The organism is Mycobacterium gallinarum, assembly GCF_010726765.1.
Classification (GTDB): Bacteria; Actinomycetota; Actinomycetes; order Mycobacteriales; family Mycobacteriaceae; genus Mycobacterium; species Mycobacterium gallinarum.
The window spans coordinates 5802531-5915161 of sequence record NZ_AP022601.1 but is presented as its reverse complement, the minus strand read 5'-3'; the positions used below and the strand labels follow the sequence as shown (position 1 = coordinate 5915161).

The following is a 112631-nucleotide window of genomic DNA, read 5'->3' as shown; positions in this document are numbered from 1 at the left end:
AGAATGCAGCGACCTCGAACGTAGCTGAGCGTTGGCGAGCGCACCCTGCGCCTTGAGTAAAGCATGCCATCAGCTTTTCATCTCACCTTGTTCCCAACGTGAGATGGGATCGATGCATAGTGCTTGTGTTGAAGCACGGTACGAACATTTCGCACCGCCCGCAAATCCCTTCAAAAGGCCCAGCGTCGGCTGTGTCGTGGTGTAGCTTCACCTCCTCGAACAAGCTGGACGCCCGTTTGCGGCGGCAGTTGTATGACAGCACTCCAATACGGTGCGCCGAGCCGCAGCCTAGACGCCGACATAGATCCGTAACTTTTCGCGTGAATCAAGAGACAACGGGGTCCGCGACCGCTCGATGGACTTGCCCCGAAATCGGTTTGCTGGGGTGGGTGTGATCGTAGGACGACACCGAGGCCGGCCCTGAAGGAGTTGCGGCAGAAGTGCGATGGCAGCGCTCAGCCGACGGCGTGCGAGCAGCGCCGATGCGCCTGACGGAACGAGTCTCGTGCCACGGCCTTAGAATTCCTGAGCGAAGAATTCGAGGATTGCCGAGTTCACTGCGTCCGGCCGTTCAAGAAATCCGAGGTGGCCCGCATCGCCGACTTCCACGTACCGTCCGTTCGGGAGAGCGTCCGCGACCTCGGCTCCGAGGTGAGGGGGCATGACCAGATCATGGGCGAATCCGATGACCAAGACTGGCGTGGTGATCGTCCGGTAGGCAGACAGCCGGTTGTTCACCGGCTCAATGGCAAACTGCGCGCGAACTCCGGGAGTCGAAACAGTGGGCCACATCGTAAAAGTGTCGATCCAATCCTGGACGACCTTGTCATCGTTCAAGGTCTTCGGTGAAAACCCGTCGAGCAGACGTATTTTCGCTTCATAGCTGGGCGGCAGCTGGATACCTGCGTTTGCGAAATCTCTTTCGGCCGTAGCGAAGAATTCACGTGCGCGGTCATGCCGACCCCTGGTTGCCATCAAGGCGGCCTGGCTCACCAGCCCGGGATGGGCGAGCATCAATTCCTGCGCTATGTAGGAGCCCATGGAAACGGCTACGAGCCGCACCGGAGCGAGCTGGAGCCGCTCGATCAGCTCCACAGTGTCAGCCACCATCGCTGCCGTCGTAAAGGCTTCGGCATTCGAGGTCGCGCCGACTCCCCTGTTGTCGAAGGTGATGACACGGTAGCCAGCCTCGAGGAAGGCGGGCACCTGATGAACGTCCCAGGTGCGGCCAACACCGCCTTGGCCTGAAATAAAGAGCACGGCCTCCCCGCGGCCACGGTCGTCGAAAGCCAGATTAACCACGGTGGGACGGTACTACGAGCGATTCGAGCGTTGACATAGATGGAGTTGGTCCTCTTCAAACGCCTCCGGAGGTGTTGTCGTGACTGTGCAGGCCGAACCGGTCAAGTCGTCTGTGATCGTCGTCGCCGTGATGTACGCCTCGGCACTGTTCTCGGGTGAGCGACGCGGCGCGCGATCGGTTGGTCACGACACACTGCGTGGGCCCGATGGCCGAGAACATGCGCAGCGCAGGGTTGCAGTTCCGCCACCTACTTCGGCCGTTGCCCGTGGCTTCAGGACGTGCTGGTGTACGGCAGCGCAATACGAGGGACGGCAAGGTTCCAAGCGCGCAGTTAGCCGAGAAACTGGCGCGCTTCGGCCGGAGACGATCGAGAAGTTCTTCGTCACCAACGCCAGCTGCTGATGCTTAAAGAAGAACAGCCCCCGGAGATTCCTCCGGGAGCTGTTCCACATAGTACGGGGACAGTGTGGTGTTTCATGACATCGGAACGGGGTGTCTCAAGACATCGGAATAGGTGAATCGGCCAGTTTCAGCTGGTGTCGGAGGCGCGTTTGGTCATCACCGCTGTCGTCGTCGAGGGTCGCAGCCAATCTGCGGTGGCTCGCGAGTACGGAGTATCGCAGGGCTGGATCAGCCGACTGGTCGCGCGCTATCGCTGTGAAGGCGACGCAGCGTTCGAACCCCGCTCGCGCCGACCCCACACCAGTCCCACCCGATTACCCCAGACGACCATCGACCTGATCGTCGAGCTACGCGCAAAGCTGACAAGTAAAGGACTCGACAACGGGCCCGAGACGATCGCCTGGCACCTTCACCATCACCACGGTCTGCGCGTATCGACCCCGTCGATCATTCGGCACCTGCGCGCGGCCGGGCTGGTCACCCCCGCGCCCAAGAAACGCCCCAAAGCGTCCTACACCCGCTTCGCCGCTGACCTACCCAACGAACGCTGGCAAGCCGACTTCACCCACTGGTGGCTGGCCCACCGAAGCCATGTAGAGATCCTGTGCTGGATCGACGACCACTCTCGCTTCGCGCTCTCCGTGACCGCCCATCGCCGCGTAACCGGCATCATCGTCCGCAATACGTTCCGCAAACCTCTGCTATTCATGCATTCCAGCATCAACACTGACCGACAACGGCATGGTCTTCACCACCCGATTCGCCGGCGGCAAAGGCGGACGCAACACATTCGAAGCCGAACTACACCGCCTAGGCGTGGTCCAATCAACTCACCCCAACCACCCGACCACCTGCGGGAAAGTCGAACGCTTCCACCAAACTCTTAAACGATGGCTCACCGGACAACCCCGCGCCGCGACCATCGCCGAACTGCAACACCAACTCGAGCTGTTCATCGACGAGTACGACCACCGCCGCCCGCATCGCTCCCTACCGCACCGCGCCACCCCCGCAGTCATCTACACGAGCCGACCCAGCAACACGAATCGACACCCACAACCGCCTACGCACCGACCGCGTCGACCAAGCAGGATCGGTCACCCTGCGCGTCAACGGCCGCCTGCACCACATCGGCATCGGCCGCCACCACCACCACCGAACCCGCGTCCTCGTGCTGGCCCAAGACCACCACATCACCGTCATCAACGCCGCCACCGGAAAAGTCCTACGCGCCTTCACCCTCGACCCCACCAGGGACTACCAACCCACCGGCGCCCCCAAGGCCCCAAACGGAAAAAACCGCGGACCTAACGTAGGTCCGCGGCTATTCCGATGTCTTGCGACATCACAATAGTAGCGGGGACAGGATTCGAACCTGCGACCTCTGGGTTATGAGCCCAGCGAGCTACCGAGCTGCTCCACCCCGCGACGGGTGAACGCAAGGTTACCGAAGGCGGGGTACACCTCCAAATCGAGTGCTCAGCGAGTTGACTGGTACTTCTTCACTGCGTCGTCGAGGCGTTGCAGGGCCTCGCCGTACTCCGCGAAGTCGCCACCGGTCTGGGCGCCCTGCAGGGCCTCCAGCGCGGCGTTGATATCTTGCAGCGCTGCGGCTTTGGCCGGCGACAACTGCACGGGACCACCCGGCGGCACGGCCGCTGCCGGAACCTGCGCCTCAGGCGGACGCTGATCGCCCGGCGGCTGTGCGGCCGGCGGCTGCCCATCGGGAGCCGGCGTCGCGGCCGGTGCCTGCCCGTTCACCGGACCCGTCGGCGCGGGACCCGTTGCGGTGGCGTCGGCACCCGGCCCGAACAGCTCGGTCAGCGCGTCGCGCACCGTGGGGCCGTAACCGACCTTGTCGTTGTACATCATCGCCACCCGGATCAAGCGGGGGTACGACGACGCGGCATCGCTGGCGCCCGGTGACGCATATACGGGTGCGACATACAGCAACCCACCCTGCGCAACCGGCAACGTGAGCAGGTTGCCCCACCGGATGCGGTTCTGGTTGTCACGTCCGATGACACCGAGATCCTGGCTCACCGCGGTGTCGGTGCTGATCGCGTTGAACGCCAGCTTCGGTCCGTTCACCTGGCCGGGGATGGTCAGCACGGTGAGCTTGCCGTATGTATCGGGGTCCGAACTGGCGCTGATGTAGGCCGCCAGGAAGTCTCGGCGGAACCTGTTCATCGCGCTGGTCAGCTGGAAGGACGCCGAATTGTTGTTGCTTGCAAGGTTTTTGGCGACGATGTAGTACGGCGGCTGATAGCTGCTGGCCGTGGGGTTCGGATCCAGCGGCACGTCCCAGAAATCCGACGTCGAGAAGAACGTCACGGGATCGTCGACGTGGTACTTGGCCAACAACGCGCGCTGAACCTTGAACAGATCCTCGGGGTAACGCAGGTGCTGTTGCAGTTCGGGACTGATCTCGCTCCTGGGCTTGACGGTGCCCGGGAACACCTTCATCCAGGCCTGCAGCACCGGATCGGACTCGTCCTGCGCATACAGCGTCACCGTGCCGTCGTATGCGTCGACCGTCGCCTTCACCGAGTTACGGATGTAGGACACCTGCTTGTCCACCTGCAGGCGGTTGACGGCCACCTCGCTGGAGTCCGCCGTGGCGCTCGAAAGGGTCGTCAACTGCGAGTACGGGTAGTTGTCGAGCGTGGTGTAGCCGTCCACGATCCACACCATCTTCTTGTTCACTATGGCGGGGTACACGGTCGTATCGGTGGTCAGCCACGGGGCCGCGGCCTCGACCCGCTTGGCCGGATCGCGGTTGAACAGGATCTTGCTGTTCTCACCGATGTCACGGTTGAGCAGGAACGCGCCTTGGGTGTACTTGGCAGCAAACACGCTGCGCGCCAGCCAGTTGCCGATCCGCACACCGCCCGTGCCGGTGTAGGTGTAGTTCTTGGTCTCGGTGTTCGTCTCGTAGTCGTATTCACGGGGACCGCCGTTCAACCCGACGATCGCGTAATCGGCTGCCGTGTTGGCGATCACCGGACCGAAATAGATTCGCGGCTGATCCAGCGGCGCGGGTCCGGGCGAGACGACGCTGCCGTTCGCGCCGACGACACTGGCGAGGAACTCGGGGTACCCACCGTTCTGGTTGGGGTCGTTGGCGACTCCGCGAACGGTGTTGGCCGGCGAGGCGATGAAGCCGTTGCCGTGCGTGTAGACGGTGTGCCGGTTGATCCAGTCGCGCTGGTTGTCGATCAGCCGGTCGGGGTTGAGTTCGCGGGCGGCGACGACGAAGTCACGCAGATTTCCATCCCGGCCCGTGTAGCGGTCCATCGCCAGATGGTCCGGGAAGTAGTAGAAGTTCTTGCCCTGTTGGAACTGCGTGAACGCCGGGCTGACGATCGTCGGATCGAGCAGCCGGATGTTCGACGTCGTCGCACGGTCATTGGCCACCTGCTGAGCCGTCGTCTGCGCATCTCCGCTGTAGTCGCGATACGTGACCGTCTCGTCGGTCAGCCCGTACGCCTGTCTGGTCGCGGCGATACTTCGACTGATGTATTCGCTTTCCTTCTGCGCCGCGTTCGGTTTCACGCTGAACTGTTCGACCACCAACGGCCACCCGGCGCCGATCACCAGCGACGACAGCAGCAGCAGGACCACGCCGATGGCGGGGATCCGCAAGTCACGCAACACAATCGCCGAAAAGACGGCCGCCGCGCAGATGACCGCGATGGCCATCAGGATGAGCTTCGCCGGCAGCACCGCGTTGATGTCGGTGTAGCCCGCGCCGGTGAATGGCTTGCCGCTGCGGGTATGGCTCAACAGTTCATAGCGGTCCAGCCAGTACGCGGCGGCCTTGAGCAGCATCAGAACGCCGACCAACGTGATCAGCTGAATGCGCGCCGCGCGGGTGAGCGCTCCGCTGCGACCGGACAACCGGATACCGCCGAAGAGATAGTGCCCCACCAGGTTTGCGATGAACGCGAGGAACGTCGCGACGAACAGGAAACTCAAAACCAGCCGGTAGAACGGCAGATCGAAGGCGTAGAAGCCGAGGTCCATACCGAATTGCGGGTCGGTGATGCCGAAGCTGCCGCCGTGCAGGAAAAGCTGGATGCGGGTCCAATAGCTCTGCGCCACAATGCCCGCGAGGACGCCGATGAAGGCCGGAACACCGATGCCGACGAGCCGCAGCCGCGACATCACAGCGGTGCGATAACGCGCGACCGGGTCATTGGGGCCGGTGGTCGGGACGAACACCGGCCGGGTGCGATACGCCAGGGCCAGCCCCGCGAACACGATCGCGCCGATCAGCACCGCCGCGATCAGGAACACCACAAGGCGGGTGAACAGTTGAGTCGTGAACACCGAGCGGTATCCGAGCTCGCCGTACCACAGCCACTCGACGTATGTATCGATCAGGCGCGTCCCGAACAACAGGATCAGGACGACTACCGCGGCAATCGCGATGAGGACCCGGCTACGTCGTGTCAGCTTCGGCATTCTTGCCGCTGGCCGCATACCCACTCGTCAACTCCAGTTTCTAACCGTTCCCACACGTCTTTGCCGACGTGCCCCAACTCTACGCATGCGCGGTGTGGCGTTCGCTCAGCATGCGGGGCGTTCGCCACCGGCTGAGAGCGTCTTGAGCGCGGCGACGGCCTGATCGAGGTTCTCGACCTTGACCAGTTCCAGTCCATCCTGTTGGGCCGTCTTGGCTTCCTCGCAGTTTTCGGCGGGGACCAGGAAAATGGTGGCGCCCGCCTCCCTGGCGGCCAGCATCTTGTGCGTGATGCCGCCGATCGCGCCCACCTTGCCATCGCCGGTGATGGTTCCGGTACCCGCGACGAACTTGCCGTCGTTGAGGTCACCAGTGGTGAGTTTGTCGACGACCGCGAGGCTGAACATCAAACCCGCGGACGGCCCGCCGATGTTGGCCAGGTTGAATTCGACGGTGAACGGCGCCCACGGCGCATCGAGCACCCCGATCCCGAGGTAGCCCTGGTCTTTGTCCGGGTGTTTACCCAACGTGATGGTCGCCGCGCCGAGGTCACCGTTCTTGCGGCGGTAATCCAAGACCACCTGCTCGCCCGGCTTGGTGTCCTTGATCAGCGCCTGGAAGGCGTCGAGGTCGGCCACCGGCTTTCCGTTGACGTAGTCGATCGCATCGCCGTCCTCCAGCTTGCCCGCCGACGGACCGTCCTCGGTGACCGATTCGACCGTCACAGCCATCGGGTACTTCAGGTAGAGCAGTGCGGCGTATTCGGCGCTGTCCTCGGACTGACGGAAGTCGGTGTTGTTGGCTTCGTCGACCTCGTCCTTCGACTTGTCCGGCGGGTACACCAGGTCGCGCGGCACCAGTTGTTCTCGGCCCGACATCCACAGCGCGAGCGCCTGACCGAGAGTCAACTGGTCGCGCTGAGACACCGTGGTCATGTTCAGGTGTCCCGACGTCGGGTGGACCTCGGTGCCCTCGATGTCGACGACCTCCTTGCCCTCGACCTCACCGAGTGTGTCGAACGTCGGTCCCGGCCCCAGCGACACGAACGGCACCGTCACCATCGACAGCACAATTCCGAACGCGACAATCGGGACCAGCGCGACGAGCAACGTCAAAATGCGCCTGTTCACGCCGCCCAATGTAAAGGTTGGCTCCAAAACCGAGAGACTTCGCTCTCGGCGTGACCTGCCTTCTCACATGGCGCGGCGCCTGTGAGTACCGTTGAGGGCATGGCTGACCTGCCTTTCGGCTTCTCCCACGGGGACGACCCCGAGCGAGACAAACGTAAGAAGGATCCGGACTCGGGTTCCGGCTCAGGCTCGGGGGGAGCCGGCGGCCCCACCCCTGGCGACCCGTTCGGCATGGGCTTCACCGGCGGGTCCGAGTTCGACATGTCCCAGTTGGGTCAGATCTTCAGCCGTCTCGGCGAGATGTTCAGCGGTGCCGGCAACGTCACGGCCGGCGGCGCCAAAGCCGGCCCGGTCAATTACGACCTGGCACGACAGCTCGCGTCGAGCTCGATCGGTTTCGTCGCCCCGGTCGCCGAGAAGACCAGCGCGGCCATCTCCGACGCCGTCCATCTCGCCGAGACCTGGCTCGACGGCGTCACGGCACTGCCCGCCGGCACCACGAAAGCGGTGGCATGGACGCCGACCGAATGGGTCGACAACACGCTCGACACGTGGAAACGCCTGTGCGACCCGGTGGCCGAACAGATCTCCACGGTGTGGGCGTCGTCGCTGCCCGAAGAGGCCAAATCGATGGCGGGCCCGCTGCTGTCGATGATGACCCAGATGGGCGGCATGGCGTTCGGCTCGCAGCTGGGTCAGGCGCTGGGCACGCTGTCGAAGGAGGTGCTCACCTCCACCGACATCGGATTGCCGTTGGGCCCCAAGGGTATTGCGGCGCTGATGCCTGCCGCTGTCGAATCACTCGCCGAGGGGCTGGAGCAGCCGCGCAGCGAGATCCTGACCTTCCTCGCGGCGCGCGAGGCCGCGCACCATCGCCTGTTCAGTCACGTGCCGTGGCTGGCGAGCCAGCTGCTCAACGCAGTCGAGGCGTTCGCCAAGGGCATGAAGATCGACATGAGTGGCCTGGAGGAACTTGCGCAGGGCTTCAACCCCGCGGCGCTGACCGATCCGTCGCAGATGGAACAACTGCTGAACCAGGGAATCTTCGAGCCCAAGGCGACACCCGAGCAGACCGCCGCGCTCGAGCGACTGGAGACGCTGCTCGCGCTGATCGAGGGATGGGTGCAGACCGTCGTCACCGATGCGTTGGGCGACCGGATCCCCGGCACGTCGGCGCTGTCGGAGACATTGCGTAGACGACGCGCCACCGGCGGCCCCGCCGAACAGACCTTCGCCACCCTTGTCGGCCTGGAACTGCGGCCGCGCAAGATGCGCGAGGCCGCGGCGCTGTGGGAGCGGCTCACCGAAGCCGTCGGCTCCGACGCCCGCGACGCGGTGTGGCAACACCCCGACCTCCTGCCCAGCGCGGAGGACCTCGACGAGCCGGCCGGCTTCATCGACCGCATGATCGGCGGTGACACCAGCGGCATCGACCAAGCCTTGGCCGACCTCGAGAAGTCCACCGAAAAGGACACGGACACAGACGATTCCGAGCGCTGATTCGGCGCCTGTGGATAACTCGGCGGCGGTTGGCCGCCGACGTGCCACACTCCTCGCATGGCGGGATACGTCCTCGACCCCGCGAGACCGGTGCTGTTGCGGCCCGACGGCGTCGTGCAGGTGGGCTGGGATCCACGGCGGGCGGTCCTGGTCCGTCCACCGACGGGAATGACCGCGCGCACGCTGGCTGATCTGCTCCGCCGCCTGCAGTCCGGCGCGACCCTGGCACAGCTCGACGAACACGCCAATGGGATCGGGACGCACGCCGTGGCGGAGCTGGTCTCGTCTCTGGTCGACGCCGCGGTCGTGACGAGCACTTCCCGACGGCGCACCCGGGCCGCGTCCATCCGAATCCACGGCCGAGGTCCGCTGTCGGACCTGCTCGCCTCGGCACTGCGGTGCTCGGGTGCCCTCATCACGCAGAGCAGCCGCACCCATGCCGGTGCGCCCGCCGACTTGGCGGTGTTGGCCGACTTCCTGGTGTCAGACCCGCGGGTGGTGCGTGACCTGCACGCCGACGGGGTGCCCTATCTTCCGGTGCGAGTGCGCGACGGTGTCGGCCTCGTCGGACCGTTGGTGCTACCCGGGGTGACGTCCTGCCTGGAATGCGCGGATCTGCATCGCAGCGACCGGGATTCGGCCTGGCCGGCGGTCGCTGCACAGCTACGCGACACCGTCGGCAGCGCCGACCGGGCGACGGTGCTGGCGACCGCGGCGCTGGCGCTCAACCAGGTCGAGTGCGTCGTGCGCGCGGTGCACGGCGGCCTTGACATGGCCGACAGCGCGGAGCCGCCCTCGACGTTGAACACCACCTTGGAGTTCGACGTGAACGTCGGCACCATCGCCGCGCGCCATTGGCCGAAGCATCCGCGCTGCGGCTGCTGACAACGCTTGTAGGCAAGTCGTTGCGGTGCGCTCAGCATCGTCAGGGATGATGGACTGGTGAGCGAGATCAAGCGGGGGCGAGCTGCGCGCAATGCCAAGCTGGCGGGACTGGGTGCCGGCATGGCCGGCCGTGCCGCGCTGGGCTTCGGCAAACGCCTGACCGGCAAAGACAAGGACGAGGTCAACGCGGAGCTGATGGACAAGGCCGCCCAGCAGCTGTTCACCGTTCTGGGCGAGCTCAAGGGCGGCGCCATGAAGGTCGGCCAGGCGTTGTCGGTCATGGAGGCCGCCATCCCCGAGCGATACGGCAAGCCGTACCGCGAAGCGCTGACCAAACTGCAGCGAGAGGCCCCGCCGCTACCCGCCGCCAAGGTCCACCGCGTCCTCGACGGACAACTGGGCACCAAGTGGCGCGATCGGTTGACCTCTTTCGACGACAAGGCCGTCGCGTCGGCCAGCATCGGTCAGGTGCACAAGGCAGTGTGGGCCGACGGCCGCGAGGTCGCGGTCAAGATCCAGTACCCGGGAGCCGATGAGGCTCTGCGCGCCGATCTCAAGACCATTCAGCGGTTGGTCAGCGTATTCAAGCAGCTCGCCCCTGGGGCCGATATCCAAGGCGTTGTCGATGAGCTGATCGAACGCACGGAGATGGAACTCGACTACCGGCTGGAGGCGGACAACCAACGCGCGTTCGCGAAAGCGTATGACGGGCACCCTCACTTCGTGGTCCCGCACATCGTGGCCAGCGCACCCAAGGTGGTGATCCAGGAATGGATCGAAGGTGTCCCGATGTCGGTGATCATTCGCGAGGGCACGCAGGAACAGCGCGACTTGATGGCCACCCGATTGTTCGAGCTGACCTACGACGCGCCGAAGCGTCTCGAGATGATGCACGGCGACACGCATCCGGGAAATTTCATGCTGTTGCCCGACGGAAAAATGGGTGTCATCGACTTCGGTGCGGTTGCGCCGATGCCGGGCGGTATACCCCCCGAAATCGGTATGGCCACGCGTTACGCGCTCAACGATGAGTACGACAACCTGCTGGCGGCCATGCAGGCGATCGGTTTCGTCCAGAAGGGCGAGCATGTGTCCAAACGCGAGATGGACGAGATGATGAAGCAGTACGTGGAGCCACTCGAGGTTGAGGTCTTCCACTACACGCGCAAATGGCTGCAGCGCAACACTGTAGGGAACCTTTCACCCGACCGCGCCGCGGGCCAGCTCAAGGCCGCGCGACAGATGGACATTCCGTCCAAGCTGGCGATCCCGATGCGGGTGATCGCGTCCAATGTGGCGATCGCGTGTCAGCTCGACGCGCATGTTCCAGCCAAACGCCTTGCGACAGAGCTGATCCCGGGCTTCGCCGACGAAGCGGCGTGATACCGCGATCGGGCCGGGGCAACCCGGCAGAGCTCACGCCGCTGCCGGGCTGTCCTCGGTGTTCTTGCGTGGCCGACCCCTTGGGCGCTTGCGCTCGATGATGAGGCCGCGATCGAAGATCTCGCCACCCCAGACGCCCCACGGTTCCGCGCGCTCGAGCGCGGCCGCCAGGCACTCGCGCCGGATCGGGCATGCGCCACACAGCGACTTGGCGCGTTCCAATTCGACCGGGCTCTCGGCGAACCACAGGTCGGGGTCGTTCAGGTGACAGGGCACCGCCAGCTTTGTCCGTTGTCGGCATGTCCCGAGTGACATGTCCAGTCCTCCAGCTTCCTGGTCGTCGGTTTCGTATCTCATCGGTCTTTTCGATGGATCCTGACCAGGTCTTTCGGTGTCCGATTGACTCCCAAAAAACTTTGGCCACGGATCCGGTGACTGCGGGTCCGTGGCCTTTGGGCGAAATCGTGGCTTACCTAGATGGTGCCCCGATTCACGGACTCTTCAGTCGCGGTGGCGGTGCGGCGCTTGCGCTGCGGGGAAATAGCAGCTGCGGCACCCGCGGCGACGTACGCCATGGCGGGATGCTCAGCGGCAGCGGGGAAACGGAGGGTCCACGAACCGCCGGCGATGCCTACGGCGTCAAAAGCATTGATGCTCGACATGTTCTCGGGACCCTCCTTTCACACGACAAATCACACGGCTGGTGTGTGCGATCTTGAGGCTAAGCGTAACAGGGAAAACTGACAACTGATTTTCTGACCTGCGGCTTTGGCACGATTTTTACGAGGATTGGCGGTGTCCGCTGTCGCCGGCCGGGCCGCTGCGGCCTTTCACCAGTGCGAGAACGTCGGCGCCGTACTGCTCCAGCTTGCGCGCACCGATGCCGGGAATCGCCACGAGCGCGGCGTCGTCGCCAGGCAACGTCTCGGCGATCGCGATCAACGTGTTGTCGGTGAACACCACGTATGCAGGCACGCTCAACTCTTTGCTGGTGCGCAGCCGCCAGTCTTTGAGCTCCGCGAGCAGGTTCTCGTCTATATCGGACGGGCACGCCTCGCAGCGACGCAGCACGATCGCCGCAGGGGCCGTCAGGGCGGCGTTGCACACGCGGCAGCGCGGCGCAGCGCCCTTGGGCCGACGCGGCTTGCTGGGGCTGCTGTCCGCCGACACCTGCGGTGCGACACCGTTGAGGAACCGCGACGGCTTACGGCTCTGTCGCCCACCAGGAGCTCTGGCCAGCGCCCAGCTCAGCGCCAAATGCATTCGCGCCCTTGTGATTCCGACATAGAGCAGCCGACGCTCCTCTTCGACCGGCTCACTGTCTGGCCCGTGCGCCAATGCATGGGAGATCGGCAGCGTGCCGTCGGCGAGACCGACGAGGAACACCGCGTCCCACTCCAGACCCTTGGCGGCATGCAGCGACGCGAGCGTGACGCCTTGGACGACGGGCGGGTGCCGTGCGTCGGCGCGCTGCCGAAGCTCGACGAGCAGAGCGCGCAGGTCCAGCGACGGGCGCTGCGCGACCTCCTCGTCGACGAGTTCGGCGAGCGAGGTCAGGGCCTCCCACCGCTCGCGAGCCTTGGTGCCGGCCGGCGGTTCGGCGGTCAGGCCCAGCGGCTCCAGCACGGCGCGGACGATCTCCGGCAGTGGTCCGTCGACATCGCGGTCGGCGGCGCGCTGCAGCGCCACCAGCGATTGGCGGATCTCCTGGCGGCTGAAGAACCCCTCGCCGCCGCGCACTTGGAACGGGATGCCCGCCTCCGTCAACGCCTCCTCGTAGACCTCGGACTGCGCGTTGATGCGGTACAGCACCGCAATCTCGGCGGCTTCGGTACCCGCTTCGATGAGTCGCTTGACGTTTTTCGCGACGGCGGCGGCCTCAGCGACCTCGTCACGGTGTTCGGCGAACGTGGGCACCGGGCCGGGGTCACGCTGGCCGACCAGGTGCAGCTTGCTGCCGGCCATCCGGCCGCGGGCCGCGGCGATGACGCGGTTGGCCAGCGACACCACCTGCGGAGTAGAGCGGTAGTCGCGCTCCAGCCGAACCACCGCGGCGTCGGGAAAGCGCCGCGAGAAGTCGAGCAGATACTGCGGTGTCGCGCCGGTGAACGAGTAGATCGTCTGGTTGGCATCGCCGACGACGGTGAGGTCGTCGCGGTCGCCCAGCCATGCGTCGAGCACACGCTGCTGCAGCGGTGTGACGTCCTGGTATTCGTCGACCACGAAACAGCGGTACCGATCGCGGAATTCCTGGGCCACGGCCGCGTCGTTCTCGATTGCGGCGGCGGTGTGCAACAGCAGGTCGTCAAAGTCGAGCAGTGTTGTCCCGTCGCGGCGGGCCTTGAGCGTCTCGTATCCCGCGTACACCGCCGCGACTTTGGCCGCGTCGAAGGGGATGTCACGTCCTGCCTTCGCGACGGCGGCGGGATAAGTCTCCGGACTGATCAAAGATCCCTTGGCCCATTCGATTTCGCTCGCGAGGTCGCGGACGTCGTCGGTACTGGCATTGAGCCCGGCGCGGTTGGCGGACTGTGCGACGACGGCGAACTTCGTGTCCAGCAGCTCCCACCCGGTGTTGCCGACGACGCGGGGCCAGAAATACGCCAACTGACGGCGGGCCGCGGCGTGAAACGTCATCGCCTGAACCGACGCGGTGCCGACGCCATCATCAAGCGCACGCAGCCGGGCACGCATCTCACCGGCGGCGCGCTGGGTGAACGTCACTGCCAGCACCTGTCCCGGTGCGACGTGCCCGGCGGATACGAGGTGGCCGATGCGACGGGTGATGGTGCGCGTCTTTCCGGTGCCCGCGCCGGCCAGCACACAGACCGGACCGCGGGGGGCGAGCACGGCCTCGCGCTGCTCGTCGTCGAGGTCGTCGATGATGCGCGCGCATGCGACCTCTAACGGCATGCGGACCATCTTGTCAGGGTGGGCCGACAAATCCGGGGCATGCCGCGGGCATGTTCGGCGCATCGACTACGTTGACTGCGATATGAGTGCTGAGTTGACCATGTACACCACCTCGTGGTGCGGCTATTGCGTACGCCTGAAGAAGGTGCTGAAGACCGAGGGCATCGCGTTCGCCGAGGTCGACATCGAAGCCGATCCCGCTGCGGCGGAGTTCGTCGCATCCGCGAACGGCGGCAACCAGACGGTGCCGACGCTGAAGTTCCCCGACGGCTCGACGCTGACCAATCCCAGCGGAGCCGAGGTCAAGAAAAAGCTCGGGCGCTAGTCCAGCGCCGCCCAGGACTCGATGATTTCGCGGGCGATCGAGATCGATCCGGGTAACAGCAGGCGGGACGGCGAGTCGCTGCTCCAGTCGTCGTCGGCGAGCGCGGCACGGACTTCTTCTCTGGTGAACCAGGCCGCCTCCGCGATCTCGCCGTCGTTGAACGAGAACTCCTGCTCGGGATCCCCGATCGCGTGGAAACCGACCATGAGTGATCGCGGAAACGGCCACGGCTGGCTACCCAGGTACTGGACATCGGTGACGTGCAACCCGATCTCTTCGGCGACCTCTCGCACGACGCACGATTCGAACGACTCCCCCGCCTCGACGAATCCGGCCAGCAGCGAGAACAGCCGCTCTGGCCACACCGTCTGACGGGCCAGCACCGCGCGGTCGTGGCCGTCATGAACGAGACAGATCACCGCTGGGTCGATGCGCGGAAACTCCTCGTGGCCGGCGGCGGCGTTGACCCTGGCCCAGCCGCCCCTGATCGGTTTCGTGGGCGCGCCGTCGATGGCGCTGAACCGTGCGCTGTCATGCCAATTCAGCAGGGCGGTGGCGGTCGCGACGAGCTGCGCGCTGACGTCGTCGAAGATCGGGCCCGCACGACGAAGGTCGAGGACCTCGGTTTCGGTGTGCGGATCTTCGGGCCCCTCCAGCGCCGCGCGGATCCCCCACACGTGCGAGCCGTCGGCGAGCCGCCCGAGGAACACGGCGTTTTCGGGAGGCTTGGCACCCAAGTCGGCGGCCTTGCCCAGTACGACGCTGCCGTTGGCGATCAGCACCTGATTGCGGCGGTCGACCCGCAGCACGCGGGCATCGGCCCAGCCGGCCAGCGCCGCGTCGACGTCGGTGCGCAGCGTGTCGGAGCGGTCGGCACCGACGCGGGACAGCAGCGGGATGTTGCGGAGCCGGAAGCCTCCGGTCATCACCGCTCCGCGTCCGCGCTGCGGATGTACAGCAGCCGGTCGCCGTTCTCGAGTGAGTCGACGCGCTCGTCGTCGACGCGCATCAGCTTTCCGTCACGCACCACTCCGAGCACGATGTCGGTGTTGTGTTTCGGCGAGCCGCCGACCTCTTTCGGGCCAACCTCGCGTTCGGCGATCGCGAAGCCGGCATCGGGGGTCAGCAGGTCCTCCATCATCTCGACAACGCTGGGCGTCTGGACCGCGATACCCAGCAGCCGACCGGAAGTCTCGGAGGTGACCACCGTCGAGTCGGCGCCGGCTTGTTCGAGCAGGTGCTGGTTCTCGGCCTCCCGCACGGCGGCAATGATCTTGGCCGCGGGCGCCAGCTCGCGGGCGGTCAGCGTGACGAGCACCGCGCTGTCGTCCCTGTTGGTGGCGACGATGATCGCCTTGGCGTGCTGAGCGCTGGCCAGCCGCAGAACCTCCGAGTCGGTCGCGCTGCCGCGCACGGTGACAAGCCCGGCGCTTTTAGCGCGTTCGAGCGCGACCGGGTCCTCGTCGACGACGACGATGTCGGCAGGGGCTATCTCGTCGCCGACCATCGCGGCGGCCGCGGTCCTGCCCTTCGTGCCGTAGCCCACGATGACGATGTGGTTGCGCAACTTGTTCCTCCACTGCTGGATCTTGAATGCCTGTCGCGATTCGGTGGTGAGCGTCTCTACCGTGGTACCGATCAACACGATCAGGAATGCGACTCGCAGGGGCGTGATGATCACGATGTTAACCAGCCGTGCACCCTCTGTGATGGGTGTGATGTCGCCGTACCCGGTAGTGGACAGCGACACCGTCGCGTAATAGAAGCAATCCAGTAGCGAAAGGCCGTCGGTCTGCGTGTCTTTATAGCCGTCGCGGTCGATATAGACGATGAGCACGACAGCGCACAGCACGCCCATCGCGATCACGATCCGCTTAGTGATGCGCACCCACGGACTTGGCACGTCTTCGGGAATCTGGACGCGGTCGACCAGCGAGTGGACCGGCCGATCGTCGAGCGACTGATTTATTCTGCTGAGCCGACGGCGCAATCGTCCCTTAGCCATCACAACCCGTTATCGCTGGAAGTCGGCGCACGCCATTATGTAACCATGACCACCCCCTTGCCCGAACTGCAGCAGATCGCCAATCCGAAACGAGCACACCTGATGGGCGCCAGCTTGCTCGGAATGGGCGTCCTGCATTTCGTGGCTCCCAAGCCGTTCGACTCGATCATCCCGGAGGAACTGCCGGGCAGCGCACGCTTCTATACCTATGCCTCCGGCGTCGGTGAATTGGCGGTGGGCGGCCTGCTGCTGGCACCGAAGACCCGTCGCCTCGGCGCGCTGGCGGCCATCGCCTTGTTCATCGGTGTGTTCCCCGGCAACGTGAACATGGTCCGACTGTGGTTCAAAGACCCCGCCAAGACGCTCCCCATGAGGCTGGGCGCGATCGCCCGCCTGCCTTTGCAGATCCCGATGATCACCGAGGCGCTCAAGATTTATCGCTCGACTAAGCCGCAGTAGCCCATCCCAGTAGCGCCAGCAGCCCGGCGGTGCCGGGCAGATCGTCGGGGGTGACGGTCAGCCCGCTGCGCACGTAGTGGAACGACGCGCGCACCGATTCGGCCGGGCACCCTTGCAGCGCGGCCCACGCCAGCCGGTAGACGGCGAGCTGAACGGCCGCGTGCTGCTTGGCTTCCGGCGAGTCCGGCGGGTCACCTGTCTTCCAGTCGACGACGGTCGCGCCGCCGTCGTCGTCGGCGAAGACCGCGTCGATCCGTCCGCGCACCACACGCCCGCCGAGCACCATGTCGAACGGCACCTCAACATCGATCGGGGTCCGGCCGGCCCACGGCGACACCGCGAACGCCGCCTGCAGTTCGGCGAGTTCGTCGGCGACCGTGGTGGCGTGATCCATTGCGCCGGGCAGATCGTCGAGATCGAAGAGCCGATCGGCATGATAGAAGCGCTGTACCCAATCATGAAACGCGGTGCCCAGTAAAGCATGTGGATCCGGTCGGCTGGGCAGCCGGCGTCGCAGCCGCTGTGCCGCCAGGTCGGGGTTGCGACCTAGTTCGACCATCGCGCTGACCGACAGCTGTGCGGGCAGCGGCGGCACCGGACGTTCGACGGCCCTGTTGCGTTCGGCCAGCAGGGCGTCGACATCGGATGCCCAGCCCTCGTCGCTCTCCGCGGGCGCGTCACCGTTGTCGACCGACATGGCTTTGGCGACGAGCTCGGCGCCCTTACCCACGTCATCGCGGCGTGTGCCCGCGGGGTCGGCGGGCCAGACGGCCTCAACGACGTTGTCTCGCAACGGGTTGGGTTCGCCGTCGGCCGGTGCGGGGGCCCACTGCTCGACGACGCCGCAGGGTTCGCCGGCCGCATCCGCCTGCTCGATGATCTCCTTGAGCTCGTCGAGGAACGCCGACGGACCGCGCGGCTTGGACTCCGTCGCTCCCCAATGGTGGCCGGACAGCAGCAGCGTGTCCTCCGCGCGGGTGATTGCCACGTACAGCAGCCGTCGCTCCTCGTCGATGCGACGCTGCGCCAGGCTGTCCTTGTGGTCAGCTATCTTGTCCGACAGCTTCTTTCGATCGTTGACGTCGGAGGTGTCCAGGACCGGGACACCGTGCTCCGACAGCGTTGCCCGATCGCCGCGCAGCAGCGGTGGCAGATCGCCCGCGTCGGTGAGCCATGTCCGCGCAGAGGCGGTCGACGGGAACACCCGGCCGCTGAGATGCGGGACCGCCACCACCTGCCATTCCAACCCCTTGGCGGCATGCACGGTGAGGATCTGCACCCGGTCGTCGGCGACTGACACTTCCGCAGGTGCCAGACCGTTCTCCACCTGCTCGGCCGCATCGAGGTAGGCCAGCAGGCCGGCGACCGTCGCGCCCGGACGGCTCGCGAAGTCGGCCACCACGTCGGCGAATGCATCGAGATGTTCGGTGCCCGCCCACCCGGCCGAAACCCGCCGCGACGCACGAACCTCGGTATCCACCCCGAGCACCCGCCGCACCTCGGCGACCAGTTCGGGCAGCGGATGCGTCAGATGCCCACGCAGCGTGGTCAGTTCGCGGCCCAATTCCACGATGCGTGCATACCCCGCCGGTGAGTACGCGGCGGCGGGACCCGGATCGCCGACGGCATCCGTCAGGCAGGCGGTGTCAGCATCGGGTGCGGCTTGCGCGACGACCCGATCCGCCGCCGCACCGTCCTCGGGCTTGCCGATGTCGTCGAGCTCGACGGCACGCCGCCACAGCGCCGTGACGTCACGCGCACCCAGCCGCCAGCGCGGCCCGGTGAGCACGCGCATGGCGGCCGCACCGGCGATGGGGTCGGCGACCATCCGCAACATCGCCACCACGTCGGCGACCTCGGGCACCCCGAGCAACCCGGCCAGTCCGACGACCTCGACCGGTACGCCGCGCGCGGTGAGCGCATCGGCGATCGGTGCGGCATCGGCGTTACGCCGCACCAACACCGCAGCCGTTGGCGCGGCGACACCGCCACCGCGTGCCTCGTGGTAGATCCGCGCCAAATGGTCTGCCACCCAGTCGCGTTCGGAGACCACGTCGGACAGCAGTGCGCACCGGACGGTGCCCGGGGCCGCATTGGGCTTGGGCCGCAGCTCGCGTACGGCCACGGAACGGCGCCGCGCCTCAGCGGACACCGCGTTCGCCAAATGCAGGGTATCCGGCGGGTTACGCCAGCTGGTGCGAAGTTCCAGGGTGGGCGCGGGGCTACCGTCGGAATACGGGAAATCGGTGGTGAACCGCGGCAGGTTGGTGGCGGACGCACCGCGCCAGCCGTAGATCGACTGGATCGGATCACCGACAGCGGTCAGGGCCAGCTCGTCGTCGACTCCGCCGCCGAACAACGCCGACAGCGCGACTCGCTGGGCGTGGCCGGTGTCCTGATATTCGTCAAGCAGCACAACCCGATACCGGCTTCTCAGCTGCTCGCCGACCTGCGGGAAAGTCGACGCCAACCGCGCCGCCGATGCCATCTGCATGCCGAAGTCCATGACTTTCTGCTCGCGCATCCGCCGGTGTAGCGCATCGATCAACGGGACGAGTTGTGTGCGTTCCGTCTGGGTGGCCAGCAGCCGCAGCAGCCACTGGCTGGGCCCGCGGTCCCGCTGGTACGGGCCCGTGGGCAGGGTGTGCACCAGCCGCTCGAGCTCGACGTGGGTGTCGCGCAACTGCTCGGTGTCGACGAGGTGTTCTGCCAGTTGGCCCGCGAGGCGGAGCACCATCGCCGTCAGCGCGGCCGGCGTCTTGTCGGTGTCGAGGCGTTGCGGGTGCTCGCACACGACCCGAAAAGCCAACTGCCACATTTCGGTTTCGCTCAGCAGGCGGGTATCCGGTTCGACTGGGAGCAGCAGGCCGTGCTCGCACAACAGGTTTCCGGCGAACGCGTGATAGGTGCTGACGGTGGCCGGATCGTCGGTGATGTCGGACAGCCCGGGGCCGGTGGGAACGAGGCCCGCGCCCGCGAGCCTGGCCAGCCTGGTCCGGACACGACGCAGCAGCTGCCCCGCCGCCTTGCGGGTGAACGTCAGGCCGAGCACCTCGCCCGGACTGGCGTAGCCATTGGCGACCAGCCAGACCACCCGCGCGGCCATCGTCTCCGTCTTGCCGGCCCCGGCGCCGGCGATGACGACCAACGGCCCCGGCGGCGCGGCGATCACGGCGGCCTGCTCGTCGGTGGGGGCGAAAAGCCCGAGCGCCGAAGCGAGTTCGTCAGGGCTGTAGCGCGGGTTCACCGCTGACCTCCGGCCGGCGTCTGCGCCGGGCACATCTTCTGCACCGGGCAGTGCGCACAACCATCGTTGATCCGCGCGACGTATTGCGGGCCCTGCGTGGCTGCCGCTGCGGCCTGCACCTTCGCCCGCCACGCCGCGTGGGATTCCGGCGTCAGCGCGTCCTGCTGACGCTCGGCCGCATTGCCACCACTGGTCTTGCCGAGATACACCAGCTTGCCGCCGCCGGGCTCCTCCCCTTGCGGCAGCAGCCCTTCGGCGATGGCCAACTGATACATCGCGAGCTGGGCGTGCCGCTGAGCCTCGTCCTTGGTGACCGGACTCTTGCCGGTCTTGACGTCGACGACCACCAGCCGTTCCTCGCTGTCGCGTTCCAGCCGGTCCAGCCGACCGCGGATCCGCACTCCGGGGCCCTCACCCGTCGGTTCGACGATCTCGCCCGCGACGTCGACCTCGGTGCCGGCCTCGGTCAGCTGATCGCGGCTCTGCACCCGCCAATGTGAGAACGTCGACAGCATCAACCGGTGGCGCTCCAACTCGTTCTCCGAATGCCACTGCGCGTCAAACGGCAGTTTTTCCCATACCTTTTCGAGTTCGTTGAGCATTTGATTCTCGGTCTTTCCAGGATCGGCGACCAATGCGTGCAGCAGCGAGCCGATCGCCGACCGCACATCGCGTGCGTCGTTGCCGCCGTGGCGTTCGAGCAGCCAGCGCAGCGGGCAGTCCGTCAGCATCTGCAGCGTCGACGGCGACAACGTCACGGTGTGGTCGTCGCCGCACCACAGCGGTTCGTCGGTGGAGAGCCGCGTGGTGGCGTACCACTGTCCAGGGTCGGCACCGGGTACGCCACCCTGCGCCAAGCGGGCCAGTTGTGCTGCCGCGCAGGCGCGTACGCCCTCGTCGACATCGTCGGACGGGGCGCAGACCACCGCACGCAGACGCCCGACCACGGCTGTCGGCGCCAGCACCTTCGGTGCGTGCACCGGAACCGGGGGCTCGGGATCGGGATCGGTGGCCAGCGAGGTCAATTCGTAGCAGAACGGCGACGGCAGCATCGACTCGTCGCCGCAATCGCTGTCGACGGCGGTCACCAGCAGCCGGTTGCGGGTGCGGCCCATCGCCGCGATAAGCAGCCTGCGCTCCTCGGCGAGCAGCGGCGCGCGCGTCGAGACCGCCCTGTCGTTCGGCGTCACCACCCCGTCGAGTACGTCGACCAGCTGCTGCGTTCCCAGCACGCCCCCGCGGGGGATCATGTTGGGCCACAGCCCTTCCTGCAGTCCCGCGATGACGACGAACTCCCACTCCCCACCGAGCGCCGCATGCGCGCTCAACACCGGAACCGCCTCGGCCGCGGCGCGGTCCTCGCGGGATGCGGACGGCAGGCCGAGAGCGCTGACATGATCGAGGAGTCCGCGCAACGATGCGCCCGCGGTGCGATTCACGTACTGCTCGGCGATGTCGAAGAACGCGGTGACGGCATCGAGGTCGCGGTCGGCCTGGGCGCCCGCCGCGCCGCCGCGTTCACTGGCCGTCAGCCACCGCCGCTGCAGACCGGACCGGTGCCACGCCTGCCAGAGTGTGTAGCGCGGATCGCCACCCTCGGACGCGGAGCGGCGCGCGGCGGCCAGCACTGCGCGGACCCGGCGCAGGGGCCGGGCGAGTTCCGCCGACAGTCCCTCGGTGTCGGCGTCGGCCTGCAGGACGTCGACCAGCAGGTCGCCGAGTTCGCGCGGCGGCTGGGAGCCGTCCAAACGACGGAGCGCCCGTCGCAGCTGCCGCAGCGACACGGGGTCGACCCGGCCGATGGGCCCGGTCAGCAATGACAGCGCCTGCGCCCCGTCAAGCTCGCGTTCGGTCGCCTCCAACACTGTCAGCAGGGCCTGCACCGACGGCTGGTCGGCGAGCGGCCCGGTGGGGGTCGGCACGTCCACGGGCACGCCCGCGGTCGCCAAAGCACGCGCGAGCGCCGACCCCAGCCGCGGCACCGATCGCACGATCACCGCCATCTGGGACCACGGCACCCCGTCGATCAGGTGAGCGCGCCGCAGCGCATCGGCGATCACCGCGGATTCGGCGTGCGGCGACGCCGCGATGCGCACGGTCACCGAGCCGCGGTCTCCGTCGACGCCGTCGACACGGCGCGCATCGTCAGCACCCGGCAGCCGCTGGGCAACTGCGGTGATCGCTCGCGCTACGGCGGGCGCGCAGCGGCGAGACTCGGTCAGGGTGAGCGTCGGCTCGTCACCGCGTAGCAGCGCGGGATCGGCTCCCCGGTAACCGAATACCGACTGATTCGGGTCACCGGCGAGGATGGTGAGATCGGCTCCGACCGACAGCACCCGGACGAGCCGGGCTGCCTGTGGATCCAGATGTTGGGCGTCGTCGACCAGGAGCAGTTTGATGCGCGCACGCTCGGCGGCCAGCAGATCGTCGTCGGTCGCCAGCGCTTCCAACGCCGCACCCACCAGTTCGGCGGCGCCCAGCGCGGGCACGGTGGCCTGCGGCGCGGCCATTCCGACCGCCGAACGCAGCAGCATGATCTGTTCATAGGCCTGGGCGAACTGTCCGGCCGCCAGCCATTCGGGTCGGCCGGCCCGCCGCCCGATGCGCTGCAGCTCGACGGGATCCACACCGCGTTCGGTGCAGCGTGCCATCAGGTCACGGAGTTCGTTGGCGAATCCGACGGTGCTCAGCGCGGGCCGCAGCTGCGGGGGCCACGCCACGACCGACCGATCGCCGTCTTCGAGATCGCCGGCGAGGAGTTCGCGGATGATGCCGTCCTGTTCGGCACTGGTGATCAACCGCGGCGGCGGATCACCCTTGCGCTGCGCGGCGAGACGCAACACCGCGAATGCATAGGAGTGCAACGTGCGGACCAATGGTTCGCGGACGACTGCGCGAGTGCCCGCCTCGAGCAGTGCCGACGTGATCGCGGCGCGCGCCTGCACGCCGAGGCGCGCCGAACCCGTCAGCAGCAGGACCGATTCCGGTTCCGTGCCGGCCGCGATGTGGGCCGCAGCGACATCGACGAGCAGAGTGCTCTTGCCGGTGCCGGCTCCCCCGAGCACCTTTACCACGCCGCGCATTCCGGGTTCGGTGAGCGCGGTCGGCGTCAGATCGGTGTGCGGTGCGGACATGCCGAAATGACACCACGGGGGTCCGACAAGTCATCCGCACCGACTGGCTGGCAGCATCACTGCTGTGAGTGAACCACTGCACCTGCACCGCTACGGCCCGTCGGGTCCGGCACAGGTCCTCGCCGTTCACGGCTTGACCGGCCACGGGCAACGGTGGCAGACCCTGGCCACGCGGCACCTGGCCCAATTCGCGGTCACCGCACCGGACCTGCTGGGCCACGGCCGCTCGTCATGGGCCGCACCCTGGACCATCGACGCCAACGTCGCGGCACTGGCCGCGCTGCTCGACGCTCCAACCGTGGTCGTCGGGCATTCGTTCGGCGGCGCCGTGGCACTGGCCCTGGCTGCGTCCCGTCCGGATCTGGTGTCCGCGCTGGTGCTGCTCGACCCCGCGGTGGGCCTGGACGGCGGCTGGATGCGCGACATCGCCGACGACATGCTGGCTTCACCCGACTACACCGATCGTGCCGAGGCGCGCGACGAGAAGGCCTACGGTTCGTGGGGTGACGTGGACGCCGAGGAACTGGATCGCGAACTCGACGAGCACCTCGTCGAGCAGGCCAACGGGCGCGTCGGCTGGCGCATCAGCATCCCGGCGATGATGTCGTACTGGAGCGAGCTGGCCCGGCCAATCGCGTTCCCGCTCAGTACTATTCCCACCACGCTGGTCCGGGCGAGCAGGACCAGCCCGCCGTATGTCACCGATGATCTGATCACCGGACTCGCACCCGAACGCGACCTCACGCTCATGGACTTCGACTGCGATCACATGGTCGCCCAAGCGCTCCCCGTCGAGACGGCGGCGGTGATCCGCAAGGCCCTCGGGTAGATGGCGGCCATCACCGACGAACAGGTCGAGACCGTGCGTGCCCTCGTGGCGTCCATCCCGCCTGGACGCGTATCGACCTACGGCGACATCGCCGACGTCGCGGGCCTTTCCAGCCCCCGGATCGTCGGCTGGATCATGCGCACCGATTCGTCGGATCTGCCCTGGCATCGCGTGATCCGCGCGTCGGGACGCCCGGCACCACACCTGACCACCCAGCAGTTGGAGTTGCTGAGGGCCGAAGGTGTGCTGGCCGAGGACGGACGGATCCCGTTGCGCGAGGTGCGTCACGAGTTCTGAGTGCGCCGAGTGTGGAGTTATGGCACGCCAAAGCCGCATTTCGTGTGCGGGTAACCCACGTTCGGCGGCGCTGGAGTCAGAGGACCAGGCGCACCAACGCGGCTGTGCGTGCCAGGCCTGGAAACGCCGCGGCCGTCGACCGCGGATGCAGCGCGTGGACCGCGAGACGGAACATCAACGCGCGCAACAACATCTGTGGCCATTCCGGCAGTGGGCTCCACCGTTCGATGAGCCCGTCGTCGGCCTCACCCCATGACAACGCGTCGACGACCACCACTCCGGCCGCCCACGGTGCCGGCCGCCAATACGGCGTGATGTCGGTGATCCCCGGGGCCGCCGTACCGGCGAAAAGCACTGTGCCGTAGAGGTCTCCGTGGACCAGCTGGCTGGGACTCTTGGTCGGCCTGCGCAGCGCGGCCAACTGACCGATCAGCTCAACGGACTTTTGGCCGTCCGCAGACCCGGGCGACACCCGCGCACCCGGCGGCAGTGAGTGCAGGGGACGCTCTTCCCATGCGGCCCGGTCGGCGGCGATGAACACGTCGACGTCGGCCCACGGCGCCACCGGCGGCTGAGTCAGGAAACGCGGACGCTCGAGCTTGGCCGTCGCCTCGTGCAGCCGCACGGCCGCAGACACCACTTCGTCGTGACGCGGCTCCGGGGTCCCCGCGACGAAGGTGTCGGCGCGCCAGCCCGCCACCACGTACCGGCCGTCGGTCGAGCGCACGGGCCTGGCCAGGCGCACACCGTCGACGAACAGGGTCTCGCGCACCTTGGCCGACCATGCTGCACGCGCGTGGTCGGCGACCATCGACAGCACGACCTCACCGCAGCGCCAGCCGCCCTCCCAGCTCGACCCGAGCGGCACAGGTTGAACTCCGCTCAACCCGAACCCCGCCAGCACATGATCGGGCGGTTGCTCGACACTCACCGCATCAGCGTAAGCGCAGGTCGGGCAAACGGGCCGTTAGTACATCACCATGTCGGGTTCGAGTTGCTTTCCCCAGGCGACGATGCCGCCCTGCACGTGCTTCGCGTCGGAGAAGCCGGCTTTCTTGACGATGGCCAGCACCTCGGCCGAGCGCACGCCGGTCTTGCAGTAGAACACCGGGGTGCGGTCCACCTGCAGTTTGGAAAGTGCTTCACCCGTTTCAAACGCACCCTTGGGGATCAGCTCAGCGCCCTCGATGTGGTTGATGTCCCATTCGACGGGTTCGCGCACGTCGATCAGCGCCAGCGGTTTGCCGGTGTCCAACAGCTCACGCAGTTCACGCGGGGTGATCGTGGAGTCGGCAGCGGCCTCGGCCGCAGCCTCGGACACCACGCCGCAGAACTCCTCGTAGTCGATGAGCTCGGTGATCTTCGGGATGGCCGGGTCCTTGCGGATCTTGATCGTGCGATACGTCATGTCGAGTGCGTCGTACACCATCAGCCGGCCGAGCAATGGCTCACCGATGCCCGTGATCAGCTTGATGGCCTCGGTGCCCATCACCGAGGCGATGGACGCGCACAGAATGCCCAGCACGCCGCCCTCGGCGCAGGACGGCACCATCCCCGGCGGCGGCGGCTCGGGGTACAGGTCGCGGTAGTTCAGGCCCAACCCGTCGGGCGCGTCCTCCCAGAAGACCGATACCTGACCCTCGAACCGGTAGATCGAGCCCCAGACGTACGGCTTGCCCGCCAGCACCGCGGCGTCGTTGACCAGATAGCGGGTGGCGAAGTTGTCGGTGCCGTCGAGGATCAGGTCGTACTGCTCGAAGAGTTCGACGGCGTTGTCCGGCTCGAGCCGAAACTCGTGCAGGTGCACCTCGACCAGCGGGTTGACCTCGAGGATGGAATCGCGCGCGCTTTCGGCCTTCGACCGGCCGATATCGGACTGGCCGTGGATGATCTGACGTTGCAGGTTCGATTCGTCGACCACGTCGAACTCGACGATCCCGATCTTTCCCACCCCGGCGGCGGCCAGGTACAGCAAGGTCGGCGAACCCAGCCCGCCCGCGCCGATGACGAGCACCTTGGCGTTCTTGAGCCGCTTCTGCCCGTCCAGACCGAGGTCCGGAATGATGAGGTGGCGGCTGTAGCGCTGCACCTCTTCACGCGTGAGTTCGGCCGCCGGTTCTACCAGCGGCGGCAACGCTGTCGTCACCGAATGCTCCTTGATTGGCTGTGCTGCCCCAACAATAGGCACATTCCACAACAGCGAATGCATCGCGAGGCTTCCCGCAAGGCGCTGGACGATCGAAGCTCAGGCGATCGGATAGGGCCAGGGGTTGAACCGGCAGGTCTTGCCGTCCGGGTTGATGGTGCCCGGGTCGAAGCGGGCGGCATCGTTGTTGTTGGTGGAGAACGTCTGCTGCATCATGATCGGCGCCAGTTCGCCGTTGGCTCCACAGGCCTCGTGTCGCTGGTAGCCGATCGCGTGGCCCACCTCGTGGTTGATCAGATACTGCCGATACGAGCCGATGTCGCCCTGGAACGGCACCGCGCCGCGCACCCAGCGCGCCTCGTTGATGAACACACGCGGCTGCCCGTCGAGGTAGGACGGGTTGTAGCAGGAGGCCTCGAGCTGGATGTCGTAACCGCATCCCTCGCGGACGGTCATCGGTGAGCTGAGCGAGATCCTGAAATCGGGTTCGACTTGAGCGGTCCCGTCGATGCGCTGGAAGGCGAACTGCGGATTGTGGGTCCAACTCTTCGGATTCGCCAGCGTTTCGCTCACCATCCGGGCGAAGCCCTCGTCACCGCCGAATGTCGTGGTGTCGATGCCGTCTTCGACCTCGACGGTGTAGGTGAAGACTTTCGCCGTACCCTCGCCGACCTGGGACGACGCGCCGGGAACGAGGTGCCACGTTTTGGCGGCCGCCTCGGTGAACGGACCGCCCTCGGGCAGGATGCCCGTCGGGAGATTCGCGTCGAACTGCGTCAAACCCCGTGGCGGGGCGCCGATGATCGCCGTGCTCGCGACGCCGATGGTCGGCGGGCCCTGCACAGGCCCCTGGGATTCGTCGGTCGCGGGCTCGGCGGCACCGGCGAAGGTCACGTAGAGGGCAACGGCCGTCCAGACGACGAGCAGGGGTAGCGCGTAGGCCCGCCAGCCGTAGGTGTGCACGAAACGGCCCAGCTTGCTCTGCTTTCGGGCGTTGCGGTGCTCTTCGCGGTTGGACCTGGGCCGCCCGGAGTCATTCGACAACGGATCGCGCTGCGCGCGCAGTGGCTCGCGCCACTCGTTGCGCAGCGCAGGTACGCCTCCCCCGCGACGCTCCGAGTCGTAGGTCACGGAAACAGGATGACACAGGCCAGAGTGCTGATAGCTCTGGCGCGCCACCAGGCAGTGGTGGGGTCGCGCCGCGCCGCGCCGACCGCGCCGCGACCTCGACTTTGCGCGGTGGCTTTGCCAACGGTAGTAACCTCGTTGCGAAACCACGCAGAAGAAGCCAGATAAAGGATGTAATGAGCGATCTCGCCAACCCCGCCGCTAGGCGGGGCGCGCAGTCGGGCTCCGGTGAAGGAATGAGCCGACGCGGCAACCGGCTGCCCCGTGACGAGCGACGCGGGCAGTTACTCGTCGCTGCTAGTGAGGTTTTCGTCGACCGCGGGTATCACGCCGCCGGCATGGACGAGATCGCAGACCGGGCCGGAGTCAGCAAACCTGTTCTCTACCAACACTTTTCATCGAAGTTGGAGTTATACCTCGCGGTGCTGCAACGCCACGTCGAGAACCTGGTTTCCGGCGTGCGTCAAGCGTTGCGCACCACCACGGACAACCGGCAGCGGTTGCGCGCCGCGGTCCACGCCTTCTTCGATTTCATCGAGCACGACAGCCAGGGTTACCGGCTGATATTCGAGAACGACTATGTGACGGAACCGCAGGTCGCCGCGCAGGTCAAAGTGGCGACGGAAGCATGCACTGACGCGGTGTTCGACCTGATCAGCCGAGATTCGGGGCTGGAGGCGCACCGGGCGAGGATGATCGCCGTCGGCCTGGTGGCGATCAGCGTCGACTCGGCGCGTTACTGGCTGGACAACGATCGGCCGATCAGCAAGGACGATGCGGTGGACAGCACGGTGCTATTCGCCTGGGGCGGTCTGTCGCATGTGCCGCTTACGCGTTCTTGACGGCCTCCGAGCCGACCACGCCGAAGCCGACGCGCCGAACGTCGGCGGCACCGATCTCGACATAGGTGATCTTCGACGTCTGGACCAGGAATCGCCGGCCCTTCTCGTCGGTCAGGGCCAACACACCTGAACTCTCGCCGAGCGCATCGGTTATCAGCTTCTCCACCTCGGTGGGTGTTTGCGCACTGTTGAACACGAGTTCGCGCGCGCTGTCCGTGACACCGATCTTGACCTCCACGCTGTGAACCCTTTCCGTCTCTGCCATAACTGCCGTGTTGCTCGAGAAACCCTCGAAGAACCTGCCTCAAGGCTAGTGGACGCGTCCACGCCGATGCCCCGCCGGTGAGTTCGCGGTCAGCGAAGCGCATTTCGCGACGGAGTCGGACCCCGTGCAGAACGGCGACCCAACCGAGTCCGGACCGTGACCGTACACACCGGCGTGAAACCTCATCTGTCACTTGTGCCTCGATAGCATCGGCCCGGTACATGACGAGACAACCTGGGAACCTCATATGAACAGGCCTTATACCGCTCATTCTCCGTATTCTCTGACACCGACCGAGCAGATCCCCGTGTACGCCGGCGACGATGCCGGCGATATCGAATACAACGGGCTGCTGGATTACCCGGACGACGACGACTACACCGACGTCATCGAGTACGACGAGGAGAGCATCGACCGGAAGTGGATGTGGGTCGCCGGCATCGCCGGGTTGATCCTGTTCATCGCCATCGGCACGACGGGCATCATCCTCGGCGGCGGCGACAGCGGTCCGGTATCGGCCACCGGAACCTCGTCGGCCCCGACCGCCACCTCGGCCCCGGCCACATCAGCGCCCGCGGTCGCGGCGCCATCGCTGCCTGCCGAGACTGTCACGACCGTGAGCCCGACCGCGGAAGCCACCGTTGCGGCCCCGCAACCCGAGATCGCCGCCCCCGTTGCGCCGCCGCCGGCGGCCGCACCGGCGGTGTCGCCGCGCACGATCACCTACCGCGTGACGGGCAACCGCCCCCTGCTCGACCTCGTCACCGTCATCTACACCGATCAGCAGGGCGCGCTGCAGACCGAGGTCAACGTCGCGCTGCCGTGGGCGAAGACCGTCGTGTTGGACCCGGGTGTCGAGCTGAAGTCGGTCACCGCGACCAGCGTGGGCGGCCAGCTCAACTGCGGCATCTACGACGCGTCGGGCACCCTGGTCGCCGTGCAGAGCAACAACACGATGATCGCCAACTGCACCCAGTAGCGGTCAGGCCAGGCCCAGCTCTTGCATCCGGGACATGTGGGTGCGCTGGAGGCGGTCGAAGAACTCGGTCATCTGGGTCAGACCCTCGCCGCTCGTCATGACGAGGTCAACGAGTTCGTCGTGATCGGCCAGCACATACTGAGCCTGGGTGATCGCCTCGCCCAGCAACCGGCGCGACCACAAAGCCAGCCTGTGGCGCTGCTTCTGGCTCGCCGTCACGGCGGCCTGCACCTCGGCGACGACGAACTGCGAATGGCCGGTTTCCGACAGCACCGCGCGCACCACGTCGGCGACCTCGGTGGGTAACGACGTCGCGATCTCGAGATAGAAATCGGCGGCCAGCGCGTCGCCGACATATGTCTTGACGAGCGCTTCCAGCCACGTGCTGGGGGTGGTCAACCCCGGTGGTAATTCTCAAGAGCCGATGCGTATTTCGTCATCGCGGGCACGACGTCGACGCCCCGGCGCTCCAGCGAGTCGCGCAGTACCTCGTAGTGGTTCATCTCCGCGGCGGCCATGCTGGCCATATTGATGCGGCCCCGCAGGTTGGGCGCCATCCGCGCTTCGTCGGTCAGTCGGTAGAACGCCGCCACCTCGCCGTATGCCAGCAGCGCGAACAGCTCGTTGACACCGGGATGGTCGGCCGACACACCCGAGCTCACCGAGTCCGTCAGCTGCTCGGAAGTGGCCGCAGGCGGTGCCGGAGACTTGGGGGCAGTCATGGCCCAACTCTAATCGCCGGCCGCCAGTCGCTCTCACGGCGAACCCGGCCAGCTATCATGGATGCAGGCAGCGGCTTGAAATGCTCGAGTCAGGGTCGAAAAGACCACGTCGCTACCTAAGAAATGTGCGTGCACGCAGTCGGCCCGCCTACCTCAGCGCAGGGCCCCGGCAAAGCTTCGTCGAACTCGTGCGCGCGTGGACGCCATGAGGAATCGATAATCGAAAGGCTGAGCCCCCAGCGTATGACACATCTCAATCCAACCTTTGCTGAGCTCGGAGTCCGCGACGAAATCGTGCGCGCACTTTCCGAGGACGGCAAGGAACACCCGTTTGCTATCCAAGAACTCACCATGCCGATGGCGCTGGCAGGCGATGATCTCATCGGCCAGGCCCGCACCGGTATGGGCAAAACGCTCGCGTTCGGTGTCCCGCTGCTGCAGCGGATCACCACCGACCCCGACCGCGAGCTGTCCGGCATTCCGCGCGCACTGGTCGTCGTCCCCACCCGCGAGCTCTGCCTGCAGGTGTTCAGCGACCTCGAAATCGCCGCCAAGTACCTCACCGTCGGCGACCGCAAGCTGACCGTCACCTCCATCTACGGCGGTAGGCCCTACGAACCCCAGATCGAGGCCCTGCAGAAGGGTGTCGACGTGGTGGTGGGCACGCCGGGCCGTCTGCTCGACCTCGCGCAGCAGGGTCACCTGCAACTGGGCGGGCTTTCGATGCTGGTACTCGATGAGGCCGACGAGATGCTCGACCTGGGCTTCCTGCCCGACATCGAGCGCATCCTGCGTCAGATCCCGAGCGAACGGCAGGCCATGCTGTTCTCGGCGACCATGCCGGACCCGATCATCACGCTGGCACGCACGTTCATGAACCAGCCGACGCACATCCGCGCCGAGGCCCCGCATTCGGCGGCCACCCACGACACCACCGAGCAGTTCGCCTATCGCGCGCACGCACTGGACAAGATCGAGATGGTCGCCCGCATTCTGCAGGCCGAAGGCCGCGGCGCCACGATGATCTTCACCAGGACCAAGCGCACCGCCCAGAAGGTGTCCGACGAACTCGCCGAGCGCGGCTTCAAGGTCGGCGCGGTGCACGGCGATCTCGGCCAGGGTGCCCGCGAGAAGTCGCTCAAGGCGTTCCGCACCGGTGACGTCGACGTACTCGTCGCCACCGATGTCGCCGCCCGCGGTATCGACATCGACGACATCACCCACGTGATCAACTACCAGATCCCCGAGGACGAGCAGGCCTACGTGCACCGCATCGGCCGCACCGGCCGCGCTGGCAAGACGGGTATCGCGGTCACGCTGGTCGACTGGGACGAGTTGCCCCGCTGGACGATGATCGACAAGGCGCTCGGGCTGAACACCCCCGACCCCGCCGAAACGTACTCGAGCTCCCCGCACCTGTACGAAGAGCTGAACATCCCCGCCGAGGCCGCCGGCGCCATCGGCGAACCGCACAAAGATCGTGCTGCCAAGCGTCCGCCCGCCGAGAAGAAGGCCGATCGTCCCGTCCGCAACCGCAACCGTCGGCGCACCCGCGGCGGGGAGCCGGTCGGTGGACACTCCCCTGCGGCGCCGGCCGAGACCGGCTCGCCCGAGGCCGAGGCGGGCAGTGACGGTGCGCCACGGCGCAGGCGTCGTCGGCGTCCCCGCAAGGCTGCGGCCAGCACGGGCTAGCAGCCCTCGAGAAGACGTCGCAAAGACACCACCACCGCACGATGGTCAAACCTGAACGCCGCACGCGCGCCGACGTGGTGGCGGCCATCGCAATCGCGGTGGCCGTCGCCGTCACGGTCGGCGTGGTGTGGTGGGTCAGCGACGCCAGGGCGACGATCAGCCGCCCCGCGGCCAATCCGGTTCCTGCCCTGGGCGCCGCCAAGGTGGTGCCGTCGGCGCTGCGCCAGCTGTGGACCGCGCCCAGCCCCAAGACCACGGCACCTCTGGTGGTCGCAGGCAGCGTGGTCACCGGGGACGGCCACACCGTGCAGGGCCGCGACCCGGCGTCCGGCAGCCCCGTGTGGAGCTATGCGCGAACCAACCTCGAGCTGTGCGGGGTCAGCTGGGTATACCAGTACGCCGTCGCGGTCTACCCGGACAGCCGGGGCTGCGGCCAGGTCAGCACCATCGACGCGAAGACAGGCCAGCGCGGTCCCGCCCGCACCGCCTACGCGGATCCCGAGGTGCGCCTGTCCTCGGATGGCACCGCCGTGCTGTCGGCCGGGGACAGCCGACTGGAGCTGTGGCGCTCGGACATGGTCAGGATGCTGAGCTACGGCTCCCTGGACGCGAAGATCAAACCCGGCACTCCGGCGTCGCCGCTGTGCCGGCTGGTTTCGGCGGCCGCCAGTTCGACGGCAGTCTCGGTGCTCGAGTCCTGCCCCAAGCAGGAGGATCTGCGCCTGACCCTGTTGCGGCCTGCCGACGACGAGGACACCCCCGAGCTGAAGTACGTCACCCAGTCCGGGGTGAGCGCAGATTCCGGTGCACAAGTGGTCGCTGTCTCCGACACGACGACGGCGGTGTACGTGCCGACGCCGAAGCCGGTCGTGAACATCGTCGACGAAACCGGCGCCACGATCGCGAGCACGCCGCTGCCCAAGCCTGCGACGCCGAACGCGACGATGAACCGCGCGGGCGACTTGTTCACCTGGTGGACCGGCGACAGCGTAATGGTGTTCTCCGCCAAGGGACTTCAGTACAAGTACACCGTCTCGCCGGCGGGCGCCAACATTCCGCTTGGACCCGCGACGGTGATGGCTGGAAAGCTGCTCGTTCCGGTCACCGGCGGCTACGACGTGTTCGACGCCGATAGCGGAAAGGGCGACCGGCATATCCCGGTGCCCCGCCCGCCGAATTCGGATCCCGTGGTTCCCGCGGTGGCGGGGTCGACGGTGGTCGAGCAACGGGGCGGCGAACTGGTGGCGCTCGGCGGCTGAGCCGCCAATCCAGCTTCGGCGGCTGAGCCGCCAATCCAGCTTCGGCTAGACGTCGGGCGTGTAGGTCGCCAACGCCTTGCCTTGCTTCCAATGCTTGAGCAACGCGTTGGCCAACTCGCGATAGGCGCTCGCACCCTTGTTCTTTCGACCTGCGAGCACCGATGCTCCCGACGCGGTGGCCTCGGCGAAACGTACCGTTCGAGGTATCGGCGGGGCGAGCACCGGTAAGTCGTATCGATCGGCGACGTCGAGGAGTACGTCGCGGCTATGGGTGGTGCGCGAGTCGTACAGCGTTGGCAGCGCACCCAGCAGTTGCAGGTCACTGTTGGTGATCTGCTGGACGTCGTTGATGGTCCGCAGGAACTGGCCGACGCCGCGGTGTGCCAGGGTTTCGCATTGCAGCGGCACGATCACGTCATCGGCCGCCGTCAGCCCGTTGAGGGTGAGCACGCCCAGCGACGGCGGGCAGTCGATGATCACCACGTCGAACTGGTCATTGACCTTGGCAAGCGCTCGCTTGAGGGCGTATTCGCGGCCGGCCCGCATCAACAGCATCGCCTCGGCCCCGGCCAGATCGATGTTGGCGGGCAGCAGCGTCATACCCTCCGACGTCTCGACGAGCGCCGCCTCGGTCTCGACCTCGCCGAGGAGCACCTCGTGGATCGACATCGGCAGCTTGTCCGGGTCCTGGCCCAACGAGAACGTCAGACACCCCTGAGGATCCAGGTCGACGAGCAGCACCCGCCGCCCCTTCTCCACCATCGCCGCACCCAGCGATGCCACTGTCGTTGTTTTGGCGACCCCACCCTTTTGATTGGCGACCGCAAGTACCCGCGTCACCCTGCCATCCTGGCACGCCCGCGAACAGCACGACCGAACGTGGGGCAGAATCGCAGCGTGAGTGTCGAGCAGCACCGCCTGCTACTGCTTCGTCATGGGGAGACGGAATGGTCACTCTCCGGTCGGCACACCGGCCGCACTGAACTCGAGCTCACCGAAACCGGCCGCCAGCAGGCCAAGCTGGCAGCCGACGCGCTGGACGTGCTCAGCCTGGACAACCCGCTGGTGGTGTCCAGCCCGCGGCAACGCGCGCTCGTCACCGCTGAGCTGGCCGGACTGACGGTCGATGAGGTCTCCCCCGTTCTCGCCGAATGGGATTACGGCGACTACGAGGGCCTGACCACCAGCGAGATCCGGCAGAGCGTGCCCGACTGGCTGGTGTGGACGCACGGATGCCCGGGTGGGGAATCCACCCAGCAGGTCAGCGATCGCGCCGACCGCGCCATCGGGTTCGCACTGGAGCAGATGAAGTCGCGTGATGTCCTGTTCGTCGGCCACGGCCATTTCTCGCGGGCGGTCCTGACGCGCTGGGTGCAGCTCGAGATCTGCGAGGGCATCAGGTTCGCGATGGTGGCCGCGTCGATCGCGGTGTGCGGCCACGAGCACGGCGTGCGTCAGATCAGCGCACTGGGACTGACGGGCCATCGCCACCCGTGCCTGCCCTCATGACCCGCGAACCGTCGTTCGTCCTCGCCTCGGGCGGCAGCGCCGTCATCGCCGACGGCGTGCACACCGCATTCCCGAGAGTCTCGGAGGCGCGTGCCGCTCTGGCCTCGCACAGTACCCCAATTATTCTGGGCGCCTTACCTTTTGACATGTCGAAGCCGGCGGCGCTCATCCGGCCGCAGGCAGTCCAGTTCCTCGACGCGCTGCCGGAGTGGCCGTTGCGCACCCTGCCGTCAGTGCACATCGCCGAGCCGCTGCCGGAGCCGGACGAACACCGTTCCCGCATCGCGTCTGCGCTGGAACGCCTGCGCGATCCCGACAGCGGCCTGCACAAAGTCGTGCTGGCCCGCGCGCTGCGCCTGGTCGCCGATGGTCCCTTGGATGCCCGCACGATCCTGGACCGCATCGTCGCCCAGGACTCCGCGGCCAACGCGTTTCTGGCGGACCTGACCGCGGCCGGCGGCGGGTACTCGGGCAGTGCACTCATCGGTGCGAGTCCGGAGCTGCTGGTGGCTCGCAAGGGTGATCGGATGCTGTGCGCACCGTTCGCCGGATCGGCGCCACGCCTGGCCGACCCCGAGGCAGACGAGGCGAGCGGGGCGGCGCTGGTGGCCTCGGCGAAGAATAGGCACGAGCACCAGCTCGTCGTCGACGCGGTGCGCACTGCACTGGAGCCGCTGTGCACCGAACTGGACATCTCGGCAGATCCGAAGCTCAACAAGACCGCCGCCGTCTGGCATCTCTACACCCCAATCAGTGGACGACTGCGCGAAAATTCCACCACAGCACTGGATTTGGCGATTGCCCTACACCCGACGCCCGCGGTGGGCGGAGTGCCCACCGATGCGGCCGAACAGCTGATCAACGAACTCGAGGGTGATCGCGGGTTCTATGCGGGCGCGGTGGGCTGGTGTGATCAGCGCGGCGACGGTCGCTGGGTGGTGTCGATCCGCTGTGCACAACTGTCCGCCGACCGTCGCACCGCATACGCCTACGCCGGCGGCGGGATCGTCGCCGAATCCGAGCCCGACGACGAAGTCGACGAGACTACAACGAAATTCAAGACGATATTCGCAGCCCTTGGTGTGCAGCCATGAGCGAGCTGATCCGTCTTGCCCGGCCGGGCGACGAACCGGAACTGACCGCGATGGTCTACGAGCTCGCGGAGTTCGAGCATTCCGTGGACCAGTGCACGCTCACCGAAGAGCGGTTGACGGCCGCGTTGTTCGGTGACGTGCCGACCGCGTGGGCGCACCTCGCGGAAGTCGACGGCAAGGCCGCCGCGTGCGCCATCTGGTACCGCACCTTCTCGACGTGGGAGGGCGTGGCCGGCATCTATCTCGAAGATCTGTTCGTGCGCCCCGACTTTCGCAGGCTGGGACTGGCGCGAAAACTGCTCGCCGAACTCGCGCGCCAGTGCATCGACACCGACGGCGCCCGGCTGGAGTGGGCCGTGCTGGACTGGAACGTCAACGCGATCGCGCTCTACGACGCCGTCGGCGGCAAGCCGCAGAACGAGTGGATCACCTACCGGGTATCCGGCCCGGACTTGTCGGCGCTCGCCGCGTCGTCGGCGGCGGGCGAGCCCTGAGCCGCCGCCCACTGCAGGGCTGACGGGCTGAACAGCAGTGCCAGCACGGCCAGCACCACGACCGCAACCGTGACGCCGGGCACCCATTGGCCCGATCCGACTCCGATGTACCAGGCCACCCCCAGCAGGATCAGCTGGGCGAACACGGCCAGGCCGCGTCCCCACTGCCGGCCCGTCCACAGCGCCCATCCCGCGGCAAGGACGGCCGAACCCATGACCACGAACCAGCCCGCCGTGCCGAACAGGTTCATTCCGGGCTCACGGGTGCCGAGCAGCCCGCTCACCACGTACCAGATCGCCGCCACCACGCCCGCAAGGCCTTCCAGCGATACGACGATGGCTGCCTGACGCACGGATGCCGGGGAGGGAACAGTCACGACCTCGAGGGTAGAGGTTTGGCTTGCCCCTTTAGATAGGGTCGTCTTCTGTGCGCGCCGTGCTGATCGTTAACCCCAATGCGACGTCGACGACCCCGGCCACGCGTGATCTGCTCGCTCACGCCCTCGAGAGCCGGGTGAAGCTCACCGTCATCCACACCGACCACCGCGGCCACGCGGTGGAGATCGGCCGCGAGGCCGCGGCCGACGGTGTCGAGGTGCTGATCGTGCACGGCGGTGACGGCACCGTTAACGAGGTGGTGAACGGCATTCTCGAGGTCGGCGGGCCGGGCGTGGGGGCACCGGCCGTCGGCGTCGTGCCGGGCGGCTCGGCGAACGTGTTTGCGCGAGCACTCGGGATCAGCCCTGACCCTATCGAGGCCACGAATCAACTCGTTGACCTGCTGTCCGCCTACCGCCGTCGCAAGACCTGGCGGCGCATCGGCCTGATGGACTGCGGCGAACGGTGGGCGGTGTTCACCGCCGGCATGGGTGTGGATGGTGACGTCGTGGCCGCCGTCGAGGCGCAGCGCGCCAAGGGCCGCAAGGTCACGGCCTCGCGCTACATCCGCGTGGCGATCCGCGAGATGCTTTCCAGCGCCCGCAAGGATCCCTCGCTGACGTTGCACATCCCCGACCGCGACCCCGTGGAGGGCGTGCATTTCGCCTTTGTGTCGAACTCCAGCCCCTGGACGTACGCCAACACGAGGCCCGTGTGGACAAACCCGACGACCTCGTTCGAGACCGGCCTGGGTGTCTTCGCGATCACCAGCATGAACGTGTGGGCCAATCTGCGGCTGGTACGCAAGATGCTGGCGAGACGCCCGCGCATAGACGCAGCGCACCTGATCCGGGAAGACGACCTACCACAACTGCGAGTGACGAGTGACACACCGGTCGCATGCCAGATCGACGGCGACTACCTCGGGCTGCGCGACACAATGACGTTCACGTCGGTGCCAAGCGCCTTGGGTGTCGTTGCGCCGTCGGTAAACACCTAGCCTGAGCAGCGATAACGCCGACGGATCAGCCGATTCAGGGCGCAGATGAAATGAGTGTAGTACAAACGAATGAGGGCTTGAAAATGCGGGCCTGCTAGTGAGGTTGCCCACTTGTTAACTGATCAGTATTGACATCTGTTCAGCCTGTGAAAAACTCGGATGCAACAGTGCAGAAACATTTCATGCGCACGCGTTAACAGCCGAGAAAACGTCAGTGCGCTGTGCTGCGCACACGGATAGATATCGACGAGGAGTTTGATCTTATGGATTGGCGCCACAAGGCGGTCTGTCGCGACGAGGATCCGGAACTGTTCTTCCCGGTGGGAAACAGTGGCCCGGCCCTCGCTCAGATCGCTGACGCGAAGCTTGTCTGCAACCGCTGTCCGGTGACTACAGACTGCCTCACCTGGGCGTTGGAGTCTGGACAGGACGCAGGCGTGTGGGGCGGAATGAGCGAAGACGAGCGGCGCGCGCTGAAGCGGCGCAATGCCCGCACCAAGGCCCGCAGCGGGGTCTAAAGCTCTCAACCCGCATCAGACACGATTACGGCCCCGACGAAAGTCGGGGCCGTAATTCTTTTGTAATGAAATTCGCGAGAATGGCGTCAGTCGATGTCAAATTTCATCGGTCGACACAAGTTACCTACTGCGCTAGACGGGCGCGGCGCCCGATCGGCACCCGCAACACCACATCCGTACCGCCGGAGTCCACCTCGTGCATACCGAGCGAACCGTCCAATTCCGCTGACACCAGCGTCCGCACGATCTGCAGTCCGAGCCGATCGGACTTCTCCAGGCTGAAGCCTTCGGGCAGTCCGCGGCCGTCGTCGTGTACCACCACATCGAGCCAACGGGCCGAACGTTCCGCGCGGATCGTCACGCACCCCTGTTGAGTGGACCTGTCGAAGGCGTGCTCGATGGCGTTCTGCACCAGTTCGGTGATCACCATGATCAAGGCCGTGGCCCGGTCGGCGTCGAGTACACCTAGTTCGCCGACCCGGTTGATCCGGATGGGGTTGTCCGAATCAACCGGAGCCGCAACGTCATTCATGATCGGCAGGATTCGGTCGATGACCTCGTCGAGGTTCACCTCTTCGTCCACCGACATCGACAGCGCGTCGTGCACCAACGCGATCGAGGACACCCGGCGCACCGACTCGATCAGCGCCTCGCGACCCTCGGCGTTGTTGGTGCGCCGCGCCTGCAGTCGCAGCAGGGCGGCGACCGTCTGCAGATTGTTCTTGACCCGATGGTGGATCTCGCGGATCGTCGCGTCCTTGGACAGCAGCGCGCGGTCGCGGCGCTTGACCTCGGTCACGTCGCGGATCAGCACGGCGGCCCCAACAGCGTTGCCGTGCACCACAAGCGGCAGCGTGCGCAGCAACACCGCGGCACCGCCGGCGTCGACTTCCATCCGCATGCTCGAACCGCCGGCCAGCGAGTCACGGACGTGGTCGGCCAGTTCCTGGGCTTCGAACGGGTCCGAGATCAGCGGCCTAGTCACGGTGACCAGGTTGTGTCCCTCGAGTTCGGCCGCAAGGCCCATCCGGTGGTAGGCCGAGATGGCGTTCGGACTGGCGAACGTGACGATGCCGGTTCCGTTGAGGCGGATGAAGCCGTCTCCGACGCGTGGGCTCGAGCGCGACATGGCGACGTCACCGACATTCGGGAAGGTGCCTTCGGACAGCATCAGCAGCAGGTCGTCGGCGCAGTCGAGGTACGCGCTTTCCAGCGGACTCGCTTTGCGCGCCGCCAGTGCGGTCTGATGCGTCAGCACCGCAACCACGTTGTTGTTGTAGCGCACCGGAACAGCCTCCTCGTTGAGGCTGGGGGGATCCTCCTGCAAATCCTTGTAGCCCGCCGGGTTTTGTCTTCCGATGGCGCCCGAGTCGAACGCATCGGCCACGACGGGCATCTCATGTGCCTGGTTCAGGGTGCCGACGGCGTCGGCGAGTAGCACCGTCGGCGCGGTGTTCGGTCGGACCTGCGCCACGCACACCAGCGCACCGTCATCGCGACGCACCCACATCAGGAAGTCACCGAATGAGAGGTCGGCCAGTAGCTGCCACTCACCCACCACCGCATGCAGGTGGTCAACGGCATTGCCCGGCAGCATGGTGTGCTCGGCGAGCAGGTCACCGAGGGTGGACATCGGGCCTCACTGTTGCGGTCGTCGGACCCGCATCAGCTGATCACGGCGATGAGGTCGCCGGCCTGGATCACGTCGCCGACCGAAACGCTGACCTTGCTTACGGTGCCTGCGACCTCGGCCAGCACCGGGATCTCCATCTTCATCGACTCCAGCAGCACCAGGGTGTCGCCCTCGCCGATCTGATCGCCCTCGTTCACCACGACCTCGAGCACACTGGCCACGATCTCGGCGCGAACATCCTCGGCCATCTTCACCCCTTCGGAGTCCTATGTCGTCGGCACCTGGCTCCGCGTACCTGACGCTCATATCGAACCACACCACCGGCCCGACAGAGTTGTCGCCAGGCCGTGAGAGAATAGCTACGAGCACCCGCTGGATGCGGGCTCCACAATCCCCTGTATCGAATGGAGGACGACCATGGCCAAGCGTGGCCGTAAGAAGCGCGACCGCAAGCACTCGAAGGCCAACCACGGAAAACGGCCCAATGCGGGCTCGAAGGCCGTCAAGTAGCGGCTAACCGCGCCGGATGATGGTGGTGCGGCTGATCTCGATGCGCAGCCGCTCACGCAGGCTGTCTGGGGCTTTCTCCCCGCCGCACTTGTTCGCAATCAGCTTCTTCACGCGCTCCTCCACGCCGTAGTGGCGTAGGCACGCGGGGCACTCTTCGAGGTGATGGCGCAGCTTGTCGCGGGTTTCGGCGGTGCATTCACCGTCGAGCAGCGTCCACACCTCGGCGATCACCGCAGCACACTCCGGATGCTCCGGGTCGACTGGACCGACCGGCGGCTGCCAGCGCTCTTCGTCGTGGGTCGAGCTCATGACGAAACCTCCTCAGGTGCCTCGACCTGCCCGCCGCGAATGAATCCGCGGTCGCGGGCCACGTCGGCGAGCAATTCGCGCAGCTGACGCCTGCCCCGGTGCAACCGGGACATGACGGTGCCGATCGGGGTATCCATGATCTCGGCGATCTCCTTGTACGGGAACCCTTCCACGTCGGCGTAGTACACCGCCATCCGGAACTCCTCGGGCAGCGCCTGCAGCGCGTCCTTGATCTCGCTGTCCGGAAGGGCCTCCAAAGCCTCCACCTCGGCCGAGCGCAGCCCGGTCGACGAATGCTCGGCGTTGGCCGCAAGCTGCCAGTCGGTGATCTCTTCGGTCGGATACTCCGCAGGCTGGCGCTGCTTCTTGCGGTAGCTGTTGATGTAAGTGTTGGTCAGGATCCGGTACAGCCACGCCTTGAGGTTCGTGCCCTCGCGGAACGAGCGGAAGCCTGCATACGCCTTCACCATGGTTTCCTGCAGCAGGTCCTCGGCGTCCGCCGGATTTCGCGTCATGCGCAGCGCGCCGCCGTACAGCTGGTCGAGCAAAGGTATCGCGTCACGCTCGAACCGGGCGGTCAGCTCGGCGTCTGACTCGTCCGATCTCGCAGGCGCCGAATCGGACCCCGACCCGTCAATGTCGCTCATCGCGGGAAGCACCGTCCCTTCTGTTGCGGCGCCACCAAACAGGCCCGGCAGGTCCACCGGACGCTCTAAGGCAAGTGCTGGCACCTTGACCCCTCCTTCGATCGTAGAGGTTGAGACGGACATCTTTCCCGGCTGCCGCTGCTGGCAGCCCTAACTGCCGTCAATAACAGTGCCACCGGCCGGGCTTGTTCCCGCACTACGCTCGAGCCCGTGACTCGTGCGGCAACTCCTGCGCTCGCGGTCCTGGTGGCAGCCGGGGTGCCCCACGAGGTCCTGCAGTACCACCACGACCCCCGCAATTCGTCTTTCGGCGAGGAGGCCGCGTTCGCGCTGGCGCACACGGAGGGTGTCGACCCTGAGCAGGTGTTCAAAACGCTGGTGGTGGCAATGCCGGCGGGGCCTCGGAGCGGCGGCCGCGACGTCAGACTCGGCGTCGCCGTGTTGCCGGTGCCCGCCAAGCTCTCGCTCAAGGCGACCGCCACCGCGCTGGGCGCGCCGAAGGCCACGATGGCTGAACGCGCGGCCGCCGAACGTTCGACCGGATACGTGATCGGCGGGATCTCGCCGTTCGGCCAGCGCAAGACCCTGCCCACAGTTGTCGACGAGTCGGCTCTGACCTGGGATCGCATACTGTGCAGCGCGGGCAAGCGAGGCTGGGACGTCGCGGTGCATCCGCGGGATCTGATCGCACTGACCAACGCGACGACCGCCGCCATCCGCGCCTGACCATCTGCCGAACGTGGGTTACCCGCACGCTTTTGGAGCCAAAGGTGTGCCGGTAACCCACGTTCGCGCTGGGGTGCGTCGGCCGGAGTCATAGGGTGAGGCCATGTCGCTCTCAGGGAAGACCATGTTCATCTCCGGAGCCAGCCGCGGTATCGGGCTGGCGATCGCCAAGCGCGCGGCCGCCGACGGCGCGAACATCGCGCTGGTCGCAAAGACGGCCGAACCACACCCCAAGCTCGAAGGCACCGTCTACACCGCGGCCAAGGAGATCGAGCAGGCGGGCGGCCAGGCGCTGCCGATCGTCGGCGACATCCGCGACGGCGACTCGGTCGCATCGGCAGTGGAGGCGGCGGTCGCGCAGTTCGGCGCGATCGACATCTGCGTCAACAACGCCTCGGCGATCAACCTGGGTTCGGTGACCGAGGTCCCACTCAAGCGGTTCGACCTGATGAACGGGATCCAGGTGCGTGGCACGTACTCGGTGTCGCAGGCGTGCATTCCCCACATGATGGGACGCGAGAATCCGCACATCCTGACGCTGTCGCCGCCGATCCGGTTGGAGCCCAAGTGGCTCAAGCCCACGGCCTACATGATGGCCAAATACGGGATGACACTGTGCGCCTTAGGAATTGCCGAGGAGATGCGCGATGCGGGCATCGCCTCCAATACGCTGTGGCCCCGCACAATGGTGGCGACGGCGGCGGTGCAGAACCTGCTCGGCGGCGACGAGGCCATGGGCCGGGCCCGCAAGCCGGAGGTGTACTCCGATGCCGCGTACGTGATCCTCAACAAGCCGGCCCGCGAGTACACCGGCAACACCCTGCTGTGCGAGGACGTGTTGCTGGAGTCCGGGGTCACCGATCTGTCGGTCTACGACTGCGTGCCCGGTGCCGAACTCGGTGTCGATCTGTGGGTGGACACACCGAACCCGCCCGGATACGCCGGCCCCTAGTTCACCTTCGTTGGTCTTCCGAAGCGCGCATGCACACCCGGCGAGTACAGCCCGCGCATTCGTTCGCCCACGACGTCCACTCCACTCGCGGCGAGCAGATCATCCTCCAAGTCGAGGATGTGTGCCTCGCGCAGCGGCCACTCGCCATGTTCGTTGGGCACCCACCACGTGCGTCCGGCCTTTCGGGTGTGCCCGCCCCAGCGCGCGGTGAGCCACACCTCCAGCGGCGTCGGCGTCACCGGGTCGCCGATCCGAACTCTGAGTCTGCTGCGCAGTCCCCTGGTCGGCAAGCGCCGCACACTTGTATACGTGATCTCACCGTCGCGCTGGATGACGCGCATCTTCGCCCAGGTGTACGGAACTCCCATCAGCGCTCGCGTGAGCCCTACCACGGCCAGTCGCTCGGTCTCCAGTGACCTGAAGAGCACGCCGTGTCGGCCGGCGTCGTCAACCGAGTACAGCCGGATGTTGGTCTCGGCGAAGCGTCCGAAGTACGGCAGTCGCAGCGACGTGCCCAACGCGCTGTGGCGCATCACGAACGGCACCAGCGCCACATAGGTGAGGCCGTCGGAGAACACGTCCGGGCGGGTGCCCGGCGGAAACAGGTGCGCGACGCGCTGCGGCTGGACCGGCCAGTGGACGAAGGTGAGGTCGCTCCAGAACTGGTCGAACAGCACGGGCCGCGGCAGCGGCGGCGCGGTGACCTGAAAGCTCACCGCGCCATCGTGGCACGCGCGGGGGCCATGTCTTCGCGCTACGACGATGTCCGTTGGCGACCGCCGAGCATGCCGTGCACGTTGTCCGCGAAGGCCGCGGTGGTGAAGCACGTCGGTTCGGCGAACTCTTCGAAGGTGAGCGCGTCATTCCAGCTCGCGTCGGCGGCGGCACGCAGCAGCGGCTTCGTCATCGCCATCGCATGCGGGGGCATGTCAGCGATACGCGAGCACCATTCGTCGGCCGCGTTCAGCAGCTCGCCGTGAGCGACCACCTGCTGCACCAGCCCAAGACGCAAGGCGGTCTCAGCATCGATGTGCTCGCCGCGCAGGTAGAACGCCAACGCTCCCTGATAGCCCAGCCGTCGGGTCAGCGCCCAACTGGTCCCGACCTCAGGAATGAGTCCAAGCCGACCGAAGGCGGGCACGATCACGGCCCGTTCACTGGCGATGACGAGGTCGCACGTCATCGCCCACGCCAATCCGACACCGGCAGCGGGGCCGTTGAGCGCGGCGACGAACAGGGTGTCCGAACCGGCGATGAGCCGGGCGATGCCGCCGAATTCCCGTCTGATCCAACGCCATACGTCGGCGCCGCCCTCCGGGGCATCGCGGTTCTCGATGGCCGCGCCCATCATCTTCAGGTCGCCGCCGGCGCTGAAACCCGGATCGGAACCGGTGATGACGATGGATCGCACGTCGGGGTCGGCATCCAGGGCGGTCAGCGCCCGACGCAGTTGTCGTACCAGCGGCGCGGAGAGCACGTTTAGCCGCTGCGGCTCGTCGAGCGTGACGACCGCTCGGTCACCGCGGCGGTCCACCCGCACCCGTTCCGGAGCGTCAGTGGCGTCGCCTTCGGCCAGCAACCGCCGGTACAGGGAATCGGCTTCGCTCTTCATGGTGGTTACTCCTCAGTTTCATTGGCGCGCAACGCCGTCCAGGCTGCATCAGCGAACGTATCGACGGCGCCGCGCGGAAGCCTGGCCGCTGAGCCCGCCACCCAATAGCGCGAGAACTCCTGTGCAGGCCCGAGCCACAGCGCGGCGGTGATCCCGATATCCAGCGGTCTTAGCGCCCCGTAAGCCTGGTGCGGGCGCCACCAGTCCCGGACCGCCTCGAAAAACACGCTGTTGCAATGCCGCAGCTCGTCACTGTCCAGCCGGGAACCCAGCAACAGCGCGGCCTCGCCGCGGTGTGCGGTCACCCATCGCAGGTGATACCTCACACCGCCACGAATACCTCCCTCGGCCGTCGCGTGTTCGCGCAGCATCGTGATGAACCCCGCCTGGTACTCGCTCATCAATTGCGCGTAGACGGCGGTCGCCAGCGACAGCTTGTCGGGAAAGTGGTGATAGAGCGCGCCGACGCTCACCTCGGCCTCGCGCCGCACCTCGTCCAAGGTCGCTGAAAGTGCCCCATTGATCGCGAACCGCCGGCGCGCCACGTTCAACAATCGGGCCCGTGCGTCCACGCTTGTTCGAGGCACGAGCAATACTCTATCAATACCGAGGGTTTCTCGGTATTAGTGGACGGCGCGGCTTGCCCCTTTCACGCTGCGCAGACGTGGGCACCGAGCATGAGCTGAGGCCACATGACCGCAGTCTGGACGAAGGCCAGGATCTCGGAACCGGCGGGCAACCGGACGCGGAACGCGGTGTCGAACAGTTGCACCTGCTCGGCGTCGAAGAAAGCCCACACCAGCCCGATGAGCAGGTACGGAATCGCAAGCCACAGCGCGAATTCGATCATCGCCGCCACGCTCACCTTCCGACTCAGCACCCGGCGCAGAATGCTCACACCAACGCGCGTTCTCGGCGCACCCGGCGCCGCACATCTGCCAGCAGGACGTAACTGCCGCCCTGACGGACGAACACCGGCAGGAATCGGTTCGCCAAAGCGACTACCAGGAAAAGACTTTCGAAGAGCCACTGCCGGAAATCACCCCACTGCACACCCATGGCATCACGGAAGACCGGTGCCAGGAATCCGATGGTGAGGAATTTGAGCAACGGCCGGAATGGCAGGCCCAGCACGGGGTTGATCATGTGCAGGTTCAGCAGGTCGAACAGATAGCCGCGGACGTGATCATCGATGCTGACGTGAGTGCACGCCGTGGCCCAGTACGAATCGAATTCCGCTCGGGTGGGCGGCCATTGGTCCTCGGTCACCTGCAGCGTCGTGCCCAGCGTCCATGCCGACTGGTAGAACTGCTCGGCCTGTTCAGCGGTCATCTCACCACGCAGTAGTTGATACGTGTCTTCCAGTCCCACGAACAGGCACGCCGCCACCCACATCTGGAGGTCGCGGTCAAAAGCGTTGTAACGCACCGGGCTGTCCGGGGTGGACTTGACGTGCCGATGCGCACCGTTGACGGCCTCACGGAAAGCCGCGCGGTCCCGCGGCGTGCCAATGATCGCGACCGCGAGGTATTGGAACGTCGTCCTCGCCCGCTTCCACGGATGCTTGAGCAGATTGCCCGAGTCCACCTTGCTTTCGACGACGCCGTAGCCCACCCCGGGACGCGACAGCTGCATGATGACGTTGGCCGCTCCCGCGGCGAACGACCAGAAATCCATTGCACCGGCCGCGGTGACCTGTTCGTCGGGGTCCCACCTGGGCGTGCGCCTGCGGATGGTGATGCGGCAGCGTTCAGCGGTCATATCGTGCACACCGCCGGGACGATCAACACCGGCCATGAGGCGATCGATATGAGAATCGACAGGATCCGCGCGGACCCGTCCCAGCCGATCTGGTCGCCGACGATAGCCGTCCACGCCATGCCGATGAGCAGGTAGGGAACCGCGAGCATCGCCCCGGTGCCGATCCACTCGGCGATGGTCATCTCGAAGGCGAGGACCTTCCTGGCAGCCGCGAGCATGCAGCTATGTTAATGACTATTCTGCCTTGAGCGGCGGTATATGCCAAAAAGTTCGCTACAGCAGCGTGGCCTGTTCGGGTTCGGGCTCGGCAGGCTCGATCAACTCGGGGCCATTGTTGCGGATGCTGTTGACCAGCCGGGACACTTCACGGATCTCGATCCGGTCCAGGTCACCATGGCCACGCAGCAGCCCCTCGTCGATCGGCGCGTCCGGGTCGAGCCAGCGGTCCCAGTCGCGTTCACTGATGGTCAGCGGCATCCGGTCGTGGATCTCGGCCAGTGGGCCCGCGGCGTCGGTGGTGATGATGGTGCAACTCAACAACGGCGCCGAGTCCTTCGGCGCGTCCCGGGGGCGCCACGTCGACCACAGACCGGCCATGAACAGCGGCTCACCATCGCCGCCGTACATGAAGAACGGCGTCTTGGGAGCCGCCTTGCGGGCCTTGGAAGACGAAGTCTCTCCGTTGGGCCGCCATTCGTACCAACCGTCCATCGGTATGAGGCACCGCTTGCTCTTCGCCGAGTTCCGGAAGACGGGCGAGGTGGTGAGTTTTTCCGAACGCGCGTTGATCAACAGCGGTCCCTTGGTGTCCGGACCGCCGTCTTCGGCGGTCTTGGCCCACGGCGGGACGAGACCCCAGCGCATCGACCGCAGCCGACGGGTCGACTCGTCGTCGGGCTCGCTGTGCCGTTTCACGACGGTGTTGATCGTCGTCGTGGGCGCGACGTTGTAATTGGCGGCCGGCGCGTCCTTCTTCGCCGCCGCCACGCTTTCGTCGATCGCCTGGATCTTCTCGGCCAACAACGCCGGATCGGTGGTCACCGCGAATCGTCCACACATATATCCCATGTTGGCACGCCGAACCGACAAGGCAGGATAGAGCCGTGAGCAACTGGCAGGCACCGTCGACCTCACGTCCCGTGCATGCGACGGTCACCGTGCCGGGGTCCAAATCGCTGACCAATCGCGCGCTGGTGCTGGCGGCGCTGGCGACGGCGAACGGCACGTCGACGATCAGCGGCGCGCTGCGCAGTCGCGACACCGATCTGATGATCGGCGCGGTCGCCGCGCTCGGTGTCACGGTCGACGGCGCCGACACCGAACTGACCCTCAGCGGCGCGATCGACCCGCAGCCGGGCACCCGCATCGACTGCGGCCTGGCCGGCACCGTCCTGCGGTTCGTACCACCGGTGGCGGCGCTGAGCACGACGACGGTGACGTTCGACGGCGACGAGCAGGCCCGGTCCCGGCCCATCGCTCCGCTGCTCGATGCTCTGCGCAATCTCGGTGTCGACGTCGAGGGTGACGCGCTGCCGTTCACCGTCCACGGGTCCGGGTCGGTGGCGGGCGGGACGGTCGAGATCGACGCATCGTCGTCCTCACAGTTCGTGTCGGGTCTGCTGCTCTCCGGTGCGGCGTTCACCGAAGGCTTGACCATCGTGCACACCGGGGAGTCGGTGCCCTCGGCCCCGCACATCGCGATGACGATCGCCATGCTTCGCGACGCCGGAGTCGACGTCGACGACACGCTCCCCAACCGCTGGCACGTCTCCCCCGGCCCGATCGCCGCCAGGCACTGGATCGTCGAGCCCGACCTCTCCAACGCGGTCCCCTTCCTGGCTGCCGCGGTGGTCTCCGGAGGCGCCGTCCGCATCATCGGGTGGCCGCCGGCCAGCATCCAGCCCGCCGACACGATCCTGAGGATTCTCAAGAACCTGGGCTCAGTTGTCCGCCAAGGCGATTCGTATCTCGAGGTGCAGGGGCCCGAGTCCTATACGGGCATCGACGTCGATCTTCACGACGTGGGTGAGCTGACACCTGCGGTGGCCGCGCTCGCTGCCGTCGCCCCAGACGGGTCGGTGTCGCAGCTACGCGGTGTCGCGCATCTGCGCGGGCACGAAACCGACCGGCTTGCAGCACTTTCCGCAGAGATCAACGGCCTCGGCGGAAAATGTGAGGAGACGCCCGACGGTCTGCTGATCACCGCGAGTCCGCTGCATGGCGGGCTGTGGCGATCGTACGCCGATCACCGGATGGCCACCGCCGGAGCCATCGTGGGGTTGCGCGTCGACGGCGTCGAGGTCGAGGACATCGGCACCACCGCGAAGACGCTGCCCGACTTCCCGCAGATGTGGGCCGACATGCTGGCGGGCGATTGAGCCCTCGCGAGTACGACGAGTCCGACGTCCGGGTCCGTCCGGGCAGAGGATCGCGGCCGCGCACCAAGAACCGCCCGGATCACGCCGACGCCCACGAAGCCATGGTCGTCACCGTCGACCGCGGCCGGTGGGGATGTGCGCTCGACCACGACCCCGACCGCCTGGTCACCGCCATGCGAGCGCGCGAACTGGGGCGCACGCCCATCGTCGTCGGCGACGACGTCGGCATCGTCGGCGACGTCTCGGGCAAGCAGGACACGCTGGCTCGCATCGTCCGACGCGGCGAGCGGCGAACGGTGTTGCGCCGCACCGCCGATGACACCGATCCAACCGAACGCGTCGTCGTCGCCAACGCCGATCAGCTGCTGATCGTGGTCGCTCTCGCCGACCCGCCGCCGCGCACAGGTCTGGTGCAGCGCGCACTCATCGCCGCATACGCCGGCGGCCTGGAACCCATTCTGTGCCTGACCAAGACCGACCTCGCACCCCCCGAGCCGTTCGCCGCCGAATTCGCCGACCTTGATCTCACAGTCACGACCGCCGGAAGAGACGATCCACTGGACGCCGTGGCCCCGCTGCTCGCCGGCAAGATAACGGTACTCCTCGGACATTCCGGGGTCGGTAAGTCGACGTTGGTCAATCGCCTTGTCCCGGAGGCGGATCGGGCAACAGGCGAGGTGACGGACATGGGCCGGGGCAGGCATACCTCGACGCAATCAGTCGCGCTCCCGCTGAGTGTCGGTGGCTGGGTGGTCGACACTCCCGGGATCCGGTCATTCGGCCTGGCACACATCGAACCCGATGATGTGATGCTCGCTTTCTCCGATCTGGCCGAGGCGATCAACGACTGCCCGAGGGGCTGCGGCCACATGGGCCCGCCTGCCGACCCCGAATGTGCACTCGACACGCTAACCGGTCCCGCCGCCGTTCGGGTCGCCGCCGCGCGCCGACTGCTGGCGGCGCTGCGGGAGGGTCACTGAAAAGAGCGAGGCCCTCTCCTTGCGGAGAGGGCCTCTGAAGGTGTGGGCTCAGCGGTGATAGCCGGGGACCATTTCCTCGACACGGCCCACGCCGTGATGGGTGGTGGGCGCCTGGGGGGCGGGGTGCGCGGTGGTCGTGGGGGCGTACTGGTAGCCGGGGCCGACCGGTTCTTGGGTCTGGGCGCTGGCGATGCCGGCCATGCCCAGCGCGGCGGCGCCGATGGCCAGCGGCAGTGCGATGCGGGCGACGGTCTTGGCGAAGGTGTGGTTCTTCATGTCGATACTCCTGTGTGAGTTGGCTTTCGGCCATATCGCCGGGGTGTGCCTGCGATGACTCAAGATTGCCGCCTCCTGGTGTCGGTGTATGTCGGGCGATCAGCCGGTCCACCGGGGGATTCGCGTGTCCCCCGATCGGCGGACACGAAAAAGCCCTCCCCGAAACGGGAAGGGCTTTCTCGGTCGATCAGATCAGGCGGCGAGTTCCCGCCCGCTTTGCAGCCGCTTCTCGCGACGTCGTGCGCGCACTGCGGAGATCGCCGACTTGAGCCCACGTCGCTGCTCGGGCTCGAGTTCGTCGAACATCCGCTCACTGCGGGTCTCCGGTGCATCGTCGCGGGTGGCGCGCAGGTACTTGTCCGGCAGCGACAACTTGGCGATGGTGCGCCACGTCTTGCCGTACTGCACGAGGAAGTTGCCCGTCGTGTACGGCAGGTCGTACTTGTCGCACAACTGGCGCACCCGGATCGAGATCTCCTCGTACCGGTTGCTCGGCAGGTCCGGGTACAGGTGATGCTCGATCTGATGGGACAGGTTGCCGCTCATGAACCGCAGTGCAGGACCCGCTTCGAAGTTGGCACTGCCCAGCATCTGGCGCAGGTACCACTGACCCTTGCTCTCGCCGACCATGTCGGTCTTGGTGAATTTCTCTGCGCCGTCGGGGAAGTGGCCGCAGAAGATCACGGCGTTGGCCCACACATTGCGGATGACGTTGGCAACCGCGTTGGCCTTCAGCGTCGACATGAAAGTCGCACCCGGGGACAGCGACGTCAGCGCCGGCCACACCACGTAATCCTTGGCGACCTGGTGGCCGGCCTTCACGCCGAACTCGCGCACGCGTTTCATCGTTGCGGCACGGTCGTCGCCGCCCTTGGCGATCTTGCCCAGCTCCAGGTGCTGCAGCCCCACACCCCATTCAAAGCCGATGGCCAGCAGGGTGTTGAAGAGCAGGTTGCCGTAAAGGTTGAACGGCTTCCACTTCGCGTCGCGCGTGACCCGAATGACGCCGTAGCCCACGTCGTCGTCCATGCCCAGGATGTTCGTGTACTTGTGATGCATGAAGTTGTGGGTGAAGCGCCAGTGCTTGGACGACCCGCTCATGTCCCACTCCCACGTCGAGGAGTGAATCTCGGGATCGTTCATCCAATCCCACTGGCCGTGCATGACATTGTGGCCGATTTCCATGTTCTCGATGATCTTGGCCACGCCCAGGGTGACGGTGCCCGCCCACCACGCCGAGCGGCGCGAGCTCGCGGCCAGCGTCAGTCGACCCGCCAACTCGAGAGCACGCTGGGCGGCGATGGTGCGGCGGATGTAGCGCGAGTCGCGCTCGCCGCGGGAGTCTTCGATGTCCTGGCGGATGGAATCCAGCTCAACAGCCAGACTCTCGATGTCCGCTTCGGACAGATGCGCGAATTCAGGAACGTCAGTGATTGCCATCGTCAAACCTCCTCTCAAGTACCTACGTTATCGTAACCTACGTACCCGTAGGTTACTGGTCGGTAAACCTTATACGTCCAGTACGCAGTCGCCCGAAGCTGCGGAAACACAGGTCTGTATCCGGGTGCCCGGCTCGTGTTCGGCGCCCGTACGCAGGTCACGGACGTGCCCGTCGAGCAGGCCCACGACACAGGATTGGCAGATGCCCATCCGGCAGCCAAATGGCATCCGCACACCGGCACCCTCGCCGGCATCCATCAACGGCGTCGCGGCGTCCACCGTCACGGTCTTACCGCTGCGTGCAAACTCCACGGTGCCGCCCTGACCGTGTGCCGCCGCCTTGGACACCGCGAAACGTTCCAGGTGCAGTTGATCGGCGATGCCCGCGGCCGACCACACGCGCTCAGCGGCGTCGAGCATGCCCTCGGGGCCGCACGCCCAGACGTGGCGCTCGCGCCAGTCGGGCACCTCATGGTCGAGGCGAGACAGATCCAGGCGACCCTCGGTTCGGGTGGCACGCAGTCGTAAGCGGTACCCCTCATGACCGCGCTGCAGGTCCGCCAGCTCCGTCGCGAAGAGCACATCGGATTCCGTTGGCGCCGAATGCAAGTGGACGATATCGGTGATCTGATCGCGACGGGTCAGGGTACGCAGCATCGACATCACCGGGGTGATGCCCGAACCGCCGGTGATGAACAGCACCTTCGCCGGAGCCGGGTCGGGCATCACGAAGTTGCCCTGCGGTGCGGCCAGTCGCACGATCGTGCCGGGTGCGACCCCGCCGACGAGGTGGGTCGAAAGGAATCCCTCGGGCATGGCCTTGACCGTGATCGTGATCGTGCGCCTCGACCTGGAAATCACCGGTCCCGTGGCGCCGGCCGTGACCGGGCTCGAGGTCAGCGAGTACGACCGCCAACGCCAGCGTCCGTCGACCAGCAGTCCGATGCCTATGTACTGGCCCGGTTGGTAGTTGAAGGAAAAGCCCCACCCCGGCTTGATGACGAGGGTCGCCGAATCCTCGGTCTCGCGGCGCACTTCCACCACTCGGCCGCGCAGTTCACGCGCCGACCACAGCGGGTTGGCGAGTTTGAGGTAGTCGTCGGGTAGCAGTGGTGTGGTGATCCGCTGAGCGACGGTACGCAGCGCATGCCAGGCCGGGTGCTTCTCACCGACGACACCCGCTCGGGCCGTGTCGGCGACATTAGCCGAGATCTTTATCGAGTTCTTGGCCACGCAACCTACGGTACCGTAACTTACGGTCCCGTACTCAATACAGTTACCGCCGTCACAGCAGCTCGAGCAGGAACGGCAGCTCCTGCGGGGCGTACCAGGCCAAGTCATGGTCTTGGGCATCGCCGACCACGAACTCGGCGTCTTCGTCACCCAGGTCAGCGTCGTCGACGGCCTCGATTGCGGCCACCACCGCGGGCTCGGCATCGGCGTTGTCGACGTACGCCGCGATCACGTCGCTGAATGCGATCGGGCCGGACAGCCGCACCACCGCGTCGTCGAGATCGGGCCGAGGTGTCAGGTCACCGGCCTCGGCCACCACCACCGCCCGGCGCGACGGCATGTCCGATGCGCCCTCCCCTGCGAGCAGTCGCAGCGAGGCGAGTGCCGCCTCACGCAGCGCCACGTCGGCCAATTCGTCGTCGTCGCCCTGGGCATAGGCCTCGCGCAGCGTCGGCGTCACCGCGAACGCCGTTCCGCTGCGGGCGTGCAACATTTGGTCCGCGACGAGCTGCTGCAACATGGCCAGGGTCGCTGGGACGTAGACGCGCACGTCCGAAGGTTAACCGGCTCCGCTCTTGCCGGCTTCGGGATCCTTCTCGACCACGATCACGAAATCGTCGCCGTGCTGTGTGACCCCGCTGACGACGGCGTTGTTGACCGCTTCGGACGCGTACTGCCGCCGCACCACCTTCGGGTCGTTGCGCAGGTCTTTCACCAGCGCGACCGCCAGGCCGACCATGACGAGCAGGAAGGGCAAAGCCGCGATGATGGTGATGGTCTGCAGCCCCTTCAGCGCGTCTTCTCCGCCGACCAGCAGCATCACGGCCGCCACCGCTCCCATCGCGACACCCCAGAAGATGACGGTGCCCCGGCCCGGTTTGATGGTCCCCCGTTCGGATAGCGAACCCATCACGATCGACGCTGCGTCCGCGCCGGAGACGAAGAAGATCGCGACCAGCACCATCACCAAAACGCTCGCGACCGTCGCTATCGGGTATTGGTCGAGCAGACCGAACAGCTGCGCCTCGATGCTGCCCTCGCCCGCGAGGTCGACGCCTTCCTGCTGGAGCTTGATCGCGGCTCCACCGAAGACCGCGAACCACACCAGCGAAACCAGGCTGGGCACCAGCAGCACCCCCGCGACGAACTGCCGGATGGTGCGCCCACGCGAGATCCGTGCGATGAACATGCCGACGAACGGCGTCCAGGACACCCACCATGCCCAGTAGAAGATGGTCCACGCCTGCAGCCAGGTGTTCACCTCGGCGCCCTCGGCCCCGGTGCGCGCGGACATCATCGCTATGTCGCCCAGGTAGCTGGCCATCGCGGTCGGCATCAGGTTGAGGATGAAAACCGTTGGGCCGACGACGAATACGAACAGCGCCAGCGAGACGGCCAGTACCATGTTGATGTTCGACAACCATTGGATGCCGCGGGCGATCCCCGACACCGCGGACAGTACGAACGCGATCGTCAGCACGGTGATGATCACGATCAGGATCGTGTTGCCGGATTCGCCGATTCCGCCGACGATCTGCAGGCCGCTACGGATCTGCAGCGCCCCCAGCCCGAGCGATGCCGCTGATCCGAACAGCGTGGCGAAGATCGCCAACATGTCGATGACCTTGCCCCACGGGCCATTTGCGCGTGCGCCCAGCAGCGGCTCGAACGCCGCGCTGATCAGCTGTAGCCGGCCCTTCCGGTACACGCCGTACGCGATCGCCAGCCCGACGACCGCGTAGATCGCCCAGGGGTGCAGGGTCCAGTGGAACAGCGTGGTCGCCAATGCGTTCTGGACCGCCTCCGGATTACCCGCGTCGCCGGTTCCCGGCGGCGGGGTGGTGAAGTGCGTCAGGGGCTCGGCGACACCGAAGAACATCAGCCCGATCCCCATGCCTGCGGAGAACATCATGGCGATCCAGGACACTCCGTTGAACTCGGGCTCCTCATCGTCGCGGCCCAGCGGGATGGTTCCGTAGCGGCCGAGCGCCAGCCAGAGCACGAAAACCACGAACCCCGAGCCCGTAAGGACGAACAACCAACCGGTGTTGTCCATGACCCAGGTCAGCGCGCTGCCCGACGCGTCGGCCAGCGACGGGGTGCTGACGAAACCCCAGACCAGAAACCCGACCGCGATGACTGCGGTGACCCCGAAGACGACCCAGTCCACTCCGCGCGACCGCGTGTACGCGGCTTCTTCGACGGGTACATCCAGGACTGGATGCGGAACGACCCGGTCAGTGGGCGACGAGAGGGTCCGCCGGATGGACGTCTTCGGTTTCGGGTGCTCGGCGTCGATGCTCACCGATGAGCCATTCCCACCGCGGCTGAATTTCAACCAAGATCAGAAATGCGACCGTTCATCGTGCGGCTTCGAGCAATTCATCCAACGATTCGCGCAACAGGGCCGGCAGCATGTCGACGTCGCTCATCGCGTCGCGGTCGGCGTTGATACCGAAATAGAGCATGCCGTTGTACGACGTCACACCGATGGCAAGGACCTGGTTGTGCAGTAGCGGTGGTACCGAATAGGTCTCGAGCAACTTGGCGCCCGCGACGTAGATCTGCTTCTGCGCGCCAGGAACATTGGTGATCAGGAGGTTGAACTGGCGCGCCGAGAAGCCCGTTGCCACGCGAATGCCCATGGCGTGCAACGTCGGTGGCGCGAAGCCCGACAACGTGACAATGGTCCTGGCGTCGACCAAACTGGCGGCGGTGGGGTGCGACTCGGTGGTGTGCGCGATCTGCGACAGCCGGACGACCGCATTGCCCTCCCCTACCGGAAGATCCACGAGGAACGGCGATACCTCGCTGATCGCCTGGCCGGGCCCCGTCGTGTCGAGGTCGGCGTCGGGGTAGACCGACATCGGGGCCATCGCGCGCATCGTCGTGGTCGCCGAAACCGGCTCGCCGCGGGACAGCAGCCAGTTTCTCAACGCACCCGCCACCACCGCGAGCACCACGTCGTTGACGTCACAGTCGTACCGGGCCCGGACCAGGCGGAAATCCTCCAGGTCGCCGCTGGCCACCGCGAACCGGCGGTTGCGGGACACCGTGGTGTTCAGCGGGCTGTTCGGCGCGGTGCCACGCGCGGCGGTACGGACCACGTCGACGAATCGCCTGCCGACGTCGGCCAGTTGACCGGCATTGGTGACGACACCGGTGACCGCCGAGCGCAGCTCCCCGATTTGCTCGGCGGGACGGGTTACCCATTCGCCGACGGCGCCGAACAGCAGTCCGCGGTCACTGGGTTCGCGCGCCGGAATCCAGATATCCTCACCGAACTCCGGGCGCTTCTGCGTGCGGTCGGCGATGACGTGTCCGATCTCCAGCGCCGTCATCCCGTTCACCAGCGCCTGATGCGACTTGGTGTAGATCGCGATCCGGTTCTTGGCCAGACCCTCGATCAGGTACATCTCCCACAGGGGCCTGGACTTGTCCAACTGCCGGGAGCCCAGCCGTGCGATCAGTTCGTGCAGCTGGTTGTCGCTGCCCGGAGACGGCAGGGCCGAACGGCGAATGTGGTAGGTGATATCGAAGTCGGGGTCGTCCACCCAGACGGGGCGCGCCAGTCCGAGGGTCACTTCGCGAACCTTCTGGCGGTAGCGCGGAATCTGTGGGAGCCGCTGCTCGACGGTTTCGAGCAGGGTTTCGTAGCTCAGTCCATTGCGCGGCTTGCGCAGAATCGACAGCGACCCTACATACATCGGCGTCGACGTGTTCTCCATACGGAAGAACGCCGCGTCGGAGGCCGACAACCTGGTCACCATCGCCGCGACGCCCCCTCGTTGACTACGCGGTTCTCGGCCGCGGTGGTTCTGATTACCAACGTAGCGACCAATCCTGTCGCTGCGCAGCACGGGTGCAGAGAACCCACTGCAAACCGTGCGATCATGAACAGGTCTGCAACTCTCCGGCAGATGCCGTCCCTGCCCCGTCAATCGCCGGAGAGCATTTCATGACCACACCCCCGACCCCTAAGCCGGGTGCACCATTGGTATCGCCGGTAGTCGACTACGAGCCGCAGCCCGTCGGCTTGGCGGCATGCCGATCGAAGCCGGTGCTGCACCGTCGTGCCTCGCGGCCGTCGTCGCCCGCGCGATACGGGGCGGCGGTTCGGGAAGCGGATCCGCCGCGCACCGCCGTCACGTTCGCCGATGCCGCGTTGCGAAGGGTGCTCGAGGTGATCGATCGGCGCAGGCCGGTGGCGCAGCTGCGGCCACTGCTGGCGCCGGCGCTGATCGACACGGTCATCGAGTTGAGCCGGTCCTCGCATAGTCGGAACGATCGCACGACAGGGGTGCGCACCGTCGCGAGGCTGCACCGGGTGCGGCTGCGCATCGTCGACGGCACCGACGGCACCGAAGCCGAGGTGTTCGGGACGTTCACCAATGGGCCGCGGGTGCGTGCGCTGGCCGCACGCATCGAGCTTTACCGGGATCGCTGGCGCATCGTCGCTCTGCAGATCGGCTGAGCCGGCGACCCGCCCTAGCCGCGCCGCTTGGTTTCGCGGGCCTGCTGACGCGCGGCCTCCCGCCGTTCCCTGCGTGAGCCGGTGGATGCGGCATGCTTACCGCCCCCGCCCGTGCGCCTGACCTCGGTTGACCCGTCCTCGGCAGGGCCGCTGTAGGTCATCGGTGGCGGTTCGTTGTCAATTCCCTTGGCTTGTATGCCGGTCGGCGCCGGACGCTCCTTGGTGGCGACTCCACCCTGGGTGCCCTCCTGAGCCTTGGCAGCGGCGGCCTGCGCGAACTCCGCGAGTCCCTGCGGCGCGGCGACCGGCGCCACCGCCGGTGCGGGCGCGGCTTCGACCGACACGTTGAACAGGAAGCCGACCGACTCCTCCTTCATGGCATCGAGCATGCCGATGAACATGTCGTAGCCCTCACGCTGGTACTCGACCAGCGGGTCGCGCTGCGCCATCGCGCGCAGGCCGATGCCCTCCTTGAGGTAGTCCATCTCGTAGAGATGCTCGCGCCACTTGCGGTCGACCACGTTGAGCAACACGTTGCGTTCCAGCTGACGCATCGCGCCCTCGCCGGCGATTTCCTCGAGCTCCTTCTCGCGGACCGCGTACGCGCGCTCCGCGTCCTTGATCAGCGCGTCGAGCAGCTCTTCGCGGGTCAGCTCGCCGGGCTCGCCGACGGCGTCGGAGTCGATGAGGTCGTGATGGTCGATGCCCACGGGGTACAGCTGCTTCAGCGCGGTCCACAGCTGCTCGAGGTCCCAATCCTCGGAGTAGCCCTCGGCGGTCGCACCGTTCACGTAGGCCGTCACCACGTCGATGAGCATCTTGTGAGCCTGGTCGGCGAGGTTCTCGCCCTCCAGGATCCGGCGGCGCTCGTCGTAGATGACCATGCGCTGCTTGTTCATCACTTCGTCGTACTTCAGGACGTTCTTGCGGACCTCGAAGTTCTGCTGCTCGACCTGCGTCTGCGCGCTCTTGATCGCGCGGCTGACCATCTTGGCCTCGATCGGCACATCGTCGGGCAGGTTCAGCCGGGTCAGCAGCGACTCCAGCGTCGCACCGTTGAACCGCCGCATGAGCTCGTCACCGAGTGAGAGATAGAACCGGGACTCGCCCGGATCGCCCTGGCGGCCCGAACGACCGCGCAGCTGGTTGTCGATACGGCGGGACTCATGGCGTTCGGTGCCGAGCACGTAGAGGCCGCCGACCGCTCGCACGCCCTCGGCCTCGTCGGCCGCCTCCGCCTTCACCTGGGGCAGCAGCTTGTGCCACGCCGCTTCGTAGTCCTCAGGCGTTTCGACCGGGTCCAGACCCTGGTCGCGCAGCTTCTTGTCGACCAGGAAGTCGACGTTGCCGCCGAGCACGATGTCGGTACCGCGGCCGGCCATGTTGGTGGCCACCGTGATCGCGCGCAGGCGCCCGGCCTCGGCGATGATGCTGGCCTCCTGCTCGTGATACTTGGCGTTGAGCACGTTGTGCGGGATGCGGCGCTTGGTGAACTGACGAGACAGGTACTCCGAGCGCTCCACACTGGTGGTGCCGATCAGCACCGGCTGACCCTTCTCGTACCGCTCGCTGACGTCGTCGACGACCGCGATGTACTTGGCCTCTTCGGTCTTGTAGATCAGGTCCGATTGGTCGTCGCGGATCATCGACTTGTTGGTCGGGATGCTGACCACACCGAGCTTGTAGATCTCGTGCAGCTCGGACGCCTCGGTCTGGGCGGTGCCCGTCATGCCGGCGAGCTTGTCGTAGAGGCGGAAGTAGTTCTGCAGCGTGATGGTGGCCAGCGTCTGATTCTCGGCCTTGATCTCGACGTGCTCCTTGGCCTCGATCGCCTGGTGCATGCCCTCGTTGTAGCGGCGCCCGACCAGCACGCGGCCGGTGAACTCGTCGACGATGATCACCTCGCCGTCGCGCACGATGTAGTCCTTGTCGCGCGTGAACAACTCTTTGGCCTTGATCGAGTTGTTGAGGTAGCTGACGAGCGGGGAGTTGGCGGCCTCGTAGAGGTTGTCGATGCCGAGCTGATCCTCGACGAATTCGACGCCGATCTCGTGCACGCCGATGGTCCGCTTGCGGATGTCGACCTCGTAGTGGACGTCCTTCTCCATCAGCGGGGCGAGCCGCGCGAACTCGGTGTACCAGTTCGACGCGCCATCTGCCGGGCCCGAGATGATCAGCGGGGTACGGGCCTCGTCGATGAGGATCGAGTCGACCTCGTCGACGATCGCGAAGTTGTGGCCCCGCTGGACCAGGTCCTCCAGGGAGTGCGCCATGTTGTCGCGCAGATAGTCGAAGCCGAATTCGTTGTTGGTGCCGTAGGTGATGTCGGCGCCATAGGCGACGCGTCGCTCGTCGGGCGTCAGGCCGGACAGGATGACGCCGACATCGAGGCCGAGGAATCGGTGCACGCGGCCCATCCACTCGGCGTCACGTTTGGCGAGGTAGTCGTTGACCGTGACGACGTGCACACCGTTGCCGGCCAGCGCGTTCAGATAGGCAGGCAACACACAGGTAAGGGTCTTGCCTTCACCGGTCTTCATCTCCGCGACGTTGCCGAAGTGCAGCGCGGCGCCACCCATCACCTGGACGTCGAAATGGCGCTGGTCCAACACGCGCCACGCCGCCTCACGAGCGACGGCGAACGCCTCCGGCAGCAGATCATCGAGGCTCTCGCCGCCCTCGTACCGCTTTCTGAACTCGTCCGTCTTGGCCCGCAGCTCGGCGTCGGAGAGCTTCTCCACGGAGTCGGACAGGGTGTTGACGTACTGAGCCACCCCCTTGAGGCGCTTGACCATGCGGCCTTCACCGAGACGGAGCAACTTATCCAGCACGCTATTCCTCAGGCTTTCCAAATGGGTTGGATCTGATAGAGCTCAACCCATGGTAGCGACGTGGCACGCCGCGCTGCCTAGACGCGTCAGGCCAGCCGAATCAGCCCACCGGCTACGCGAGCCGGATCAACCCGTAGTCGTAGGCGTGGCGGCGGTACACCACACACGGTTTGTCGCTCTCCTTGTCATGGAACAGGAAGAAATCGTGGCCGACCAGCTCCATCTGCGACAGGGCGTCGTCGGTGGTCATCGGTGTGGCCGGGTGCTCCTTGGTGCGCACGATGCGTCCAGGTTCGTGGTCGTCCAGCATGGCCGCGTCCACCTGCGGTGATTCCGATCCGGAACCGTTGAGGGTGTCGGGCATGGGGCCGATCGCGGTCGCCTCGGCCAGCGAAACGGGGGTCTTGTCGCCGTAATGGATCTTGCGACGGTCCTTGCTGCGCCGGAGTCGATTCTCGAGTTTGCAGACCGCGGACTCCAGCGCGGCGTAGAAGCTGTCGGCGCAGGCCTCACCCCGGACTACCGGGCCGCGGCCGCGCGCGGTGATCTCGACGTGCTGACAGTTCTTGCGCTGGCGCCGATTGCGTTCATGGTCCAGCTCGACGTCGAAGAGGTAGATGGTGCGGTCGAGTCGTTCCAGGCGAGAGAGTTTGTCTGAGACGTAGATGCGGAAGTGCTCGGGAATCTCGACGTTGCGACCCTTGACGACGATCTCGGCTCGCGGTTCGGCTTCGGGCGTCTCGTCGGTGGCCAGCGTTGATTGGTCCGAGCCAATGGAATGGGTTGACATACTTGGCAACTCGTTTCTCTTTCGCGTCCGCACGCGTCAGCGTGCCCGGCTGGATGTGGATACGCGCCGAGGGGACCTGCATGTCTTATGCCTTAGTCGCGGCCCGCCGGTGCAAGGTGTCGTCTACTCACCTCCTACCGCTGGTGGGCGATGCCGGCGCTGGTTGGTGATGCGCCGCCGTGAGGCATTCACGGGTGGTTGATCCCGACGGTAGTCCGTGTTCACCCGGTCGTGCCACAAAATCCACTGAGTTTTCAGGACCTGTTTTCAGTTCTTCACATCCCCTTGATGCCGGAGTAATTACCGGGACCGTCACCACCGGCGGTCAGGCAGCGGCGATAGCCAGCACAGCCGCCACAGCTACGCCGGCCCGCTGCAGGACACGGACAGATTCAGACGCGGTGGCGCCCGTCGTCACGACGTCGTCGACGACCACGACGTCCCCTGCCAAGAGGCCGGCGGGGCGTACCAGCTTCACCCGGCCCGCGATGTTGCGCTGGCGGTCGGCGCTGGAGAGGCCTGCAGAATCGGCGACGAAGGCTCGCGTGCGCAGCGCTGGAACCACGGTGACGTCGGGCTCCCCGGAGGTCGCGGCAAGGGTGATGCGGGTGACCGGGTCCCCGCCGCGGCGCCTGGCCGCCCACCGACGTGTCGGTGCAGGCACCACGGTGAGCGGCGTCTCGACGACGCCCCAGGTCAGCATGTGATCCAGCCCCGCGCCGAGCGCGCCGCCGAGCGGCTCGACGAGGTCGGCGCGGCCATGCTCCTTGACGGCGACGATCGCTTGGCGACGTGCGCCCGCATAGCGGCCGAGCGAGAAGACGGGTATGCCGGGGTCGACGCGAGGGCTGACGAGGTGCGGTTCGTCTGGCTTGACGGCCAGGTCTTTGGCGCAGATGTCGCACCACCGCGTCGAGCGTGCGCCGCAGCCGCCGCACTCCAGCGGCAGGACCAGATCGAGCATGCCCGCAGTGTGGCGGTGATCGGTGACATCTGTTTGGGGGTACTCCTCGTCCCATGCAGGAGGAACGTGAATCAGTCATCGTCAACTGCCTCGTCGACGCGTTCTCGGACCTGATGAGGGCCGATCCCGACGCGTTCCGAACGAAGTTCCGCAAGATGGCGGCGGAGCCGTTCGCCTTCTACCGCGGGAGCGCGTGCGTGTTCTACGCCGACGTCGCAGACCGCGAGGACCGGTGGGCGGACGAGCGGACCTCGCGCGTGTGGATCCAGGGTGACCTGCACGCCGAGAACTTCGGCACCTACATGGATGGCGCCGGGGTTCTCATTTTCGACGTCAACGACTTCGACGAGGCGTTCGTCGGCCATTTCACCTGGGACCTTCAGCGGTTCGCTGCCAGCGTCGCGTTGATGTGTTGGCAGAAAGCGCTGTCCGACGAGGTCATTCGCGACCTGATCATGACGTTCGCCTCGTCGTATCTCGATCAGGTGCGCTGGTTCCTCCGGACCGACGACGACGCGACCTTCTCGCTGAACCTGGAAACCGCGCGCGGCGCCGTGCTGACGGCCTTGCAGGATGCCCGGTTGTCAACGCGTGACGGGATGCTGGACCGGATGACCCGCGTCGACGAATCGGATCGCCGGTTCCGAGAGTCCCACGGCGTACGCCGCCTTGACGACGCTGAATACGCCAAAGTGGAGGCCGCGTTCGAGGCCTACCAGGACACCATCCCGAAATCGAAGCGGTTCCGGGAAGTGGCCTACGACGTCAAGGACCTGGTGGGCAGAACGGGGTTCGGGATCGGCAGCGCGGGGTTGCCGAGTTACAACGTGCTGATCGAAGGGTTCAACCAGGCTCTCGACAACGACATCGTCCTGTCGATGAAGCAGGGCAACGTCGCCGCGCCCAGCCGTGTTGTCGACGACGAGGCGGTGCACAACTACTTCAAGCATCAAGGCCACCGCACCGCAGTGTCACAGCGCGCTTTGCAGGCGCACGCCGATCCGCTGTTGGGCTACACCGAAATCGACGGTGTCGGTTACGTCGTCGCCGAACTGTCGCCGTACGAGTCCGACCTGGATTGGTCGGAGCTGACCGAACCCGACGAGCTGACCGAGGTGATCGATCAGCTCGGCCGCGCGGTCGCCAAGGTGCACTGCGTCGGCGACGCCGACAGCGACCAGGAGCTCGTGCCGTTCCAGACCGAAGAAGCGATCGTCGACGTGATCGCCGACCGCGACAACGAATTCTTCGATGACATGGTTTCCTTCGGTCTGGAGTACGCCGCGACGGTCCGCGATGACCATCGCCATTTCGTCGAGGCGTTCCGGGAGGGACGCATTCCCGGGGTCACGTCCACCTAGATCCGCGTTCGTCGGGCGGTCAGCCCAGGACGATCGAATCCCCCTGCACCGTCACGGGCTGCGACGCAAGCGGTTTCGTCGCCGGCCCGGCGGCGACGGAGCCGTCCAGGTTGAACTTGCTGCCGTGGCAGGGACAGTTGATGGTGCCGTCGACCACTTCGTTCACCGCGCATCCGGCATGTGTGCAGGTCGACGAGAACCCCTTGAAGTCGCCTGCCGCCGCCTGGGTGACGACGACGTCGCCGACGATGAGCCCCGAGCCGACCGGCACCTCCGATGTCTTGGCGATGACGTTGGCGGGTTGCGGCGCCGTCCCGCCTGTCGTCGGCGGAGACTTCGTCGTCGTCGCGGTGTCACCGGACGCCTCCGGATTCTTGCCGTAGGTCGTGCAGGCGGCGAGCACGGACGCGAGCAGTCCGACACCCGCCCCGATCAGTACCTTCTGCCGTGGGATGCGCAAGTCTGTCAATGACATAGAAAGTCTTTCCACTAGAACGTGATTCCGCTGGTCTGGAAGAACCAAAGGGCTGAGGTCAACCAGACGTACACGAGGACGAAGAACAGCAACCCGCCCGCGATCGGGATCACCCAGCCGCGGAGGCCTTTGCGGGTCAGCAACATCATCTTCGTGACAAAGACGCCGTAGAACAAGCATCCGAACAGCGAGTGGAACAGCACCCGACTGTCGGTCTCGGCGAATCCCAGGGCGTACAGGCAGTGCACGGCGACGGGAACGCTGGCCAGCACCGCCAGCCGCCCCGACCACACATGCGCGATGCTGATCCACGCGGGTGCCCTGCCACCCGGAAGCAGCCGGTACATCGCGAAGGCGGACACGAGCTGGAACAGCGCAAGAGCCATTGCGAGCGTCCCCAGCCACGCCTTCACCGCCGTACCACTGGAGAAACCCGCCAGGTTGATCGAAAAGAACTGGGGCTCATGGATTTTGCCGAATGCGCCGAGCCCGACGGCGACGAGCGAGCCGACCAGGACGGCGGTCAGCACCGCTGCGTCGCCCCGCGACGCCGTGATCCGCTTGGTGGCGAGCGACTCAGACATCGCTATTGCCGCCCACCCGTGCCGCGATGACCGTGTTCCCGTCGATGAGCGCACTGCCGTCGGCCGCCAAGCCCGGAGCGGGCGCGGTCGATCCGTCGTCTCGCCGCAGCACGCCGGTCGCCTTACCCGAGGCGTCGACGATCCAGCTGCTGCGGACCCCGTCCTGCTCGTATACGTACAGCCCGGCCGGTGGCTGTGCAGGTTCTGCGGTGAAGTCCCACTTCTTCGCGCCGATCCAGAGCGTTCCGACGACAGCCGTGCCGTCCAGGCGTGCCTCGAGTCGGCCGGTCTTGTCCTTGCTTGTCAGGCTGACGGTGCCGTTGAGCGCTGGGCCTCGCATCCACGATTCGATCGCGTTGCCGTCACAGGCATAGGCGACGGCCTTGTCGCCCTCGACGGCGATATCCAAGGTGATGACGCCCTTGGCGGTCGGGATCTTGCCGACGTAGTCCGCCTTGGCCGGGAACGAGGGCGAGGCGGGCGCGGGCGGTGCGGTGATGGTGGTCGGCGGCGGCGGCGCGGCCACCGGCGTGCCGGTCACCACCGACGGCTGCTCCTGGGAAATGTTGGCGAACAATAGACCGGCACCCAACACCGCGACCGCGCTGAGGGTGACCAGTGGACCACGAACCTTCATCGTCTCTCCTTGGCTGTCGGCCAACGCTTCTAACGTCGGCTCGTCAGCACAACGGGACTCGAGAGGAGATGGTTCAGTGCAACTTCAAGACAGATGCTCAGCCAGGTAGCACCGGTTGCGCGCCGGGCACCATCAGCGGACGCACCTCGGACCACACGGGATCGTCGTCGGCCGCCGTACCCGTCAGCTGCAGCACGCCGCGCTCGTCGGCGACGTAGACCGTCGACGGGTTCGCCGCGACGGTGGTGACCGGCATCAGCAGGTTGCGGCTGGGTCCGTCGGAGTTGACGCCGTCAAGGTTCACATACGACACCGGATGTTGCGGATCCGTGCGGCTGACGACGATGTCGTCGCCAGTGCGCCAGGACAGTGAGACGACGGTGTTGCGCAGTCCGTACCCGAGTCGGCGCGGATACGTCAACGCGTATCCCCCACCGGGTGTCTGCTCCACCCCGGCCATGATGACCTGACCGTCGATGACCATCGCGGCGCGGGTGCCGTCCCGCGACAGTTGCAGTTCCCGGATCGCCCCGGGAAACCGTGACGACACGGGAGTGGAGTCGACGGGTATGCGCGCCGGTTGACCGGATGCGTCCTGGATGACGCGCACCACGTTGTTGCCGTCGACCACGACCCAGACTGCGTCGTCGAGGGCCCAACTGGGGCGCGACAGATTGCGGCCGTCCAGCGCCTGCGAGGCGTTGCCGCCCAACGGACCGAGCCACAACGACGACGCCATGTCGGGGGCGCCCGGGCGCAACGTCACGATCGACGCCACGTTCTGCCCGGTCCGCGATATCGCCGCCGAGGTCTGGTTGGGTGTTGCGCCGAATGCTCCAGGAACTCGCGGCGTGCGGGTTCCGTCCAAGAACACCAGCGACCCGCCCACCAACCCGTGCAAGCCTGCCGCCGCACCGGGGAATGCTCCCGGATCGGTGGCCGCCACATCGGAGGTCTCCCAGCCGTCGGCGAAGCGGTCGTCGAGCGCGGCGCCGTCGGCGGTGATCACGTACGGGCCGTTGATGCCGGCGCGCGACAGCGTCCAAATGATTTGCGCCGCAAGCAGTTGGCGACTGTGCGGGTCGGTGGTCGACAGGTTGTCCAGGTCGATCCGCGCGCCACCGTAGCCGCGGCCGACACCCGTCTTGCCGCCGTCGGCGCGGGTCACCGGACCGCGCAACTTCAACGGCGGCCCCAGCAGGTTGCGTACACTCTTGGCAATTTCTGGACGTGGTCCGGCGATCAGCTTGCTGACCAGTTCGGTGGCCAATTGGTCGGGATCGGACACGGCGACGTAACGCGGATCGGGCACGACGGTGATACCGGTGGGGTCGGCGAAGTACAGGGTGTTGCGTTTGTAGGTGGCCTGAAATTGTTGCCAGTCAAGGAATACCCCGTTCGGCAGCTTGTCGATGCGCCAGCCGCCGGACGTCTTCACCAATTCGATCGGCCCGGGATCGGGCAATGCGCCCTCACCCGTCTCGAACACACCCAGGTCCGACAGCGATCCCAGAATGTCGGCGCGCATGTGCACCGTCACGCGATCGGGTCCCCTGGTTTCGGTGAACACGACGTTGTCGATCAGCAGCGCGCTGCCCGCGTCATCCCATGCGCTGGAACCGGATTCGGTGAGGAACTGTCGCGCCGCCAGATGGCGATTGGCGGGGTCTGCGGTGGCCTTGAGGAATTCCCGCAACAGCACGTCGGGGTCCATGCCGGGCGTGGGCTTGGGCAGGCTCGGCGGCGCGGGCCGGTCGACAGTGCCGATCGCCTGTGGTGACGATGAACTGGGTACTCCTGCACAGCCGGCAAGCACGAACATCAGCATTGAGACGAACGCTAAACCGCGCACCGAGTGCGCGATCAGACCCGAGCGCTTCACACGGTTTCCGTTTCCCGAGCCGACCGGCGCGGCGGACGGTCAGGCTCAACGGGTTTCAGCGGTAGCGGGCTCGTTGTCACCTTGTGGCCGCGCACCAGCGGCAGGGTGAGCCGGAAACAGGCGCCCTTGCCGGGCTCGCCCCACGCCTCCAGCCGCCCCTGGTGCAGCCGGGCGTCCTCGATGCTGATGGCCAGGCCCAGACCGGTGCCGCCGGAGCGGCGCACGCGCGACGGGTCCGAGCGCCAGAACCTGCTGAACACCAGCTTCTCCTCGCCCGGTCGCAACCCGACGCCGTAGTCGCGCACCGTGACCGCCACGGTGTCTTCGTCGACACCCATCCTGATGCGCACCGGCTTGTGCTCGGCGTGATCGATGGCGTTGGCGATCAGGTTGCGCAGGATGCGCTCGACCCGGCGCGGGTCGACCTCGGCGATGACGTCCTCTCCTGGCATGTCGACGATCAGCTCGATCTCGGCGTCGGCCGCCAGGTGGCCGACGTTGTCGAGCGCGCTCTGCACCGTCGCGCGCAGATCGACCGCCTCGACGGACAGTTCGGCGACACCGGCGTCGTGGCGCGAGATTTCCAACAGATCGTTGAGCAGCCCCTCGAAGCGGTCGAGTTCGTTGACCATCAACTCCGTCGAGCGGCGCAGCGCCGGGTCGAGGTCGTCGCTGTGGTCGTGGATAAGGTCGGCGGCCATGCGGACCGTCGTCAGCGGGGTGCGCAGTTCGTGGCTGACGTCGGAGGTGAACCGTCGCTGCAGGTTGCCGAACTCTTCGAGCGAGGTGATCTGGCGGTGCAGGCTTTCGGCCATGTCGTTGAACGACACGGCCAGCCGGGCCATGTCGTCCTCGCCGCGCACGGGCATGCGTTCGGTGAGGTGTCCTTCGGCGAACCGCTCGGCGATCCGCGAGGCCGACCGCACCGGCAGCACGATCTGTCTGGCCACCACAAGCGCGATCACCGCGAGCAAGCCCAGCAGCACGACGCCGCCGGTGGCCATGGTGCCGCGCACCAGCGTGATGGTGGACTCTTCGTTGCTCAGCGGAAAGATCAGGTACAGCTCGAGATTCGCGACCGGCGATGACGTCGGGCTGCCGATGATCAGCGCCGGGCCGGAGAAACCTTCGGTGTTCACGGTCGCGTACTGGTAGCTGACCTGACCGGCCTCGACGAACTCGCGCAGCGCGTTGGGGATCTGCTGCACCGGGCCTGCCGCGGTGGCGGCGCGCGGTCCGTCCCCGGGAACGACGAGCACCGCGTCGAAGGCGCCGGCAAGACCGGGACCCGCGTCGGCGGTGCGGTCGATCAGGGTGTTGCGGGCCAGCTGCAGGCTGCTGTCCAGTGAGCGGGTTTCCTCGCCGCCGACGATGCCGCTGACGGTGCTACGCGCGCGGTCGATTTCCTCGGTGGCGGCCCGCACCTTCACCTCGAGGATGCGGTCGGTGATCTGGCTGGTCAGCACGAAGCCGAGCGCCAGGATGACGGCCAGTGACAGGCCCAGCGTCAAGGTGACGACGCGCAGCTGCAGGGAACGCCGCCAGGCGAGACCCATCGCTCGACCCAGCGCGCCCAGTCCGCGTACAAGTGGTGCCGAACGCCGATGGATGCGCCTTCGCGAGCTCCAGATCACGGGGGTCCGGCCTTATACCCCACTCCTCGAACGGTCAACACCACCTGCGGATTCTCCGGGTCCTTCTCGACCTTGGCCCGCAAACGCTGGACATGCACGTTCACCAAACGAGTGTCCGCCGGGTGTCGGTACCCCCACACCTGTTCGAGCAGCACATCTCGAGTAAACACCTGCCGCGGTTTGCGCGCCAACGCCACCAAGAGGTCGAACTCCAGCGGCGTGAGGGAGATCTGCTCACCCAGTCGGGTGACCTTGTGAGCTGGCACGTCGATGTCCACGTCGGCGATGGACAGCATCTCGGCGGGCTCGTCCTCGTTACGCCGAAGGCGGGCGCGCACGCGGGCGACGAGTTCCTTCGGTTTGAAGGGTTTCATCACGTAGTCGTCGGCGCCGGACTCCAGCCCGAGGACGACGTCGACGGTGTCGGTCTTGGCCGTCAGCATGACGATCGGCACCCCGGAGTCCGCGCGCAGAACGCGGCACACGTCGATGCCATTCATGCCGGGCAGCATCAGGTCGAGCAGCACCAGGTCGGGCCGCAGTTCGCGGACCGCGGTCAGCGCTTGGGTGCCGTCACCGATGACCGCGGTGTCGAAGCCCTCCCCGCGCAGCACGATGGTGAGCATCTCGGCGAGCGAAGGGTCGTCATCGACAACCAGAATCCTTTGCCTCATGGTGTCCATGGTGTCACCAGATCGCGATAAACCCTGGCTACCACACGCGCGTTTTGCGTGTTGACCGGCTCTGGTGTGCATTCAGATCGCGATTGGGCGTGATCGGGGGCGGATTCGCGATCTGAGCGCACACTCCGCGAGGTGCGTGCGCCCGTTACGACAGCTCTGCGGCCAGCTTCGCGGCGTCGACTTCCGGAGGGACGATCTTCCACTGTCCACACCAGTTCGCGGCGGCCAGCTCGGCGTAGACCTCGCCGGTGCGGCGCTGGAGGCCGTCGTCGCGCTCGTAGGCGTCCTTCGCGCGGTCGGCTTCCTCGCGAGCCCGGTGGTCGGCGCGTGCTGCGGCGAGCTCGATCGGCACCGCCAGCAGAATCTGAGCGTCGGGCTGTGGCAGCTCGAGGCGGCCGTACTCGAGGTCGCGCACCCATTCGACGACCTCACCGTCGGCGCCCTGGTGCAACCGGGCGGCGCTGTAGGCCGCGTTGGAGGCGACGTAGCGGTCGAGGATCACCACGTCGTAGGCGTCGGCGCGTCGAGCGATCTCGGCTTTGGCGCCGGCACGGTCGAGGGCGAACAGCACGGCCATCGCATGCACCGACTCGGCGAGGTCGCCGTGGGCGCCGTGCAGGGCCTCGGCGGCGAGGTCGGCGGTGATCGATTCGTGGTAGCGCGGAAAGGCCAGGGTGGTGACGGTCTTTCGGGCGCCCTCGAACGCGGCGCGCAGACCGTTGGTCAGTGTGCGCTTGCCGGCGCCGTCGACACCTTCGATCACGATGAGCACGCAGCGAGCGTAACGGTGAGTTTCGACGCGGCTGACGGTCTATTCCACGAAGACCCATCGGAGGCGAGGAGAATGACGCGATGACAACGCACGCGGTCGGGACGCGCGAACAGTGGCGCGCCGCCTATGAGCGGCAGCTGGCCGACGAGAAGGAGCTGACGCGTCGCGCGACCGAGCTTGCGCGGGCGCGGCAACAACTGCCGTGGGTGCCGGTCGACAAGGAGTACGTGTTCGACACGACGGCCGGCCAGCGCACGCTCGCCGAGTTGTTCGACGGCCGGTCGCAGTTGATCGTGCGGCACTTCATGCACGGGCCCAAGACGCCTGAGGGTTGCCCGGGGTGCACGTTCGAAACAGACAACCTGGTCGGTGCCGCGCCGCATCTGGCGCGCCGGGATGTGACGTTTCTGCTCGCGTCGCGCTCGCCGCTGCCGGTCCTCACCGCATACAAGGAGCGGATGGGCTGGGACGTGGAGTGGGTGTCGACCGGTGGCAGCGACTTCGACGTCGACTTCTTCGAGCACATGTATGTTCCGACGCCGCGGCGCGATCCCGGCCCGGGCGGCGGCAGCATGCTCGACGTGATGGAGCTGATGGCGCTGAGCTGCTTCGCGCTGCAGGACGACACCGTCTTCCACACGTATTCGACCTACGACCGCGGCACCGAGGCGTTGAACGCGACGTGGCAGTTGCTCGACCGTGCGCCGAAGGGCCGCGGTGACGACTTCTCCGATTGGCCACGCAAGCGCGACGAGTACGACACGTAGCACCGCGGACGCACTAGAACCGGCCGCAGTTCGGCGTCGTCGGTAACCCGTTGAATCGGTCGGCAATCCACTGCATCGCGCGCTCGCCGTCCACCAGCATCGGCAGCGCGTGGTTCACCACAAGCTTGTTGAGAAACGGTGGCTGCTCGTTCGTCCAGAACTGCACATCCGCACCTTGGGCACACCAGTCGATACCCAGCTGTCTGGCGGGCCCCCACGGCACCAACGGGTCAAAGCGATTACTCAAGATCATCACCGGCGCATTGGGTTTGTACTTGCCGATCTTCTGCATCTCGAACAGTGTGGTGAACGGTTCCTGCTTGACGAGCTCGAAGATGTCCTCGTTGAAGTACGGCTGCAGATGCCGAAACATGAACTTCGTGATCGTCTCCGCGATGCACTGGTCCTGCACCTTGTACAGCAGGTCCGCTCCCCGCGGCGTCATCTTCGCCCGGATGGTCTGCTCGAACTCCGGATAGGTGGTGATGACGGAGTTCAACGCGTATCCGACCACGCCGACGAGCGCGCTGCCGTCCGCGTACGGGAACAGTTCCTTCAGATCGGCGGGCGGCGCGCCCGCGTACGTCCCCACGACATGGAGGTCCGGCGCATACGACGACGCCAACTCGGCAGCTGCTGCCGCTGCGCCACCGCCCTGCGAGTAGCCCCAAAAGGCAACGGGGCCATGTGGATCCAGCGACGTACCTGGCAGCCGCATGGCTGCGCGGCCGGCGTCGAGCATCGCGTTCGCTTCAGCGACCCTGTTCACGTAGGTGTGCAGTCCAGGTGTGCCGAGACCCTGGTAATCGGTCATGACGATTGCGAAGCCTCGCGCCACCATCGTCGAGACGAACAACTCCTCGTAGTTGAACGCCAGGTCCAGCCACGGCGACCAGTGGATGCCCTGATTGAACTGCCGCGACGGCGCGCATTGGTCGCCCTGCCCCTGGGTGCCGGGGCCGTACACGATCAGCGGACGAGGGCCCTTGCCCGGCCAGGCGTTGTGGGGCTCAAAGTAGGTGCCCGTCACCGCCATCGGATTTCCGCGAGCATCGGTGCTGCGGTACATGATTCGCGTCCCGTTGGCCATGATCATGCCCAGCTCGCCCGACGGTTCCAGCACCAATCGCGACGGCTCGGTACGGATCAGATCGCCCGGCTGTCCGGGCGGTAACGGCACCGGGGGCGTATAGAAGGCCTGATACTCGTCTTCATTGAAGTACGGGTGATGGTCGTCAATGGTCGGATCGTCGGCGTGCGCGTACGGCACGAAAGACGCTGTGAGAGCAATGAGCATGGCGACTACTCCGACCCCCCAGCGCACACAGGGACCGTAACAGAATCGGTATGGCCGACGGCAAGACCTGCAAGCCAATGAGTTCGGTTTGGCCGCGGACGGGGCACATGTGCGCCCGCTGCCGGTTTCCTGTGCAAGGCCTTGGGAAGCCATGCACCGGCATGAGGCAAACCCGAGACTGGCGACAGACAGTCGTACGTCCGTAAGACATGAGGAGTTTCCGATGCTCAACGTTCAGACCGCACGCCGGCTGGCGATTCCCCTGTTCGCCGGCGCGGCTTCGTGCGCCGCACTGCTTGGCGTATCTCCCATCGCGCAGGCGGACAACGGGATGAACCCGCCTAGCTGCACCACGGCCGACCTCGAAGGTGTCCGTGCAGGGGTGGATGCGTCCACGTCGGCCTATCTGTTCACTCACCCCGACCTGAATGGCTTCATGAGCACGCTTTCTGGCCTGTCACGCGAACAGGTCGCCGAGCACGTCACGACCTACATGGAGACTCATCCGCAGGAGAAGGCGGAGATGACCGGCATCCGACAACCGTTGACGGACATCAAGAATCACTGCGGTTCGATCGTGAATCCCTGACCGCGCAGAGCAAAGCCCCTGACACAAATGTGTCAGGGGCTTTGCTTTAGCGAGTGAATCTCAGTAGCGGTAGTGCTCCGGCTTGTACGGGCCTTCGACGTCCACGCCGATGTATTCCGCCTGCTCCTTGGTGAGCTTGGTCAGCGTGCCGCCGAGCGCCTCGACGTGGATGCGCGCCACCTTCTCGTCGAGGTGCTTGGCCAAGCGGTACACCGCATTGTCGTACTCGTCGTTCTTGGTCCACAGCTCGATCTGCGCGATCACCTGGTTGGAGAAGCTGTTGCTCATCACGAACGACGGGTGACCCGTCGCGTTCCCCAGGTTCAGCAGCCGACCCTCGGACAGCACGATGATCGACTTGCCGTCGTCGAAGCTCCACTCGTCGACCTGCGGCTTGATGTTGACGCGCCTGGCACCGGACTTCTCGAGGGCGGCCATCTGGATCTCGTCGTCGAAGTGACCGATGTTGCCGAGGATCGCCTGGTGCTTCATCGCCCTCATGTGGTCGAGCGTGATGATGTCCTGATTGCCGGTCGCCGTGATGACGATGTCCGCCCAGCCGATCGCTTCTTCGACAGACTTGACCTCGAAGCCATCCATCAACGCCTGCAGCGCGTTGATCGGGTCGATCTCGGTGACCGCGACTCGGGCGCCCTGAGCCTTGAGGGCCTCGGCGCAGCCCTTACCCACGTCGCCGTAGCCACAGACCAGGGCAGCCTTGCCGCCGATCAGCACGTCGGTGCCGCGGTTGATGCCGTCGATCAGCGAGTGCCGGGTGCCGTACTTGTTGTCGAACTTGGACTTGGTCACCGAGTCGTTGACGTTGATCGCGGGGAACGGAAGATCACCGGCCGCCTCGAACTGGTACAGGCGCAGCACACCGGTGGTGGTCTCCTCGGTGACACCCTTGACCGCCTCGGCGATCTTGGTCCACTTGTCCTTCTCGGTCTCGAAGCGAGTCCGCACCAGGTTGAGGAACACCTTCCACTCGGCGGAGTCGTCGTCCTCGGCGGGAGGCACGACCCCGGCCTTCTCGTACTGCGCGCCGCGCAGCACCAGCATGGTCGCGTCGCCGCCGTCGTCGAGAATCATGTTGGCGGGCTCACCCTCCCAGGTGAGCATCTGCTCTGCGGCCCACCAATACTCCTCGAGCGTCTCGCCCTTCCAGGCGAAGACCGGGGTGCCCTTGGGCTCCTCCTCGGTCCCGTTCGGTCCGACGACGACGGCCGCCGCCGCGTGGTCCTGGGTGGAGAAGATGTTGCACGACGCCCACCGCACCTCGGCGCCGAGCGCGACCAGGGTCTCGATCAGCACGGCGGTCTGGACCGTCATGTGCAGCGAGCCCGAGATGCGCGCACCCTTGAGCGGCTGCACATCGTGGTACTCGCGGCGAAGCGCCATCAGGCCGGGCATCTCGTGCTCGGCCAACCGGATTTCCTTGCGGCCGAACTCGGCCAGCGACAGGTCAGCAACCTTGTAATCGATGCCGTTGCGGACGTCGACCTTCAATTCAGTCATGGATTTCTAGAGCCCTTCTTCGTTCGTCTTTGCCTCTGGGGGCACAGATGTGCCCAGCCAACCCCTCAGCCTGCGGGCTCGCGGGACAGGCGCTCGTGCATGTGAAACGACGAGGGCGCTCTGACAGCTAAGAGGTATCCCCAACACCGTAGCGTTCGGCGAACGGCGTCATCAAACGGGCCAGGTCAGACGCGACATCATGATTAGCCTCGGGCGGCATCGACACGTAGCTCATGGCGAGGCGGACGATCGCCCGCGCCAGCACTCCCGCGTCCTCATCACTGCACCCGACCCAGCTGTCGACGAACGTCGCAGTGAGTCGCTGAGAGCAGTGCATGATGATCGGACCGCTGTCCGTGGTGATGAGCTGAAGCAGATCGGGTTTGAAGTCACCGGTCAGCAGCGAGATCACCAGCGGATCGGCGGCCGTTTCGGTGAAAAAGTCGCGAAAGCCCTGGACGAAGGCCGCGCGCACGTCGCCCTCGTTGCCGACAATCGCGTCCTCGATCTGGTCGACGAGCCGGTCGGCCAGGCGCAGCGCGTACGCCTGCGCCAGACCTTGCCGCGAGCCGAACTCGTTGTAGATGGTCTGGCGGCTGATGCCCGCGGCTTTGGCGACGTGCGACAGCGTGATCGCCGACCAATCACGGCTGAGCAGTTCCTCGCGCATGCCGTCCAGAATCGAATCGCGCAGCAACACCCTCGACGCTTCGGCGTACGGGATGCGCTGCGCGGTCCGGCGGTCGCGAGAGCTTCTCACCCTCGCGACACTAGTCATTCCCGTCGCTTCGCTCGCCTGGCCACAGTCACGAACGTGCCACCTCCACCATCTCGAAGTCGGACTTCGCGGCCCCGCAGTCCGGGCAGCTCCAGTCGTCGGGGATGTCGTCCCAACGCGTTCCGGGGGCAATGCCGTCCTCCGGCCAACCCTTCGCCTCGTCGTACTCGAATCCACACTGCACGCAGATGAACAGCTTGAAGTCACTCATTTCGTTGCTCCTATCGTTTCGAAGTCGACCTTCTCGCGTACTGCACAGTCGGGGCAGCACCAGTCCTCGGGGATGTCGCTGAACGCCGTGCCCGCCGGAAACCCCTCCCGCGGAGCACCTTTCGCCTCGTCGTAGACGTAGTCGCAACCGGGGCAGCGGTAGGCGGCCATCAGACCGTCGTCCCATACCGCGCGAGCACCTTGTCGCGGACGCGAGGGTGCACATTGACCCGGCTGATGTCGCCGTCGTAATGGTCCAGCACGCGGTGATCCATCACCTTGCGCCACAGCGGCGGGAAGTACGTCAGCGCAATCATCGATGCGTAGCCGCTGGGCAGGTTCGGCGCCCCCTCCATGCTGCGCAGCGTCTGATAGCGACGCGTCGGGTTGGCGTGGTGATCGCTGTGCCGCTGCAGGTGATAGAGGAACAGGTTGGTCACGATGTGGTCGGAGTTCCAGCTGTGCACCGGTGCGCACCGTTCATATCGACCGCTTTCGGTCTTCTGCCGCAGCAGCCCGTAGTGCTCGAGGTAGTTCACCGTCTCCAGCAGCGTGAACCCGAACACCGCGGAAATGAGGATGTACGGAATCAGGGCCACGCCGAACACCGCGATCAGCACGCCGTAGAACACCACCGACATCGCCCAGGCGTTGAGCACATCGTTGGACCAGTGCCACTTGCTCTTGCCTGCACGCTCGAGCCGCTTGGCCTCCAACTCCCACGAGGACTTCGCGCTCCCCCACACACTGCGCGGCAGGAACTCCCAGAACGTCTCACCGAAGCGAGCCGACGCGGGATCTTCCGGAGTGGCGACGCGAACGTGGTGACCCCGGTTGTGCTCGATGTAGAAGTGGCCGTAAAGCGTCTGGGCCAGCGTGACTTTCGCCAGCCAGCGTTCCAATTCGTCCTTCTTGTGGCCCATTTCGTGTGCGGTGTTGATACCCACCCCTCCGAGCATGCCCACCGACAACGCAAGGCCGATCTTGGCCGGCCAGCTCAGGCCACCGTCGAATCCCAGCCAGCTCAGATTCGAGGCCGTGAACAAGTACGCGCCGAAGATGACGCTGGCGTACTGGAACGGAATGTAGATGTAGGTGCAGTAGCGGTAGTACTTGTCGTTCTCGAGTCGCTCCATCACCTCGTCGGGCGGGTTTTGACCGTCGGGTCCGAACCGCAGATCCAGGGCGGGCAACAGGATGTACAGCAGGATCGGGCCGATCCAGAACGGCACCTGCGCCGCGCCGTGCCAGCCCCATTGGTTGAACGCCCATACCAGCGGCATCACGACAAACAGTGCGGTCGGGGCGATCAGCCCCATCAACCACAGGTAGCGCTTCTTGTCGCGCCACTGTGCGATCTCTTGCTCGGACATCTGCATGGTCACGGGGTGCCTCCTCATGTGAGTGCCATCACGACTGCGGTTGACTATAGAGCCAATTTTGTCCTCTGTCTAGACACGGATAGGTATTTTGTAAAGCAGATCGACGTGCTTGCGGCTACCCTGTGACCTGCCATGGCTGATCCGCACAAGGCGAAAGCGCTCGAAGACCGCTCGCATGAATTGGCTGACGCGGGTCTCGCCGCCGAGGCCCTCGCGGCCTGCGAAGCCGCTGTCGCTCAGTACCGTGAATTGGCCGCCGCCGACCCCGGCGAGTACACCTTCGCGCTCGCGGTTGCGCTGACCAACCTGGGCGGCGCGCTCGAAAACGTCGACGCGGCCCAAGACACCGTCGCTGTTCAGGTTGAAGCGCTGCGCCTGTACCGCCAGCTCACCGACGCCGACCCGGGCCGATACGCCCCGTACGTCGGCCTCGCTTTGACCAACCAGGCGGGCGGACTGGCGAATCAGGGCAGGTTCTCAGAGGCGCTCGAAGCGGTCGACGCGGCTCTCGACCAATTCAGTCGGCTCAGCCCGTCGCTTCCCAGCGAGTTCAATCCCGCCGTGGGGCAGGCGCTGGCGACGCGGGCGTGGGTGCTGATGGACCTCGGCCGCCTCGATGCCGCGCTGGAGGCGGTCCGCGACACATTGACATACCACGACCGAAACGGCTTGACCATCCCCGATTTGTTCGCCCCGGAACTGGCCGTGGCACTGTACGAGACCGCCGACACATTGTCCGACGACGACAAGCACGCGGAGGCTCGCGAAACCGCAGGCGCCGCCGTCGAACTCTTTCGTGAACTGACCGAACAGAGCTCAGGCGCCTTCGACATGGAGTTGGCACACGCGCTCTATCTGTTGTCCTACGAACTCAGTGAATTGGGCCGCTACGACGAGGCGCTGGCCCCGGCGGCTGAGGCCGTCGATCTGTTCCGGATCCAAGCCGCAGCCGACCCCGAGTCAGGTCTACCGGACTTGGCGATGGCACTGCACAACAGGGGATACCAGCTGACGATGCTCGAACGTTTCGACGAGGCCGTCGCCCCGGGCGGCGAAGCTGTCGGCATCTACCGCGAACTCGCCGCCGCCGATCGAACGGCCCGCACAGATCTCGCCGAGGCGCTCAAAGACCACGCTGTCGCGCTATACGGCGTGGGTCGGCGCATGGATGCGTCGGCCGTCAAACAGGAGGCAGAACGGCTATGACGACGGTTCTTCTGACCGTGCCGATACGGACTCCCGCTTGCCGAGGAGCGAGTGCCTGCGCCCGTAGATGAAATAGATGAGGACGCCGACGGCCATCCAGATGAGGAACCGGATCCAGGTCAGCGCCGTGAGGTTGAGCATCAGCCAGACGCACGCGATGATCGCCGCGATAGGCAGCAACGGCACGCCCGGCGCGCGGAAGCCGCGTTCGAGATCCGGGCGGGTGCGACGCAGGACGATCACCCCGGCGGACACCAGCACGAATGCGAAGAGCGTGCCGATGTTGACCATCTCCTCGAGCTTTCCGATCGGAAACACCGTTGCCGTCACCGCCACCAGCGCACCGACGATCAGGGTGATCCGCACCGGCGTGCCGTGCTTTCCGGTCTTGGCCAGCGACCGCGGCAACAGCCCGTCGCGCGACATCGCGAACAGCACACGGGTCTGTCCCAGCACCAGCACGATCACCACGGTGGTGAGGCCCGCCAGCGCGCCGATCGAGATGATCTTCGCCGCCCAGTCGATACCGTTGGCGGCGAATGCGGTTGCGAGGTTGGCCTTTTCACCTGCCTCGCGCAACTCGGTGTAGCTCACCATGCCCGAGATCACGATGGCCACCGCGACGTAGAGGACGGTGACGATCGCCAGGGACGCAAGGATGCCGCGCGACACGTCACGCTGCGGATTCTTGGTTTCCTCCGCCGTGGTGGCGACGATGTCGAAGCCGATGAACGCGAAGAACACGATGGACGCACCGGCCAGCACGCCGTACCAGCCATACGTACTACCCCCGGCGCCGGTCAGCAGGGAGAACAGCGACTGCTCGGTGCCGGAACCACCTTCGCCGGCCTGCGCGGGAGGGACGAACGGGGTGAAGTTCTCCGCCTTGATGTAGAACGCGCCGACGGTCACGACGAGCAGCACGACCGCCACCTTTATCACCGTGATCGCCAGGCTGACCTCCGCCGAGAGTTTGGTGCCCCACGCCAAGATCACCGTCACGAAGATGATGATCAGCAGGGCGCCCCAATCCACCTGCAGCCCAGCCAGATCCGCCGTGCCACCGCCGAACCCGAACACTGTGCCCAGATAACTGGACCAGCCCTTGGCCACGACGGCGGCCGCCACCGCGAACTCGAGGATCAGATCCCAGCCGATGATCCACGCGACGAACTCGCCGAACGTCGCATAGGAGAACGTGTAGGCGCTGCCGGCCACCGGCACCGTCGAGGCGAACTCGGCGTAGCACAGCGCGGCCAGACCGCACGCGATCGCGGCGATCACGAACGAGATCGAAATCGCAGGGCCGGTGATGTTTCCCGTCGTTGACGCCGTGATCGTGAAGATGCCGGCGCCGATGACCACGGAGACCCCGAAGACGGTGAGATCCCACCAGTTCAGATCTTTTCGCAGGCGAGTTTCCGGTTCGTCGGTGTCGGCGATCGACTGCTCAACCGACTTCGTTCGCCTCGGCATCGGCGTTCCTCCCGTGGTCCGTCTCGGGAATGTACCGAGTACTGTCCACCCAATGGGGCGGAGTTATAAACACGTAGCCGTCATCGGAGCGAGCCTGGGAGGCCTGTGCGCTGCCCGGGTGCTCTCCGATGTCAGCGAGCGCGTGACGGTCTACGAGCGCGACGGACTGCCGGACGGCCCGGCCAACCGGACGGCCGTCCCGCAGGGCAGGCACGTCCACCTTCTGATGGCACGGGGAGCTCAGGAATTCGAGAGCCACTTCCCGGGCCTGCTCGACGACATGGTCGCCGACGGCGTGCCGATCCTCGAGAACCGGCCCGACTGCATCCACTTCGGCGCCGCAGGTCACGTGCTGGGGACCGCACACCGACTGCAGGACGAGTTCACCGCATACGTGCCGAGCAGGCCGATGCTGGAGTGGCAGATCCGGCGTCGCGTCATGGCGATCGAGAACGTCGACATCGTGCAGGCGACGATCACCGAGGCCACCTACGACGCTGCGCGCCGCCGTGTCACCGGCGTACTGCTCAACTCGGGCGAGGTCGTGTCGGCCGACCTCGTCGTCGATGCGACGGGCCGGGGCACCCGCCTGCCGGTGTGGCTGGAAAAGTGGGGCTATCCGCGGCCCCGCGAGGAAACCGTCGACGTGGGCATCGCTTACGCCAGCCAACGCGTGCGGGTTCCTGACGGCCTTGTCGCCGAAAAGGTTGTGGTGGCGGGTGCGTCCCATGAGCATCCGGTGGGCGTGGGCGCGCTGTTCTACGAAGACGGCGTCTGGAACGTGACCACCTTCGGTATCGCCAAGGCCGAGCCGCCGCAGGACTTTGCGCAGATGTGCGACCTGGTCGACGAGATTCTGCCCGAGCACTTCTCATCCGCGCTACGGCGGGGCACCCCGCTCGGCGAGATGGCATTTCACAAATATCCGACCAGCCGGTGGCGTCGCTACGACAAGCTGCAAAGCTTCCCCGACGGCATCTTCCCGTTCGGCGACGCCGTCGTCAGCTTCAACCCGACGTTCGGGCAGGGCATGACGATGACGGCGATCCAAGCGGGCAACCTGCGCAAGATCCTCGAGTCGGGCGTTCCGGACGTCGCAAACCAACTCGCGAAAGCCACGGCCAAGACGACGTACCCGGTGTGGATGATGACGGTGATCGGCGACCTGGCGCTGCACGACGCCACCACGACCGACAAGGTGCCTTTCTGGTACAAGCCGGTGGGCGCGTTATTCGACCAGTTCCTCGGGGCCGCCGAGACGGATCCTGTTCTGGCCGAGTGGTTTCTGCGCCGATTCAGCCTGCTCGACAGCCTGTACATGGTGCCCTCGGCGCGCCTGGTCGGCCGCACCATCCGGCACAACATGCGGGCGCTCCTTGCCGAGAAGCGTCAGGCTCGCTCGAGGCCCGGTCAGGAGCTGGTCGCCGGTCGATAGCGGCACACGCCATTTCGCGTGGTTGGCGCCGCTAGATTCCGACAGTGGCCCTGAAGAGCTTCGTCGGGGCCTCGGCGGTCAGGCGGATCGGCCCCTCGTCGGCCGCCACCCACGCGGCGGATCCGCGCTGCAATGTGACCTTGTCGCCCTTGGCGTAGACCACTGTCGACCCCTCGGTGCACAACAAGATCTGCGGCCCGTCATGACGACACGGCGCGTCGATCTCGTGACCGACATGCTCGCCCTCGATGCGCAGCTCTGACACCGCGAACTCCGGAGCCGGTGTGTTGTACACCAATTCCATTCCGTCCCTTGTAGTCGTAGGGCGGATCGAGTCCTCACTGGCAGGGGTGAAGTCGAGCACGCGAAGCAGTTCGGGCACGTCGACGTGCTTCGGGGTGAGTCCACCGCGCAACACATTGTCGGAGTTGGCCATCACCTCGAGGCCAACGCCGTGCAGATATGCGTGGAGGTTCCCGGCGGGCAGATAGATGGCTTCGCCGGCCTGCAGGGTGATGCGGTTGAGCAGCAGGCTGGCCAGCACACCTGCGTCACCCGGGTAACGCTCGCCGAGTTCGAGTACCGTCCTTGCCTCGGCGGCGAATGTCTTGTCACCCGAACGCACATAGTGGATCGCGCCCTCGATCACCTGGGGCACCAGCACGTCGAGATCGGGCTGCGGAGCGGTGATCCACGTGGTGAACAGAGCCCGCAATCCGAACTCGTCGGGCTGACCAGCCAGCAGGGCGACATACGGGTCGAGCTCGGTCACCGCGAGCGCACGCATCAGCTCGACGCTGCGCGCGGCGGGCCGGAATCCTGCCAGCGCTTCGAATTCCCCCAGAGCGACCAGGATTTCGGGTTTGTGGCTGGGGTCGCGGTAGTTGCGATTGGGTGCGTTGACAGGGAGACCCAATCGGTCCTCGCGGGCGAAGCCCTCGGCCGCCTGCCGAGCACTGGGATGGGCCTGCAGCGACAGCGGCTCGTCGGCCGCGAGCACCTTGAGCAGGAACGGAAGCGTGTCACCGAATCTGGCGCGCACAGCAGGCCCGAGCTGTCCCTCGGGATCGTCGCGCAACGTGTCGAGCAGCGACCGTTCACCCTCTTCGGTCTCCAGCCACGCGGGATCGCCCGGATGAGCCCCGAACCACAACTCGGCCTCCGGATGCATTGTCGGGCTTGGCCTTCCGGTGAAGTCAGCGATCGCGGTCCGTGACCCCCAGGCGTAGGTCCGCACCGCTCCACGTAGCAAGTTCACTTGCTCAACCTCGAACCAGCTTCAGGTAGACGGCCGTCATCTCCATCCGAACAGCCAGCATCGCCAGCTGCTCTTCCAGGCGACCTGGACTGGTCGGAGCGGCAGGCAGGCGCTCGATGTCAGAGCCTTCGAGCGCCTCCGGCACATCCTCGGCGTGGATCACGTCGACGCCGTCCAGCCCGGCGACCCTGGCCGCGACCACGGCTCGCTCGGCGTCGACGGACAGCACAAAGGTCCGAACCCGTGGCGGCAGCGGACCGTCGATCTGCTCGTCATGGAATATCGACTGCTCGCGATCGGCGCCGGATGCCTCCCCCATTCCGCCGCGCAGCGCCACCATCGCCTCGGCCAGGCCCACCGCGGCCACCGCTCGATGAGCGACCCGCAACATCACGGCCGCGACGTGCCGCGCCAGCACCAGCGTCGCCGCGTTGTCGCCCGCGATGACGACCTCGGCGCCCGACATACGCTCGGCCAACGCCTTCGCGGGATTGGTGAGCAGCTCGCGAGCGGCGCTGTTGCGCAACGCTTCTGCGTCCAGCTCGTCGGCCAGCGCGGCCAGGTCGACCCGGAGTCCCTGGTCGACCGTGTGCAGTGTCGCCAGGCCGGCGGCCAGATAGCGGGAGAAACTGAATTCGTCGGGCACCCACACCCGCGGGGCCAGTGCGACGGATCGTCCCGCAGTGGCGTCGCGCAACGGTCCCTCGTAGGGCGCGACGACGACGACGCGGGCGCCGCGCCGCACTCCGGTGGCAGCGGCCGCCACCAAAGCGGGATCGCCGGGATCGTCGCCGGCCACGATCAGCACGTCCAGCGCGCCGATCCACGGCGGCACCTCGGGGGCGACGACGATCGGTGCGGCCACCGAACCACCTAACGCAGCGGCGAGCAATGACCCTGCCGCTTCGGCATTTCCGCGACCGGCCACCCAGATCACGGTGCGCGGGGGCTCGGTGCTTCGCAGCGGATCCAGGTCGCCCTCGTCGAGCGCCGCGGCGGTGGCGCGTACCTGCGCACCGGCCATCGCGACCGCGCGCAGCGATCCGTCGCGGTCGGCGGCCAGCAGTCCTTCCGCATCGTCGAGATCGACGAGAGAGTGGGTGGCGTTCACTTGGGCACCTCGGATGCCGCCTCAGTCGACGCCGAGATCCGTGCCGCGATCTGTTCGACGATCGCGTCGACCTCTTCCGTGGTCCGCGCCTCGACGTTCAGCCGCAACAACGGCTCGGTGTTGGACATCCGCACGTTGAACCAGGATCCGTCGCCCAGATCGACGGTCACTCCGTCCAGGTGGTCAATCGAGTGGATGCGGGCCGCGAAGGAGGACAACACCCGGTCGATGCACGCTTCGGCGTCGGTGACCGTGAAGTTGACCTCGCCCGACGCTTCGTAGCGTTGGTAGTCGGCCATCAGGTCGGACAGCGGCCGGTCCTGCTCACTGAGCGCGGCCATGACGTGCAGCGCCGCCAGCATGCCGGAGTCGGCGCCCCAGAAATCGCGGAAGTAGTAGTGCGCTGAATGCTCGCCGCCGAAGATCGCCCCGGTTTCGGCCATCAGCGCCTTGATGTATGAGTGTCCGACGCGCGACCGTACCGGGGTGCCGCCCCGTTCAGCCACGAGTTCCGGTACCGCCCTCGAGGTGATCAGGTTGTGAATCACCGTCGCGCCGATCTCGCGACCGAGTTCGCGCGCGGCGACCAACGCGGTCACCGCCGACGGCGAAACCGGCTTACCGAGCTCGTCGACCACGAAGCAGCGGTCAGCGTCGCCGTCGAACGCCAGCCCGATGTCGGCACCGGTGGCCAGCACATGCGCTTGCAGGTCGACGAGGTTCGCCGGCTCCAGAGGATTGGCTTCGTGATTCGGGAACGTGCCGTCGAGTTCGAAGAACAACGGAGCGAGCGTGATCCCTGCAATCGATCCCAGCACAGCGGGAGCCGTGTGGCCCGCCATTCCGTTGCCCGCGTCGACGGCGACCTTCAGCGGCCGCAACCCGGCCAGGCTGACCAGTGACCGCAGAAAGTCGCCGTAGTCCGTCAGGACATCGCGGTCCGCTTTCGAGCCACGCGGCCCGTCGTAGACCGGTATCCCGGCGATCACGTCCTCGCTGATGGCCATCAGCCCGGTGTCCTTGCCGACGGGCTTGGCGCCTGCCCGGCACAGCTTGATGCCGTTGTAGGCGGCCGGGTTGTGGCTCGCGGTGAACATTGCGCCCGGACAGTCCAGCAGACCCGAGGCGAAGTACAGCTGATCGGTGGACGCCAGGCCGACGCGCACCACATCGAGGCCCTGCGCGACCACACCCTCGGCGAATGCGTCCGCGAGCGACGGTGAGCTGTCCCGCATGTCGTAGCCGATCGCCACCTGGGTGGCGTTCTCACCGCGCATGAGCCGAGCGAACGCGCCGCCGACGTCGCGGACGAAATCCTCGTCGATCTCTTCGCCGACCAGGCCGCGCACGTCATACGCCTTGATGACGCTATGGACAGCCGCGGCAGGCCGGGACATACAACTCCTTGTGACGTGGACTACTGGCGCCAGCCTAACCGTCGAATGAAAGAGGCATGTGCGCTAGCCCTCGCCGAAGCTCTGCTATTCAGGTGGGTCGGGCAACACCCGCAGGTGGCCCCGTCGGCGCCCGTTGGACTCGGACCTGCGGGCCGGCGGTGCCATCAGCGCGCCGCCGGACACACCGGTAACCGGATCGGAAAACCCTGCGGCCACTCCGTTGATCGGCGGCGCCATATCGCGTCCTTCTCGCACCGCGTCGGCGAGCGCCACCAGATCGTCCTCGTCGGGGTGCGACGGCAATGGACCCGCGTGGCGAACCAGCTCCCATCCGCGAGGCGCGGTGATCCGGCCGGCGTGCAGGACGCAGAGATCCCACGAGTGAGGCTCGGACACCGTGGCCAGCGGGCCGACGACTGCCGTCGAGTCGGAGTAGACGAATGTCAGCGTCGCGACCGCATAGTGGGGGCACCCGGGCCGGCAGCAGCGACGGGGAACGTTCACAGCGAGAGGTTATCGTGCGCAAACGGCGCAAGCCGCCGGACACGCGCGCCATCGGAGCGTCGATCTTCAACCGTTACGATCGCTCCGTGGCCGAACGCGGACACCACCGATCACGCCGCGGTCGCGAAATGCGCGGGCCGCTCCTTCCACCGACCGTGCCGGGCTGGCGCAGCCGCGCCGAACTGTTCGACATGGCGGTGCTCGAGGCGTATGAGCCCATCGAACGCCGGTGGCAGGATCGGGTGTCGACGCTGGACATCGCCGTCGACGAAATACCCCGTATCTCGGCCAAGGATCCCGAAAGCGTGCAATGGCCGCCCGAGGTCATCGCTGACGGGCCGGTCGCCCTGGCCCGGCTGATCCCCGCGGGCGTCGATGTCCGCGGCAACGCCACTCGGGCGCGAATAATGTTGTTCCGCAAGCCGATCGAACGGCGGGCGAAAGACACCGCCGAACTCTCGGAGCTGTTGCACGAAGTCCTGGTGGCACAAGTAGCCACGTATCTGGGTGTCGAACCCTCCGTTATCGACCCCACCATCGAGGACGAGTGAACAAACTCGCCTAGATCACGCCGCGTTTGAGGCGACGGCGCTCACGTTCGGAGAGCCCGCCCCAGATGCCGAAGCGTTCGTCATGGGCCAGCGCGTAGTCGAGGCACGCGTCGCGCACCTCGCAGCCCTGGCAGATGCGCTTGGCCTCACGAGTCGAGCCACCCTTCTCGGGGAAGAACGCCTCGGGGTCGGTTTGTGCACACAATGCCTTCTCTTGCCAGAGGTCGTCCTCCGGAGTGAGCATTGCCGGCACAGCCGGGATTACCGGCGGCACATCAATCGGGGCGGGCACCAGACTCAACTGGGGACGCCGAGGCGTCTCGAACGGTGCCGGTCCAAAATTGGTGTGCGGCGCGCTGTCAACTGAGCCAAGTAGCCGGTCGTCGAACCGGACCGCATGATCGAAATCGCTGTACTCAAAAGACATTTTCCGCCTCCTCACCTGATGTCGTAGATCCGTAACTTTGAGCCCCACTATTTACTGTGCGGCCATTTCCGATTCGAACATATGATCGAATCTCGGTCTGCGACACCGAAACCGGCTGGCCAACCGCGAAATGACACTGGTGTGATTACACACGCGCTAGCAGCCGCGGTCAAGCGTTGGAACAGAAATTCATACCATTCCGTGACCGGAATTCGGCGCGTCGGAATATCGGCGTGTCTGTCACACCCCTCGGCCACGTGCCCCAGCTCGCGCGCGACGGCCTAGTGTCGGTCACTGTGAAGGTCACGGTTCTGGTTGGCGGCGTAGGCGGCGCCCGCTTCCTGCTCGGAGTACAGCACCTGTTGGGGCTGGGCCAATTCCAGGATTCGGGGAAGTCGGCACACGAGTTGACCGCCGTCGTCAACGTCGGCGACGACGCATGGATGTTCGGTGTGCGGATCTGCCCGGACCTCGATACCTGCATGTACACGCTGGGTGGAGGCATCGATCCCGAACGCGGGTGGGGTCATCGCGACGAAACCTGGCATGCCAAGCAAGAACTCGCCGCTTACGGTGTGCAGCCCGACTGGTTCGGCCTCGGCGACCGCGACCTGGCCACCCACCTTGTGCGCAGCCAGATGTTGCGCGCCGGCTATCCGCTGTCACAGGTGACCGAAGCGTTATGTGGCCGTTGGTCACCCGGTGCACGATTGTTACCCGCGAGCGACAACCGCAGCGAAACCCATGTCGTGATCACCGATCCCGAGGACGGCGAGAAGAAGGCGATCCACTTCCAGGAATGGTGGGTGCGATACCGCGCGCAGGTACCCACCCACAGTTTCGCCTTCGTCGGTGCCGACGCGGCGACTGCCGGTCCCGGCGTCGTCGAAGCCATCGAAACCGCCGACGTCGTACTGATCGCCCCGTCCAACCCGGTGGTGAGCATCGGATCGATCTTGAACATCCCCGGCATTCGCGGCGCGCTGCGCACGACGACGGCACGGGTCATCGGCTACTCCCCGATCATCGACGGTAAGCCGTTGCGCGGCATGGCCGACGAATGTCTGTCTGTCATCGGTGTGGACAGCACCTCTGAAGCAGTCGGCATCCACTACGGGGCGCGCAGCGGCACCGGCATCCTCGACGCCTGGCTGGTCCACGAAGGCGACCGCGCCGAGATCGACGGTGTCGAGGTGCGCGCCGTACCGCTGTTGATGAAGGATCCGGCGACGACCGCCGACATGGTGCGCGCCGGAGTGGAGGTCGCCGGGCTGAAAGTGGATCCACGGCGATGACCGAACACGGATCCGCAGCAGCCGTCGAAATCCTGCCCGTGCCAGGGCTGCCCGAGTTTCGTCCAGGAGATGACCTTGCCGAGGCGATCGCCACGGCCGCACCCTGGCTCCGCGACGACGACATCCTCGTGGTCACTAGCAAGGTGATGTCCAAATGCGAGGGCCGAATCGTCGATGCACCCGTCGACGCCGAACAACGAGACATCCTGCGACGCAAACTGATCGACGCCGAAGCCGTACGCGTACTGGCTCGTAAGGGCAGAACACTGATCACCGAGAACGCGATCGGCCTGGTGCAGGCAGCGGCCGGGGTGGACGGTTCCAATGTCGACTCGGCAGAACTCGCTTTGCTGCCAACGGATCCCGATGCCAGCGCCGCGAAGTTGCGAAGCGGTTTACGCGAACACCTCGGAGTCACCGTCGGGGTGGTGGTGACCGACACCATGGGGCGTGCGTGGCGCAACGGGCAGACCGACGTCGCGATCGGCGCAGCGGGACTGCGCGTGCTGCACGGCTACGAAGGGTCGCGCGATCGGCACGGCAACGAGTTGATCGTCACCGAGATCGCGGTCGCCGACGAGATCGCCGCGGCGGCCGATCTCGTCAAGGGCAAGCTGACCGACATCCCGGTCGCGGTGGTACGCGGGTTGTCCCTGCCGGATGACGGGTCCAATGCCCGTCGCCTGGTGCGCGCCGGCGAGGACGATCTGTTCTGGCTGGGCACCGAGGAGGCCATTGCGCTCGGTCGCAGTCAGACCCAGTTGTTGCGGCGGTCGGTGCGCACTTTCACCGACCAGGACGTGCCACCCGAGCTGATCGAGGCCGCGATCGGCGAAGCGCTGACCGCTCCCGCACCGCACCACACCCGGCCGGTCCGGTTCGTGTGGATACAGGACCCGCACCGGCGACTGGCACTTCTGGATCGAATGAAGGAGAAGTGGCGCGCCGATCTCACCGGTGATGGCCGACCAGCCGATGCCGTCGAACGCCGCCTCGGTCGTGGCCAGATCCTCTACGACGCACCAGAACTCGTCATCCCGTTCATGGTGCCCGACGGTGCGCACAGTTATCCCGACGCCGACCGCACCGCTGCCGAGCACACGATGTTCACCGTCGCGGTCGGGGCCGCCGTGCAGGCCCTGCTGGTAGCGCTGGCGGTGCGCGGTGTGGGCAGCTGCTGGATCGGGTCCACGATCTTCGCCGCCGATCTGGTGCGCGACGAGCTCGACCTGCCGGCCGATTGGGAGCCGTTGGGTGCCATCGCGATCGGTTTCCCGCCTGAGCAGCCGGGACCACGCGATCCGGTGCCGACCGACGATCTGCTGGTGCGCAAGTGACCCTGCACGCGTCGGCGGTCCAGGCGTTGACCGAATGGCATGCACCCGATCCCGGTCAGGACTCGCTGCGCCACGCCGTGCTGGCGTTCCTGGCCGCGCGCCCCGACGGCTGCCTGCGGTCGTGCGAGCCAGGGCACGTGACCGGTTCGGCGTTGGTGATCGACCACACCGGAACCCACGCGCTCCTCACGCTCCACCCACGGTTCGGCCGGTGGCTGCAACTGGGCGGGCACTGCGAGGAATCCGACCCCGACATCGTCGCCGCGGCGCTGAGGGAGGCCACCGAGGAGTCGGGCATCGACGGCCTGCAGATCGATCCGGTACTGGCCGCGTTGCACGTACACCCGGTCACATGTTCGCTGGGTGTGCCGACCCGTCACCTCGACATGCAATTCATCGTGCGTGCGCCCGCAGGCGCGGAAATCGCGCGCAGCGACGAGTCACTGGACCTTCGGTGGTGGCGACTGGACTCATTGCCCGACGACGTCGACTTCGGCCTCACCCAGTTGGCCGCAGCGGCTCGGCGAATCCGCGAATTCGGCGCGCACACGCACCGCGACGGTTGATTAGCGCGCCAAATTCGCAACCGCTTAGATGTCCGTCGAGTAGCGGATGCCGCCGTCGGGGATCGTGACCCCCGGCCACACCCGTGCACCGCGCAACAGCTCGCAGCGCGCACCGATGTCGGCGCCGTCGCCGATCACACCGTCGCGGATGAGCGCGCGGGGTCCGATGCGCGCTCCGAAGCCGATGATCGACCGCTCGATCACCGCCCCTGCGCCGATCTTGGCGCCGTCGAAGATCACCGCACCGTCCAGACGGGCACCACCGGCGATCTCGGCGCCTCGACCGACGACCGTGCCGCCGATGAGCAGCGCTCCCGGCGCGACGCTCGCCCCGTCGTGGACGAGCTCCTCACCGCGGTGCCCGTGCAGCGCGGGTGACGGTGCGATACCGCGGACCAGATCGGCCGATCCGCGCACGAAATCTTCGGGCGTGCCCATGTCCCGCCAGTACGTGGAGTCGACGTAGCCACACACCCGCAGGCCGTCGGCGAGCAAGCCCGGGAACACCTCGCGTTCGACGGACAGCGCACGCCCCTTCGGGATGCGATCGATGACCTCGCGCTTGAAGACGTAACATCCGGCGTTGATCTGATCTGTCGGCGGATCCTGTGTCTTCTCCAGGAACGCCGTGACGACACCGTCGGAATCAGTTGGCACACAACCGAATGCCCTGGGGTCGCCGACTCGAACCAGATGCAGAGTGACATCGGCGTCGTTGTTCTCGTGGCTGTCCAGCAGCGCGCGCAGATCAGCGCCGGACAACACGTCGCCGTTGAAAACCAGCGCATTGGAGTGCCGAAGCTTGGACGCTACGTTGGCGATGCCGCCGCCGGTGCCCAACGGCTCGGTCTCGACGACGTATTCGATCTGCAGCCCGAGCTTGGACCCATCACCGAACTCCGACTCGAAGACCGCCGCCTTGTACGACGTGCCGAGGACGACGTGCTCGATGCCGGCATCGGCGATCCTCGACAGCAGGTGGGTGAGGAACGGCAAACCCGCGGTCGGCAGCATCGGTTTGGGTGCCGACAGCGTCAATGGGCGCAATCGGGTGCCCAGACCGCCGACCAATATGACGGCATCTACTTCCGCAGGGTTCATCGGACCCGTCCCCCCTTCGCCTGTTTGCGCCGGGAATTGCGCACGACCAGGCCAGCGCGCGCAGCCAGAGCGGCCTTGATTGTCCATCGCAGAGGCGCCTGTGACCAGTGCGGATAGCGATCCGCAAGGAAAGTGTAGGTGCTGGTGTGGTGGGCGGCCAGGTTGCGGGCAGGATCCCGTCCTGTCGCGTGACCCTTGTCGTGCAAAATTTCGGCTGACGGCACGTACACATTCTGCCAGCCCGCGTGTCCCAGACGATCTCCCAGGTCAACGTCCTCCATGTACATGAAGTAGCGCTCGTCAAACCCCGCGATCTCGTCGAACGCAGCCCGCCGCAGCAACAAACAAGACCCAGACAACCAACCGACGGCACGTTCGCTGGGACGCTCCCTGGCCTGCCGGTAGGTCGCGGTCCACGGATTGGACCGCCACAGCGGTCCGACGACCGCGTGCATACCGCCCCGGATCAGACTGGGCAGGTGTCGCGCCGACGGGTACACCGTGCCGTCGGGGTCGCGGATCATTGGCCCCAGAGCACCCGCGCGCGGCCAGCGTGATGCGGCGTCGATGAGGATGTCGATGCTGTGCGGACCCCACTGCACGTCGGGGTTGGCGACGATGAAGAATTCCGAGTCCCCCGAGATCGCTTGAGCCGAGCCGCCTTTCAGGTACTCGTTCACGGCACGATTCACCGCACTGCCGTAACCCAGGTTGGCTCCGGTGCGCAACAGGCGCACGTTGGAATAGTGCTCCAACGCTTCTTCAGGCGCACCGTCGGTCGACCCGTTGTCGGACATGATGACCGTCACCGCGCGGTCGGTGGCATGCGACAGCGACGCCAGGAACCGGTTCAGATGCGGTCCCGGCGAATAGGTCACCGTCACCACTACGAGCTCGTCACTCACGTGACGGCTACCAACTCATGCTTCACGGCGTAGAGGTTAATGGGCTGTGGTCCGCGATCGCCGCGGCGAGCGCCTCACGCCAAGGCCGCAGCGGAGTCAGCCCGGCATCGGCGGACAGCCGGGCCGACAGCGCCGAGTACTGCGGCCGCGGGGCTGGCCTGGGATGGCGGTCGGTGCCAACCGGGCGCACCCGGGCAGGATCGGCTCCCACGGCCTCGAAGACCGCTTGTGCCTGCTCGTAGCGGCTGGCTTCGCCCGCGTTGGCGGCATGCAGCACCGGCTCTCGGATGTTGCCCTCTGCCACCTCGAGCAGGGCGCCCACCAGGTCGGCGGCGTATGTGGGCGAGCCGACCTGGTCGGCCACCACGTCCACGGTCTGATCCCCGGCGGCAAGACGACGCATCACCGCCACGAAGTCGCTGCCGTCACCGCCCTCGTAGATCCACGCCGTCCGGACGATGTGCGCATCGGGCATCGCGGCGAGCACCGAAAACTCACCAGCGAGTTTGGTGCGGCCGTAAACGCCCACCGGCGCGGTCTCGTCGTCGATCTCGAACGGGGTGCGCTTCGGGCCGGAGAAGACGTAGTCGGTGGAGATGTGGATGAAATCTGCGCCCGCGCGGGCACAGGCGTGCGCGATATTGGCGGGCCCCACGGCGTTGACGGCGTGGGCGCGCTCCTCGTCGGACTCCGCCGCGTCGACCTTGGTGTAGGCGGCACAGTTGATCACCACGTCACCCGATTCGATGAATCGCTCGGCCGCCGGCGCGTCGGTGATATCCCACTCTGACGAGGTCAGCGCCAGTACCTCGCGGCCCCGACTGCGCGCCTGAGCTGCCAATTCACGTCCGACCATGCCACCGGCACCGGAGATAACGATTCGGGCAGATTCTTGGAAACCCATGGTGACGAGTCTGGCACGCCGACCCGGGCTACCGGGTCTGCGCCCTTATCGCAAGTAACCTGGGCTGATGCCCGCTCGTACTCTTCGTGTCATCGCCGTGTCGATGGCACTGGCGATCGTCGTCGGCACCGGCGTCGCCTGGGGCAAGATCCGATCGTTCGAGTCAGGCATCAACCACATCTCCCCCATTTCGTTGGGCGGGGGCGGTGAAGACGGTGCGATCGACATCCTGCTGGTCGGTGTCGACAGCCGCACCGATGCGCACGGAAACCCGTTGAGCCAGGAAGAACTCGCAACGCTGCGGGCAGGCGATGACGAGGCGACCAATACCGACACGATCATCTTGGTGCGAATTCCCAACAACGGTAAGTCCGCCACCGCGATCTCGATACCGCGCGACTCCTACGTCGAGGCGCCCGGGGTCGGCAAGATGAAGATCAACGGGGTCTACGGCTCGGCCCATTTCGAGAAGCTCGTCGAGCTGGTCGAACAGGACGGTATGGAAAAGGCGCAAGCCGAACCGGAAGCCATCGAAGCCGGCCGCGAGGCGTTGATCAAGACCGTGGCCAGCCTGACCGGCGTCACCGTCGACCACTACGCCGAGATCGGGCTGCTCGGGTTTTCGCTCATCACAGACGCTCTCGGCGGCGTGAATGTCTGCCTGACGAACCCTGTCTACGAACCCCTTTCGGGTGCCGACTTTCCGGCGGGCTGGCAGAAGCTGAGCGGTCCGCAAGCGCTGAGCTTCGTTCGCCAGCGTCACGATCTGCCCCGCGGCGACCTGGACCGGGTGGTGCGCCAGCAGGCGGTCATGGCATCGCTTGCCCACGAAGTCATTTCGAGCAAGACACTGTCGAGCCCGGCGACGCTGAACCGGCTCGAGGACGCGGTGCAGCGCTCTGTCGTGCTGTCCGACGGTTGGGACGTCATGGAATTCGCCGAACAGTTGCAAAAGCTGGCCGCGGGCAACGTCGCCTTCGCCACGATTCCCGTGCTGCAGGAGAACGGTTGGAGTGACGACGGCATGCAAAGCGTGGTGCGGGTCGACGCGGGCGAGGTCAAGGATTGGGTCGACAGCCTGCTGCACGACCAGGACGAGGGCAAGACCGAGGAATTGGCCTACACGCCCGAGAAGACGACCGCCGACGTGGTCAACGCCAGCGACGTCAACGGTCTGGCCTCCGCGGTCTCACAGGTGCTGACCAACAAGGGCTTCTCCCCGGGCAGCACCGGAAACCATGAAGGTGCCCCGGTCACGGGCAGCCAGGTGCAGGCGGCCAAGGCCGATGACCTCGGCGCGCAGGCGATTGCCAAGGATCTGGGCGGACTGCCGATCGTCGAGGACGCGTCGGTGGCGCCCGGCTCGGTACGGGTGGTCCTCGCTGCCGATTACACGGGTCCCGGTTCGGGCCTCGACGGCATCGACCCGACGCTGACCACCGCCGACCCCGTAGCGGCCGGCTCAACGGCGGAAGACCCACTGGCGTCGCCGATCATCACCGCAGGCTCGAACGACCCGGAGTGCGTCAACTAGCTGTGAGCACAGTCAGTTCGGCGATCCTCGATCCGCTCATGGCATCCGATCCTGCCGGTCCGCGGATCACCTACTACGACGACGCGACCGGTGAGCGCATCGAATTATCCACCGCCACACTGTGGAACTGGGCGGCCAAGACCGGCAACCTCCTGCGGGACGAACTGGGCGCGGGTCCGTCCAGCAGGGTCGCGGTGCTGTTGCCCGCGCACTGGCAGACCGCGGCCGTGCTGTTCGGAATTTGGTGGATCGGCGCCGAAGTCGTCACTGCCGGAGAAGCCGACATCGCGTTGTGTACCGCGGATCGTCTCGACGAGGCCGACGACGCCGTCGGAGTGGGCGAGATCGCCGTGCTGTCGCTGGATCCGTTCGGCAAGCCGGCGCCCGATCTTCCCGTGGGCGTGACCGACTACGCCACCGCGGTGCGTGTACACGGCGACCAGATCATCCCCGAACGCCATCCCGGTGCAGCGCTCGAGGGCCGGTCGGCGGCCGACGTGGTGTCCGACGCGCAGGCGTCCGCTGCCGAACAGGGGCTCACGGCCGACGACCGCGTGATGTCGACGGCCGACTGGACGCACGCCAACCACCTGACCAAGAATCTGCTCGCAGTCTTCGCGGCCGGTGCATCGCTGGTGCAGGTGGCGAATCAGGATGCCGCGGCGATGGGTCGCCGCAGACAAATGGAGAAGATCACCCGCGGTTGAGCGAACGATGCCACGCTGAATCATGATCAGTCGGCGTCAGTTCATGGTCGTGGGCGCGTTGGGTGTGGCGGGCGTAGCAACGGCCTGCTCGCAGTCGCAGACACCGTCAGCCGGACCGGCGAACCTCTCTCTGGCGGCCGGTGAGTCCGACCTCGACCTCGCCGGCGCTACGCTTCGCACCTGGGCCTATAACAAGCAGGTGCCCGCTCGTGAAATTCGCCTGCGCAAGGGGGAGCGACTCCGGGCCGAACTGACCAATGCCCTGCCCCAGGACGTCACCGTGCACTGGCACGGCATCGCGATTGTCAACGATATGGACGGGGTACCGCCCCTGACGCAGGCGGCGGTGGCCAATGGTCAGACGTTCACCTACGACTTCGTGGTGCCCGACGCCGGAACCTATTGGTTCCATTCTCATGTCGGCACCCAACTGGACCGCGGCCTGTACGGGCCACTCATCGTCGAGGACCCCGACGAGAAGGTCGACTACGACGACGAACTCGTTGTCGTGCTGGACGATTGGATCGACGGCACCGGCACCAACCCCGACCAGGTGTTCGAGAATCTGCGCAAGACGGGGATGAAGCCGATGGAACCAGGCGGCCCCGGCGTGACGCCGATGACTCCGCTCGGCCAAGACGGCGGCGACGTCACCTACCCCTACTTCATCATCAACGGCCGTGCCGCGAAAGATCCCCAGGTTGCGGATTACCGCACGGGCCAACGGATTCGGCTGCGGGTGATCAACGCGGGTTCCGACACGGCGTTTCGGGTGGCGGTACCCGGCACGTCCATGCGGGTCATTCAGACCGACGGCTTCCCGGTGGTTCCCGTGCAGGCGGACTCCGTGCTCCTTGGCATGGGTGAGCGGTTCGACGCGATCATCGCCGTCGACGAGTCGCGGCCGGTCATCGCCGTGCCCTACGGCAAGCCGGGCCATGCCCAGCTGAACATGCGGGTCGACAACAAGCCCGCCGCAGTGAACGTCGACGAGTTCGTGGCGTCGGTAGGGACGCAGGCGCCGCTGGACACCGCGACGCTGTCACCCGCGCCGGAGGTGACGCTGCCCGCGAAAAAGCCCGACCAGATCATCGACGCCCGCCTGGCCGGACCCGTCGACGGCTACAACTGGCCGATCAACGGAAAGCTGTACGACCCGCCGCGCGATGGGGTGACGGTGCAGCCGAATCAGCGGGTCCGCATCAGGTACATCAACGAGTCGATGATGTTTCACCCGTTCCATCTACACGGCCACACATTCCAGGTGATGAACGGTGACACCCCGAAGGCGCGCAAGGACACGGTGCTGGTGCCGCCGCTGCAGACCGTCGATGTGGACTTCGACACCGATAATCCCGGCAAGTGGATCACTCACTGCCACAACACCTATCACCTCGAGGCGGGGATGGCGTTCTTTCTCCAGTACGCCGGCTGATCCCTACTTGAGCAGGGCGCGCGACATGACCACACGCTGAATCTGGTTGGTGCCCTCGTAGATCTGCGTGATCTTGGCGTCGCGCATGAACCGCTCGACGGGGAAGTCCACCGTGTAGCCGTAGCCGCCGAACAGCTGCACCGCATCGGTGGTCACCGACATCGCGACATCGGACGCGTAGCACTTGGCCGCCGAGGAGATGAATCCGAGATCGGGCTCGCCGCGTTCGGCGCGCGCGGCAGCGGTGTACACCATCAGCCGGGCCGCCTCGATCTTCATCGCCATGTCGGCGAGCATGAACTGCACCGCCTGGAAATCTGCGATGCGCTGACGGAACTGCTTGCGCTCCTTGGTGTATGCGATCGCAGCCTCGAGCGCGCCCTGGGCGATGCCGACAGCTTGGGCACCGATCGTCGGGCGGGTGTGGTCGAGAGTGGCCAGTGCGGTCTTGAAGCCGGTGCCCTCGTCGCCGATGATCCGATCGCCCGGGATGCGGCAGTCCTCGAAATACAGTTCTGTCGTCGGGGACCCCTTGATGCCCAACTTACGCTCCTTGGCGCCGACCGCGAACCCGGGATCGTCCTTGTGCACGACGAACGCCGAGATCCCGTTGGCGCCCTTGTCCGCATCGGTCACCGCCATCACGGTGTACCAGGTGGAGTGCCCGCCGTTGGAGATCCAGCACTTGGCGCCGTTGAGCACCCAGTCGTCTCCGTCGCGGCGCGCACGGGTCCGCATCGACGCCGCATCGCTACCGGCCTCACGCTCGGAGAGCGCATACGACGCCGCCGCTTCACCGGCGGCGATGCTCGGCAGCACCTGCTTCTTGAGTTCTTCGGACCCCCGCAGCAGCAGGCCCATGGTGCCGAGCTTGTTGCATATCGGAATCAGCGACGACGACGCACACACCCGCGCGACCTCTTCGATGACGATGCAGGCGGCCACCGAATCGCCGCCCTGGCCGCCGTACTCCTCGGGGATGTGGATCGCGGCCATTCCGGCAGCGGTCAGCGCCGCTTCGGCTTCGTCGGTGTAGCGCGCCTTCTCATCGACGTCCGCTGCGTGCGGCGCGATCTCCTTGTCACACAGATCGCGCAGCACCGCGCGCAACTCGGTGTGCTCGTCAGAAAGCTTGAAAGCGTCGAACGACGGGTTTCCGATGGCCATGACAACTCCTTGCTACTCGTCGGTAACTTTACCGTCCCGGCCGAGCAGCCGGTCACGCAGAGCCGCGTCCTTCTGCAGGACCATGTCCGACAGCGCGCTCTGGAAATCCTCGACGCGCTTGCGCAGCGCGGCATCCGACGACCCGAGAATCCGCACGGCCAGCAGCCCGGCGTTGCGGGCGCCACCAATCGACACGGTCGCCACGGGCACCCCGGCGGGCATCTGCACGATCGACAGCAGCGAATCGAGGCCGTCGAGCTTGGCCAGGGGCACCGGAACGCCGATGACGGGCAGCGGCGTCGCCGAAGCCACCATGCCCGGCAGGTGCGCGGCTCCGCCGGCACCGGCGATGATCACCTCGATGCCGCGCGCGGCGGCCGACTTCGCGTAATCCAGCATCCGATCGGGCGTGCGGTGCGCCGACACGACGCCGACCTCGAACGGAATGTCGAACTCGGCCAGCGCAAGTGCCGCGTCCTCCATCACCGACCAGTCGCTGTCGCTGCCCATGATCACGCCGACGCGTGGCGTCGTGCCGTCACTCATGGTTGTCTCTCTTCGCGCAAGCGCTCATCGGGTTGTCTCTCTTCGCGCAAGCGCTCATCGGTGCCCACTCCATCCGTCGGTCCATTCCGCATGCGACAACCAGTGCGCCGCGCGCGTCGCGCGTTCCCGGACCTCCCCGACATACGCGGCGTCGTCCGGGGATCCCCACGCCGCCCCAAGCACGTTGACGTGGCCGATCTTGCGACCGGGACGCTCGCCCTTGCCGTACAGATGCACCTTGGCCTCTGGAATTCGCCCGAACAGGTGATGCAGTCGCTCGTCCATGCTCATCGTCGGGGTTTGTTGAGCGCCAAGCACATTCGCCATGACGGTCACCGGCGCGATCGGCGAGGTGTCCCCCAGCGGATAGTCGAGCACCGCTCGGAGATGCTGCTCGAACTGGCTCGTGCGCGCACCGTCCATCGACCAGTGCCCCGAATTGTGGGGCCGCATCGCCAACTCGTTCACCAGCAGCCCGCCGTCGGTTGTCTCGAACAGTTCGACCGCCAGCACACCGACGACGCCGAGCTCTTCGGCAAGGCGCAGCGCGAGACCGCCTGCGGCACCGGCGACGTCGTCGGCGAGGTCGGGAGCTGGTGCGATCACCTCCACACAGATGCCGTCGCGCTGCACGGTCTGCACCACCGGCCACGCCGCACCCTGACCGAACGGTGAACGGGCCACCAGCGCAGCGAGTTCACGCCGCATCTCGACCTTCTCCTCGACCAGGACGTCGGCCCCCGACTCCAGATACTCGGCGGCCGCCTCGCGCGCGTGGGCGATATCGCGCGCCAGCGTGACACCGCGGCCGTCGTAGCCTCCGCGCACGGTCTTGAGCACCAGCGCGGCATCCGAACCGGCCGCGAAATCGTCCACATCACCGGGCGACGTCACGGCCGCGAACCGCGGCACCGGCGCACCGAGTGCCTCCAGGCGTCGTCGCATCACCAGCTTGTCCTGCGCGTGGATCAGCGCCGTCGGCGGCGGCGCGACGTTCACCCCCTCCGCGATCAGCTTGTCGAGCATCTCGGTAGGCACGTGCTCGTGGTCGAACGTCAGCGCATCTGCGCCGACCGCCGCACGGCGCAGCGCGTCGAGGTCGTCGTGGGCGCCGAGCACCACGTCGGGGGTCACCTGAGCGGCGGGATCCTCGGATGTGACGGCCAACACACGCAGTGTCTGACCGAGCGCGATGGCCGCCTGATGGGTCATCCTCGCCAGCTGTCCGCCGCCGATCATGGTCACTAGCGGCGGCTTCGTCGAATTGCGCGGCACGGACCTATGTTGTCATGCCGACCTAGGGTTTACCGCCGGTGACCTGCACGGGTACGCGTGACGTGGTCGATTTCCGTAGACTGCCCTGTTGTGTCCTTCACCGATGCCACGATCGCGCGGCTCCCGAGCCCGATCCGGCCGTACTTCGAACGGCACCACGAGCTCATCAAGTTCGCGATCGTCGGCGCCACCACCTTCGTCATCGACTCGACGGTCTTCTTCACGCTGAAGCTCACGGTGCTGGAGCCCAAGCCAGTGACGGCCAAGATCATCGCCGGCGTCGTCGCGGTGATCGCGTCCTACATCCTCAACCGCGAATGGAGCTTCCGCGACCGCGGCGGCCGGGAACGGCACCACGAGGCGCTGATGTTCTTCGCGTTCAGTGGCGTCGGCGTGCTGCTCTCGATGGCGCCGCTGTGGTTCTCCAGCTATGTGCTGATGCTGCGTGTGCCCGAAGTCAGCCTGACTGTGGAGAACATCTCCGACTTCGTCGCGGCCTACATCATCGGCAACCTGTTGCAGATGGCCTTCCGCTTCTGGGCGTTCCGACGCTGGGTGTTTCCGGACGAGTTCGGTCGCAACCCGGACAAGGCACTGGAGGCCACGCTCACCGGCGGGGGTATCGCCGAAGCCGTCGAGGATGTTCGCGACCCGGCTCTGCGTGGGATCGATGCGGACGGCACCGTGACACCGCTGCGCAGGCCGACCCGCCGCGCGCGGCGACTGGCTCAGCTCGGCGATTCCTCCGAGCCCAGGGTGTCGAAGACTTCGTGATACAGCAGCGAGTGGACCTCTTCCACTCGCGGAATGTCCATGAACTCCAGCGGATCCTGAGACGCTGACTCGATGATCAGTGTGCCGGTGCGCAGCATGCGATCAAGCACGCCGTGGCGGAATTCCACGCTGTTGATCCGGGCCAGTGGAATGTCGATGCCTGAGCGGGTCAGCAGCCCGTGCCGGAACATCACCCTGCGGTCGGTGATGACGAAATGCGTCGTCCACCAATTGAGGAACGGCCAGACCGTCAGCCAGATGACGATGACCGCCCACACGACCGCGATGACGATCATCACGACGTTGCGGGCGGTGGGGTCCCAGTTGGTGGTGTTGACGTAGCCCGCCGCGAACGTCGCGACCGCAGTGATCACCAACAGGATCAGGATGGGACCTATCAGTCGCTTCCAATGCGGATGGCGGTGCAGCACCACATGCTCGTCTTGGGCGAGCACCTTTTCCGGATATCCCATGAGCGAAGACCCTATTCCGGATCAACCGTCCGCGGGCCGCAAGTGGACGATGTCACCTGCGGCGACGATGGTCGGCCCGCCGTCGGTGTCGATCGACAGCCGGCCCTGGTCGTCGACGTCGCGAGCCACCCCCAGGATCTCGCGGTCGCCGGGGAGAATCGCGCGGACCGGCAGCCCAAGGGTCAGGCTGCGGGCCCGGTAGTCGGCCATCAGTTCCGGGTCCGCGCCGCCGGCGCTGCGCCAGGCATCGACGCGACGGCCCAACTCGGTCAGCAGCCGAACGATGAGTTCCTGACGATCCGGCGCGGCGACGCCGAGCCCGACGAGGGATGTCACACCGTCGACGCCCACCTCGTCACCACGCAGTGACACGTTGAGGCCGATGCCGACGACGACCACCCGTTGCTCGGCGGCGACCTCGGCCAGGATTCCCGCCAATTTGCCGCCGCCGGCGAGCACGTCGTTGGGCCATTTCAATCCGGCGTCGACGCCGATGCTGTTCACGGTGTCGACGATGGCCACCCCCGTCGCCAGCGGAAGCCAGCCCCAGGCGTCCGTCGGCACCGCGGCGGCATCGATCGCCACCGACAGCGTGATCTGGGCGTATCGCGCCGCCGCCCAGCTGCGCCCTTGCCTGCCGCGGCCGGCGGTCTGGTGTTCGGCGATCAGGACAGCGCCCGCGATGTCGGCGCCGCTGTTGGCCCGCGCGATCAGGTCGGAGTTCGTGGACCCGGTCTGAGCCACCACGTCGACCGTCCGCCACACCGGGCCGCCTTCGATGGCGGCACGCAACGTCGTCTCGTCGAGGGGAGCGCGCTCAGCAGTCATTGGCCAAACGTAAGCGACGCCGCGCACGGCTGCTTAAGGAGATATTAAGGACGCGCTGTCCGCGTCGTTGGCGCCGTTCGTTAGCATCGACGCTCATGACGAGCGTTAGCGATCAGTCGGTCGAGCCCGCGGGCGAGCACGAGATCGACATCCACACCACCGCAGGCAAGCTGGCCGATCTTCGCAAGCGCACCGAAGAGACGCTGCACCCGGTCGGAGAGGCGGCGGTCGAGAAGATCCACGCCAAGGGCAAGCTGACCGCCCGTGAGCGCATCCTGGCGTTGCTGGACGAGGGCTCGTTCGTCGAACTCGACGCGCTGGCCCGGCACCGCAGCACGAACTTCGGACTGCAGGACAAGCGCCCGTTCGGCGACGGTGTGGTGACCGGCTACGGCACCATCGACGGCCGCGAGGTCTGCATCTTCAGCCAGGACGTCTCGGTGTTCGGCGGCAGCCTCGGCGAGGTCTACGGCGAAAAGATCGTCAAGGTTCAGGATCTCGCGATCAAGACCGGGCGTCCGTTGATCGGCATCAACGACGGCGCCGGAGCCCGCATCCAAGAGGGTGTGGTGTCACTTGGCTTGTACAGCAACATCTTTCACAACAACATCATGGCCTCCGGTGTCATCCCGCAGATCTCGCTGATCATGGGCGCCGCCGCGGGCGGGCACGTGTACTCCCCCGCGCTGACCGACTTCGTCGTCATGGTCGACCAGACCAGCCAGATGTTCATCACCGGACCGGACGTCATCAAGACCGTCACCGGCGAGGACGTGACGATGGAGGAATTGGGCGGCGCGCACACGCACATGGCCAAGTCGGGCACCGCGCATTACGTGGCGACCGGCGAGCAGGACGCCTTCGACTACGTCCGCGACCTGCTGTCGTATCTGCCCGCCAACAACTACGCCGACCCGCCGCGTTACCCGGCCGCGGTGCCGGAGGGCGCGATCGAGGACAACCTCACCGAAGAGGACCTCGAGCTGGACACGCTGATCCCCGATTCGCCGAACCAGCCCTACGACATGCACGAGGTCATCACGCGGATCCTCGACGACGACGAGTTCCTCGAGGTACAGCAGGGCTACGCGCAGAACATCATCGTCGGCTTCGGCCGCATCGAAGGCCGACCGGTCGGCATCGTCGCCAACCAGCCGACCCAGTTCGCGGGCTGCCTGGACATCAACGCCTCGGAGAAGGCGGCGCGGTTCATCCGCACCTGCGACTGCTTCAACGTGCCGATCGTGATGCTGGTCGATGTTCCGGGCTTCCTGCCGGGCACCGACCAGGAGTACAACGGCATCATCCGCCGCGGCGCGAAGCTGCTGTATGCCTACGGCGAGGCGACCGTCGCCAAGATCACCGTCATCACCCGCAAGGCCTACGGCGGCGCGTACTGCGTCATGGGCTCGAAGGAGATGGGCGCCGACGTGAACGTCGCGTGGCCGAGCGCGCAGATCGCGGTCATGGGCGCCGCGGGCGCGGTCGGGTTCGTGTACCGGCAGGAGCTGGCCAAGGCGGCCAAGGAGGGTCAGGATGTCGACGCGCTTCGCTTGGAGCTGCAGCAGACGTACGAGGACACTCTGGTCAATCCGTACATCGCCGCCGAACGTGGCTATGTGGACGCGGTGATCCCGCCGTCGCACACCCGCGGCTACGTCGCAACGGCCCTGCGCCTGCTCGAACGCAAGATCACGCAGGTGCCGCCGAAGAAGCACGGAAACATCCCGCTATGACCGGAGACGAGGCCGTGACCGCAGAGCACCACGACCACGAAGTGCCCATCCAGGTCGTAAAGGGCAAGCCGACCGATGAGGACATCGCCGCGGTCATCGCTGTGCTCGCCGCCGCTTCCGGTACCCCCGCCGAGCCGAGGGAGCAGGAAGAGAACCTGTGGGGGCATCCGGTCGACCGGCTGCGCTATTCGTTCTTCAGCTGGCAGAAGGTGACACTTCAGCAACGGACGCACATGCGCCATCGATGACGCGATTCGTTCTCGCGTCAGCATCGCCCGGTCGCCGTAAGGTGTTGCGCCAGGCGGGAATCGACCCACTTGTCATCGTCTCCGGTGTCGACGAGGACGCCGTCATGGCCCGTCTGGAACCGTCGGCCACCCCCGCCGACGTGACCACCGCGCTGGCCGCCGCAAAGGCGGATGCCGTTGTCGGGGTCCTCGATGCCGACGTCGCCGCCGATTGCGTTGTCATCGGCTGTGATTCGATGCTGTACCACGATGGCACATTGCGCGGTAAGCCCACCACCGTCGACGCGGCGCGCGCCGGCTGGCAGCAGATGGCGGGGACTTCGGGCGAGCTCTACACCGGCCATAGCGTGATTCGTTTGCAGGACAACGCAATAGCGTGGCGTGCCGCCGATGCCACCGTGACCACGGTGCGGTTCGCCAGCCCGTCCACAGCGGATCTGGATGCCTACGTCGACAGCGGCGAGCCCACGGCGGTCGCGGGTGGATTCACGCTCGACGGGCTGGGCGGCTGGTTCGTCGACGGCGTCGACGGCGATCCGTCGTCGGTGATCGGTATCGGACTGCCGCTGATCCGTCGGCTACTCGCCGACGGGGGCCTGTCGATCGCCGAACTCTGGTCCGCCAACCCGCTGCGCTGATCCGCCGCGTGGGTAGGCTCGCAGTGTGCCGCTACCCGCCGATCCCGCCCCCGCCCTGGCCGAGTACGCCCACCCGGAACGCCTGGTCACCCCCGACTGGCTGTCGGGCAACCTCGGCAGGCCCGGACTGGCCATCGTCGAATCCGACGAGGACGTGCTCCTCTACGACACCGGCCACATCCCCGGCGCGGTGAAGATCGACTGGCACACCGACCTCAACGACCCGACGGTCCGCGACTACATCGACGGCGCGCAATTCGCCGAGCTGATGAACCGTAAGGGCATCTCCCGCGATGACACCGTCGTCATCTACGGCGACAAGAGCAACTGGTGGGCCGCCTACGCCCTGTGGGTGTTCACGCTGTTCGGCCACCCCGACGTGCGCCTGCTCGATGGCGGGCGCGACCTGTGGATCTCCGACGGCCGCGACACCAACCTGGACGTACCGTCCAAGCAGACCACGGGCTACCCCGTGGTCGAACGCAACGACGCGCCGATCCGCGCCTACAAGGAGGACGTGCTGGAGATCATCGGCTCGCAGCCGCTGATCGACGTCCGCTCACCGCAGGAGTACACCGGGGAGCGCACCCACATGCCGGACTACCCCGAGGAGGGCGCGCTGCGCGGCGGGCACATCCCGACCGCACGGTCGATCCCGTGGGGTAAGGCGGCCAGGGACAACGGCCAGTTCCGTAGCCGCGCCGAACTCGACGAGTTGTACGGCTTCCTGTCCGACGACGACAAGACCGTCGTGTACTGCCGCATCGGCGAACGCAGCAGCCACACCTGGTTCGTGCTCACGCATCTGCTTGGCCGCGAAGGCGTGCGAAATTACGACGGTTCCTGGACCGAGTGGGGCAACGCGGTGCGGGTGCCCGTGGCCGTCGGAGAAGAGCCTGGCGAACCGACATGACGGCGGCGCAATGAGCATGCCGGCCGCGCTGGCCGAGGTCGTATCCGACTTCCAGGAGATGCAGGGCCAGGACAAGCTGCAGCTGCTGCTGGAGTTCGCGGGTGAACTGCCCCCGCTGCCCGCCGAACTGGAAGAGGCGGCCATGGAGCCGGTGCCCGAATGCCAGTCACCGCTGTTCCTCCACGTCGACGCCGCCGACCGGGACAACGTCCGGCTGTATTTCAGCGCGCCCGCGGAAGCGCCGACCACGCGTGGTTTCGCGGCGATCCTGGCGGCCGGGCTCGACTCACAGCCCGCCGAAGACATCCTCGCCGTACCCGACGACTTCTACAGCGAACTCGGCCTGGCGGCGCTGATCAGCCCGCTGCGGCTGCGCGGCATGTCGGCGATGCTGGCCCGTATCAAGAAACGGCTCAGATAACGGCGAGCTGTGAAGGTGCTGTGGAGGTGAATGGGGGGAAACGTTGCGGGTAATGCTTTGCAGATGGGGGAAACGCAAGTGCAACGCCACACCGAAGCGGTAGCGGCGAATCTGGCGAGCCATGCCAGCCACGCCAAGGCCGACCTGGACCAGCACGGACTGGTTTCCCTCCGCGGCATCATCGCGGCCGAGTGGCTCGCCGCCGCGCGCGGTGAGGTGGATGCTTACCTTGCTCGCTATGGGCGGCGTGAACACAACTTGACCAACGCGGACTCCTGGGAGTGCCCCACGATCGAAGCGCTGGCCGATCACCTGCGCATCGAGACATTTCTGCATTCGTTGACGTCGCTGCCGGAATCCGCTGAATTTGGTTACGCGGGTTATCAGCAGCGAGTTCTTCGCATACTGGACGGTTCTAATGTGGAGACCCCGCCGTTCGACTGGCACTACGACTCGAATGCGTTGACGATGCTTGTTCCGATCGTCGTTCCCGCCGATGGCACCGGCCAGGTGGCGATATTCCCCGACCATCGCCCGCACCGCCGGTGGGCCGCGCTGAGCGCAGCCGAGCGACTGCTCGTGCACAACCAGATGCACGGCCGCCGGATGCGCCAGCGCTACGAGGACGACCCGACTGCGTTCACAATCCCGCTCGTCCCCGGTGATGCGTACCTCTTCAGGGGATACCGTGCGCTGCACTCCGTACTGCCCTGGTCCAAAGACACTCTGCGGGTGACGCTTGTCCTCCAGTACGGCCGTCCCTACGGGGCGGAGGGTCCCGTCATCCGGGCGGTCAGGAGGTGGCGCGACACCAAACGCAAGCGGCGCACCACCGATCTCCTGGCGCACAACCGAGCACTGTGAGCGGAGCTACCCGGCAGTAACCGATACCGGTTTGGCGTGGGCGTCGTGCTGCCGCCTAAACTGCCTCCGATACATTCTTAAAGACGTTTCTTAAAAACGATGCCGTCAGGAGGCGCAGTGGCAAGTCACGCCAGCTCAAAGATCTCCAAGGTGCTCGTCGCCAATCGCGGGGAAATCGCGGTCAGGGTGATCCGGGCAGCCAAGGATGCCGGGCTTGCAAGCGTGGCCGTGTACGCCGAACCCGACGCCGACGCACCGCACGTGCGGCTTGCCGACGAAGCGTTCGCACTCGGCGGCCAGACCTCAGCCGAGTCCTACCTCGTCTTCGAGAAGCTGTTGGAGGCGGCCGAGAAGTCCGGCGCGAACGCGATCCATCCCGGCTACGGATTCCTCTCGGAGAACGCCGATTTCGCTCAGGCCGTGCTCGACGCCGGCCTGATCTGGATCGGCCCCAGCCCGCAGTCCATCCGTGATCTCGGCGACAAGGTCACCGCCCGGCACATCGCCGCGCGCGCCGAGGCGCCACTGGTCCCGGGAACCCCCGACCCGGTCAAGGACGCCGACGAGGTCGTTGCGTTCGCCAAAGAGTACGGCGTACCGGTGGCCATCAAGGCAGCGTTCGGCGGCGGCGGCCGCGGCATGAAGGTCGCCCGCACGATCGAAGAGATCCCGGAGTTGTTCGAGTCGGCCACCCGTGAGGCCGTCGCGGCGTTCGGCCGCGGTGAGTGTTTCGTCGAGCGCTACCTGGACAAGCCGCGCCACGTGGAGGCTCAGGTCATCGCCGACACGCACGGCAACGTCGTCGTCGCAGGCACCCGCGACTGCTCGCTGCAGCGCCGCTTCCAGAAGCTCGTCGAGGAGGCGCCCGCGCCGTTCCTGACCGACGCGCAGCGCAAGGAGATCCATGAGTCGGCCAAGCGGATCTGCAAGGAGGCCGGCTACTACGGCGCAGGCACCGTCGAATACCTCGTCGGCCAGGACGGGCTGATCTCATTCCTGGAGGTGAACACCCGCCTGCAGGTCGAGCATCCGGTCACCGAGGAGACCGCGGGCATCGACCTGGTCCTGCAGCAGTTCAAGATCGCCAACGGCGAGGCACTGGACATCACCGAGGATCCGACGCCGCGCGGGCACGCGATCGAGTTCCGCATCAACGGCGAGGACGCCGGCCGCGGCTTTCTGCCCGCGCCCGGCCCGGTCACCCGGTACGACATCCCCACTGGTCCCGGTGTGCGGCTGGACTCCGGCGTCGAGGCCGGTTCGGTGATCGGCGGCCAGTTCGACTCGATGCTGTCGAAGCTGATCGTGTCCGGCGCCACCCGCGAGGAGGCGCTGGCCCGCTCGCGCCGTGCGCTGGCCGAGTTCCATGTCGAGGGCTTGGCGACGGTCATCCCGTTCCACCGCGCCGTGGTGTCGGACCCGGCGTTCATCGGTGACGGCGAGAAGTTCGACGTGCACACCCGGTGGATCGAAACCGAGTGGGACAACACCGTCGAACCGTTCACCGGCGGTGAAGCGATCGAAGAGGAAGACACCATTCCGCGGCAGTCGGTCGTCGTCGAGGTGGGAGGCCGGCGCATCGAGGTGTCGCTGCCCGGCGATCTGGCCATCGGCGGTGGCGGTGGCGCACCGGCGGGCGGCGGCGTCGTCCGCAAGAAGCCCAAGGCACGCAAGCGTGGTTCGCACGGCGGCGCGGCGGCATCCGGCGATTCGGTGACCGCACCGATGCAGGGCACCGTGGTCAAGGTGGCCGTCGAAGAGGGTCAGGAGGTCGCTTCGGGCGACCTCGTGGTGGTCCTCGAGGCGATGAAGATGGAGAACCCGGTCACCGCGCACAAGGACGGCGTCATCACCGGCCTCGCGGTCGAGCCAGGTGCGGCCGTCACGCAGGGCACGGTGCTCGCCGAGATCAAGTAGGCCTCAGCCGGGAATCGCGCTAGACATCCCAGGGCCGTAAGTTGTCAAGCAGCTGCGGGCGTGCGGTGTGTCCAGGCTTTGTGTTCGTCGTAGAGCGTTTGGTGGCGTAGGCAGCCGTGGAGGATGCCGACGAGTCGGTTGCCGAGGGCGCGTAGGGCTTGATGGTGGGTATCGCCATTTCCGCGGTGCTGGTCATAGAAGGTGCGGGCACCACGACTTCGGGTCAGCGCGCAGAAGGCCCATTGATCGAGGGCGTCGTAGAGCCGTTTGTTGCGAACATGGCGGGCCAGCACAACTCGTTTTCGGCCCGACGCGATGGTCAATGGTGAGGTTCCGGCGTAGTTCTTGCGACACTTGGCAGTGCGGTATCGGTTCGGGTCGTCCCCGAACTCACCGAGCACCGGGCGCCGAGCACAACACCAAGTCCTGGCAGGGAGCGGTAGATGTCGGCGTCCGGGTGTTTCTCAAAATGGTCGGCCAGCACGGTCTCGAGTTCGGCGATCTGGGTGTTCAGTGCTGCAATGACATGAACCGCGGCCGTCGTGGTCGTCCCGAAAGCGCTGGCTATGGCAGGGGATGCGGTGAGGTGCTCGCGGCGCAAGATGGTTTGAATCTCGATAGCACGTGTGTCGATATTGCGTTGTCGGCCAGCAGCTTTGAGTGCCGATCCGATCTTCGACAGGCTCAACCGGGCGCCCTGTTCAGGAGTGGGTGCGCGGCCCAAGACAGCCAACGCGTCACCGTCGGTGAGTGAATCGAAGGCCTCCAAGGCTGCGGGTAGTACTCCCGCAGCCCGCTACGCAGCATGTTGGCGTGCCGAGTGCGTGCCCAGATCAGGCTCTGATGAGTGCGGGCCAGCACCTTGATCGCCTCGGCGTCTGAGGTGTCTCCGGCGATCTGGCGGTGGTTGTGCCGGTCGGTGCGAACCAGGTCGGCGAGCAGCTTGGCGTCTCCGGCATCAGATTTCGCACCCGAGACGTGATGACGGTCGCGGTAGCGGGCCGCGGCCATCGGGTTGATCGCCCACACCCGATAACCCGATGCCGCCAACGCCGAAACCCACAGGCCACGATCGGTCTCGATGCCGATCACCACCTGGTCGGGTTCCTCAGCGTGACGGGCAACCAGCTCATGCAAGTCCCGGATGCCAGACAAGCCCTCGGATAATCGCCGGGCTGCCAATCGTTGGCCGGCCTCGTCCATCAGATACACATCGTGATGGTCTTCGGCCCAGTCGTCGCCGACGAAGATCATCAATGCCACCTCCTCGCGGTCGTCGTTGACTCACATTGAGCCCGAGGACACCCGGCGGCGGACTAATGGATCAGTGCTCGTATTGGCACGACATCCCATCAGCGCTTCAAGCGACCTCACCGAACCGACCGGGGCACGATCTAGCGCTAGGAATCAGACATTCATCCCCGTCAGACATAGTGCTCACCGGTCAGCGGCTCGACGATCAGCGTCCCGCGACCACGAACTCAAACTCGTCAACGCCACGCCGATCGACTCCCATTAGTCGGACGTGACGAGGCTGTTGCGCTGCAGCGGCGTGCCGAAGTAGCCGGCCTCGGGGTCGACGACGACGGTCTTGGTGTCGTCGCCCTGCCGGGCCAACGTGTCGCGGGCCATCTGCTCGAACGGGATCTTCTGCGGCCCACCGATGTTCACGACACCGTTGAGCGGTCCGCCGACGGCGGCGCGCGCGACGTCGGATGCGACCCTGTCCGCAGGAATGGGCTGAATCAGCGCATCGGGAACGCGCACCTCGTCGCCGACGGTCATCGATCCGGTGATGGCGTCGGTGAACTCGGCGAACTGCGTGGCGCGCACGATGGTGTAGGGCATGCCGGATTGACCGAGCAGCTTCTCCTGCGCGACCTTGGCCCGCATGTACCCGCTGAGCGGCAGACCGTCCACACCGACGATCGACAGCACGACATAGTGTCCGACCCCGGCGTTCTTCGCGGCTGCAACCACATTCGCCGTCGCCGTGGTGAAGAACTCCAACACCGGCCCGTCTTCGAACGACGGAGAATTCGTGACGTCGACGAGCGCGTCGGCCCCGGCCAGCGCCTCCCCGAGCCCGTCGCCGGTGAGGACATCCACACCAGATCCACGCGATGCCGCGACGACATCGTGCCCGTCAGCCTCGAGTAGCGCCACCACCTTGGTGCCGATCAGACCGCTGGCACCGATCACTGTGATCCTCACAGGCCATGCCTACCATCGACAGGTGGAGCCCGTGGAGATTAATGCCGGCGCTTGGTATCTGCGCGCATTGCGTGAGGACGAGTTCATGGACGACCGCCCCGCGCTCGCGGCAATGGGCGAGTCCGATCCGGGCCATGTGGCGCGCTGTACGGCGCGATGGGCCTCCGACACCGGGTACACGTGGGCGGTCTGCGAACCGACGACCGGTGAGATGTTGGCCGAGGTGAGTATCGATCCGGCGGCCGGCACTCTGCGGTCCAGAGCGCGCGACGGTCACCACGACGCCGTCGCGGTGGCCGAGCAGTCGGTGCGACGCTTCGCGATGGCGATGCTGGGGCTGACGATCCCCTGATCCGATCGGCGGCCGATCACGGGGAATCGATGTCGCGGCCGGTCGCCAGGTCAGCGCAGTCCACAGCGGCGACGTCTGGGCGCGCCGAGAGAAACGCGCGCGCGCCCTCGTCGCCGCGCAGTCCTCGGAGTAGTTCGGTCCAGTGCCGGTTGGCGATGACGACGGGGTGGCCGGGCGTGTCGCCGAAGTACGCGCGCGCGAGGCCCGACGTCGATGATCGCGCCGCGGCCAGCACGCGGTCCACCACTTCGGCGCCTACGTCGGGGGTGTCGACGGTGTGCAGCACCGCGAAGTCGGCCTCGACGGCCGACAGACCCGTACGCAAGGATGTGGATAACCCGTCTGACCAGTCAGTCGCGATGACGGCGCGGGCGGGAGCAGGCACATCGACGATCGCCGCGCCCAGCACGACGACCACGTCGTCGCACCCGCCATGGTGTAACGCCGCCACCGCTGATCTCAGCCACTCACCTTGTGCAGCAAGCACTTTGGGCATACCGAAGCGCGCGCCCGCCCCGGCGGCGAGCAAAATACCGGCGGCCGTGGTCGACATGTCGACAAGTGTGGGTCCACCAGGCGTTTCATACAAACGCGCGCCGAGTCCAACGCCGTGAACTGGACTTATGACGTCCGCGTCATTCACGTTGTCGTTTTCGATCGTGAGGCGTAGGGTTCAAATCAGGTTGAAATCACAGCCAGCTGCAAACGTCATCGACGTGCAGGGCTGTGGCCCTGCAGCCAGGCTTTCAAAAGCGCAGGGCCCAATTTGACGTGAGCCACAGTACGAATCGATGTATTCACCACTGATGGAGTCACAATGTCTACCCGAACACACGATGCTCCGACGCCACCGGAGTCTTTGATCGAGCGCGCCGAGTCGCACTCGGCCCATTTCGCGACCCGTTCGCTACCGCCGAACACCGCGGTGGTCACGGCGCACGGCGAGATCGACGCAGCGAACGCGAACGCGCTCGTCGACTACGCGCTGCGACACGGCGATCGCATTAACCGATTGGTGCTCGACTTGAGCGGCGTCGATTTCTTTGGCACATCCGGCTTTTCGGCGCTGCACACACTCAACGTGCGCTGCGCCGACGAATCCATCACCTGGGCTTCAGTGCCCAGCCCGGCGGTCACGAGGCTGGTACGGATCTGCGATCCGGATTCGCTTCTGCCGTTCTTCGGCGGCGTCGACACCGCTCTGTCGGCGGTTCAGGGTGAGCCGCCCCGCCTACTGCAGTTGGTCCCTCAGCCGCGCTAGAGATTTCGCAAGCAACCGGGATACGTGCATCTGCGAGATACCTACCCGTTCGGCGATCTGGGTCTGCGTGAGCGATTCGAAGAAGCGCAGCAGCAGAACCGTTCGTTCTCGTTCGGGCAACGCTGCAAGCAAGGGCCGCAACGCTTCTCGGTTCTCGATCTGGTCTAGTCCCAGATCGACGTCGCCGATCGTGTCGGCGATCGCGGGCGCGTCCTCGTTACCTCCGCCGCCACTGTCGATGGACAGCGTGTTGTAGGAGCTGCCCGCCACCAGACCCTCGACGACCTCGTCGCGGTCCATCTCCAGTTCGATGGCCAGTTCCGAGGCTGTGGGTGCGCGGCCGAGTCGCTGAGACAGTTCAGCTGTGGCGGCGCCCAGCCGCAGGTGCAGCTCTTTGAGCCGGCGGGGCACCTTGACCGACCAGCTGTTGTCCCGGAAGTGTCGCCGGACCTCGCCCATGATCGTCGGCACCGCGAACGACACGAAGTCCGATCCGGCGTTCACGTCGAAGCGGATGACCGCGTTCACCAGGCCGACACGGGCGACCTGGACGAGATCGTCGCGGGACTCGCCGCGCCCGTCGAACCGGCGGGCGATGTGGTCGGCCAACGGCAGGCAACGTTCCACGATGCGGTCTCGCTGTCGCTGGAAGGCCGCGCTGTCTTGAGGTACGCCCTCGAGTTCGCGAAACATGTCCGCGACATCCGCGTACTCAGAGTTCGATCGCGACGACGAACCCTGTGACGTCGAAGGGCTCACTGCAACGAGCTCGCTCGCCTTGTCGTCATCGAGATCCCGAAGACCTGTCCTTCCTCAGGGCCCTGCCCGTCCTGGAAAGTCTGTACATCGTCGGTCAGTGAGCTCAGCACGTGCCAGCTGAAGCTACCGGGGGCCAGGATGTCGGGGCTCTTGCATGGCGCCGATGCGTGGATGACGACCGCGTCGTCACGCGGATCGACGACGAGCAGCAGTGTGGAATCGGGGACCGCGCAGCGAATGAGGCGCGTACACGCTTCGTCGACTGCCAACCGCAGATCGGCGACGGAGTCGAAGTCCAGATCCTCGTATGTGGCGACCGCCGCCACGAGCGTGCGCAGCACTGCAAGATTTTCCAGTGTGGCGGCGACCCGAAGTTCGACCGACCCGGCGTTCCGTAGATGCCCGTTCTTCGTGTTGGCAACGTCGGCCATTTGACCTCCCGGCAATATCGAAGCGAGGTTACCCCAGGTCCGCTCCCGGCTAACCACGGGCGTTCCCGCGAACAGTCGGTACCAAAGTGTGGCATGCGCTCAGGCCGGGTAAACCCCGGTCATGAAGTACATGGGGTCGCGCAGCCGGCTCGGCGACGCAGACACGGGCGGCACCCGGGGACTGCGCCGAGTCATCGTGACTGCCGGACTGGTCCTGTTGGCGTTGATCTTGATCTTGGTGGCGATATATGCCGGGGCGTTCCTCATCCTCGCGCCG

The 112631-nt window shown here is 66.2% G+C and carries 114 protein-coding genes, 1 tRNA gene and 4 pseudogenes (1 of these 119 only partly in view); 48 read left to right on the top strand and 71 right to left on the bottom strand.

What is annotated here, in order from left to right; all coding sequences use genetic code 11:
* Positions 1-516: 516 nt before the first annotated feature.
* Entirely contained in the window at positions 517-1302 is a 786-nt protein-coding gene (locus G6N42_RS29225; RefSeq protein ID WP_163736405.1) for an alpha/beta fold hydrolase, read from the bottom strand.
* A 79-nt stretch (positions 1303-1381) separates the two neighbouring features.
* Here G6N42_RS29225 and G6N42_RS29220 point away from each other — a divergent pair, with 79 nt between their 5' ends.
* The 3 genes and pseudogenes from G6N42_RS29220 to G6N42_RS31625 form a co-directional block, all read left to right on the top strand.
* On the top strand, positions 1382-1705 hold the full coding sequence (locus G6N42_RS29220) for a hypothetical protein (RefSeq protein WP_163736402.1): 324 nt from the start codon (positions 1382-1384) through the stop codon (positions 1703-1705).
* A 134-nt stretch (positions 1706-1839) separates the two neighbouring features.
* Positions 1840-2592, top strand: coding sequence for a helix-turn-helix domain-containing protein (locus tag G6N42_RS31630; RefSeq protein WP_197905566.1), 753 nt, complete (start codon positions 1840-1842; stop codon positions 2590-2592).
* A pseudogene (locus G6N42_RS31625) lies at positions 2591-2644 on the top strand (hypothetical protein); the annotation flags it as partial. The gene G6N42_RS31630 and the pseudogene G6N42_RS31625, both read left to right, overlap by 2 nt.
* A gap of 124 nt (positions 2645-2768) precedes the next feature.
* Here the strand turns inward: G6N42_RS31625 and G6N42_RS31520 are convergent.
* The 4 genes from G6N42_RS31520 to G6N42_RS29200 form a co-directional block, all read right to left on the bottom strand.
* Positions 2769-2894 carry a hypothetical protein gene (locus G6N42_RS31520; RefSeq protein WP_286201655.1) on the bottom strand — a complete coding sequence of 42 codons (126 nt, stop codon included), beginning with the start codon at positions 2892-2894 and terminating at the stop codon, positions 2769-2771.
* 165 nt (positions 2895-3059) lie between these two features.
* Positions 3060-3133 (bottom strand) — tRNA-Met (locus tag G6N42_RS29210).
* Between the two features lie 51 nt (positions 3134-3184).
* Positions 3185-6196, bottom strand: coding sequence for a UPF0182 family protein (locus G6N42_RS29205; RefSeq protein ID WP_163736399.1), 3012 nt, complete (start codon positions 6194-6196; stop codon positions 3185-3187).
* A gap of 81 nt (positions 6197-6277) precedes the next feature.
* Complete coding sequence (locus tag G6N42_RS29200) at positions 6278-7300, bottom strand: YlbL family protein (protein WP_163736396.1); 1023 nt, start codon at positions 7298-7300, stop codon at positions 6278-6280.
* 81 nt (positions 7301-7381) lie between these two features.
* Here G6N42_RS29200 and G6N42_RS29195 point away from each other — a divergent pair.
* The 3 genes and pseudogenes from G6N42_RS29195 to G6N42_RS29185 all read left to right on the top strand — a co-directional run.
* A pseudogene (locus G6N42_RS29195) lies at positions 7382-8819 on the top strand (zinc-dependent metalloprotease); the annotation flags it as partial.
* Between the two features lie 38 nt (positions 8820-8857).
* On the top strand, positions 8858-9685 hold the full coding sequence (locus tag G6N42_RS29190; RefSeq protein WP_163736389.1) for a cyclodehydratase: 828 nt from the start codon (positions 8858-8860) through the stop codon (positions 9683-9685).
* 36 nt (positions 9686-9721) lie between these two features.
* Positions 9722-11068 carry a macrolide-binding ATPase MABP-1 gene (locus tag G6N42_RS29185; protein WP_163738521.1) on the top strand — a complete coding sequence of 449 codons (1347 nt, stop codon included), beginning with the start codon at positions 9722-9724 and terminating at the stop codon, positions 11066-11068.
* A gap of 33 nt (positions 11069-11101) precedes the next feature.
* Here the strand turns inward: G6N42_RS29185 and G6N42_RS29180 are convergent, their stop codons facing one another.
* The 3 genes from G6N42_RS29180 to G6N42_RS29170 form a co-directional block, all read right to left on the bottom strand.
* Positions 11102-11383, bottom strand: a complete 282-nt coding sequence (locus tag G6N42_RS29180) for a WhiB family transcriptional regulator (RefSeq protein ID WP_163738517.1) — start codon at positions 11381-11383, stop codon at positions 11102-11104.
* Between the two features lie 158 nt (positions 11384-11541).
* Positions 11542-11730: a hypothetical protein gene (locus G6N42_RS29175; protein ID WP_163736385.1), complete on the bottom strand. Its 189-nt coding sequence runs from the start codon at positions 11728-11730 to the stop codon at positions 11542-11544.
* Between the two features lie 118 nt (positions 11731-11848).
* A complete protein-coding gene (locus G6N42_RS29170) occupies positions 11849-13981 on the bottom strand; it encodes an ATP-dependent DNA helicase UvrD2 (protein ID WP_163736382.1) in 2133 nt (710 codons plus the stop codon).
* A gap of 82 nt (positions 13982-14063) precedes the next feature.
* On the opposite strand from G6N42_RS29170, the gene G6N42_RS29165 reads away from it, so the two are divergent.
* Complete coding sequence (locus G6N42_RS29165; protein ID WP_163736379.1) at positions 14064-14306, top strand: mycoredoxin; 243 nt, start codon at positions 14064-14066, stop codon at positions 14304-14306.
* Here G6N42_RS29165 and nudC read toward each other — a convergent pair.
* Both nudC and G6N42_RS29155 read right to left on the bottom strand, forming a co-directional pair.
* The gene (gene nudC, locus G6N42_RS29160; protein WP_163736376.1) at positions 14303-15232 is read right to left on the bottom strand and encodes an NAD(+) diphosphatase; all 930 of its coding nucleotides are present in this window, start codon (positions 15230-15232) and stop codon (positions 14303-14305) included. The genes G6N42_RS29165 and nudC overlap by 4 nt on opposite strands.
* Complete coding sequence (locus tag G6N42_RS29155) at positions 15232-16311, bottom strand: potassium channel family protein (protein WP_163736374.1); 1080 nt, start codon at positions 16309-16311, stop codon at positions 15232-15234. Before G6N42_RS29155 ends, nudC begins: the two co-directional genes overlap by 1 nt.
* Positions 16312-16356: 45 nt before the next feature.
* Here G6N42_RS29155 and G6N42_RS29150 point away from each other — a divergent pair, with 45 nt between their 5' ends.
* Complete coding sequence (locus G6N42_RS29150) at positions 16357-16770, top strand: DoxX family protein (protein ID WP_163736371.1); 414 nt, start codon at positions 16357-16359, stop codon at positions 16768-16770.
* On the opposite strand, the gene G6N42_RS29145 is transcribed toward G6N42_RS29150, so the two are convergent.
* Together G6N42_RS29145 and G6N42_RS29140 are read right to left on the bottom strand one after the other, a co-directional pair.
* Positions 16757-20017 carry an ATP-dependent helicase gene (locus G6N42_RS29145; protein ID WP_163738514.1) on the bottom strand — a complete coding sequence of 1087 codons (3261 nt, stop codon included), beginning with the start codon at positions 20015-20017 and terminating at the stop codon, positions 16757-16759. The two genes, G6N42_RS29150 and G6N42_RS29145, sit on opposite strands and share 14 nt — an antisense overlap.
* The gene (locus G6N42_RS29140; protein ID WP_163736367.1) at positions 20014-23151 is read right to left on the bottom strand and encodes an ATP-dependent helicase; all 3138 of its coding nucleotides are present in this window, start codon (positions 23149-23151) and stop codon (positions 20014-20016) included. Before G6N42_RS29140 ends, G6N42_RS29145 begins: the two co-directional genes overlap by 4 nt.
* A gap of 64 nt (positions 23152-23215) precedes the next feature.
* On the opposite strand from G6N42_RS29140, the gene G6N42_RS29135 reads away from it, so the two are divergent.
* Complete coding sequence (locus G6N42_RS29135) at positions 23216-23980, top strand: alpha/beta fold hydrolase (RefSeq protein ID WP_163736364.1); 765 nt, start codon at positions 23216-23218, stop codon at positions 23978-23980.
* Positions 23981-24277 carry an MGMT family protein gene (locus tag G6N42_RS29130; protein WP_163736361.1) on the top strand — a complete coding sequence of 99 codons (297 nt, stop codon included), beginning with the start codon at positions 23981-23983 and terminating at the stop codon, positions 24275-24277.
* Positions 24278-24353: 76 nt separating this feature from the next.
* Here G6N42_RS29130 and G6N42_RS29125 read toward each other — a convergent pair whose 3' ends face one another.
* The 3 genes from G6N42_RS29125 to G6N42_RS29115 form a co-directional block, all read right to left on the bottom strand.
* Positions 24354-25208 carry a TIGR02569 family protein gene (locus G6N42_RS29125; protein ID WP_163736358.1) on the bottom strand — a complete coding sequence of 285 codons (855 nt, stop codon included), beginning with the start codon at positions 25206-25208 and terminating at the stop codon, positions 24354-24356.
* Between the two features lie 36 nt (positions 25209-25244).
* A complete protein-coding gene (gene moeZ, locus G6N42_RS29120; protein WP_163736355.1) occupies positions 25245-26423 on the bottom strand; it encodes an adenylyltransferase/sulfurtransferase MoeZ in 1179 nt (392 codons plus the stop codon).
* A gap of 99 nt (positions 26424-26522) precedes the next feature.
* Positions 26523-27554 (bottom strand): DUF3152 domain-containing protein, encoded by a 1032-nt coding sequence (locus G6N42_RS29115; protein ID WP_163736352.1) that lies wholly within the window; start codon positions 27552-27554, stop codon positions 26523-26525.
* Positions 27555-27727: 173 nt separating this feature from the next.
* Here G6N42_RS29115 and fasR point away from each other — a divergent pair, with 173 nt between their 5' ends.
* Positions 27728-28393 carry an HTH-type transcriptional activator FasR gene (fasR, locus tag G6N42_RS29110; protein ID WP_163736349.1) on the top strand — a complete coding sequence of 222 codons (666 nt, stop codon included), beginning with the start codon at positions 27728-27730 and terminating at the stop codon, positions 28391-28393.
* Here the strand turns inward: fasR and G6N42_RS29105 are convergent.
* Complete coding sequence (locus G6N42_RS29105; RefSeq protein ID WP_163736346.1) at positions 28380-28631, bottom strand: DUF3107 domain-containing protein; 252 nt, start codon at positions 28629-28631, stop codon at positions 28380-28382. The two genes, fasR and G6N42_RS29105, sit on opposite strands and share 14 nt — an antisense overlap.
* A gap of 274 nt (positions 28632-28905) precedes the next feature.
* Here G6N42_RS29105 and G6N42_RS29100 point away from each other — a divergent pair, with 274 nt between their 5' ends.
* Positions 28906-29637, top strand: a complete 732-nt coding sequence (locus tag G6N42_RS29100; RefSeq protein ID WP_163736343.1) for a hypothetical protein — start codon at positions 28906-28908, stop codon at positions 29635-29637.
* Positions 29638-29640: 3 nt separating this feature from the next.
* On the opposite strand, the pseudogene G6N42_RS29095 reads toward G6N42_RS29100, so the two are convergent.
* Positions 29641-30359: pseudogene (locus G6N42_RS29095) on the bottom strand (ferritin-like fold-containing protein).
* A 243-nt stretch (positions 30360-30602) separates the two neighbouring features.
* Between G6N42_RS29095 and G6N42_RS29090 the strand changes: the two are divergent.
* Positions 30603-32051 (top strand): DEAD/DEAH box helicase, encoded by a 1449-nt coding sequence (locus tag G6N42_RS29090; RefSeq protein ID WP_163736339.1) that lies wholly within the window; start codon positions 30603-30605, stop codon positions 32049-32051.
* Positions 32052-32092: 41 nt separating this feature from the next.
* Positions 32093-33310, top strand: a complete 1218-nt coding sequence (locus tag G6N42_RS29085; RefSeq protein WP_163736336.1) for an Rv3212 family protein — start codon at positions 32093-32095, stop codon at positions 33308-33310.
* 45 nt (positions 33311-33355) lie between these two features.
* Here the strand turns inward: G6N42_RS29085 and G6N42_RS29080 are convergent, their stop codons facing one another.
* Positions 33356-34150, bottom strand: coding sequence for a ParA family protein (locus tag G6N42_RS29080; RefSeq protein ID WP_163736333.1), 795 nt, complete (start codon positions 34148-34150; stop codon positions 33356-33358).
* Between the two features lie 57 nt (positions 34151-34207).
* Here G6N42_RS29080 and G6N42_RS29075 point away from each other — a divergent pair, with 57 nt between their 5' ends.
* From G6N42_RS29075 to G6N42_RS29065, 3 genes are read left to right on the top strand one after another with little or no spacing between them, the layout of a single operon-like run.
* On the top strand, positions 34208-34819 hold the full coding sequence (locus G6N42_RS29075; protein WP_163736330.1) for an acid phosphatase: 612 nt from the start codon (positions 34208-34210) through the stop codon (positions 34817-34819).
* Entirely contained in the window at positions 34816-35913 is a 1098-nt protein-coding gene (locus tag G6N42_RS29070) for an isochorismate synthase (protein ID WP_163736327.1), read from the top strand. The genes G6N42_RS29075 and G6N42_RS29070 overlap by 4 nt, the downstream gene beginning before the upstream one ends.
* A complete protein-coding gene (locus tag G6N42_RS29065) occupies positions 35910-36407 on the top strand; it encodes a GNAT family N-acetyltransferase (RefSeq protein ID WP_163736324.1) in 498 nt (165 codons plus the stop codon). Before G6N42_RS29070 ends, G6N42_RS29065 begins: the two co-directional genes overlap by 4 nt.
* On the opposite strand, the gene G6N42_RS29060 is transcribed toward G6N42_RS29065, so the two are convergent.
* Positions 36344-36784: a hypothetical protein gene (locus G6N42_RS29060; RefSeq protein ID WP_163736321.1), complete on the bottom strand. Its 441-nt coding sequence runs from the start codon at positions 36782-36784 to the stop codon at positions 36344-36346. The genes G6N42_RS29065 and G6N42_RS29060 overlap by 64 nt on opposite strands.
* Before the next feature lie 50 nt (positions 36785-36834).
* On the opposite strand from G6N42_RS29060, the gene G6N42_RS29055 reads away from it, so the two are divergent.
* Entirely contained in the window at positions 36835-37785 is a 951-nt protein-coding gene (locus G6N42_RS29055) for a diacylglycerol/lipid kinase family protein (protein WP_163736317.1), read from the top strand.
* A gap of 263 nt (positions 37786-38048) precedes the next feature.
* Positions 38049-38303, top strand: coding sequence for a WhiB family transcriptional regulator (locus G6N42_RS29050; RefSeq protein ID WP_006245866.1), 255 nt, complete (start codon positions 38049-38051; stop codon positions 38301-38303).
* 124 nt (positions 38304-38427) lie between these two features.
* On the opposite strand, the gene G6N42_RS29045 is transcribed toward G6N42_RS29050, so the two are convergent.
* Positions 38428-39936 (bottom strand): sensor histidine kinase, encoded by a 1509-nt coding sequence (locus G6N42_RS29045; protein WP_163736314.1) that lies wholly within the window; start codon positions 39934-39936, stop codon positions 38428-38430.
* Between the two features lie 32 nt (positions 39937-39968).
* The gene (locus G6N42_RS29040; protein ID WP_014208824.1) at positions 39969-40184 is read right to left on the bottom strand and encodes a biotin/lipoyl-binding carrier protein; all 216 of its coding nucleotides are present in this window, start codon (positions 40182-40184) and stop codon (positions 39969-39971) included.
* Positions 40185-40353: 169 nt separating this feature from the next.
* Here G6N42_RS29040 and G6N42_RS31765 point away from each other — a divergent pair, with 169 nt between their 5' ends.
* Positions 40354-40446, top strand: coding sequence for a 50S ribosomal protein bL37 (locus tag G6N42_RS31765; protein WP_014208825.1), 93 nt, complete (start codon positions 40354-40356; stop codon positions 40444-40446).
* A gap of 3 nt (positions 40447-40449) precedes the next feature.
* Here G6N42_RS31765 and rsrA read toward each other — a convergent pair whose 3' ends face one another.
* On the bottom strand, positions 40450-40755 hold the full coding sequence (rsrA, locus tag G6N42_RS29035) for a mycothiol system anti-sigma-R factor (RefSeq protein ID WP_163686746.1): 306 nt from the start codon (positions 40753-40755) through the stop codon (positions 40450-40452).
* Positions 40752-41402 (bottom strand): sigma-70 family RNA polymerase sigma factor, encoded by a 651-nt coding sequence (locus G6N42_RS29030; protein ID WP_163738511.1) that lies wholly within the window; start codon positions 41400-41402, stop codon positions 40752-40754. The genes rsrA and G6N42_RS29030 overlap by 4 nt, the downstream gene beginning before the upstream one ends.
* A gap of 210 nt (positions 41403-41612) precedes the next feature.
* On the opposite strand from G6N42_RS29030, the gene G6N42_RS29025 reads away from it, so the two are divergent.
* Both G6N42_RS29025 and G6N42_RS29020 read left to right on the top strand, forming a co-directional pair.
* Positions 41613-42128, top strand: a complete 516-nt coding sequence (locus tag G6N42_RS29025) for an aminoacyl-tRNA deacylase (protein WP_163736312.1) — start codon at positions 41613-41615, stop codon at positions 42126-42128.
* Between the two features lie 103 nt (positions 42129-42231).
* Positions 42232-43080, top strand: a complete 849-nt coding sequence (locus G6N42_RS29020) for an SDR family oxidoreductase (protein WP_163736309.1) — start codon at positions 42232-42234, stop codon at positions 43078-43080.
* Here the strand turns inward: G6N42_RS29020 and G6N42_RS29015 are convergent.
* The 7 genes from G6N42_RS29015 to G6N42_RS28985 all read right to left on the bottom strand — a co-directional run bounded on the left by G6N42_RS29015 (position 43077) and on the right by G6N42_RS28985 (position 47512).
* Complete coding sequence (locus G6N42_RS29015; RefSeq protein ID WP_163736305.1) at positions 43077-43796, bottom strand: YqjF family protein; 720 nt, start codon at positions 43794-43796, stop codon at positions 43077-43079. The two genes, G6N42_RS29020 and G6N42_RS29015, sit on opposite strands and share 4 nt — an antisense overlap.
* A gap of 38 nt (positions 43797-43834) precedes the next feature.
* Positions 43835-44692 (bottom strand): enoyl-CoA hydratase/isomerase family protein, encoded by an 858-nt coding sequence (locus G6N42_RS29010; protein ID WP_163736303.1) that lies wholly within the window; start codon positions 44690-44692, stop codon positions 43835-43837.
* Between the two features lie 5 nt (positions 44693-44697).
* Positions 44698-45279 carry a TetR/AcrR family transcriptional regulator gene (locus G6N42_RS29005; protein ID WP_163736300.1) on the bottom strand — a complete coding sequence of 194 codons (582 nt, stop codon included), beginning with the start codon at positions 45277-45279 and terminating at the stop codon, positions 44698-44700.
* 62 nt (positions 45280-45341) lie between these two features.
* Positions 45342-45542 (bottom strand): hypothetical protein, encoded by a 201-nt coding sequence (locus tag G6N42_RS29000; RefSeq protein WP_174262308.1) that lies wholly within the window; start codon positions 45540-45542, stop codon positions 45342-45344.
* A gap of 44 nt (positions 45543-45586) precedes the next feature.
* Entirely contained in the window at positions 45587-46453 is an 867-nt protein-coding gene (locus tag G6N42_RS28995; RefSeq protein WP_163736294.1) for an oxygenase MpaB family protein, read from the bottom strand.
* Complete coding sequence (locus G6N42_RS28990; protein ID WP_163736291.1) at positions 46450-46671, bottom strand: hypothetical protein; 222 nt, start codon at positions 46669-46671, stop codon at positions 46450-46452. The genes G6N42_RS28995 and G6N42_RS28990 overlap by 4 nt, the downstream gene beginning before the upstream one ends.
* 55 nt (positions 46672-46726) lie before the next feature.
* Entirely contained in the window at positions 46727-47512 is a 786-nt protein-coding gene (locus G6N42_RS28985; RefSeq protein ID WP_197905564.1) for an SOS response-associated peptidase, read from the bottom strand.
* 44 nt (positions 47513-47556) lie between these two features.
* Here G6N42_RS28985 and aroA point away from each other — a divergent pair, with 44 nt between their 5' ends.
* A complete protein-coding gene (aroA, locus tag G6N42_RS28980; protein ID WP_163736286.1) occupies positions 47557-48831 on the top strand; it encodes a 3-phosphoshikimate 1-carboxyvinyltransferase in 1275 nt (424 codons plus the stop codon).
* Positions 48828-49811, top strand: coding sequence for a ribosome small subunit-dependent GTPase A (gene rsgA, locus G6N42_RS28975; protein WP_163736283.1), 984 nt, complete (start codon positions 48828-48830; stop codon positions 49809-49811). The genes aroA and rsgA overlap by 4 nt, the downstream gene beginning before the upstream one ends.
* Before the next feature lie 48 nt (positions 49812-49859).
* Here rsgA and G6N42_RS28970 read toward each other — a convergent pair whose 3' ends face one another.
* The 6 genes from G6N42_RS28970 to G6N42_RS28945 form a co-directional block, all read right to left on the bottom strand.
* Entirely contained in the window at positions 49860-50087 is a 228-nt protein-coding gene (locus G6N42_RS28970; protein WP_163736280.1) for a hypothetical protein, read from the bottom strand.
* Between the two features lie 192 nt (positions 50088-50279).
* The gene (locus G6N42_RS28965) at positions 50280-51527 is read right to left on the bottom strand and encodes a fatty acid desaturase family protein (RefSeq protein ID WP_163686758.1); all 1248 of its coding nucleotides are present in this window, start codon (positions 51525-51527) and stop codon (positions 50280-50282) included.
* A 69-nt stretch (positions 51528-51596) separates the two neighbouring features.
* On the bottom strand, positions 51597-52760 hold the full coding sequence (locus tag G6N42_RS28960) for a ferredoxin reductase (RefSeq protein ID WP_163736277.1): 1164 nt from the start codon (positions 52758-52760) through the stop codon (positions 51597-51599).
* A 52-nt stretch (positions 52761-52812) separates the two neighbouring features.
* On the bottom strand, positions 52813-53310 hold the full coding sequence (locus G6N42_RS28955; protein WP_163686760.1) for a DUF6912 family protein: 498 nt from the start codon (positions 53308-53310) through the stop codon (positions 52813-52815).
* Positions 53311-53319: 9 nt separating this feature from the next.
* On the bottom strand, positions 53320-55026 hold the full coding sequence (locus G6N42_RS28950) for a BCCT family transporter (protein ID WP_232076744.1): 1707 nt from the start codon (positions 55024-55026) through the stop codon (positions 53320-53322).
* Between the two features lie 94 nt (positions 55027-55120).
* Entirely contained in the window at positions 55121-56530 is a 1410-nt protein-coding gene (locus tag G6N42_RS28945) for a WS/DGAT/MGAT family O-acyltransferase (RefSeq protein ID WP_163736271.1), read from the bottom strand.
* A gap of 188 nt (positions 56531-56718) precedes the next feature.
* Between G6N42_RS28945 and G6N42_RS28940 the strand changes: the two genes are divergently transcribed.
* On the top strand, positions 56719-57234 hold the full coding sequence (locus tag G6N42_RS28940; protein WP_163736268.1) for an Rv3235 family protein: 516 nt from the start codon (positions 56719-56721) through the stop codon (positions 57232-57234).
* 14 nt (positions 57235-57248) lie between these two features.
* Here the strand turns inward: G6N42_RS28940 and secA are convergent, their stop codons facing one another.
* The 3 genes from secA to G6N42_RS28925 form a co-directional block, all read right to left on the bottom strand.
* Entirely contained in the window at positions 57249-60065 is a 2817-nt protein-coding gene (secA, locus tag G6N42_RS28935) for a preprotein translocase subunit SecA (RefSeq protein ID WP_163736265.1), read from the bottom strand.
* A 112-nt stretch (positions 60066-60177) separates the two neighbouring features.
* Positions 60178-60855, bottom strand: coding sequence for a ribosome hibernation-promoting factor, HPF/YfiA family (gene hpf / locus G6N42_RS28930; protein WP_163736260.1), 678 nt, complete (start codon positions 60853-60855; stop codon positions 60178-60180).
* Positions 60856-61180: 325 nt separating this feature from the next.
* Positions 61181-61819: a ComF family protein gene (locus G6N42_RS28925; RefSeq protein ID WP_163686766.1), complete on the bottom strand. Its 639-nt coding sequence runs from the start codon at positions 61817-61819 to the stop codon at positions 61181-61183.
* Between the two features lie 53 nt (positions 61820-61872).
* Here G6N42_RS28925 and G6N42_RS28920 point away from each other — a divergent pair, with 53 nt between their 5' ends.
* The gene (locus tag G6N42_RS28920) at positions 61873-63180 is read left to right on the top strand and encodes a DUF2252 domain-containing protein (RefSeq protein ID WP_163736257.1); all 1308 of its coding nucleotides are present in this window, start codon (positions 61873-61875) and stop codon (positions 63178-63180) included.
* Positions 63181-63199: 19 nt separating this feature from the next.
* Here the strand turns inward: G6N42_RS28920 and G6N42_RS28915 are convergent, their stop codons facing one another.
* The 7 genes from G6N42_RS28915 to G6N42_RS28885 all read right to left on the bottom strand — a co-directional run bounded on the left by G6N42_RS28915 (position 63200) and on the right by G6N42_RS28885 (position 69847).
* Entirely contained in the window at positions 63200-63655 is a 456-nt protein-coding gene (locus G6N42_RS28915; RefSeq protein ID WP_174262189.1) for a Rieske (2Fe-2S) protein, read from the bottom strand.
* 14 nt (positions 63656-63669) lie between these two features.
* Positions 63670-64239: a DUF6529 family protein gene (locus tag G6N42_RS28910; RefSeq protein ID WP_163736254.1), complete on the bottom strand. Its 570-nt coding sequence runs from the start codon at positions 64237-64239 to the stop codon at positions 63670-63672.
* Positions 64232-64876 carry a hypothetical protein gene (locus tag G6N42_RS28905; RefSeq protein WP_163736250.1) on the bottom strand — a complete coding sequence of 215 codons (645 nt, stop codon included), beginning with the start codon at positions 64874-64876 and terminating at the stop codon, positions 64232-64234. Before G6N42_RS28905 ends, G6N42_RS28910 begins: the two co-directional genes overlap by 8 nt.
* A 97-nt stretch (positions 64877-64973) precedes the next feature.
* Positions 64974-66728: an MtrAB system accessory lipoprotein LpqB gene (gene lpqB, locus G6N42_RS28900; protein WP_286201667.1), complete on the bottom strand. Its 1755-nt coding sequence runs from the start codon at positions 66726-66728 to the stop codon at positions 64974-64976.
* 26 nt (positions 66729-66754) lie between these two features.
* Complete coding sequence (mtrB, locus tag G6N42_RS28895) at positions 66755-68392, bottom strand: MtrAB system histidine kinase MtrB (protein WP_163736244.1); 1638 nt, start codon at positions 68390-68392, stop codon at positions 66755-66757.
* On the bottom strand, positions 68389-69075 hold the full coding sequence (gene mtrA / locus G6N42_RS28890; protein ID WP_163686772.1) for a two-component system response regulator MtrA: 687 nt from the start codon (positions 69073-69075) through the stop codon (positions 68389-68391). The genes mtrB and mtrA overlap by 4 nt, the downstream gene beginning before the upstream one ends.
* A gap of 145 nt (positions 69076-69220) precedes the next feature.
* Positions 69221-69847: a dTMP kinase gene (locus G6N42_RS28885; protein WP_163736241.1), complete on the bottom strand. Its 627-nt coding sequence runs from the start codon at positions 69845-69847 to the stop codon at positions 69221-69223.
* An 80-nt stretch (positions 69848-69927) separates the two neighbouring features.
* Here G6N42_RS28885 and G6N42_RS28880 point away from each other — a divergent pair, with 80 nt between their 5' ends.
* Entirely contained in the window at positions 69928-70614 is a 687-nt protein-coding gene (locus G6N42_RS28880; RefSeq protein WP_163736238.1) for a DUF899 domain-containing protein, read from the top strand.
* A 13-nt stretch (positions 70615-70627) separates the two neighbouring features.
* On the opposite strand, the gene G6N42_RS28875 is transcribed toward G6N42_RS28880, so the two are convergent.
* Entirely contained in the window at positions 70628-71911 is a 1284-nt protein-coding gene (locus G6N42_RS28875) for a lipase family protein (protein WP_163736209.1), read from the bottom strand.
* 223 nt (positions 71912-72134) lie between these two features.
* On the opposite strand from G6N42_RS28875, the gene G6N42_RS28870 reads away from it, so the two are divergent.
* Positions 72135-72500 carry a heme-binding protein gene (locus G6N42_RS28870; RefSeq protein WP_163736203.1) on the top strand — a complete coding sequence of 122 codons (366 nt, stop codon included), beginning with the start codon at positions 72135-72137 and terminating at the stop codon, positions 72498-72500.
* Positions 72501-72560: 60 nt separating this feature from the next.
* On the opposite strand, the gene ahcY is transcribed toward G6N42_RS28870, so the two are convergent.
* The 5 genes from ahcY to G6N42_RS28845 all read right to left on the bottom strand — a co-directional run bounded on the left by ahcY (position 72561) and on the right by G6N42_RS28845 (position 76406).
* Positions 72561-74018 (bottom strand): adenosylhomocysteinase, encoded by a 1458-nt coding sequence (ahcY, locus tag G6N42_RS28865; RefSeq protein ID WP_163736200.1) that lies wholly within the window; start codon positions 74016-74018, stop codon positions 72561-72563.
* Between the two features lie 127 nt (positions 74019-74145).
* Positions 74146-74796 (bottom strand): TetR family transcriptional regulator AlkX, encoded by a 651-nt coding sequence (gene alkX / locus G6N42_RS28860; RefSeq protein WP_163736197.1) that lies wholly within the window; start codon positions 74794-74796, stop codon positions 74146-74148.
* A 28-nt stretch (positions 74797-74824) separates the two neighbouring features.
* Entirely contained in the window at positions 74825-75007 is a 183-nt protein-coding gene (locus G6N42_RS28855) for a rubredoxin (protein ID WP_163736194.1), read from the bottom strand.
* Positions 75004-75177 (bottom strand): rubredoxin, encoded by a 174-nt coding sequence (locus G6N42_RS28850; protein ID WP_163736192.1) that lies wholly within the window; start codon positions 75175-75177, stop codon positions 75004-75006. Before G6N42_RS28850 ends, G6N42_RS28855 begins: the two co-directional genes overlap by 4 nt.
* Positions 75177-76406 carry an alkane 1-monooxygenase gene (locus G6N42_RS28845; protein WP_163736189.1) on the bottom strand — a complete coding sequence of 410 codons (1230 nt, stop codon included), beginning with the start codon at positions 76404-76406 and terminating at the stop codon, positions 75177-75179. The genes G6N42_RS28850 and G6N42_RS28845 overlap by 1 nt, the downstream gene beginning before the upstream one ends.
* A gap of 114 nt (positions 76407-76520) precedes the next feature.
* Here G6N42_RS28845 and G6N42_RS28840 point away from each other — a divergent pair, with 114 nt between their 5' ends.
* Positions 76521-77594 carry a tetratricopeptide repeat protein gene (locus G6N42_RS28840; protein ID WP_163736186.1) on the top strand — a complete coding sequence of 358 codons (1074 nt, stop codon included), beginning with the start codon at positions 76521-76523 and terminating at the stop codon, positions 77592-77594.
* On the opposite strand, the gene G6N42_RS28835 is transcribed toward G6N42_RS28840, so the two are convergent.
* Entirely contained in the window at positions 77589-79070 is a 1482-nt protein-coding gene (locus tag G6N42_RS28835) for an amino acid permease (RefSeq protein ID WP_163736183.1), read from the bottom strand. The two genes, G6N42_RS28840 and G6N42_RS28835, sit on opposite strands and share 6 nt — an antisense overlap.
* A gap of 52 nt (positions 79071-79122) precedes the next feature.
* Here G6N42_RS28835 and G6N42_RS28830 point away from each other — a divergent pair, with 52 nt between their 5' ends.
* Positions 79123-80505 (top strand): FAD-dependent oxidoreductase, encoded by a 1383-nt coding sequence (locus G6N42_RS28830; RefSeq protein WP_163736180.1) that lies wholly within the window; start codon positions 79123-79125, stop codon positions 80503-80505.
* A 31-nt stretch (positions 80506-80536) separates the two neighbouring features.
* Here the strand turns inward: G6N42_RS28830 and manA are convergent, their stop codons facing one another.
* The 4 genes from manA to G6N42_RS28810 all read right to left on the bottom strand — a co-directional run bounded on the left by manA (position 80537) and on the right by G6N42_RS28810 (position 84775).
* The gene (gene manA, locus G6N42_RS28825; RefSeq protein ID WP_163736177.1) at positions 80537-81763 is read right to left on the bottom strand and encodes a mannose-6-phosphate isomerase, class I; all 1227 of its coding nucleotides are present in this window, start codon (positions 81761-81763) and stop codon (positions 80537-80539) included.
* 4 nt (positions 81764-81767) lie between these two features.
* Positions 81768-82874, bottom strand: coding sequence for a TobH protein (locus G6N42_RS28820; RefSeq protein WP_163736174.1), 1107 nt, complete (start codon positions 82872-82874; stop codon positions 81768-81770).
* Entirely contained in the window at positions 82871-84271 is a 1401-nt protein-coding gene (locus tag G6N42_RS28815) for a phosphomannomutase/phosphoglucomutase (protein WP_163736171.1), read from the bottom strand. Before G6N42_RS28815 ends, G6N42_RS28820 begins: the two co-directional genes overlap by 4 nt.
* Before the next feature lie 84 nt (positions 84272-84355).
* Positions 84356-84775 carry a DUF3499 domain-containing protein gene (locus G6N42_RS28810; RefSeq protein WP_083125002.1) on the bottom strand — a complete coding sequence of 140 codons (420 nt, stop codon included), beginning with the start codon at positions 84773-84775 and terminating at the stop codon, positions 84356-84358.
* A gap of 128 nt (positions 84776-84903) precedes the next feature.
* Between G6N42_RS28810 and G6N42_RS28805 the strand changes: the two genes are divergently transcribed.
* Entirely contained in the window at positions 84904-85326 is a 423-nt protein-coding gene (locus tag G6N42_RS28805; RefSeq protein WP_163690643.1) for a metallopeptidase family protein, read from the top strand.
* 10 nt (positions 85327-85336) lie between these two features.
* On the opposite strand, the gene G6N42_RS31760 is transcribed toward G6N42_RS28805, so the two are convergent.
* A complete protein-coding gene (locus G6N42_RS31760) occupies positions 85337-85753 on the bottom strand; it encodes a WhiB family transcriptional regulator (protein ID WP_163736168.1) in 417 nt (138 codons plus the stop codon).
* A 296-nt stretch (positions 85754-86049) separates the two neighbouring features.
* Between G6N42_RS31760 and cofD the strand changes: the two genes are divergently transcribed.
* The 3 genes from cofD to G6N42_RS28785 are packed head-to-tail and all read left to right on the top strand — an operon-like array spanning position 86050 to position 88951.
* Positions 86050-87048 (top strand): 2-phospho-L-lactate transferase, encoded by a 999-nt coding sequence (cofD, locus tag G6N42_RS28795; protein ID WP_163738505.1) that lies wholly within the window; start codon positions 86050-86052, stop codon positions 87046-87048.
* Positions 87045-88385: a coenzyme F420-0:L-glutamate ligase gene (locus G6N42_RS28790; protein WP_163736165.1), complete on the top strand. Its 1341-nt coding sequence runs from the start codon at positions 87045-87047 to the stop codon at positions 88383-88385. Before cofD ends, G6N42_RS28790 begins: the two co-directional genes overlap by 4 nt.
* Positions 88382-88951, top strand: a complete 570-nt coding sequence (locus G6N42_RS28785) for an NUDIX hydrolase (protein ID WP_163736161.1) — start codon at positions 88382-88384, stop codon at positions 88949-88951. Before G6N42_RS28790 ends, G6N42_RS28785 begins: the two co-directional genes overlap by 4 nt.
* A 24-nt stretch (positions 88952-88975) precedes the next feature.
* On the opposite strand, the gene manB is transcribed toward G6N42_RS28785, so the two are convergent.
* From manB to rfbD, 3 genes are read right to left on the bottom strand one after another with little or no spacing between them, the layout of a single operon-like run.
* Entirely contained in the window at positions 88976-90052 is a 1077-nt protein-coding gene (gene manB / locus G6N42_RS28780) for a mannose-1-phosphate guanylyltransferase (protein WP_163736159.1), read from the bottom strand.
* Positions 90049-90957 carry a glycosyltransferase family 2 protein gene (locus G6N42_RS28775; RefSeq protein ID WP_163736156.1) on the bottom strand — a complete coding sequence of 303 codons (909 nt, stop codon included), beginning with the start codon at positions 90955-90957 and terminating at the stop codon, positions 90049-90051. The genes manB and G6N42_RS28775 overlap by 4 nt, the downstream gene beginning before the upstream one ends.
* A 22-nt stretch (positions 90958-90979) precedes the next feature.
* Positions 90980-91861 (bottom strand): dTDP-4-dehydrorhamnose reductase, encoded by an 882-nt coding sequence (rfbD, locus tag G6N42_RS28770; protein ID WP_163736154.1) that lies wholly within the window; start codon positions 91859-91861, stop codon positions 90980-90982.
* 67 nt (positions 91862-91928) lie between these two features.
* On the opposite strand from rfbD, the gene G6N42_RS28765 reads away from it, so the two are divergent.
* The 3 genes from G6N42_RS28765 to G6N42_RS28755 are packed head-to-tail and all read left to right on the top strand — an operon-like array spanning position 91929 to position 95537.
* Positions 91929-93395, top strand: a complete 1467-nt coding sequence (locus tag G6N42_RS28765) for an LCP family protein (RefSeq protein ID WP_163736151.1) — start codon at positions 91929-91931, stop codon at positions 93393-93395.
* 2 nt (positions 93396-93397) lie between these two features.
* Positions 93398-94102, top strand: coding sequence for a TIGR03089 family protein (locus G6N42_RS28760; RefSeq protein WP_232076405.1), 705 nt, complete (start codon positions 93398-93400; stop codon positions 94100-94102).
* 22 nt (positions 94103-94124) lie between these two features.
* A complete protein-coding gene (locus G6N42_RS28755; protein WP_163736145.1) occupies positions 94125-95537 on the top strand; it encodes a multicopper oxidase family protein in 1413 nt (470 codons plus the stop codon).
* Positions 95538-95540: 3 nt separating this feature from the next.
* On the opposite strand, the gene G6N42_RS28750 is transcribed toward G6N42_RS28755, so the two are convergent.
* Genes G6N42_RS28750 through G6N42_RS28740 form a run of 3 tightly spaced genes read right to left on the bottom strand, consistent with a single transcriptional unit; the run spans position 95541 to position 98525 of the window.
* A complete protein-coding gene (locus G6N42_RS28750) occupies positions 95541-96704 on the bottom strand; it encodes an acyl-CoA dehydrogenase family protein (protein ID WP_163736141.1) in 1164 nt (387 codons plus the stop codon).
* Between the two features lie 12 nt (positions 96705-96716).
* Positions 96717-97250: a 5-(carboxyamino)imidazole ribonucleotide mutase gene (gene purE, locus G6N42_RS28745; protein WP_163736138.1), complete on the bottom strand. Its 534-nt coding sequence runs from the start codon at positions 97248-97250 to the stop codon at positions 96717-96719.
* A 54-nt stretch (positions 97251-97304) separates the two neighbouring features.
* Entirely contained in the window at positions 97305-98525 is a 1221-nt protein-coding gene (locus G6N42_RS28740) for a 5-(carboxyamino)imidazole ribonucleotide synthase (RefSeq protein WP_434059604.1), read from the bottom strand.
* 90 nt (positions 98526-98615) lie between these two features.
* On the opposite strand from G6N42_RS28740, the gene G6N42_RS28735 reads away from it, so the two are divergent.
* Positions 98616-99299: a GtrA family protein gene (locus G6N42_RS28735; protein ID WP_163736135.1), complete on the top strand. Its 684-nt coding sequence runs from the start codon at positions 98616-98618 to the stop codon at positions 99297-99299.
* Here the strand turns inward: G6N42_RS28735 and G6N42_RS28730 are convergent.
* Complete coding sequence (locus G6N42_RS28730) at positions 99254-99772, bottom strand: PH domain-containing protein (RefSeq protein WP_163736132.1); 519 nt, start codon at positions 99770-99772, stop codon at positions 99254-99256. The genes G6N42_RS28735 and G6N42_RS28730 overlap by 46 nt on opposite strands.
* Before the next feature lie 21 nt (positions 99773-99793).
* Complete coding sequence (locus G6N42_RS28725; RefSeq protein WP_163736130.1) at positions 99794-100600, bottom strand: biotin--[acetyl-CoA-carboxylase] ligase; 807 nt, start codon at positions 100598-100600, stop codon at positions 99794-99796.
* 95 nt (positions 100601-100695) lie between these two features.
* Between G6N42_RS28725 and G6N42_RS28720 the strand changes: the two genes are divergently transcribed.
* The 7 genes from G6N42_RS28720 (at position 100696) to G6N42_RS28690 (ending at position 107337) form a co-directional block, all read left to right on the top strand.
* Entirely contained in the window at positions 100696-102336 is a 1641-nt protein-coding gene (locus G6N42_RS28720) for an acyl-CoA carboxylase subunit beta (protein ID WP_163736126.1), read from the top strand.
* A complete protein-coding gene (locus tag G6N42_RS28715; RefSeq protein WP_163736123.1) occupies positions 102333-102584 on the top strand; it encodes an acyl-CoA carboxylase epsilon subunit in 252 nt (83 codons plus the stop codon). The genes G6N42_RS28720 and G6N42_RS28715 overlap by 4 nt, the downstream gene beginning before the upstream one ends.
* On the top strand, positions 102581-103222 hold the full coding sequence (locus tag G6N42_RS28710) for a Maf family protein (RefSeq protein WP_163736120.1): 642 nt from the start codon (positions 102581-102583) through the stop codon (positions 103220-103222). The genes G6N42_RS28715 and G6N42_RS28710 overlap by 4 nt, the downstream gene beginning before the upstream one ends.
* Positions 103223-103247: 25 nt before the next feature.
* Positions 103248-104135 (top strand): sulfurtransferase, encoded by an 888-nt coding sequence (locus tag G6N42_RS28705; RefSeq protein ID WP_163736117.1) that lies wholly within the window; start codon positions 103248-103250, stop codon positions 104133-104135.
* A gap of 10 nt (positions 104136-104145) precedes the next feature.
* Positions 104146-104556, top strand: a complete 411-nt coding sequence (locus G6N42_RS28700; protein ID WP_163736114.1) for a SufE family protein — start codon at positions 104146-104148, stop codon at positions 104554-104556.
* 63 nt (positions 104557-104619) lie between these two features.
* Positions 104620-105420, top strand: a complete 801-nt coding sequence (locus G6N42_RS28695) for a hypothetical protein (RefSeq protein ID WP_163736111.1) — start codon at positions 104620-104622, stop codon at positions 105418-105420.
* A gap of 117 nt (positions 105421-105537) precedes the next feature.
* On the top strand, positions 105538-107337 hold the full coding sequence (locus G6N42_RS28690) for an acetyl/propionyl/methylcrotonyl-CoA carboxylase subunit alpha (RefSeq protein WP_163736108.1): 1800 nt from the start codon (positions 105538-105540) through the stop codon (positions 107335-107337).
* A gap of 44 nt (positions 107338-107381) precedes the next feature.
* Here G6N42_RS28690 and G6N42_RS28685 read toward each other — a convergent pair.
* Positions 107382-108591: pseudogene (locus tag G6N42_RS28685) on the bottom strand (IS110 family RNA-guided transposase).
* 261 nt (positions 108592-108852) lie between these two features.
* Positions 108853-109551 carry an SDR family oxidoreductase gene (locus tag G6N42_RS28680; protein ID WP_163736105.1) on the bottom strand — a complete coding sequence of 233 codons (699 nt, stop codon included), beginning with the start codon at positions 109549-109551 and terminating at the stop codon, positions 108853-108855.
* A 22-nt stretch (positions 109552-109573) separates the two neighbouring features.
* On the opposite strand from G6N42_RS28680, the gene G6N42_RS28675 reads away from it, so the two are divergent.
* Entirely contained in the window at positions 109574-109903 is a 330-nt protein-coding gene (locus G6N42_RS28675; protein ID WP_163736103.1) for a hypothetical protein, read from the top strand.
* A gap of 16 nt (positions 109904-109919) precedes the next feature.
* Here the strand turns inward: G6N42_RS28675 and G6N42_RS28670 are convergent, their stop codons facing one another.
* Positions 109920-110456, bottom strand: a complete 537-nt coding sequence (locus tag G6N42_RS28670) for a nucleotidyltransferase family protein (protein ID WP_163736100.1) — start codon at positions 110454-110456, stop codon at positions 109920-109922.
* A gap of 264 nt (positions 110457-110720) precedes the next feature.
* On the opposite strand from G6N42_RS28670, the gene G6N42_RS28665 reads away from it, so the two are divergent.
* Positions 110721-111164, top strand: coding sequence for an STAS domain-containing protein (locus G6N42_RS28665; RefSeq protein ID WP_163736097.1), 444 nt, complete (start codon positions 110721-110723; stop codon positions 111162-111164).
* Here the strand turns inward: G6N42_RS28665 and G6N42_RS28660 are convergent.
* Entirely contained in the window at positions 111135-111857 is a 723-nt protein-coding gene (locus G6N42_RS28660; RefSeq protein WP_410506649.1) for an RNA polymerase sigma factor SigF, read from the bottom strand. The genes G6N42_RS28665 and G6N42_RS28660 overlap by 30 nt on opposite strands.
* Positions 111858-111919: 62 nt before the next feature.
* Positions 111920-112354: an ATP-binding protein gene (locus G6N42_RS28655; protein WP_163736090.1), complete on the bottom strand. Its 435-nt coding sequence runs from the start codon at positions 112352-112354 to the stop codon at positions 111920-111922.
* Positions 112355-112475: 121 nt separating this feature from the next.
* Here G6N42_RS28655 and G6N42_RS31010 point away from each other — a divergent pair, with 121 nt between their 5' ends.
* Positions 112476-112631 carry the 5' portion of a hypothetical protein gene (locus G6N42_RS31010; protein WP_174262188.1) on the top strand. Its footprint extends 12 nt past the window's final position, so 156 of the gene's 168 nt are visible here — the first part of the coding sequence; the start codon lies at positions 112476-112478; the stop codon falls past the right edge of the window.

Bases quoted from the DNA above. Each gene is read 5' to 3' on its own strand.
- G6N42_RS29190 (WP_163736389.1), top strand. From the start codon at position 8,858: ATGGCGGGATACGTCCTCGACCCCGCGAGACCGGTGCTGTTGCGGCCC.
- G6N42_RS29180 (WP_163738517.1), bottom strand. From the start codon at position 11,383: ATGTCACTCGGGACATGCCGACAACGGACAAAGCTGGCGGTGCCCTGT.
- G6N42_RS29175 (WP_163736385.1), bottom strand. From the start codon at position 11,730: ATGTCGAGCATCAATGCTTTTGACGCCGTAGGCATCGCCGGCGGTTCG.
- G6N42_RS29170 (WP_163736382.1), bottom strand. From the start codon at position 13,981: ATGCCGTTAGAGGTCGCATGCGCGCGCATCATCGACGACCTCGACGAC.
- G6N42_RS29165 (WP_163736379.1), top strand. From the start codon at position 14,064: ATGAGTGCTGAGTTGACCATGTACACCACCTCGTGGTGCGGCTATTGC.
- nudC (WP_163736376.1), bottom strand. From the start codon at position 15,232: ATGACCGGAGGCTTCCGGCTCCGCAACATCCCGCTGCTGTCCCGCGTC.
- G6N42_RS29155 (WP_163736374.1), bottom strand. From the start codon at position 16,311: ATGGCTAAGGGACGATTGCGCCGTCGGCTCAGCAGAATAAATCAGTCG.
- G6N42_RS29150 (WP_163736371.1), top strand. From the start codon at position 16,357: ATGACCACCCCCTTGCCCGAACTGCAGCAGATCGCCAATCCGAAACGA.
- G6N42_RS29140 (WP_163736367.1), bottom strand. From the start codon at position 23,151: ATGTCCGCACCGCACACCGATCTGACGCCGACCGCGCTCACCGAACCC.
- G6N42_RS29130 (WP_163736361.1), top strand. From the start codon at position 23,981: ATGGCGGCCATCACCGACGAACAGGTCGAGACCGTGCGTGCCCTCGTG.
- fasR (WP_163736349.1), top strand. From the start codon at position 27,728: ATGAGCGATCTCGCCAACCCCGCCGCTAGGCGGGGCGCGCAGTCGGGC.
- G6N42_RS29100 (WP_163736343.1), top strand. From the start codon at position 28,906: ATGAACAGGCCTTATACCGCTCATTCTCCGTATTCTCTGACACCGACC.
- G6N42_RS29090 (WP_163736339.1), top strand. From the start codon at position 30,603: ATGACACATCTCAATCCAACCTTTGCTGAGCTCGGAGTCCGCGACGAA.
- G6N42_RS29085 (WP_163736336.1), top strand. From the start codon at position 32,093: ATGGTCAAACCTGAACGCCGCACGCGCGCCGACGTGGTGGCGGCCATC.
- G6N42_RS29070 (WP_163736327.1), top strand. From the start codon at position 34,816: ATGACCCGCGAACCGTCGTTCGTCCTCGCCTCGGGCGGCAGCGCCGTC.
- G6N42_RS29065 (WP_163736324.1), top strand. From the start codon at position 35,910: ATGAGCGAGCTGATCCGTCTTGCCCGGCCGGGCGACGAACCGGAACTG.
- G6N42_RS29050 (WP_006245866.1), top strand. From the start codon at position 38,049: ATGGATTGGCGCCACAAGGCGGTCTGTCGCGACGAGGATCCGGAACTG.
- G6N42_RS29045 (WP_163736314.1), bottom strand. From the start codon at position 39,936: ATGTCCACCCTCGGTGACCTGCTCGCCGAGCACACCATGCTGCCGGGC.
- G6N42_RS29040 (WP_014208824.1), bottom strand. From the start codon at position 40,184: ATGGCCGAGGATGTTCGCGCCGAGATCGTGGCCAGTGTGCTCGAGGTC.
- G6N42_RS31765 (WP_014208825.1), top strand. From the start codon at position 40,354: ATGGCCAAGCGTGGCCGTAAGAAGCGCGACCGCAAGCACTCGAAGGCC.
- rsrA (WP_163686746.1), bottom strand. From the start codon at position 40,755: ATGAGCTCGACCCACGACGAAGAGCGCTGGCAGCCGCCGGTCGGTCCA.
- G6N42_RS29030 (WP_163738511.1), bottom strand. From the start codon at position 41,402: ATGAGCGACATTGACGGGTCGGGGTCCGATTCGGCGCCTGCGAGATCG.
- G6N42_RS29020 (WP_163736309.1), top strand. From the start codon at position 42,232: ATGTCGCTCTCAGGGAAGACCATGTTCATCTCCGGAGCCAGCCGCGGT.
- G6N42_RS29010 (WP_163736303.1), bottom strand. From the start codon at position 44,692: ATGAAGAGCGAAGCCGATTCCCTGTACCGGCGGTTGCTGGCCGAAGGC.
- G6N42_RS29000 (WP_174262308.1), bottom strand. From the start codon at position 45,542: ATGATCGAATTCGCGCTGTGGCTTGCGATTCCGTACCTGCTCATCGGG.
- G6N42_RS28995 (WP_163736294.1), bottom strand. From the start codon at position 46,453: ATGACCGCTGAACGCTGCCGCATCACCATCCGCAGGCGCACGCCCAGG.
- G6N42_RS28990 (WP_163736291.1), bottom strand. From the start codon at position 46,671: ATGCTCGCGGCTGCCAGGAAGGTCCTCGCCTTCGAGATGACCATCGCC.
- G6N42_RS28985 (WP_197905564.1), bottom strand. From the start codon at position 47,512: ATGTGTGGACGATTCGCGGTGACCACCGATCCGGCGTTGTTGGCCGAG.
- G6N42_RS28970 (WP_163736280.1), bottom strand. From the start codon at position 50,087: ATGAAGAACCACACCTTCGCCAAGACCGTCGCCCGCATCGCACTGCCG.
- G6N42_RS28965 (WP_163686758.1), bottom strand. From the start codon at position 51,527: ATGGCAATCACTGACGTTCCTGAATTCGCGCATCTGTCCGAAGCGGAC.
- G6N42_RS28945 (WP_163736271.1), bottom strand. From the start codon at position 56,530: ATGGTGACCAGGTTGTCGGCCTCCGACGCGGCGTTCTTCCGTATGGAG.
- G6N42_RS28940 (WP_163736268.1), top strand. From the start codon at position 56,719: ATGACCACACCCCCGACCCCTAAGCCGGGTGCACCATTGGTATCGCCG.
- hpf (WP_163736260.1), bottom strand. From the start codon at position 60,855: ATGTCAACCCATTCCATTGGCTCGGACCAATCAACGCTGGCCACCGAC.
- G6N42_RS28925 (WP_163686766.1), bottom strand. From the start codon at position 61,819: ATGCTCGATCTGGTCCTGCCGCTGGAGTGCGGCGGCTGCGGCGCACGC.
- G6N42_RS28920 (WP_163736257.1), top strand. From the start codon at position 61,873: ATGCAGGAGGAACGTGAATCAGTCATCGTCAACTGCCTCGTCGACGCG.
- G6N42_RS28915 (WP_174262189.1), bottom strand. From the start codon at position 63,655: ATGTCATTGACAGACTTGCGCATCCCACGGCAGAAGGTACTGATCGGG.
- G6N42_RS28910 (WP_163736254.1), bottom strand. From the start codon at position 64,239: ATGTCTGAGTCGCTCGCCACCAAGCGGATCACGGCGTCGCGGGGCGAC.
- G6N42_RS28905 (WP_163736250.1), bottom strand. From the start codon at position 64,876: ATGAAGGTTCGTGGTCCACTGGTCACCCTCAGCGCGGTCGCGGTGTTG.
- mtrA (WP_163686772.1), bottom strand. From the start codon at position 69,075: ATGGACACCATGAGGCAAAGGATTCTGGTTGTCGATGACGACCCTTCG.
- G6N42_RS28880 (WP_163736238.1), top strand. From the start codon at position 69,928: ATGACAACGCACGCGGTCGGGACGCGCGAACAGTGGCGCGCCGCCTAT.
- G6N42_RS28875 (WP_163736209.1), bottom strand. From the start codon at position 71,911: ATGCTCATTGCTCTCACAGCGTCTTTCGTGCCGTACGCGCACGCCGAC.
- G6N42_RS28870 (WP_163736203.1), top strand. From the start codon at position 72,135: ATGCTCAACGTTCAGACCGCACGCCGGCTGGCGATTCCCCTGTTCGCC.
- ahcY (WP_163736200.1), bottom strand. From the start codon at position 74,018: ATGACTGAATTGAAGGTCGACGTCCGCAACGGCATCGATTACAAGGTT.
- alkX (WP_163736197.1), bottom strand. From the start codon at position 74,796: ATGACTAGTGTCGCGAGGGTGAGAAGCTCTCGCGACCGCCGGACCGCG.
- G6N42_RS28855 (WP_163736194.1), bottom strand. From the start codon at position 75,007: ATGAGTGACTTCAAGCTGTTCATCTGCGTGCAGTGTGGATTCGAGTAC.
- G6N42_RS28850 (WP_163736192.1), bottom strand. From the start codon at position 75,177: ATGGCCGCCTACCGCTGCCCCGGTTGCGACTACGTCTACGACGAGGCG.
- G6N42_RS28845 (WP_163736189.1), bottom strand. From the start codon at position 76,406: ATGAGGAGGCACCCCGTGACCATGCAGATGTCCGAGCAAGAGATCGCA.
- G6N42_RS28840 (WP_163736186.1), top strand. From the start codon at position 76,521: ATGGCTGATCCGCACAAGGCGAAAGCGCTCGAAGACCGCTCGCATGAA.
- G6N42_RS28835 (WP_163736183.1), bottom strand. From the start codon at position 79,070: ATGCCGAGGCGAACGAAGTCGGTTGAGCAGTCGATCGCCGACACCGAC.
- G6N42_RS28830 (WP_163736180.1), top strand. From the start codon at position 79,123: ATGGGGCGGAGTTATAAACACGTAGCCGTCATCGGAGCGAGCCTGGGA.
- G6N42_RS28815 (WP_163736171.1), bottom strand. From the start codon at position 84,271: ATGTCCCGGCCTGCCGCGGCTGTCCATAGCGTCATCAAGGCGTATGAC.
- G6N42_RS28805 (WP_163690643.1), top strand. From the start codon at position 84,904: ATGCGCGGGCCGCTCCTTCCACCGACCGTGCCGGGCTGGCGCAGCCGC.
- G6N42_RS31760 (WP_163736168.1), bottom strand. From the start codon at position 85,753: ATGTCTTTTGAGTACAGCGATTTCGATCATGCGGTCCGGTTCGACGAC.
- G6N42_RS28790 (WP_163736165.1), top strand. From the start codon at position 87,045: ATGACCGAACACGGATCCGCAGCAGCCGTCGAAATCCTGCCCGTGCCA.
- manB (WP_163736159.1), bottom strand. From the start codon at position 90,052: ATGAACCCTGCGGAAGTAGATGCCGTCATATTGGTCGGCGGTCTGGGC.
- rfbD (WP_163736154.1), bottom strand. From the start codon at position 91,861: ATGGGTTTCCAAGAATCTGCCCGAATCGTTATCTCCGGTGCCGGTGGC.
- G6N42_RS28765 (WP_163736151.1), top strand. From the start codon at position 91,929: ATGCCCGCTCGTACTCTTCGTGTCATCGCCGTGTCGATGGCACTGGCG.
- G6N42_RS28755 (WP_163736145.1), top strand. From the start codon at position 94,125: ATGATCAGTCGGCGTCAGTTCATGGTCGTGGGCGCGTTGGGTGTGGCG.
- G6N42_RS28750 (WP_163736141.1), bottom strand. From the start codon at position 96,704: ATGGCCATCGGAAACCCGTCGTTCGACGCTTTCAAGCTTTCTGACGAG.
- purE (WP_163736138.1), bottom strand. From the start codon at position 97,250: ATGAGTGACGGCACGACGCCACGCGTCGGCGTGATCATGGGCAGCGAC.
- G6N42_RS28730 (WP_163736132.1), bottom strand. From the start codon at position 99,772: ATGGGATATCCGGAAAAGGTGCTCGCCCAAGACGAGCATGTGGTGCTG.
- G6N42_RS28725 (WP_163736130.1), bottom strand. From the start codon at position 100,600: ATGACTGCTGAGCGCGCTCCCCTCGACGAGACGACGTTGCGTGCCGCC.
- G6N42_RS28720 (WP_163736126.1), top strand. From the start codon at position 100,696: ATGACGAGCGTTAGCGATCAGTCGGTCGAGCCCGCGGGCGAGCACGAG.
- G6N42_RS28715 (WP_163736123.1), top strand. From the start codon at position 102,333: ATGACCGGAGACGAGGCCGTGACCGCAGAGCACCACGACCACGAAGTG.
- G6N42_RS28710 (WP_163736120.1), top strand. From the start codon at position 102,581: ATGACGCGATTCGTTCTCGCGTCAGCATCGCCCGGTCGCCGTAAGGTG.
- G6N42_RS28700 (WP_163736114.1), top strand. From the start codon at position 104,146: ATGAGCATGCCGGCCGCGCTGGCCGAGGTCGTATCCGACTTCCAGGAG.
- G6N42_RS28695 (WP_163736111.1), top strand. From the start codon at position 104,620: ATGGGGGAAACGCAAGTGCAACGCCACACCGAAGCGGTAGCGGCGAAT.
- G6N42_RS28670 (WP_163736100.1), bottom strand. From the start codon at position 110,456: ATGTCGACCACGGCCGCCGGTATTTTGCTCGCCGCCGGGGCGGGCGCG.
- G6N42_RS28665 (WP_163736097.1), top strand. From the start codon at position 110,721: ATGTCTACCCGAACACACGATGCTCCGACGCCACCGGAGTCTTTGATC.
- G6N42_RS28660 (WP_410506649.1), bottom strand. From the start codon at position 111,857: ATGTTTCGCGAACTCGAGGGCGTACCTCAAGACAGCGCGGCCTTCCAG.
- G6N42_RS28655 (WP_163736090.1), bottom strand. From the start codon at position 112,354: ATGGCCGACGTTGCCAACACGAAGAACGGGCATCTACGGAACGCCGGG.